The following is an 86,567-nucleotide window of genomic DNA, read 5'->3' as shown; positions in this document are numbered from 1 at the left end:
GGGGGGGGGCGGCTGTCGTGTCCATGTGTTTGAGGAACGAATTCATCAATATGCCAATTTATGCCGTAATCTGGCGCATTGGCAGCTTGCGGACTGCGTGACGCCGGTTTGCGCAGGGATCTGGTCCGGCACAGGTCTGTACACCACCAGTCATGAAGGCAGCAGTGGCACTTTGTACTTCGCCGACACCAAAGCTGTCAGCGAATGCAAAGGGACGGTGGTGACTAACGCCCATCAGGCATACCGGCTGGATGATTATCTGGCAAAACAGCACTTTACCCCAACATTGATTGAATGTGGGCGCCCGGGATTTGCCTCGCATATCATTGCTGGCGCTGAGCAAACTATTAAATCACTGAAACCGAAGCTAATTCTGGTGGATTCGCCGTGGAATGACTGGCTTGCTCTGGTCAAGCAATGGGTGCCGCAATACAAGGTCTACTACACAGAAGCGGGCCGGAAAAATGCGGCTGCTTTTCTGTTAACGCTCTGACAATTCAGCCTGAAGGTACTTATGGAACAGCAGTTATTTTCACAGCAACTGGCCGACTTGCCGGTGGCGCCCATCGCTGCGCTCAGTGACCCGCAGTGTCAGGGACTCAGACTGATTGTGGCGGGTGAAACAGCCGCATCCGCACGAGCAGTGCAGCAACTGACTGCTGCGGGCGCCGAGATTATCGCCATATTCGGTGCCGACAGTGTTGTCGGTTGGGCTATCCCTCCCGACTGTGCTGAATTACTGGCGGCAGAAACCCGCTATGATGCATTGCTGCTGATCGGCCCGGCGGAGCTGATGTTGCTGGATATTTTTGCCGCATACCGTGAGCGGCTCAGGTTGTACCGGCCTGCATCAGACCCGCGCGAGCAGCAAAACTTGGCGTGGTTGTCGGATGAGGTGTCAAGACGGGTATTAACACAACAACTTTATTTGCTGCGCCACCACTGTTATCTGGACGGTTTTTCAGCCGAAGCTGGCGGACAATATACCCATCCGAAGGTGCATGCCGTCGCTGGCGAACAGATCTTGTGTATTGGCCCTTATCTGGGTAAACCGTTTCAGGCTTTTGCGTTGACCAGCGGCGGTCAGTTTCAGGCCCATTGTCTGGAAGCCAACCCATTTACTTATGCTGAACTGTGTATCAATCTGGTGAGCTGGGGTATGCATCAGCAGGTGCGACCAGTGTGTGCCGGCGCCTGGTCCAGCACCGGTATGGTGGCCTTTGCCAGTGAAGGTCACACCGGTGGTGGCAATGTGCTGGCGCTGGATGGCCATACTGCGTTGCAAGCCGGAGAGATTGATCTGGCTATATTCACTTATGCGGTGGATGACTACGTACGCGAGTCCGGTTTTGTGCCGACTTTGCTGGAAAGTGGCCGGATTGGCATTGCGACCGAAGTGGTGAAAGGTGCGAAAGAGACCATTTGCCGGCACAAACCGAAGCTGATCTTGCTGGACTACCCCCATACTGAAGCCATTGCGCTGATCAAACAATGGGTGCCTGAGTATCAGGTGTATTACAGCGAATGTGGCCGTGGCAGTTACGGCGTGTTCTTTTTGCAGATCTGACTGCGTTCAGATCTGGTGGCCAACATCCCGCTGCCGAGCTGCAGCCTTGCAAAAGTGTATGCCAGCGGGCTGGACCGCTGGCATGCTTTTAGGGATGTTCTCTCATCACAACCTGGTAATGACGATAGTACCGCCCTGGTCTGGCACCGGTACCTTAGCCAGTCTGCCGTGTTTGGTCTCGTAATCGGCCACAGCTTGTTTCACTCCCCGGAATTCAGCATGGTTGTAATCATGCAGCAGCAGATAACCGCCGGCGGCCAGACGGGGATAAAAGTACTCGATGGCGTTGTACATGGGCGTGTAGAGGTCGACATCAATCGACACTAACGCAAACTTATCTTCCAGTCCGTGCAGTGACTCAGGAAAAAAGCCCACTTTCGGTATACATTGCTCAGGATGTGGCATCCGTTGCATGACCAGTTCCACACTGGTATCGAGGAAGTTGTTGCTGCGCACAAAAAATGCTGCATCAGCGTAACCCTGTTCAATATCGGCCTCCCGTTCGGTTGGATTAAAACCGCTAAACGTATCAAACAGATACAAAGTTCTGTCTGGAAACAACGCATTAATGACTCTGGCGAAACTGCCGCGGAACACACCCACTTCGGCCAGATTACCACTGATATTTTGCTGACGGACTTGTTCTGCCAAAAGCTCCAGAAGTTTAAAGCGAACATAGTCGTATTCACTTTGGTACATCGCTTCCAGCCCGGCTGCGCCCTGATACGACATCGCCATGGAAGTATGAGCGACGAGCGGAAGTTCAGGATTATCATACTGGCGGAAGTGGCGTTCTGACTCGGCGTGGATCACGTCCAGCAGACACTTGTAGTAAACAAACTTGATTTTCTCTAGAGGAATATCCAGTGTCCTTAAAGTGTGAAAGGTCGCCGCGTATTCATTGGCCAGCACTACAACATCGAAATCCAGTGCGGTCAGTGCGGCCGGCGGTAGCACGGGTAAATCGTAAAGTGGCTTGCTGTTCTCGTTTGCATTGCTGTCGATAAATCCAAGCACCTGGTACTGCTGGCAGTAATTGTCATAGTAATTGCGCGCGCCGCTGCCGGTGCCGTAAATATAAATGCTGTTCATGTGGAATCCTTTTGATAAAACGTCTGTTTTGGGCTCTGTTTGAGTTTTGCAGAAGCTTTATTTCTGCAGCAATTGTTCCATATATTGGTGATAGACCAGCAGATCTGCAGTTGAGTCGACTTCCAGCCAGCCGCCCTGATGCAAGGCGGCATTTACTTCAATTCCGGCGTGAATCAGCAGCTGAAGAAAGTCCGTCATATACATCTGTCGCTGGCGGGCCGGCGGCAGCGCGTCATACTGCGCCAGCAACCTTTCGTGCACCGCAGCACTGCACTTCACCAGTCCGATATATTGCGCCTCAGCCTGGGATAACGACGTCATTTTTTGCCCCAGTTGCAGCACGCGCCTGCCGTCTGCTGCCAACTGAAAGGACTCAGCGTCGGTCAGCGGGTCTTCCATTCGCAGCTGCCAGAGTTGCTGCCAATCCAGGTCGGCCGCCACGACAACGTCTCCCTGTTGCCGCAGGACCGTCTGTAATACGCGGTCGTTATACACAATGTCGCCATAACAAATCAGCACATCCCGCTGTCCGTCGAAGTAGCCTCTGGCGCACATCAGCGAGAACAACATGTTGCTGCTGGCGTAGTCCGGATTGAAATACTGCGTAAAGCCATAGCGGTCAAACTGCTGCGACAGATACCCTGTGACCAGCACGATGTCATTGATGCCTGCATGGCCCAGCACTGCCAGCTGATGCTCTAGCAGGGGTTTGCCGGCGAGTTTGACCAGCGTTTTAGGGCAGTTGTCTGTATAAGGACGCAATCTGCTGCCTAGACCGGCAGCAAGAATAATGGCTTTCATTTAATGGATCAGACCTTTAATTAATTCAATGTCGGCGGGGTGATACTTCGACTCTCGTTCCGGATGCCACATAATGCCCTGAATAGCGAGTGTAGGATGGCGGATCGCTTTGATTACTCCATCGTGAGCTAAAGCCGTAACCTGCAATGGGGTGTTGTTTTGGCGACATCCCAGGTTATGGTAACTGTTGACATCACGCAGTTGTCCGTCAAACCGCAAAGCGCAGCGTGTGGCGACATGCCCTTCAATCTGTTGCAGTGGCTGACCAAAATGGTCCTGAATCAACTGCATTCCCCGACAGACTCCAAGTAGCGGTATGCCCTCGGTGATGCAATGAGCCAAGAGCCGCTTTTCAGTCAGGTCGCGTTCTGGCGCATCGCCTTGGTAAATGCTCAGTGAGTTGCCGCCTGTAAAAATAACTGCCGCGGGTTTGAGTTGTTGCACTAATGCTATCGCTGAATTGGGAGCGTTTGGCAGCAACAGTGGAATGGCTTCACACTGCCAGAGCAGTTGCGACCAGCGTTGGTCCAGGCTATCGCGCCGCTCGTGATAAGCGGCTACTTCATCAACTCTTTGACTGATAGCAACCAGTTTCATCGGATCATGTCCACTTTTCGGCTTTGACAATCAATGTGTAGCAGCCTTGCTTGCTGCCAGTGCCGGAACCACCATTCGCCAGCGCCGATAATGGCAGGGATCCCCAGTTCTTGTGCCCGGATCGCCATATGGGAATTGCAGCCTCCATACTGGGTAACCAAGCCGGCTATCTGATGGGAAAATAACCAGTCATAACCGGGATCTGCTGCCTCAATAAATACAATAGTTTGTTTTAACGCTTCGGGTGAGAGCGAGGTGCAAACTGGCGCCGTCACCGCCTTATTGGTGATGTAGTTGGGTTCGTCAGCCTGTAACTGGTAATAACAGGCATCGGTCGACGACCGGATCAAGGCGGGCAACTTAATTTGTTGGCACATCTGAAAATAAGTTTGCCCAAGCGCGATGCTACTGCTTAGTGTCGCGTGTGCACTGTGGCTGGTTGACTGTAAACGCAGAATGTCTTTGATATCTGAGTAAGCCAGTTCAGAGCGACTAAAGCCGAGTTGTGAGCCAAGCGCATCTATCAGTTCCAGCGTGTCACTCAGGCTTCGGGAAAATACAAACTTACTGTATTCACGGGCTTCAATGGCGTGTTTGATGAAATTAAACAACGCGACAGCGTCACACTGTAAGCCGTAATGTTTAAGCTGTTGATTGATTGCGTTTAATTGTGCTAGTGACAGCGAAAACTCTGGCATTTGGTGTTTGTCGTCATGCTCAGCAGAAAAGTACTTAGCAGGGTCCTTGTCGTACCGGGGGGAATTGATGTCGTAGGTGCCTGGACGCAGGTGGCCATATTTTTCAATAAATTCACTAGCCTGTAGCTTCTGTTTATCAGCCAGCATCAGTGAACTGACGGTGGTCAAACCTGACATAAATGCATGGTAATTTTCGGTGCTGAGCAGACCGCTGTCCCGCATTGAATTGAGCAGCTGGATAGCGATAAAGCCCGCTCGGGCCAGACCTGCAAAGGGCAGGGTGCCGTAGCGTTTGCAGTCCTGAATCAGCCAGTAAATTTTGTCTATTTTGTTCAGGTCTGATTGGATGATGGTTTGTTGACGCCGGGATAACTCTTCAATCCTCGCTACATCAATGGCATATACACCTTGTTGGTCAGCCATGATGTTTGAGGTCAGTTGAATCAGCGCCTGGCCTATGCACTGACTTTCCTGTTCAGTAAATCCTTGGTGTTGCAACTCTTCCAGTCGCTGGTCGAGATCAAAGCTGAAGCAGGAGAGCACAATTTTGAATTCGACCTTATCGTGTAGCGCCGGAGTGGCATGAAGCTGCCGCAGGTAATGATTGACTAACTTTTCTGCAAGTGGTTCTGGCAGACTGGCTGGGACAAAAGAATTAAAACTGACTCTGATGTCAACAAATGGAGTCCCCCCCAGTACCAGCAGCAATGGATGGTCCTGTACATCGCGATAACCGTAATTATGTCGTTGGGTCGCCCAAACCCGGTCTGTGACCAGCTCTTTATACAAAGAAAGCGCCAGTGGTTTGGGCTTAGTCCCAATAATTTCAGCCGGATTCCAGTCAGGCATTACACCGAACATGGTGAAATTGCCAAGCAAGTAAGGGTGGCGTTGTTGTAAACGTTGGAGTTTTTTGGAAATGCAGGCGAGCTCCAGCTGATAGTCTGCAGCGTTGACGGATGTGGTCTGAGTCTGCATTGTTGCCCTTAACACTAAGGGTCTGAGTTGCAGCAACACTAATTGTTCACCACTAAATGCAAATTCAAGGTCCAACGGCTGAGCTGGGTATAATTCCGCCAACTCACTAAACAGGATAATCAGCTGTTGTTGCCACTGCGCTTCTGGCGTGCTGCCATGGCGAACATACCAGCTCTGTATCGAAGCATCTGCCCCGGACGTCACACTGTCTGTGCTGCCGCTGAAGTCAATACTGAATACGTAGTAGGGCGCACCTGTGTTTGGTTCTGTGTTAAAGGCTACGCCTGCGCCAGCGACTTGCGACAACATAGGTTGGAGCAGAACCTGGTCTTCAGATTGTGGTGTACCGTAGGATGCAAAAACCTGAGTAATCGCTTTGCTTAGCGCCTGTTCATTCACCGGAATATTTAACAATGACAAATACTTTCCGGCGTTACTTTGCAGTTCAGTGTCTTCGTTCAGACAACTTGACCGTACCGCCACCATGCCGCTGAACTGCTGTACTATCTGATTGAGGCAGGATTCAGGTGACGACAACCAATTGGATAAACTGACTGTTAGCTGCGGTAACATCACAGCACTCTGCAATTTTCCTTGCAGGCTGGCTAAGGTGTTGGCTTTGGACGGCGCTTTTAGAGCCATGGCAGAGGCGGGGTTACTGGTCATGGGCGCCTCCGGCGCTTTGCGGTCGTTGCAAAATCTGAGGAAAACGGACATTGAGTTGCTCGAAAATATGCTGACTGATCGCACTAATGCTGTCTGGGCCCTGCTCATTTAGCAGCACCAAGTCTGCATGTTGTGGCTCTTCAATCGCTAAATCGAGGCCTGGCATCTGAGCATGCTGGCCATCGGTATAACGCTGGTACAATTGTTTAGGATCGCGCTGGTGCCGGACCTGCGCTGATACCTTTAAATACACTTCAAAATACCGACTGATGTGGTCACGGTTCCATTGCCGGACTTCATGAAACATACTGATAGTGGGTACTATAACCAGGTGGCCCTGTTCACTAAGCATAGCGGCAAGGCGGGCATATATATAGGAACCCCGCAGTCGACTGGCGATGTCAAATTGCCAGTTTGGATCAGAAATCGCCGCTCTAACCTTGTCACCATCGAGTTGAACAGGGTAAATCCCTCGCTGCTGATAAAGCTTTATCAGTTCAATCGCGATCGTACTTTTACCTGCACCGGACAGACCGGTTAACCAAAGCACATGCCCTTTAATTGCTTCTGTCAAAATGATGTACTCCGATAGGTCGCTTAGGATCAAAGCGTTTAGACAGTTTATGTATGGTCAATGCTCTGAGTAACGGATGCATAACATAACATGGCCTGTCGCTGGGACTGCTTATCAATGGCGGAGGTGGTGTTGGCGCTGGAATCGCCGCTCCGAAGGAAGACCACTGCAGGAGCAGACTGTTTAGGGTTTGAGCCCTTATCCAGGGGTCCACCACATAATCAATAAAACTGCAGCTGAGCAGCGGCTCCGCCATATTAATGGCAAAATGGCGGCACATCAGTGGTTCACCAGCGTCCAGTTCAGCGGTCATAAAAAAAGCGGTCGCGGCCAGGCTGTTATCGTGGAGCAAGCTGTAATAGAAGCATGTGCTACCCCTGACTTCAGGTAGCTGGCCAGGATGAATATGTAAGAACCTTAACCCAGCATCAAACAGCGCAGGCTTGATAATGCCCCCGCCACTGAACAACCATGTGTGGATTCCCGTACTGAGTAAGAGATCTAACAGTCCTTCGTCGTTGATACTGGTAAATTCTGTGTCGTACAACGGAATGTCGGTGCTGCGACAGAAACTGTATTCGTCCAGCGAGGCGTCAATGTACTGAGCGGCTAGCGGGTGAGACTGCAAAAAAGAAGTCGCGTTTTCTGCATAGGGATTTTTCAGTCGGACTACACAGGCGGGCTTGTAATTTCGCTGTCTGAGTGTCTGCAGGTAAGCCAGGGAGCGGGCTCCTGGCATCGCAATAAAACCCAGTTCAGAAGGTCGGTTCATCATAGATCTGCTTAATGAGACTGAGTTGTCGGTTAAGAATTGCCTGGAGTTGAGGAAGCTGAATGAGTAAATCTATAGGAAATTTCAGCAAATGATCGGTCAATCTGATTGCGCTGTTCAAAGAATTAAGATCATGCGCCTCACTGTATTCATCGGTTAGCTTGGCTATGACTAATACGGTCAAAAAAGCCAGCTGTACGGGCGACAAGCTTCGAATGACAGGCTGATTACGGACGAACAAATCCTGACGAATAATAAAACGTTTCTCCAATGCTCTTATGCTGGCGGGTTCTTTCAGCCAGGTGAGTAACTGAGGAGGTAATTCAGCCGAAGGGTCGGCTGAATTTGTTGTCAGCTGTAGCAGTAACTGATGCCTGCTGGTATGGAAGACATGCAATGGCTGAAGTGTGTCTACAGCGGGGTAAAGCTGTTCATGGCGACCCTCACTACTTAATGATAGCGAAGGACTGTGCATGTTCGATATTTCTTGGTTGTTGCCTGTGGCTGTCATGCAGTACTGCCCGTATCTACGGTAATGGTGGTACCAGTCACCGCACTGGCCTGTGTACTGAGCAAGTACACTACAGCGCCTGCGGCGTCATCCGGAGTGGCCAGCCGGCCCAGCGGGCTACGCCGTTTAATGCTATCCAGTTTATCGCCCTGCAGGCTTTGGGTCATGTCGGTTTGCATGTAGCCAGGCGCCACGCAGTTCACGGTAATACCGGCTTTACCGGTCTCGCGGGCAAGCGATTTGCTGAATCCTTCAAGCCCGGCTTTGCTGGCTGCATACACGCTAAGGCCATTAAAACCAGTGCGGGCTATAATGGACGAGATATTGACGATACGGCCACGCTGGTTCAGCAGCATGGGGCGTAGCAAGTATTTACACAACAGAATAGGGGCTTGCAGATTGAGTTTTAATAAAGCATCTATTTCGCTGTTGTGCATGGTAGCAAGCACACCGTCGTAGCCGACTGCTGCGTTGTTTACCAGCGCATAAGGCCGGCCATACTGCTTAACCCAGTGGTTACACAGACCCTGGATCTGCTCCAGATTGCTCAGGTCGGCATGTTCAAGAGACAAGGCTGGTTGCTGAGCTGCCAGAGTCAGCAAGGCGTCAGGCTGAGTGCGTGAAATGGCCAACACCCGATAACCGGCATTGAGTAATTGCCTGCATAGTGCCAGGCCCAAACCCCGGCTGGCGCCTGTGATTACAACCAGTTCAGACATTGTGTTTCGCACTCCTGTTTAGTTTTCCGCTAAGTCCTGTCGTCAGGCACTCCACCCAATTAAAACGGGTGGGGATCTGATAGCGCTGCAGATGCTTCAGGCAATGGCTCAGTAGCTGCTTTTGTAAAGCCGTGGTCTCAGCACCTGTTTCAGCCACCAGATCGGCCACGACCAACTGCCCTAGAAGGCTGCTGGCTTTACCGTAAACATGCACCTGTGCCACACCCGGGACCTGCAATAACAGTTGCTCTACCTGTTCCGGGTGTACCTTATTGCCACCGACATTAATAATACCGCCAGCCCGGCCAAGAAAGAGCACCCGGTCGCCCTGAAGCACAGCCAAATCTTCTGAATCAATAAAACCTTCATCATTCAGCCGGGCTGGCGGGAGATTGACCGGCCGGTAGCGGGGTTTTAGCCATAGATGGCTGGTTTCATCCAACCGGAATTCAATACCATGAATACCACTCTGCAACCATTGTGCCGGAAAGCCTGCTCGCCGGTCTGTTACCGCAAAACCAACGCCAGCTTCTGTAGAGGCATAGATATGCATAATACGGGCAGTTGGAAACAACGTGCTGAGTCGGTCCAGTAGTTGCTGATCGGCAATTTCGCCGCCCAGCGTTAAATGACTGAGTCTGAGCGCATCCAGTTTCCCGGTCAGCAACAATTGCCGCCACATGGAAGGTGTTGCTGATACCGCGCTGACTGCATATTTCTGCATGTTATCCAGTTTTAAATAAGCGTCACCACTGGAGCAGTCACTCAGGCTGGCACCAGACAACAGACTTTGCAGCACCACCTGCAAACCAGCAAAACGGAATGGCTGATAACACAAGGCCCAGCACAGCTGTGTGTTGGCGTCGGAGCTTTTCACTGCCTGGGTCAGACTGGCCATGCGGTGGCCTATCCATTTTGGGGTTCCCGTGGTGCCTGAGGTGGCAATAAACCATTGGGTGTCCTGATGGACGCTGTCTGGTGTTGCGACGGTCGCTCTTGTCAGTGGAAGTGCAGGTTCAGGTAGCGGAAGCGCTGATTCCGGCTGCAGATAAACCGCAGTGCAGTATCCATCTAAAGCCAGCAGGTGGCAGATAAAATCCTGCAAATTGACATAAGGCAATACCACAGCCTGGCCAGCCAGGTGCGGATAACTCATCCTGAGCTGTTCTGCTTGCTCTAACAAAGCAGTAAATGTCAGGGGAGACTCAGACCGGAGTGCTGTATTGTTAAAGGAAAGCTGTTGTAACTGGTGGAGCAGACTCACGGCTTTTTCCACATTACTGCTGCGCTGTCGCCTGACGGTAAATACCGACAAACTCAGCAAAGGTAGAGGGGTAGACCGCAATCATCATCTGACTGAACGGGTCTATGCCTAAAGTTTCTTCAAGTTGAGCCACCAGCATGGCAAAACCTAACGAATCGAGCCCGCTTTGCAGTAACACGGTCTCATCAGTGATTGGTGTCACCAACTGGCATTGGGTGAGCTCGGCCACTTGCTGCATGGCATCCCGGATCTGTTGTTCAATATCCACGTTGTTTTCTCTTAGTCGGTAAAAGTAATAAGGGCTGCCGCTTCCCGGATAGCCGGAGGCAATTTATGCAGAATGCGCTGGCGTTCCTGTTGCCATTTTTGCACAGGATAGCTGAAGCAATGCACCTGATAAACCTCCTGATCTCTGAATCCGCCTTGTCGGCATGAATCTTCATCATATTCAAAAAGCTGGTGCAGTTTCAGCACATTCTTATTCAATGACAGCACTTCGGCATACAGTGTCTGAATATCGGCCTGAGAAGCCGCATAGTCCAGAGCCGCTATTTCAAGCAGCAGGCCAGAGCCGGGCCACACTTGTGTTTCCCCCAAATAGCAGCCCCATTCCAGGCTATGGTCAGTTTTTTTGCTGAAATTCAGCACGCCAATGGCTTTATCGTTTTGGTAAAACACAAAAAAAGCTCTGTCGGAACGCCCTTTAATGTCAGCAAACCAAGCCTGATGTTGTTCGAAGCTTATTTCTGCATCCTGATGCATCATACGCCGGATATGGGGCTGATTGCGCCAACTCAGCACCAGCTCAGATTCCTGTGCCGTCAGTGGGCTGAAGCGGCTGAGCGGATAAAACCGGGTTTGTGTCATATCACAGCATATCCCAGTGGGTGGCTGTGCCTTTTTTGGCAGCTGTTTTAATGGCTTTCCCCAGCAACATCGGCAGGTATTTCGGTGGCAGGCCCATGCCCGGTCGCACCGACCGCAGATTCTGTTCGGTGAAAATATCCCCGGCCTGCATATCTTCGGCAATATACAAGGACCGGCGGAACTTGCGTGACGCCTGCTCTTTTTCTGTACCGCCGTAGGTGACACGGCCTAAAGCCACCGCCGCTCTGTGACATTCGGTGACCAGCGCTTTAAACTCAACTGGTTCCAATGAAAACTCTGCGTCTACGCCCCCTTCACTGCGGTCCAGTACAAAGTGTTTTTCAATCACAGTGGCGCCGAGTACCGTACTGGCGACAGCTACACCTATTCCTGCTGTGTGATCAGACAAACCCACCAGGCAATCGAACAGAGCGGCCAAGTGAGGGATAGTGAGTAAATTCGCATCCACAGGGTCGGCAGGGTAGTGACTGGTGCATTTAAGCAGAATCAACTCTTTGCAGCCATGCTCCCTCAACACCTGCACCGATTCAGCCAGCTCTGTTTGTGTGGCCATGCCAGTGGACATGATCACAGGTTTGCCGGTTTGGGCGACGGCGGCCAGCAAGGTATGATCGCTGTTCTCAAAGGACGCAATCTTATAACAAGGCACATTCAAACCCTCCAGAAACTCAACTGCCTTCCAATCAAAAGGAGTACTGAAGGCCAGCATGCCATGCGCCTTGGCCCGCTCGAATAAGGGCTGATGCCATTCCCATGGTGTCATCGCCTGCTGATAAAGGCTATACAGCGAGCGGCCCTGCCACAGATTTCCTTCATCATGGATTACAAAATCGCCTTCGTGCAGATCCAGGGTCATGCTGTCAGCTGTATAGGTTTGAAGTTTAATGGCATCCGCACCACACGCTGCCGCAGCATCGATCATCGCCAGTGCTTTTTCCAGCGATTGATCGTGATTGCCTGACAGCTCTGCAATGATAAAAGGTTTTTCTGTCGGGCCAATTTTGCGGTTACCAATGTAAAAATCGTGCATTAAGACCTCATCAATTCAGTAATTGCCCGGACGACGGCGGGCGTACCAGCATCGCGGGGCACCAGCGCGTTGGCTTGGCTGGCCATCTGGTGTAACAGTGCCTTGTTGTTCCAGCTGTCCATGATGGCTCGGGCAAGCAACTCTTTGGTTTGGCTGACCGCATCCCCCAGCCAGATACAAGCGCCAAGGCTATGTAGAAATCGAGTTGTGAGCCGCTGATTTTCTGCAACAGTGATCACCAGGGCTGGCAGGCTACTGTAGCAACGTTCCCAGTGAGTACTGCCGCCAGCTCCTAGCATAATTTTTGCGCTTTGCATTAATTTAGCCATGTAGTCACATTGCTGATGAAACTGCCAGAGCGGCTCTTTTGCACAACGTTGTCGAACGAGCTCCGCTTGCGGGTAAGCTTGCCCAACCACTATATCGGCGGCAATACTCAGCGGCTTTAGTGTTTCCAGCGCGTCCAGCGCCATCAATGTCAGGTTATCGGGGTCGGTGCCGCCAAAATTTACCAGCAAACGGCTGCGTTCTGCGCTGCCAGCCTGATAAAACTCAGGCCTGAGCAGTGCATATTCAGGCCCTAGCAGCTGTCGGCAGTCTGACGAAACCAAAGCGGAATAACGTTCTGATGAGTCCGGTAACAGGTTCTGATCCAGCAGCAGATCGGCATCGTGCTTGCGGTTGGCCAGATCGTCAATCACCATAATCTGTCTGGCTTTGGCGCGCATCCGGCTGGTATAGCTTTCGCCAAGCCGGTAATGATCCACCACCAATAAATCCACAGCCTCAACCAGAAAAGCCAGGCAGCGCTCAGCATCGGTCGTTTCATCTGTGTCTGGCGCAAGCAACTGCACCTTGAAGCCCTGAGCCTGTACCAGTGCCGTCAGATGACCGGGCAAATCCTGACAAATAAACCCGCAGTCAAACCCTTGTTGATCTAAGGCCTGCGCCAGTGTCAGGCAGCGCATCAGATGGCCTGAGCCTGTCTGAATTGACGCATCCACCCGAAATATCACCTTCATGGGGCTGGAGCCTGTTTCAGCAACTGATACAGCAGTTCGGCGCGGTGCCAGTCGTCCGGGGTATCAATGTCCTGCACCAGATGATGTGGCAACACCAGCATTTTAGTATTGGGGCCAAACAGTGTCTGTGATGCCTTTAGCCAGGCTTCAGAACGGCCCCAGTACAGTTGGCCTGCATCGTGAAATGTTTCTGCTAAATCTTGTGAACGTTTACCGATGCTCTGTGGGTCAAAAGGTATGACTCCTCCCTGCTGGCTTTGTAACAAGGCTCGTTGAATCGGAAAAGAAAAGCGGGCAGCGGTAAACACATAGTCAGCCTGGGTGCTGACTAGCTGTTCGTACGCCAGCCGGATCGTCGCGCCGCTGAGCAGGGGAGTTGTTGCATAAATACAGGCGCAGTGACTGATGTCCCAGCCTGAAGCTAACAAACGTTGCAGTGTGTCTCGGATCACTTCAGTGGTCCCTGTGTGATCATCTGCCAGTTCGGCAGGTCGTAAAAAGGGCACTTCGGCTCCATAATGCAAAGCGATGTCTGCTATTTCTTCGTCATCGGTCGAGACCACTACTTTATCGGCTACACCACTGTCCAGAGCGGCCTGAATAGGGTAAGCCAGCATGGGTTGTCCGCAAAATAACTTGATGTTCTTACGCGGAATACGTTTGCTGCCACCCCGGGCAGGGATAATTGCCAGCCTCATCGCCCTCTCCGAGTTTGCTGCATTAATTAAATTGACTCAACAGCTCTGCCAACTCAAACTGAAGGTAGTCTGCTAACCCCAGCCAATCATGCCGCTCCTGACACTCCCGAATGCTTTTCACTAGTTGAAGCAAATGCAGGGTCTTTTCCGCGTCTTGTCCTTCGACGCTTTGGATCAAGGCTTCTACCAATGCGGGAAGCGCTTGTTGAGCCTGAATATTGTGGCCAATTCGAAAGTTGGCTGCAATGTCGTTGCATGCATTCAGAAAGTGTTCGGTGACCATGCTCATGGAAACAACTCCGGGAAATAGGTGGTCCCTTGGATCTGCGCTCCGGCCTTGGAAGAGTTATAAAAACGAACCGTCGGAAATTGCCGAATGTACCGCTCAACGCCAATCAAGTAACTTTGCAGGTTGCGCAAGGTTTTCACTTTTTCTCCATAACCATTTAATGTCCAGTCACGAGTCTGGTTCACTCTAAGACCCAAAGCCCCATCTTGCCAGGAGGCGTGTGTTTTATCATTTGCAAACGCAAAATCAGCCCCAAACAACACTATGTGTTTTCCTCCCATTTTCACGGCCAAATCCAGAGCAGGATGTATCACACTACCATGAATAAACAGGGAGTCTGCTGTCAGAGTTTGCTGCAATTCAGCAAATGCCTGCGAAGCGTTTAAGGCGATGTAGCGTGGCCCTGGCCAATGTTCCAATACTTGAGTCTGTGACAACGGGAAGTACACCAGGCCAACTCGTGAAGATACTGGGATTGACAAAAGCCGTGGTAGACTAATTTTGACGTCAAGGGTTACAACATAATCTGGCTCAATACCGTGTTGCAGCAAAGGTTGTAACGCCGTATCAACGGCAATCAGTAATGGCCTGCGATGCTCCGTTTGTTGCCTTTGGGATAGATAATCGAAGTGTTGTTCAAGCGATGGGCCAGATGCAATAACGAACACCTGCTGCTCAGGCGGAACCGATGCATAAAGTTGCTGCACCAACGCATCATTGCTCCAGAATGGCTGGTTATCGAGAATTCTATGTGCGTAAACATCAGTTTCTTGTTGAATGTGCTTATTGCTATAGGCTATATCGCCTTGGGCAATCAAACGCTCTTTAATTTTGACATTCATATCGCTGACCAGAACGAGATCGGCTGGTAACGCGATATGTGGAAAGCGAAGCTCTTGATGATCTGCGGCAAAATGAAGGCTGACTCTGGGGTCATTTAGCCAAAAGCTCTGATCAATCAGTTGGATCACCAACAAAAATATATGTTCACTGAGGATATGAACATTGAGTTGTGTTAACGCGAGACGTTGCAGCAATTCGCGCTGTACGTCGCCAAGGCCAGTGCCGTAAAGCTCAATAATTGGGCTTTCTTCAGCAATTTGTCTGGCTTGCAGTTCAGCTTCGGCTTGTCGATTGTGGCGGCTGGTCAACTGAACGCCATTAATAAGCAGGGTACTGTCTTGGCCATCTAGCACATTCAGGGTATCCAGCGACGGAGAGATTGCGCTAAGTCGTTGATGTAACTCTGGCCATCGCCGCGCAATAATGCTCAGATTTTGCTGATAACACTCATTCATCTTAAATCAGGTACCTATTCTGACGCTGTGTTGCAGGAACTCAGGCCAGTGCCAGTCTCAATTGCTCTGCAATATAGCTTTGCTGTTCCAGAGTAAGTTCTGGGTACAGCGGTAAACTGATAATAGTTTCATAAAATTGTTCAGCCATTGGGTAGGTGCCCCACCGAAACCCCTGCGCCTGATAGTAAGGCTGGGAATGAATAGGAATGTAATGCACATTCACTCCAATACCTGCTGAACGTAATTTGTCAAAAACCGCTTTGCGCTGCGTTTTATCGGCCAGTCTCACTATGTACAAATGAAATGCGCAAATCCTGTCTTTCGGTACAGAAGGCAGTTCCAGAGGTAAACCAGCCAGCAGCTGTTGGTATGAAGCGACAAGAAGCTGACGTTTCTTAATTATTTCACTCAGTCGTTCTGATTGACTAAGGCCTAAAGCTGCTTGCAGCTCGGTCATCCGGTAGTTAAAACCCAATTGCAGTTGTTGATAATACCAACTCCCGTGGCTGGGTTCGGTCATCAACTCGTCAGCGCGAGTGATACCGTGACTACGCAATAATTGCATTTTTTCAGCAAGCACCGCTTGATTAGTCAGTGCCATACCGCCTTCTGCAGTGGTAATTATTTTGACAGGGTGAAAACTGAATACGGTAATGTCGCTGTACTGGCAACTGCCGACAGCTGAGTTCTGGTAACTGGCGCCAACCGCATGCGAAGCATCTTCAATAATACGAAAACCATAACGCACAGACAGCTGATAAATGTATTGCATATTGCAACTTTGCCCTGCCAGGTGGACAGGGATCAGAACCTGAGGCAACTGATTATTTTCTTCGGCGTGTTGCAGCTTTTTTTCAAGAGCTATGACAGACATATTGCCGCTGTCAGGCTCGACATCGACAAAATCGATGATTGCGCCGCAATACAATGCGCAGTTTGCTGACGCAACAAAGCTGATTGGAGAGGTCCAGACTCTGCTACCAGGTCCAACCTCTAATGCCAAACATGCCAAGTGAAGAGCTGAAGTAGCATTACTTGCTGCCACAGCATAGGTGGCTCCTGTCAGTTTGCAGAGACGTTGCTCGAAGGCTGGAACCACTGGCCCCTGGGTCAGGAAATCGCTTTGCAGTACTTCGGTTACGGCATCAATATCTTGTTGAGTGATATGTTGACGCCCATAGGGGATCATTTCATTGCTTCCTGATTAAAACTCTGAAGCTCATCAGCACGCAAAAAATGCGGGTTTTTATCCGACACATATTCAAAATTAGGCGTTACCAATCGGCCCTGTTCCTGCAGGGCATTGCTTGAGAAATCGTTACTGCGACTAAAAAACTTAATGGCAGGAGCAATTACGTAATGATCGTCGAATTCGTAGGTGTTATGTGACATATCACCGGGACACATCATCTCATGCAGTTTTTCACCGGGGCGAATACCAATTTCTTTCAGCGGTAATTGCGGTGCCATGGCTTTAGCCAAATCAACAATACGGATTGATGGAATTTTGGGTACGAAAATTTCACCGCCGAGCATCCGCTCAAAGTTTTTCAGCACGAAGTCGACGCCTTGTTGCAGGCTGATCCAAAAACGGGTCATTTCCGGGTGTGTAATAGGCAGATGATCGCTGCCTTGCTGGATCAGCTTTTCAAAAAACGGCACTACTGAACCTCTGGATCCTACGACATTGCCATACCTGACTACGGAGAAACGTGGTTTGCTGCCACCGGAAATATTGTTGGCAGCAACGAAAAGTTTGTCTGAGGCCAGTTTGGTCGCTCCGTACAGGTTGACCGGGTTGGCCGCTTTATCGGTGGAGAGCGCAATCACTTTTTCGACGTTATTTTCAATGGCGGCGTTGATCACATGCTCTGCGCCATTGATATTGGTTTTAATGCATTCCATCGGGTTGTATTCGGCGGCAGGGACTTGTTTCAAAGCTGCGGCATGGATCACATAATCTACACCGCGCATGGCTCGAATCAGTCTTTCCTGATCTCTGACATCACCTAACATGTAGCGCATGTTGGGGCTGTCAAATTTCTGTTGCATCTCATACTGTTTCAGCTCATCACGGGAGAATATAATCACTTTCTTCGGGTTATAGCGATTTAACAAGGTTTCAGTGTACTTGTGGCCAAATGAGCCAGTCCCGCCAGTGATCAGTATGCTTTTATTGTTAAACATGGGTCTCTCCCAATCCTCCACCCAGAGCTTTGTAGACGCTAGCACATTTTATTCCAACATTGGAATGTTATTGGTTTTTAACAGCTTATTTTTTGACTGTTTGGTTCTTAAATTTAGATGGCCTCCGTGTTTGCCTGATTATTTGCTGAACAGCCAGAGCATGCAGTATCCTTTAGTTGTGCTCTCTGGAGGTTATACTTATGAAAATTACCCCAAATTCAATTGCCGATCACTCACTTCGCACCAGCAGCAATGAAGGCAATGATTTACTGAAAAAACTGGCCACAGGAAAACGCGTGAACAGCGCAGCCGACGATGCAGCCGGTTTACAAATCATTGACCGGCTGACTTCGCAGATTAACGGTTCTGATCAAGGAATACGCAATTTATACGATGGTATTTCACTGGCACAGACGGCTGAAGGTACTCTGGCCGGGGTGTCGGACAGTCTGCAGCAGCTGCAAACGTTGAATGTGCAGGCCGGCAACGGCATCTATACCCAAAGTGATTTGGCGGCTTTGCAGGACCAGGCAACCCAGCTTGGCAAAGGCATTACCGATCAGCTTAGCCGTAGCAGTTTTGCTGGGCAAAAGTTGTTTGATGGGGGCAATACACTCAGTTTTGAATCTGGCAGCGGTCAGTTGCAACTGGAAACCGGCGATTTGAGCAGCGAATTCAGTAATGTGGGGCTGGATAACATTGACCTGACCAGCAGTGCAGGGCGCAGCAACCTGCAGGCATCACTGGAGTCTTTTACCCAATTGGTCAATTCCAACCGCTCGAGTCTGGGGGCTGGTATCAACAGTTTTAGTTCGGCTATCAACAGCTTGGCTGAGCAGGAAGTGAATACCTCAGCGGCGCGCAGCCGGATTGAAGACCTGGATTATGCGCAGGCCAGCTCGCAAAAAGCGGCCAATGATGTAATGCAACAGAGCTCTTTGGCGGTGACTGCCCAAAGCCGGATCTCGGCTGAACGCGCTCTGCAACTGCTAAGTTAGTCCTTCGTCATCTCCTCGCGCTGGATTTTTGACACTGGTGTCAAAAATCCAGCGTTTTACCTTGCAAGCTGACGCTTCCGCTGTACAATGGAATAAAAAAGCACATCGGATAAAAAGTCCTTTTTTATAAGCCTATGAGCAATAAGCTTTATATTCTTGATCAGCACGAGTCCAGAGCCCTTCGTCTGGCTGCCGTACTTGGCTTCATTGGTGAAGAGCCTCAGGTACTGCAAGAGGCACAATTGTCTGCCTTTCTGCAAAACGATCCAAAAGCTGTGGTGTTATTAGGGGCTTTAACCTCGCAACAACACCAGCAATTTATTGAACAACATCCGCTTTGCGCTTTTTTACTGGTTGGCGACAATCTGAAGCTGCATTTAGCACAGCCGAATGCGGTCGGTTTGCTGACAGAGCCTTTCGCTTACGCATCTTTTACCCAATTGCTGCGGGACTGTCAGGAGTACCATCGTTTACTGCCGGGTCAGCGCAGTCAGACTGAACAGCATCGATTTATCGGCATGGTCGGGCAAACGCCGGCCATGCAGCAAGTTCGTTTTCTTATTCAGCAAGTTGCAAAAACCGACGCCAATGTGTTGATCCTGGGCGATTCCGGCACTGGGAAAGAAGTGGTCGCCCGCAATATTCATGCGTTATCTAACCGGGCTGAAGGGCCTTTTGTGCCGCTAAACTGTGGCGCCATCCCTGCGGAGCTGCTGGAAAGCGAACTCTTTGGTCATGAAAAAGGCGCATTTACCGGCGCTATCTCCACCCGTAAAGGGCGTTTTGAGCTGGCTCAGGGCGGCACATTGTTTCTGGATGAAATCGGCGATATGCCATTGCCCATGCAGGTTAAATTACTGCGGGTACTGCAAGAGCGGGTCTATGAGCGGGTTGGTGGCAGCCAGCCTATTAAGGCCGATGTCCGTATTATTGCGGCAACTCACCGTGCTTTGGAACAAATGATTGAAGACGGCCGTTTCCGTGAAGACTTGTTTTACCGGCTCAATGTATTTCCTATTGAAACCCCGGCACTGCGTGAGCGGGCCGATGATTTACCTGCGTTGGTGCAGGAGCTGGTGTTGCGGGCTGAACAGCAGGGGCATGCCCGGGTCAAGTTTACAGAGCGGGCGCTGGAGAGTTTAAAACTGCATGCATGGCCGGGCAATGTGCGTGAACTGGCAAACCTGGTCGAACGTATGGCGATAATGTATCCGAATCAGGTGGTGGATGTGGCAGAGTTGCCACAAAAGTACCGTCATCTGGATGTGGAAACTTATGTGCCGCACTACCCGGATGCCTTGCAGGAGCGTGATGCGCTGAATGAACTGTTCCAGTTCAGCGAGGAGGAAGACGACTCTGCAACTGATCCTGAGGACCTTGACCAGGTCATTGGCGATTATTCGGTATTGCCTGAACACGGCATGGATTTAAAAGACTTCCTGGCCGATTTGGAAATCTCGTTGATCACTCAGGCGCTGGAGCGTCATGACTATGTGGTCGCAAGAGCAGCTGACCTGCTGTGTTTACGCCGGACCACGCTGGTGGAGAAGATGCGTAAATACAATCTGATGCGTGACGAAAGCTAAGCCGTCAAAAAAACGCCATCTTAACCTTCTGATTTAAAATAATAATATTTGTGGCATACCTTGTGCATAGCTTTGGCGAATGTCAAAGTTTTGCGAGGTTGCCATGAGCAGAGCCTATGCCTATGTTTCCATTGAAGCGGTGCAGTCAGAAGCTGAACACTGTGCGGATGCTATTCGCACAGCAAAACGGCTGGAGCATCTGATCCACAAATTGCCGACAGGCATCGTGGTGTTGGATGAACGTGGCTTTGTCGCACAGGCGAATCCGGTGGCGCGGTCCATGCTGGGCGAACCTTTAATTGGCCAGCGCTGGCTGGATATTATCAGCAGAGCATTCCGGCCTCGCAGTGATGATGGCATGGAAGTCTCGTTGCAGGACGGCAGTCGGGTCAAATTGGAAATCAGTTCGATGGAGCCCGAAACAGGCCAGCTGATCGTACTGACCGATCTGACGGAAACCCGTCAGTTGCAAAGCCGCATGGCGCACTTACAGCGTTTGTCGACGCTGGGGCGCATGATGGCGTCTTTAGCTCACCAAATCCGCACTCCGTTGTCTTCAGCGCTGCTGTACGCGCAGAACCTGGGCAGTCCGAAGCTAAACCCGTTATCCCGCGAACAATTTCAGCATAAGCTGGTGGCGCGGCTGCAGGATTTAGAGCAGCAGGTCAATGATTTATTGTTGTTTGCCCGGGCTGGCCGCGAACAGCAGGTGGTGCCTTTGTCTATGCAACAACTCCTGAGCGAAGTCTTTGCCGGTGTTGAAGTATTGATTGAACAGCAGCAAGGGCGAATTCAGGTCGAATTGCCGCAGCCGGATGTACAAATTCTTGGCAATGCCAGAAGCCTGGCGGGCGCCATTCAGAACCTGCTGCAGAACAGCATGCAAATCATCGGCCCCGGTGCCTTGTTAAAACTGGAAGCCCGGCTGGCACCAGACAACCCACACCAAGTGCTGATCGCGGTAGAAGACAATGGCCCTGGCGTGCCTGCTCATTTACAGCAACAAATTTTTGAGCCCTTTTTCACCACTCGCAGTCAGGGCACTGGCTTGGGCCTGGCCGTGGTGCAGGCGGTTGTGCATTCCCATAACGGTCTGGTGCGCTATCGCAGCAGCCAAAGTGGTGGCGCACGGTTTGAATTGGTTTTCCCTTTGTATCAGGCGGTGATGCAGCCGCAGGAGTTGGATTATGCACACAACTAACATTCTGGTGGTTGAAGACGATGCAGGCTTACGTGAAGCTTTGGCCGATACGCTGAACCTGGCCAATTATCAGGTGCTGCAGGCTGAAAACGCCGAGCAGGCACTGAGCTTATTAAAACAGCATAAAGTGGCGCTGGTGGTCAGTGATGTGCAGATGGGGTCGGTTTCCGGCCTTGAACTGCTCAAAAGCCTCAAGCTGAACTACCCGGCGTTGCCTGTATTGATGATGACCGCGTACGCCAATGTGAATGATGCAGTACTGGCTATTCGTCAGGGCGCTGTGGACTACCTGGCCAAACCTTTTGCGCCCGAAGTCCTGGTCAATATGGTGGCCCGTTATGCGCTGACCGAAACCGTGGATGCGATTGAGCCTGTGGTGGCGTCTGAGCAAGGTCAGCAGTTAATCCGTTTAGCCGCCAAAGTGGCTCGTTCTGATGCGAACGTGCTGGTGCTGGGACCAAGTGGCTGTGGTAAAGAGGTGCTGGCCCGCTATATTCACCAGCAAAGCCCGCGTCAGAGTGGTCCTTTTATTGCGATTAACTGCGCAGCCATTCCGGAAAACATGCTGGAAGCCACCTTGTTTGGCTATGAAAAAGGCGCTTTTACCGGTGCCATTCAGTCTTGCCCCGGTAAGTTTGAACAAGCCCAGCAAGGCACCATTCTGCTGGATGAAATCAGTGAAATGGACCTGAACCTTCAGGCTAAATTATTACGGGTGCTGCAGGAGCGCGAAGTCGAGCGTTTGGGTAGCCGTAAAACGGTCAAACTGGATGTGCGGGTGGTGGCCACCAGTAACAGAGATTTAAAGCAGGCGGTGGCGGAAGGGCATTTCCGCGAAGATTTGTTCTACCGGCTGAACGTGTTTCCGTTAACCTGGACCGCACTGGCAGAGCGTCCTGCAGATATTCTGCCGTTAGCGCAGCATTTGCTGGAACGGCACAGTCGTCAGACTGGGTTAGCGACACCAACGCTGACTCCGGCCGCTCAGCAGAAACTGCTACAACACAGCTGGCCTGGGAATGTCCGCGAGCTGGACAACATTATGCAGCGGTCTTTAATTATCTCTGACGGTGAGCTGATCGATGCTGAAGATATTCTGCTGGAAATCGTACCTGTCAGTTCGGCACCTGCCGTGCCGACAGTGCAGGACCCGGATCTGAGTCTGTTTAAGTCTGAACTCTATGATCAAGAACACCGGATTATTCTGGAAACCATGAAAGCCTGTGCCAACAGTCGTAAAGACGTGGCCGAGCGGCTTGGGATCAGTGCCCGGACCTTGCGTTACAAGCTGGCGCGTATGCGTGAATCTGGTATTCAGTTACCAGCCTGATGCTCATCTAATCCCTCTTTATTAAGCCAGTGGCAGCGTTAGCTGCCACTGGCTTATTCGTTAAATTTGACGCTGCTTTTTTGAAATTATTCAAAATCATCACTTTGATTCAGTTCTTAAGTCTGTTTTAAATCAATGTGTTATGTCTGACTTGTTGTGTTCTGTTGCTGCTCTGATTCGCGAATCATGACTCTGGCACGACTTGTGCTTATTCCCTGTTATCTGAAGCCGACAACAAAGTTTTGACAGGTGCTTACCATGAAAATCCAGGGCCATAGCTTCTACCAGGAAATGCAATCGATGATGCTGGAATCCCGTGCTGTATCGGCGGATCTGGCATTGCCGAAAGAGCCAGCCATCAACACCAGCCAGTCGGATTTCTCCGCGATGCTCAAAGGCGCTCTGGACAATGTCAATGCGTTGCAAGGGGAAAGCCGTAACCTGAGCACCGCAGTAGAAATGGGCGACCCACGTGTCTCCCTGGCGCAAGCCATGATTGCCGGTCAAAAAGCATCGCTGGCCTTTGATGCCACAGTGCAGGTTCGCACCAAGCTGGTGGAAGCGTACAAAGAAATTATGTCGATGCCTGTGTAGTAAGGAGTAGAAGGTGGCGGAAAGTACATCAACAGAATTGGCTCTGGCATCCGACGAATTTAGCAAGATGCCGGACCAGCAGGAGCAGAAATCTGGCTTCCTGGGTTCAGTCGGCGGTATGGATATGGTGCGTCAGATCAGTCTGATTGTCGCGCTGACCATCTGTATTGCGATCGCCGTGCTGATTATTCTTTGGGCCCGCGAGCCGGAAATGAGGCCTTTGGGCACCTTTGAAACCCAGGAATTAATCACTACACTGGATTACCTCGACGCCCAGAAAATTGATTACAAACTCGAAGGCAGTACCATTCTGGTCAATGGCGACGAGTACCAGAATATCAAGCTGGACATGGTGCGTGCCGGCGTGCAACAGCAACAAAGTTCTGGTGATGAAATCCTGATGCAGGACAGTGGCTTTGGTGTCAGTCAGCGTCTGGAAACCGAACGCTTAAAGCACAGCCGTGAACAGCAGCTGGCCCGCACCATCGAACAAATGCAAAACGTCGCCTCGGCCCGCGTCTTGTTAGCTATTCCAAAAGAAAACATCTTTGCCCGTCGCGAAAAGCAGCCTTCTGCCACTGTGATGATCAGTGTCAAAGGCAATAAAAGCCTGAAAGAAAGTGAAGTGGACGCCATTGTTGATTTAGTGGCTTCTGCGGTGCAGGGTCTGGAGCCAAGCCGGGTCACTGTCACCGACCAGAATGGGCGTTTGCTCAATAGTGGATCGCAAGACGCCAGTTCTGCCCGGGTGCGCAAAGAATACGAAATGGAACGTTCGCGGGAAGAAGAGTATCGTCAGAAAATTGACTCTATTCTGATCCCAGTGCTGGGTGTGGACAACTACACCGCTCAGGTCGACTTGTTGATGGACTTTACGGCCGTCGAACAAACTCAAAAGCGCTTTAACCCGGATTTACCTGCAGTGCGCAGTGAGATGAGCATTGAGCAAAACAGTGTGGGTGGCAATATCAGCGGTATTCCTGGCGCTTTGTCTAATCAGCCACCGCTGAACAGCAATATTCCTGAACAGGCAGGCGAAGGCACACAGCCGGTGATCCCTGGCCGCAACAGCAAAGAAATTACCAAGAACTATGAGCTGGATACCACCATCAGCCATTCAACGCAGCAATCTGGCGTGATCCGTCGGATCAGCGTTTCCGTGGCGGTTGACTATAAACCTGGCGAGGCTGCGGCCGAAGGTGAGGCTGCAGGTCCGCAACCACGGACTCAAGCGGAGCTGGCGAATATCCGTCGTTTATTGCAGGGGGGGATTGGTTTTGACGTGCAACGTGGCGATACCATCGAAGTGGTGTCGGTGCCATTTGCCCGTGAAGCACTGGTCACAGCTGAAGAGCCGCCAATTTACGAGCAAGAATGGTTTATGCGGATGATGAAACTGCTGGTGGGCACTCTGATTATCATTGTGCTGATCCTGGCCGTGATCCGTCCGATGTTGAAACGTCTGATTTACCCAGAAGACACCACAGAGGTGTATGATGAGGCGTCACTGAGCAGCGGTCTGGATCTGGGTGATGAAACCATGGATATGCTGACCAAAGAATTTGACGCGAAGTCGGTTGGTTTCGCGGCCGATGGCACCCTGATGCTGCCGGACTTGCATGGTGACGAAGACTTATTAAAAGCGGTGCGTGCTCTGGTAGCCAACGAACCTGAACTGTCCTCTTTGGTCGTGAAAAACTGGTTAAGCGAAGATGAGTAATGTAGATACGATCAAACCCACCTTTGATGTGGGCAAACTGGATGGCGTGGAGAAAGCCGCCATTCTGTTGCTGAGTCTGTCTGAGGAAGATGCGGCGCAGATCCTGAAACACCTGGAACCTAAGCAGGTGCAGAAGGTGGGTATGGCGATGGCGCAGATTGAAGATCTGAACCAGTCAAAAATTGCGGCCGTACACAAGCTGTTTATCGAACAAATTCAGAACTTCAGTACCATCGGCTTCCAGAGCGAAGAATTTATCCGTCGCGCTTTAACGGCCGCCTTGGGTGAAGAGAAAGCCTCGAACCTGATCGACCAGATTATTCTGGGCGGCGGTGCCAAGGGTCTGGATTCGCTGAAGTGGATGGACTCGAAGCAAGTGGCCAATATCATCCGCAACGAACACCCGCAGATCCAGACTATTGTATTGTCCTATCTGGAGCCGGAGCAGTCGGCGGAAATCCTGTCACAATTCCCGGAAAAGGTGCGCCTGGACTTAACCATGCGTATTGCCAACCTGGAAGAAGTTCAGCCAGCTGCGTTGCAGGAATTGAACGAAATTATGGAAAAACAATTTGCCGGTCAGGCGGGTGCGCAAGCGGCGAAGATGGGCGGCCTGAAAGCAGCAGCCGATATCATGAACTACCTGGACACCAACGTCGAAGGCCAGTTGATGGACGCCATCCGCGAGCACGACGAAGAAATGGCACAACAAATCCAGGATTTGATGTTTGTATTCGAAAACCTGCTGGATGTTGATGACCGCGCCATTCAGACCATTCTGCGCGAAGTGCAGCAGGATGCGCTGATGAAGGCACTGAAAGGCGCCGACGAAAACTTAAAAGAGAAAATCCTTAAAAATATGTCCAAACGAGCAGCTGAATTGCTGATGGACGATTTGGAAGCCATGGGCCCGGTGCGTGTCAGTGAAGTCGAAGCGGCGCAAAAAGAAATTCTGTCTGTGGCAAGACGTCTGGCCGATGCGGGCGAAATTATGCTCGGCGGCGGTGGCGGCGAAGATTTCCTCTGACGGAGTAGCAGATGACCGATCATTTTCGCGGTAAGCAGCCATTCGAACCCGATGAGGAGCTGCTGGAGTTACTGAAGCAATGGCCGGCACCTATGCTTGAGGCTGAGCACAAACAGGCAGCGAACCGCACCAATGCGTTATACAAAACCAGGCCAGATCCGAAGGTTGTGACAGTAACCGAAGAGGCGGATGAGCTCGAATTAAAGCCATTAACGGCTGAGGATATTGAGCAAATCCGTCAGGCGGCCTATGACGAAGGTTTTGCTGAAGGGAAAAACGCGGGGTTCGGGCAGGGCTATCAGGATGGCCAGAACCAAGGCTTGCAGGATGGTTTAAAGCAAGGTCAGGACGAAGGCAAAAAGCTGGGCCTGGAAGATGCGGCCGCAGAGGTCGACGCTATCAAGCAGCAACTGGCACAACTGCTGGACCAGCTGCAGCAGCCCCTGGCCCAGATAAACGACCAGGTAAAACACCAGCTGACGGAGCTGGCGCTGCGAATGGCAGAAGCCGTGATTGCGGTCGAAGCCAAAACCAACCCAGCCGTCATTTTACAGACCGTCAGTGACGCTGTGGCGGTGCTGCCGCTGCAAACCGAACACGTCTTAATTAAATTGCACCCGGACGATCTGGCGATACTGCAGCAGCATTACACTGAAACTGAACTGACACAGCGCCATTGGCAACTGCGGGCTGAACCGAGCCTGGAGCAGGGCGGCTGCCTGATTGAAACCCCGTTATCCAGCATTGACCGCAGCATGAAACAACGACTTGCTGCAAGTCTGGAGCACTTTTTGCATAGCCAGTCACAGGATCCTTCTTAACCGGGTACATTCATGGCGGCAACCGACCTTCTGGCCCACCTGAAACAACAGGAACAGTATATTCAGCGCTCGCGTCCGACCTTAGCCGGTCGTCTCGTCCGTGTCGTCGGGTTGACGCTGGAAGCCACTGGCTGCACAGCTGGCATAGGCCAGACCTGCAGCGTGGAAACCGCGACGGGCGAACTGCATGCCGAAGTGGTTGGTTTTGCCAGCGACCGCATTTTTTTAATGCCCAAAGACGACGTCTCAGGAGTGGTGCCTGGTGCCCGTGTCACCCCTTTACTGGATTACAAAGGGGTGCCATTGACCATGGCGCTGCTTGGTCGGGTGATTGACGGGGCTGGTAAACCACTGGATGGCAAAGGCCCTGTGCTGAGTCAGGAATTTGGCGGTCGCAAAAAACCACCTATTAACCCCTTGCAGCGTCAACCTATCCACGCCCCGCTGGACGTCGGTGTGCGGGCGATTAACAGCATTATTACTGTCGGCAAAGGCCAGCGGATGGGGTTGTTTGCCGGTTCTGGTGTCGGTAAGTCTGTGCTGCTTGGCATGATGACACGTGGCACCTCGGCCGACGTCATTGTGGTGGGCCTGGTGGGCGAGCGTGGCCGCGAGGTGAAAGAGTTTATCGACGAAATTCTCGGTGAAGAAGGCCGGGCCCGTTCTGTGGTGGTTGCCGCTCCGGCCGACGTTTCACCGCTGATGCGTCTGAAAGGCTGCGAGACCGCCGTACAGGTGGCTGAGTATTTTCGCGAGCAAGGGCTTGATGTGCTGCTGTTGCTCGATTCTGTCACCCGGTATGCGCAGGCGCAGCGTGAAATTGCGCTGGCGGTGGGTGAACCCCCGGCAACCAAAGGCTATCCACCGTCGGTATTTGCCAAATTACCTGCTCTGGTGGAGCGGGCCGGTAATGGCGCCGCAGGCCAGGGCTCTATTACGGCATTTTATACCGTGCTGTCCGAAGGGGATGATTTGCAGGACCCGATCGCTGACGCGGCCCGGGCTATTCTGGATGGTCACATAGTTCTGTCAAGGCAACTGGCCGACAGTGGTCACTTTCCGGCCATTGATATCGAAAAATCCATCAGCCGGGTGATGCCGGCCGTCACCAGTATGGAGCATCAAAAACTGGCCCGAGCCGTTAAGCAGCTTTATGCCTCGTATCAGCAAAGTAAGGATCTGGTCGCCATCGGCGCTTATGTGCGTGGCTCAGACCCGCAACTGGATTTGGCGATTGGGCTGATGCCAAAGATCCGCAATTTCCTGCAGCAGGAAATGAAAGAAGTGGTGCCTTATGACGACAGTCTGGCATTACTGGAACAATTGTTGCCGACTGCAAAAGGTAAATAAAGATGGCCTTGGCGCAACTGCAAATGCTGGTGAAGTTCCAGCAGGAAAAAGAAGACAAACTGCGTGCCTTGTATCAGGGCGCCCAGGCGAACTACCAGAATATGCAACAAAAGTTTGACGGCCTGGCCGCTTACCGTACCGACTATCTGCAACAAACCCAGCAGCGGGGCCAGCATGGCATGGCCAGCCGGCAGTTTAATCAGTATCTGAACTTTATCAGCAAACTGGATAAAGCGCTGAGCCAGCAACAACAGGCGGTGCAGCAGGCGAAAGCCGCAGCAGAGCAACGCATGCGCCAGTACCTGGAGATGCAAAAAAAGCGCAAGGCTCTGGAGCTGTTGATTGAAAAAGAACAGTTAACTCAGCAAGCCAAAGCTGCCCGGCAAGAACAGAAGTTGCTGGATGAAATTGCCACCCAGCAGTTTTTCCGCCGCGTGTCTTAAATTATGGCGCGGGAATTGAATACATGAAGAACAGATATGCAGACGTTGTCAGATGGCAACATACGGCGGTGCGACAACGCAGGCACCGCGGGCTTAATCGGAGTACCCTATGACCGACTTGATGATCACAACCCTGATGGGGCGGGACAGCGCGTTAAATCAGGCGAAAGGCGCGAATGTCCTGAGTGATACCGACTCTGACAGTCGTTTTTCTGACGCGCTGGCACAACAGGTTCAGTCGGACTCCGCCAGCCATGCTCACAAAGCAAAGAGGCAAAGTCTTGCCGTGGGCAAGGACGATAAAGCGGGCCAGACATCGGCGACTAAAGTGCGGCAGCCCGACACTCTCGCCACTCAGGCTGAAGCAGGCAAAGATGAAAAAGCCACTGGTTCTGAGCTGATTACCCAAGACAAAGCTGCAGCAAGCTCCGAAGCAGATGAACTTAATGCTCAGCTGGTAGCGAACGATGCTGATGGCTCGCAGAACCACGCGCAGTTTTTCGGCGCCGCTACGCAGCCATCACCTGACAAGGACCTGACATCATCCGACGTGCAGTTGGATGCCGGTGACGAAGATGCTGCCCTGGCTGGTGGGGCAGAGCAGGACACTGAAAAATCTGGAGAGAGCAGCTCCACTGAGTTTGAATTATTGAAATACCTGGATAACGCCATTTTATTGGGCAACAAGCTGCGTCAGGACACGCATCAGGCGAAGCTCAATAACAGTGCCAAGGCGGCGGATACAGCGTTGGCCACGGCAGAATCATTGCAACAAAACGACAAGCTGGCGTTGCAGGCCGCTTTAACCACGGCGAAAGGCGAGGCTGTGTCCTCAGACGTAGCTGCGAAGATGGCTCCATCGGATGAGGTTAGTGAGCTGCCGCAAATCGCTGCTGAGACCATCGATGTTGAGGCCGAAGTCGTCGATGAAGCGGGACAGAAAGCAAAGAGCGCAAAAGCAGACCCAACAGCGGATAAATCCAAGCCAGTGACCGAGACGCCTGACACCGAGTTACCCGTGGTTGACCAGGCAGAATCTGTGGCTGACGTGGCCCAGGCGTTAGCTACTGCGCAAACAGAAGGGATGAGCAGTGCTGTGGTCGCTCAGGTTAAAACAACAAAATCCTCTGCAGACTCAGAATCAGCCGGTCTTGCCGCTGACAAGGTTGTGGCTCAGAAAGACCAGGTGCAAACCACTAACGACGTCAGTGATCTGGAGCTCAGCCTGTTGCAAGGTCTGACGACCAGCGCGTCAAAAGCTGACCCCGTGAAGGCTGAACCTAAATCTGCTGCGGCGTCGCGCAGCCATGCAGCTGAGCAAAAATCAAACGCCGATGAACTGGTGAAATTAAGTCAACCGCTGGCGCAATCAGAGTCAGAGGCGGATGCGTCTTCTCAGGATCAACAAGGCCAGCCACAATCGCTCCTGCACGTGTTGGCCGATGGCAGCACTCGACCAGAACGGGTGGCGTTACAACATGGCTTCCAGGACGAGTTAAAGGCGGTCAATGTGCAGGAAAAAACTGTGCAAAGCCGTGAGTTAACGCAAAACCTGAATCCACAGGCCCAGCGTCAGGCGGATTTATTAGGCCAAAAACTGAACCTGATCCAGCCAGAAGCTTCGGTGCATTTGAAAGAGCAGATGATGCTGATGGTGCGGGATAAGGTACAGACCGCGGAAATTAGACTGGACCCGGCTGAGCTGGGATCGATGCAGATCAAAATCAGCATGCAGCAAGATCAGATGTCGGTTCAGTTTGTGGTTCAAAATGGCCAGACCCGTGATTTGATGGAGCAGCAAATGCCACGTTTGCGTGATCTGCTGCAGCAGCAGGGCATTGAACTGAGCCAGGGCTCAGTGCAGCAAGACAGTTCTCATGGTCAGCAGGCCTCTGAAGGCTCAGGTCAGGGACAACAAGGACGGCAGGGTGGCACTGACCAGGGTGACAGCACAGACGAAGGGGTCAGCGCAACTCAAATTCAGGTCGCTGTCTCAGACCGGGTGGTTGACTACTACGCTTGAGTTGAATGCTGGCCTGATGAATCAAACGCTTAGCAAAGCAGCAACCCGGCTGAAACTTATCATTGCCTTTGCCGGAAGCCGAGGTCAATAATATCAGCCATTCAGCCGGATGAGGACGAACAATGGCAGCGGGTAAAGGTAAAGAGTTAGAAATAGCCGATGGTTCAGGCAAAAAGAAAAAACTGATCATCATTGGTGCTGTGGTTGCCGCACTGGCGGTCGGGGGCGGAGCTTTTGTGATGCTTTCCGGTGGCTCGGAGCCGGTACCGCAGGAAATGGACGTTGCCGCCGATGGAGCTCCTGCCGCGGAAGAAGGCGCGGCTGCCAGTGCGGATAAAGGTTCTGCGCTTTATGTCACAATGCCAAGACCCTTTATTTTTAACGTTCCTGGCGCGACTAAAGACCGGCTGGTGCAAATTAAAGTGCAGTTACTGGTGCGTGGCAGCAATAACGAAGAGACGGCCAAAGTGCATATTCCGCTGATTGAAAGTACGTTGTTGCGTACCTTCAGTACCAGCAATGCCGAGCAGTTAATTACGGTCGACGGCAAAGAAGAATTGAAGAAAAAAGCCTTACGTGAAGTGCAGGATGCCCTGACTGGGGTGGCCGGCTCGCAGGTGGTGGAAGAAGTGTTGTTTACTGGTTTTGTGATGCAATAAGAGAGCAGCGACTTGACTGATTTATTGTCCCAGGACGAAATTGACGCGCTATTACACGGCGTTGATGATGTCGAAGAAGAAGAGGTTGAAGACAGTGGTGACGGCCGCGGCCGTGGTGCCACTGAATACGACTTTTCTTCGCAAGACCGCATTGTGCGTGGCCGGATGCCGACTCTGGAAATGGTCAATGAGCGTTTTGCCCGTCATATGCGGATCAGTCTGTTTAATATGATGCGTCGTACTGCCGAAGTTTCGATTAACGGCGTGCAAATGATCAAGTTCGGTGAATACGTTCACACTCTGTTTGTTCCTACCAGTCTGAATATGGTGCGGTTCCGTCCACTGAAAGGGACGGGCCTGATCACCATGGAAGCCCGCCTGGTGTTTATCCTGGTAGACAACTTCTTTGGCGGCGACGGCCGTTACCACGCCAAAATTGAAGGCCGGGAATTTACCCCAACCGAACGCCGAATCATTCAAATGCTGCTCAAGCTGATTTTCGAAGATTACAAAGAAGCCTGGGCGCCAGTGATGGACGTGTCCTTCGAATACCTGGATTCAGAAGTAAACCCGGCGATGGCCAACATCGTCAGTCCGACTGAAGTGGTGGTGATCAGCTCCTTCCATATTGAACTGGACGGTGGTGGCGGTGATTTCCACGTTGCTTTGCCTTATTCGATGCTGGAACCGATCCGGGAATTGCTGGATGCGGGTGTGCAGAGTGATAAAGAAGACACCGACTTACGGTGGAGTAAGGCGCTGCGCGACGAAATCATGGATGTGAAGGTGGATTTAACCACCAAAATGATGGACGTTGACCTGACGCTTGAACAAGTGATGAATCTCAAAGCCGGTGACATTATTCCGGTCGAAATTCCTGAAACGATTACTGTATTGATCGAAGATTTGCCGACCTACAGAGCCAAAGTCGGACGCTCGCGTGACAACGTGGCACTGAAGATCACCGAAAAAATTAAACGTCCTGAATCAGTCAAATCTGAAATGAACGTCTTTACCAAAGGCGGCCGTCGTCTGGACAGCGACGCAGATATTAGTGAACTGGAAGCAGATTTGAATTTGTCTGAACGTACTGAGGATAGATGGTAATGGCAAACGAACAAGATACCATGGACGAATGGGCTGCCGCGCTGGCCGAAGCCGAAGGCGGTAGCAGCGCAGAAGCTGTGGAGCTGGATGAGCTGAAAGAAGAACGTGCACCACTGACGGTGGACGAAAAGCGTAAACTCGACACCATTTTGGATATCCCGGTCACCATTTCGATGGAAGTCGGGCGGGCGAAAATCAGTATCCGTAACCTGCTGCAATTAAATCAGGGCTCAGTGGTGGAACTGGAGCGACTGGCTGGTGAACCGCTGGATGTGCTGGTCAACGGTACCCTGATTGCTCACGGCGAAGTAGTCGTGGTGAACGATAAATTTGGTATCCGTCTGACTGACGTAATCAGCCAGATTGAGCGGATTAAGAAGTTACGTTGATGCTAAAACACGTGCTGCCGCTGCTGTTGTCCGCTCCTGTTGTTGCCGAAGAAGCGGTTCAGAGCGCTCCTGTGGGCTCCGGTGCTGATCTGTTGAATGTATTCGGTTCTTTGGTGATTGTTCTTGGGTTGCTGTTTGCACTGGCCTGGTTTTACAAAAAAATGGTGCAAAAGCTGCCCGGCTCCGGCCAAATTAAAGTGGTCAGCTCCATGATGCTGGGGCCGCGTGAACGTCTGCTGGTGATTGAGATCCAGGGCAAACAGCGTGTACTGGGTGTGACAGGGCAGCAGATTAATTTTTTATTTGAGCTGGAACAGCCGTTATCCGCAGACCAGCCGCCGCTGGACTGGCGTCGGCAATGGCAACAGTTGTTGCAAGGGAAAAAGGATACCAACTGATGTGGCGATTATTGGCTCTGTTGTTGCTGGTTTTGAGCCCTGAATTGCTGGCTCAGCAGTCCGGCGCTTTATCCGCCCTGACCGTGACCACCAAGCCGGATGGGACTCAGGATTACAGTGTCACCCTGCAAGTGCTGGCGGTGATGACAGCGCTGAGTTTTATCCCGGCCATCGTCATTATGATGACCAGCTTCACCCGCATTATTGTGGTGCTGGCCATTCTGCGTCAGGCCATTGGCTTACAGTCTTCACCGTCAAACCAAATCCTGATTGGTATCACCTTATTCCTGACTTTTTTTATTATGGCGCCGGTGTTTGATGAGGTGAATCAAAAAGCCCTGCAGCCGTATTTAAGTGAGCAAATCACGTCAATTCAGGCCTTTGACGAAGCGTTAAAGCCGATGAAAGCCTTTATGCTGCATCAAACCCGTTTAAAAGATTTGGAAACCTTTGCTGAAATTGCTGGTACACCCAAAGTGGATAATGTGGCCGATTTACCGATCACTGTAGTGATCCCGGCATTTATCACCAGTGAGCTGAAAACGGCGTTCCAGATTGGTTTTATGATCTTTATTCCATTTTTGATTATCGACCTGGTCGTCGCCAGTATTTTGATGGCGATGGGGATGATGATGTTGTCACCCATGATTGTATCTTTGCCATTTAAACTGATGATGTTTGTGCTGGTGGATGGCTGGTTACTGGTGATGGGAACTCTGGCAACCAGTTATGGGGTGGGCACATGAGTCCGGAAACCTTTGTTGATATCCTGAGTGATGCGCTCTGGCTGATTATTCTGATTGTGTCCGTGGTGATTGTTCCGTCACTGCTGATTGGTCTGGTGGTGTCCATCTTTCAGGCGGCAACCTCTATTAACGAACAAACATTAAGCTTCTTACCTCGTTTGATTGTCACTTTGCTGGCATTGATGTTTGGCGGCCACTGGCTGACCCAGACCTTGATGGATTACACCCAAAAACTCTACCTGAGCATTCCTTCGGTAGTCGGCTGATGGATTACCCGCTACAGCAGTTACTTCAGGTGATCGCTGACTTTATGCTGCCCTTTACCCGTGTGGCTGCCATGATGTTTATTATGGCGGCATTCGGCGCGAAAAATATTCCAACCCGGGTTAAAACAGCCTACTGCGCAGCCTTTATTGTGATGGTGATGCCGGTGGTGCCGCCGGTGCGGGACGTCAACCTGATGTCGCTGAATCTGGTGGTGCAGGTGATCCAGCAAATTATTATTGGTCTGGCCATCGGTTTTATTTCCCAGATATTTATTCAGGCTTTTGTCACCGCAGGTCAGGTGCTGGCGACCCAAACCGGTTTAGGTTTTGCTGCTTTGGCGGACCCGGTTAACGGGGTGTCGGTGCCGGCCATTGGTCAGTTTTACCTGATCCTGGCCACCTTGCTCTTTCTGGTGTATGACGGCCATCTGGCGATGTTTCAGCTGATGATGTTTAGCTTTGAGTCCTTGCCCATTCAAGGGCAATGGCTGGACGTGAACAAATACTGGCAGATTGCTGAATTTGGCGGCTGGATTATTGTGACTGCTCTGGCTATTACTATGGCGCCGGTCACTGCCATGCTGGTGGTGAATATAGCCTTTGGGGTATTAACCCGTACTGCTCCTCAGCTGAACATTTTTTCGATAGGGATGCCTATCAGCATGATCGCCGGTTTATTGATTATGTACCTGACGCTGGATACCTTCCTTTATCACTTTAACCTGAACTGGCAATACAGCATTGATTATGCGTGCCGGTTAGTGGGCTGCTGATTGATGACCACTGAGCAGAACAGGAGGCGCTAATGGCGGAATCAGGACAGGAAAAGACCGAACAGCCCACCAGTAAAAAACTGGAAGACACCCGAAAGAAAGGTCAGGTCGCCCGCTCGAAAGACCTGGCCACTTTTGCCGTATTGCTAGGCAGCAGTGCCGGCATTCTGATGTTTGGTTCGCAAATCGCTGGCTCTGTGCTGGAAGTGTGTCGCCGCCTGTTATCGCTGGATGAAAAAGATATTTTCAATCCCTATTCCATGTTTACCGCCTGGGGCGATTCCATTTGGGCCTTGCTGCCTGCGCTGATTAAATTCTTTCTGCTGATTATGCTGGCCGCCTATGTAGGCAGCATTCTGGTTGGAGGCTACAACTTCACCTGGCAAGCCATCGGTTTCAAATGGAGCAAACTCAATCCGGTCAGTGGCTTAAAACGGATGTTCGGCATGCAGGCCGTGGTCGAATTACTGAAGAGTGTCAGTAAAGTGCTGGTGATTGGTGGTTTGACCTATGCACTGCTCAGCAACTATTTCGACGATATTATGACGCTGTCGATGATGAGTACGCCGGATGATATTTATGCAGCGGTGGAAATACTGGCCTGGGTGTTTTTTGGCATTTGTTGCAGTGTGGTGGTGATTGCGATGATAGATGCGCCTTATCAGGCCTGGCAGCACAACAAGAACCTGAAAATGACGCTGCAGGAAGTGAAAGATGAGTTTAAGAACCAGGAAGGCGACCCTCGGGTAAAAGGGCGGATCCGAACCTTGCAGTATCAGGCCGCCAAACGTCGCATGATGTCTGAAGTACCGACGGCTGACGTGGTCGTGACCAACCCGACTCACTTTGCGGTGGCGCTGAAATACGATCAGGCGAAATTCCGCGCCCCTGTTGTAGTGGCCAAAGGCGCTGATGAAGTCGCGCTGATGATCCGTAAAATTGCCGAAGAAAACAAAGTGCCCGTGCTTGAATCCCCGATGCTGGCGCGTTCGGTGTTTTACACGACAGAACTGGAGCAACCTATCCCTGAGCAGCTGTTTGCGGCTGTAGCGCAGGTGTTGGCCTACGTGTATCAGCTGAATATGTTCCGCAAAGGCAAAGGGAAACGACCCAAAGCGCTGGCGAAAGATTTGCCGATTCCTGAGGAATTCCGCCACTAAACCGGCAATTGATAGCGCCGATTTTCAAACTGGAACACTTTTTGCCTTACCCTGCTGAATGTCAGTTATTTGTCAGGTTTCAGCATGCAACAAGCCAAGCAGTTATTGTCCCGCCTTGACCCGGAAGTATTGTCTTATGCCAAAGGGGTGGGCACCCCACTGCTGATTATGGCTGCGTTGGCGATGGTGGTATTGCCTTTACCGCCAACGCTGCTGGACATTCTGTTTACCTTCAATATTTCGCTGGGTCTGGTGGTGCTGCTGGTGACTGTGTATACCCGCAAACCGCTGGACTTTGCCATTTTCCCTACGGTGATCCTGGTTGCCACTATTTTGCGGCTGACGCTGAATATCGCCAGTACCCGGGTGATCCTGCTGGAGGGCCATAACGGGCCCGATGCCGCAGGTAAAGTGGTGGAAGCCTTTGGTGAAGTGGTGATTGGTGGTAACTATGCGGTCGGTATAGTGGTGTTCGCTATTCTGGTGATCATCAACCTGATGGTCGTGACCTCAGGTGCGGCCCGTATCTCTGAAGTGACTGCACGTTTTACCTTAGATGCGATGCCTGGTAAGCAGATGGCGATTGATGCTGACTTAAACGCTGGCTTTATTGACCAGGATCAGGCCCGTAAACGCCGTCAGGAAATTGGCGATGAAGCTGATTTTTACGGCTCAATGGACGGTGCCAACAAGTTTGTCAAAGGCGATGCGATGGCCGGCCTGGTCATTATCGCTATCAACATCATCGGCGGCCTGGTGATCGGCATTTTGCAACACGACCTGACCTTTATGAATGCGGTGCAGATTTACACCATGCTGACCATTGGTGACGGCCTGGTGGCACAAATTCCTGGTCTGTTGTTGTCCATCGGTACCGCCATCATTGTGACCAGACAAAATAAAGATTCGGATATGGGCGGCCAGATTGCCGAGCAATTCAGCAATTTCAAAGTGTTGGTGGTGGCAAGCGCCATTATGTTCATTATGGGGATTGTCCCCGGCATGCCGCACATCGCCTTTCTGACGCTGTCTGCGTTAATTGGCGGCGCGGCCTATTACCTGTACCGGCAGGCGAACCCCAAAGAAGGCACTGTGGTGGAACCCCGTAAAACTGATGTGGTGCCGGGCAACGAAGTGGCTCCGGTCAAAGAAATCAGCTGGGACGACGTGCATCCGGTCGACACCATTGGCCTGGAAGTGGGTTACCGGCTGATCCCGCTAGTGGATAAAACCCAAGGCGGCGAGCTGCTGAACCGTATTAAAGGCGTGCGTAAAAAACTATCGCAGGAGCTGGGTTTCCTTATTCCGGCCGTGCATATCCGCGACAATCTGGACCTGGAGCCCAATACCTACCGTGTCACCATGATGGGAGTGACCTCCGGGGAATCTGAACTGCGTCATGACAACGAACTGGCGATTAACCCGGGTCAGGTATTTGGTACTGTCAAAGGGATAGCCACCAAGGACCCGGCCTTTGGGCTGGAAGCGGTATGGATTGCTAAAGGCCAGCGTGAGCATGCCCAGACCCTGGGGTACACCGTGGTGGATGCCGCGACTGTGGTCGCCACCCATTTAAGTCAGATCCTGACCAATAACGCAGCCCAGCTGCTGGGGCATGAAGAAGTACAAAACCTGCTGGACATGCTGGCAAAAAGCTCACCCAAGCTGGTGGATGCCCTGGTGCCGGAAACTATGCAGCTGACGGTGGTGGTGAAGGTGCTGCAAAATCTGCTGCATGAAGGTGTGCCTATCCGCGACATGCGTACCATAGTGCAAACACTGGTGGATTATGGTGGTAAGAGTCAGGATGTTGACGTTTTAACTGCGGCCTGTCGGGTGGCCTTAAAACGACTGATTATTCAGGAAGTGGCGGGTAGTGCGGCCGAAGTGCCGGTGATCACCTTTGCGCCTGAGCTTGAGCAAATGCTGCATCAGTCCATGCAGTCCGGTGGCAGCGATGGTTCCGGCATAGAACCTGGCCTGGCGGAACGTATCCAGCAGTCACTGGCAAGTGCTGCACAGAACCAGGAATTGGCGGGGGAACCTGCAGTTTTACTGACCTCCGGCATTTTACGATCAGTGATGGCACGATTCGTGAAATACAGTATTCCAGGACTACGGGTATTGTCCTATCAGGAAATCCCGGATAACAAACAAATCCGCATTGTCAGTGTGGTCGGTCAGTCGAATTAGGAGTTGAGCCATGAAAATTAAACGCTTTGTTGCCAAAGATATGCGTACTGCGCTGACCGAAGTGAAAGAGTTTTTAGGGCCAGACGCCATTATTTTGTCGAACAAAAAGGTAGCTGGCGGTGTCGAAATTGTTGCCGCTATCGACCCGGACGCCGCACCAGTCAAGACTTCGCAAGAGCCTGTGCCTGAACAGGTAGCCAAAGCAAACTCAGGCTCTCGCTTGAACATTAAAGTGGACGACGACGAAGAAACTACGCCGGTCGATTCACTGCAAGCCTTGTTGGCCCGTCAAATCAGTAAGCAGCCAGCCGCCACGGCTACTGCCAATAAACTGACACAGGCAAAAGCGGCTATGCAGAACAATCCGTTGTTTTCGGCTAAAAATCAACCAGTTGCGTCTTCTGAGCGTCAAAGTTCCGCTATGGCGGGTTTTAACATGTCAGAACTGACCAAATACCAGGAGCAACAGGCTCGGCTGATGCAGCAGCAAATGGATGCACTGCGTCATGAGATGCTGTCGATGAAGCAACTGCTGACTCACCAGGTGTCTGGTTTGATGTGGCAGGACTTAGCGCGACGCGAACCAATGCGTGCTCTGGTGATTGAAAAACTGCGCGACATGGGGTTGTCTGAAGCTGCTTCTGATCAAATCGCCTGCTTCATGCCGGAAGATATCAGTGACGCTGAAGCCTGGGACAGCGCGCTGGAGTTGTTAACTGGCCAGCTGATCACCACCAATGATGACATTATGCGTCGTGGCGGCATTGTGGCTTTGGTCGGACCTACCGGGGTAGGTAAAACCACTACTGTTGCGAAACTGGCTGCGCAATTTGCCAAACGCCATGGTGCCGATCAGGTGGCGCTAATTACCACTGACAGTTTTCGTATTGGTGCCTTCGAACAGCTGGCAACGTTCGGTCGCATCATCGGCTGTCCTGTGAAGCAAGCCAAAGACGCTGATGAACTCGCGATGCTGCTTTCCCAGATGCAACAGCGCAAATTAGTCCTGATAGACACCGCAGGAATGAGTCAACGTGACGTACGCCTTGCTGAAAAACTTGCATCTTTAGTGCATAATTCACGTGCCAAAATAAAGAGTTATCTGGTATTGTCTGCGACATCACAGGCCCGCGTGATGCAGGAGACCGTGGAACACTTCAAACGGATCCCGCTGTCGGGTTGTATTTTCACCAAACTTGATGAATGCTTAAGTTTGGGGGAAATCATTAACGTCGCGATCCAGAACGCCCTGCCTGTCAGCTACCTGACCAACGGCCAACGCGTACCGGAAGACATTGAAATGGCAGATGCCAAGGCACTGGTCGCGCAAGCAGAACAATTGCGGATCTCCAACAGTAGTACGGGTTATCAGTGGTACAACGAGACAACCCGGATGGATGGAACCTATGCCTAATCTTCAGATAAATGACGATCAAGCCAGTGGTCTGAGACGAATGAAACAACAAATAATCAAAGTCATCGCGATAACAGGTGGGAAAGGCGGCGTTGGTAAGACCAACGTGTCGCTGAATCTGGCGATGGCCATGTCGCAGCTCGGCAAAAAGGTGCTGGTGCTGGACGCCGACCTGGGGTTAGCCAACTGTGACGTGATGCTGGGACTGCGGGTTGAGAAAAACCTGTCTCATGTCTTATCCGGTGAAGCAGAACTGGACGATATCCTGATTGAAGGTCCATTCGGAATTAAGATAGTGCCTGCGACTTCAGGTACTCAATCCATGACCGAGCTGAAACCAGCCGAACATGCAGGCCTTATTCGTGCGTTCAGTGAAATGCGTACCCGCTTTGATGTGTTGCTGGTGGATACTGCTGCCGGTATCTCCGATATGGTCCTGAGCTTTTCCCGAGCTTCACAGGATGTGCTGGTGGTGGTCTGTGACGAACCTTCATCTATCACCGACGCTTATGCACTGATGAAAATCTTGAGCCGTGAACATGGCGTGCAGCGTTTCAAAATTGTCGCCAATATGGTGCGTTCACTCAAAGAAGGGCAGGAATTGTTTGCCAAACTGAGCCGGGTAACGGACCGGTTTTTGGATGTGACGCTGGAACTGGTTGCCACCATTCCCTTTGATGAGAACGTACGCAAAGCGGCACGTAAACAAAAAGCTTTTGTCGAAGCTTTTCCGAAGACACCGGCCTCATTGGCCATCCGAACCTTGGCTACCCGTGCTGTACAATGGCCAATTCCACCCGTCGCCTCAGGTCATCTCGAGTTTTTCTTAGAACAATTGGTGCATCAGCCTGAAGCACGAGGTTTGGTTTGAACAGTAAACTCGCGGCCTACGGTGCTGCTGATCAACTGAGTCGCCTGGTGGAGCAACATGCTCCACTGGTCAAAAGAATTGCCTACCATTTACTCGCCCGTTTACCTGCCAGTGTTCTTGTCGACGATTTGGTTCAAGCCGGTATGATTGGCCTGATTGAAGCCGCTAAGAACTTTGATGGCAGCAAAGGGGCCAGTTTCGAAACCTTTGCTGGTATCCGTATTCGTGGTGCCATGCTTGATGAAATTCGCCGAGGTGACTGGACACCCCGTTCAGTCCACCGCAATTCCCGCATGATTGCTGAAGCCATTGCAGAACTGGAAGGTCAGTTAGGCCGGGACGTCAAAGATATTGAAGTTGCTGAAAAGCTTGATATATCTTTAGAGGAGTATCATCATATGCTCAGTGACGCCAGCAGCGGTCGGATCATCGGTATCGAAGATCTTGGCATCTCGGAAGATGTGCTGGTGACGGCAGACGACACTGATGATGATCATCTGTACGAACAACAGGCAAACGATGCGTTTCAGCAAGCGCTGATTAAAAATATCAGTAGCCTGCCGGAGCGGGAAGCGATAGTGTTGTCACTGTATTATAATGACGAGCTCAATTTGAAAGAGATTGGCGCCGTTTTGGATGTCAGCGAGTCACGGGTTAGTCAGATTCATAGTCAGGCATTGGTGCGGCTTCGCTCCCGAATGCAGGATTGGTTGTAATAGTTTGGGTGCCTTAAATTGGGCGCTCACCGGAGGGGACTTTGGATAAGAACATGAAGATTCTTGTGGTTGACGATTTTTCAACCATGAGACGGATCATCAAGAACCTGTTAAGAGACCTGGGTTTCACCAATGTGCAGGAAGCTGACGATGGCAGCACTGCATTACCCATGTTACAAAACGGCGACTTCGATTTTGTCGTCACCGACTGGAACATGCCAGGAATGCAAGGTATCGACTTGCTCCGCGCTATCCGTGCCGACGGCAAACTGAAGCATATCCCTGTATTGATGGTGACTGCGGAAGCCAAAAAAGAACAAATCATTGCGGCAGCTCAGGCAGGGGTTAACGGCTACATTGTCAAACCATTTACTGCTGCTACTTTACAGGAAAAGCTGGCCAAAATCTTCGAACGTCTGGGTTAGCCGGTAACTGACAAAGGAGTACACCATGTCTGTACCTACGGCACCTCTGATTTCGCTGGAGCAGGCGCGTGAACTGGTTCAGCTACTGGAGATGGGCGAAACTGATGCTGCAAACCAGATGGTACAGCAACTGGCAGTGCCAGGCTCTTCTGAATTATTTGCCGAGGTCGGCAAGCTGACCCGGCAGTTACACAATTCATTGACAAGCTTTCAGGTCGATCCCTCACTGAACTCCCTGCTGGAAGAAGACATTCCAGACGCCAAAATGCGCTTGAATCACGTCATCGACATGACTGAACAAGCCGCAAACAAAACGATGGATGCCGTCGAAAACTGCCTGCCTATTGCCGACGAGTTAAATAATAAACTTCAGGCTATTATTCCTGTCTGGCAGCGACTGATGACACGGGATATGAAAGTTGGCGAATTCAAAAGCCTGTGCCATAACCTGGATGGGTTTCTGCATTCGGCTTCCGGTAATTCTTCGACACTGCATCGTCTGCTAACCGAAGTATTAATGGCTCAGGATTATCAGGATTTGACGGGTCAGATCCTGCGTCGTGTGATTGAGCTGGTCAGGGAAGTTGAGACCAGCCTGATCGGTTTGTTGACCGCATTTGGTCAAACAAATTTACCTGTTGAAGAACGTCCTGCTGTAGTTAAAAAGGCCAAAGCAGGTCATGAGGCTGAAGGTCCTATTATTGATAAGGAAGGCCGTGATGACGTGGTCTCCGGTCAGGATGATGTGGACGATTTATTATCAAGTTTAGGTTTCTAAGAAGAGGTGCTGTGGCATGGGCTTTGATTTAGATGAGGATATTTTACAGGATTTCCTAGTCGAAGCCGGCGAGATCCTCGAACAGTTGCAAGAGCAACTGGTTGAGCTGGAAAACAACCCGGATGACGCCAACTTACTCAATGCAATTTTCCGTGGTTTCCACACCGTTAAAGGTGGGGCTGGTTTCCTTTCGCTGACTGAATTGGTTGACGCCTGTCATGGCGCCGAAAACGTCTTCGATATTTTGCGTACAGGCAAACGCCGGGTGACGGCTGAGCTGATGGACGTTATTTTGCAGGCACTGGATGCCGTCAATGCAATGTTCGTCAACGTGCAAAACCGCGAGCCTTTAGTTCCTGCAGATCCGGCCATTATTGATGCATTGCACCGATTGAGTCTGCCCGAAGGGGAAGATGAAGGTCATCATGCCGAGCCAGTCGCTGTGGCAGCACCTGAACCCGAACCTGAAATCAGTATGGAAGAATTCGATGCAGTTGTTGGCTTCGCCGATGGTAGCCCGGCTGCGAGTTCAGCCGGTGGTTCCATTGATGAAATCAGCGACGATGAATTCGAGTCGTTGCTGAATGAGCTGCATGGCAGTGATGGTGCGCCAGGCCGTGATGCCAAATTGCCACCGCCTGCGACCACTGAGCTTGCCAGCGAGGACATTACCGACGATGAGTTCGAGGCTATTCTCGATCAGCTGCATGGTAAAGGCTCCTTTGTTCCGGGAGAAGCGGCAGACGAAGCTCCAGCGGCAAAAGCGCCTGAAGCTAAAGCTCCAGCGGCTAGCGGTGGCGATGACATCTCGGATGACGAGTTTGAGAGTTTGCTGGATCAGTTGCATGGCAAAGGAAACGCGCCAGCAGCCAAAGCTGAACCGGTAAAAGCAGCACCAGTTAAAACGCCTGCCAAAGCGGAACCAGCGAAACCTGAGCCGGGCAAAGCAGAGCCTGCCGCGGCAAAACCTGTACTGGCTGCGGCCAAAGAAGGTGATGCTGAACGTAAAGAAGCAGCTCAGGCAGAAACCACTGTGCGGGTGGACACCAAGCGACTGGACCAGATCATGAATATGGTGGGTGAGCTGGTACTGGTGCGTAACCGTCTGGTTAGCCTGTCGGCCTCTTCACAAAACGAAGACATGAGTAAAGCCATCTCCAACCTGGATGTGGTGACCGCTGACCTGCAAGGTGCGGTAATGAAAACCCGCATGCAGCCAATTAAGAAAGTCTTTGGCCGTTTCCCTCGGGTTGTTCGCGATTTAGCCCGCTCTTTGCAAAAAGAAATTAATTTAGAGCTGGAAGGCGAAGAAACAGATTTAGATAAAAACCTGGTGGAGGCTTTGGCCGATCCTCTGGTTCACTTGGTACGTAACTCAGTGGACCACGGGATAGAAATGCCGGATGTCCGGGTGAAGTCAGGCAAGCCGAGAACCGGCCAGGTCAAACTGGCCGCTGCTCAGGCAGGTGACCATATCCTGTTGACCATTCAGGATGATGGTGCCGGTATGGATCCGGAGAAACTGAAGTCTATCGCGATCAAACGTGGCGTGTTAGACCCGGATGCAGCCACCCGTATGTCAGACCAGGAAGCCTTTAACCTGATCTTTGCCCCAGGCTTCTCCACCAAAGAGCAGATTTCAGATATTTCCGGTCGTGGTGTGGGTATGGACGTGGTGAAAACCAAGATCACCCAACTGAACGGTACTGTCACTATTCACTCGAAACTGGGTCAAGGCACTCTGCTGGAAATTAAGGTGCCATTGACTTTGGCAATCTTGCCAACCCTGATGGTGATTGTTGGTCAGCAGACCTTTGCGTTGCCGCTGGCGACCGTCAGCGAAATTTTCCATCTGGACCTGTCCAAAACCAACAACGTCGATGGCCAGTTGACTATTGTGGTACGGAACAAAGCCATTCCGCTGTTCTACCTCGAGCACTGGCTGGTGAAAAACTCCAACAAGAAACTGCGTCGTGAGCAGGGGCATGTCGTGATACTGCAACTGGGCACCCAACAAGTGGGTTTTGTGGTGGATTCGTTGATTGGTCAGGAAGAAGTGGTGATCAAGCCGCTGGATAACCTACTGCAAGGGACTCCGGGTATGGCGGGTGCCACTATTACCTCCGACGGTGGTATTGCACTGATTCTGGATGTACCGAATCTGCTGAAACATTATGCGAAGCGTTCGAAAATCAAGTTTGACCGTTTTGATAAGTTCTCAGCCTAAGAGGGTCCTGTATGGCCATTCGGGTTTTGATTGTTGACGACTCCAGCTTTTTCCGTCGGCGCCTGAGCGAAATTATCGGTCAGGACCCGGAGCTGGAGGTTATTGCCACTGCCAATAATGGCAAGGAAGCTGTGGAAAAGGCGGTTGCATTGCGGCCTGATGTCATCACCATGGATATTGAAATGCCTGTGATGGATGGCATTCAGGCGGTGCGCGAAATCCTCAAAACCCAGCGCACACCGATCCTGATGTTTTCGTCCCTGACACATGAAGGGGCAAAAGCAACGCTGGATGCTCTGGAAGCCGGTGCTATCGACTTTCTGCCGAAGAAATTTGAGGACATTGCCCGCGATAAAGCTGAAGCCATTGAATTACTGCGCCAGCGTGTGAAAGCGGTGGCCCGGCGGCGCGCAATCAGCAGGCCGTCCAGTAGCCCGCCGCCAGCGGCTACCCCGTCATTTTCTGCGCGCCCGACCCCAGCAGCTGATAATAGCCGTGCCAGCCTGGCGCAGTCCTTTGCTGCCAGGGCTTTAGCTGAACGTGCTGAACTGGCGCAAAAAGCACAGGATAAAGCGGAAAGCCGCGGTAGTTTCAGTGCCAGCGGCAAAAGTTATAAATTGGTTGCGATAGGTACCTCCACCGGTGGCCCTGTTGCACTGCAACAAATTATCACCGCGTTGCCGGCTAATTTCCCGTTACCCATAGTTTTGGTGCAGCATATGCCTGCCGCCTTCACCGGAGCTTTTGCCAACCGATTAAATGCATTGTCGAAAATCGAAGTGCGTGAGGCTCAAGATAATGATGTGCTAAAACCTGGTGTGGCCTATCTGGCACCTGGTGGTAAGCAGATGCTGGTGGATGGTAGCGAAAGCCAGGCGAAGCTGCGTATTCGCGAAGATGATTCGCCCCGTATCACCTTTAAACCCAGTGTCGATATTACCTTTGGCAGTGCCGCCAAAGTATTCACTGACAAGGTGCTGGCTATTGTTCTGACGGGTATGGGATCAGATGGCAGGGAAGGTTGTCGATTGTTGAAGCAGCTGGGCTCGAGAGTTTGGGCTCAGGACGAAGCCAGTTGTGTGGTGTATGGCATGCCGCAAGCAGTGACTGCTGCGGGTTTAACCGATGTGGAAGTGGCTTTGCCTGATGTAGCCGGACGCATTCTGACCGAAACAGGTCATGGATAAACTCAGTTTTGTCGGCATTGTGCTGGCGTCGGTTGCAATTTTAGGCGGCTTTAGTCTGGAAGGCGGTGAGGTGCTGCAACTGTGGCATGCTCCCGCTTTTTTTATTGTGATGGGTGGTACTTTAGGCGCTGTGATGCTGCAAAGTCCCTGGGCGCAATTTAAGCAGGGCATGCAGCTGTTGCTGTGGGTGGTCCGGCCGCCAAAGATGGATTTTACCGACAGTATTTACCGAATCTCTGAATGGGGCCATGCCGCGCGTTTGCATGGTTTTTTGGCGCTGGAGCAGGTGGCTTTCGATGAAGAGCAGCCGCTATTAAAACGCGGGTTGAATTTGCTGGTCGATGGCACCGAAGCGGATTTGTTGCGCGATATTCTCGATACAGAACTGCACCTGGACAACGACCGCTTGCAGCGTGCCAGCCGGGTTTATGACGCCATGGGTGGCTACAGCCCGACCATTGGCATCGTCGGTGCCGTGTTGGGGCTGATTCTGGCGCTGGCAGACATCTCTGACCCAACGGCGTTAGGTCAGGGTATTTCGACTGCTTTTGTCGCCACTATTTATGGGGTAGGTTTTGCCAATCTGTTGTTTATCCCTGTTGCTAATAAAATACGCGCTATTCTGGAAGAACAACTGTTGTACCAGGCCATGTTGATTGAAGGGTTATGCTCTATAGCCCGTGGGGAGAACCCACGTACAGTGGAGCAAAAGCTGCTGGCTTATAAGGCTGACTGATATGTACAGGCCGCGTCAAAGTGCAGTGCAACATAATGATAAAACGGGCGCAGAACGCTGGTTGATTTCCTATGCTGACTATATGACCCTGTTGTTCGCGCTGTTCGTGGTGCTGTTTTCCTTATCCAGCTTAAAGAAAGAGCAAATTGAAGCCATCAGCCAGACCTTGGCAGGGCTGTTCGCCGCAGCGCAGCAAGGTGGGAGCAGCCTGCAGCCAACAGGCGATGCGCCTGTTGAGGCCACACCTGAGGTGCAGCCGATCGAGCTGAATGCGACTGGACTGGAACCGAACGCAACGGGGCCAAGCCTGTTGGCGCAAAGTTCAGAATTACAGCCGCTGGACGAGAGCCGCCGGGGTAGTCCACTGGTTGAGCTTGAAACCGAGATGCGCCAGAGCCTGAAAGAGTTAACTGAAAGTGGCCTGGCCAAAATACAGCGCAATGACGATTGGCTGACCATCGAACTGAGTAGCTCCATGCTGTTCAGCAGCGGCAGCGCCACGCCCAACAACTCGGCGAGAACTGTGATGCAGGCCTTGACGGAGCTGCTGCAGCGTCACCAGAATTATCTGCGGGTGCGTGGGTATACAGACTCTGAGCCTATTCACAACGAGCTGTTTCCATCGAACTGGGAATTATCCGTGGCAAGGGCTACTGCGATTTTACGGCTGTTGCAGGATTTTGGCATCAATCCAGGACGTTTGGCGGCAGAAGGTTACGGCCAATATTCTCCTTTTGCCGACAACAGCGATGCGAAAGGACGGGCCGAGAATCGCAAAGTCGTGATTGCCGTCTCGCGGTTTGCTTATCAGGCGCCTATGCAGAACGAGCCTGAAGCTACATCTGTTCCTCAGGACGCGACAGTCGGGTCCGGCGCGGCAGTACAAGAGCCTGAAGACGTGCGGATCCGCGTGATCCGGTTGCCGCACGGCGGAATTCGAATCAGCACCCGGCCACCGGAGCCGGGCGAGGCCGAAGAGCCTCCAACAAAGTAGGAAGATTAAAGTGGTAGTCTGGACTATAGCGAATCAAAAAGGTGGAGTAGGTAAAACCACCTCAACAGTGACTTTAGGTGCCTTATTGGCTGAGCGTGGCTACCGTGTGCTGCTGGTGGACACCGACCCGCACGGCTCGTTGACCTACTACTTTGGCATTGATGCGGAAGAGCTTGAAGTCAGTGTTTATGACATTTTCCTGCGCGGTAAAGACATCAGCAAAGAAGAAATCCTGCAATCACTTTGCCCAAGCAGTGTGAAGAACCTTGATATTCTGCCGACCTCCATGGCCCTGGCCACCTTGGACCGCTCCCATGGTCAGCAGGGCGGCATGGGCTTGGTGTTAAAGAAAGCGCTGCAAAAGATTGAAGATGAATACGATTATGTGTTGATCGACTGTCCGCCCGTAATTGGGGTGCTGATGGTCAATGCAATGGCGGCATGTGACCGCATTCTGATCCCGGTGCAATGTGAATTTCTGGCGCTTAAAGGTCTGGACCGGATGATGGCTACCATGCAACTGATGCACAGCTCAACGCCGCAGGATTACGCTTTTACCATAGTGCCGACTATGTACGACAAGCGCACCAAAGCGGCGCTTGAAGCCTACAAAGCATTAAAAGCTCAGTATGGTGAGCGGGTCTGGTCGGCCGTGATCCCGATTGACACCAAATTTCGCGACGCCAGCGTGGCGCAAACGCCACCGCCGGTGTTCGCGCCCAAATCACGAGGTGTGTTCGCCTACAATACCTTGCTGACTTATTTACTTCAGTTGACCCCGGAGGACTGAGATGAGCGATTTGCAAGCCAGTTCTAAGGTAATGAAACACTATCTGAAAGCCTTGCTGACAGAAGATGACGTTCCTGCAGCTCCGGTACTGCAGGAGGAGAAAAAGCAGCAACTGAATGAACTGTTGGCGCCTGTGTCGGCCCCCGTGATTGCCAAGGCGCCGCCTGTGGCTGCACCAGCACCTGCTGCTCCTGTTGCTGCGGTCGTTAAAGTGGTTACACCGCCCGTCAGTAAGCCGGCACTTGTGCCAGCAGCCCCTGTTCCTCCAGTCAAGGTAGCGACAGCGAAAGCGTACCGTAATGGGCGTTTTCAGGCGCTGTTTTTCTCTGTCGCCGGATTAAAGATTGCGCTGCCGTTAAAAGAGCTGGGAGGCATTCACAAAATTGCTCCGCTGAAGTCACTGCCTGGTCAACCAGCCTGGTTGCAAGGGGTGATGCTGTATCGCGAACAGAAAATTAATGTAGTGGATACGGCACAATGGGTGATGCCGGAAAAATACGACAACCAATTGCAGGAACAGCTAAACTATCAATACGTTATTATGCTTGGGAATAGCCATTGGGGTTTAGCCTGTGATACCTTGGTGAACACAATCGCGCTGGAACAAGATGATGTGAAATGGCGTGAGAACGAAGGAAAAAGGCCCTGGTTGGCCGGTCTGATAAAACAACATATGTGTGCTTTGCTGGACGTCGATGCGATGATCGAATTGCTGGCAAAAGGCTTAAACAGTCAGTAGTCTGACAACAGTTTTGAATGAATCTTGGGTAGGAGCTCTGCATGAGTAATTTAACGGCGACCGCAAAAGCCAAAGACGTCTCTGACATTGTATTGCAGTGGGTGACTTTTAAACTGCAGGAAGAAACCTATGGCATTAATGTGATGCAGGTGCAGGAAGTATTACGGTACACCGACATTGCGCCAGTGCCGGGTTCGCCTGATTACGTGCTGGGTATTATTAATCTGCGTGGTAACGTGGTAACAGTCATTGATACCCGTGCCCGTTTTGGCCTGGTTGGCGCAGAAATCTCCGACAACACCCGTATCGTCATTATTGAAGCTGAGCGCCAGGTGATTGGCATTCTGGTCGACAGCGTGGCAGAAGTGGTGTACCTGAAGCAATCCGAAATTGATACAGCTCCAAATGTAGGTACAGATGAAAGTGCCAAGTTTATTCAGGGTGTGTCTAACCGCGAAGGCGAGTTGTTAATTCTGGTTGACCTGAACAAACTGTTGTCTGACGACGAATGGGAAGAGATTAGTTCGATCTGATGCTGGACTCTTTTCCCTTATCAACCTGGTACGGATTGGCGGCAGTTGCCGTCATTCTGTTATTTGCCGTAGTACTGGCTTTTGCAGCTGCGCGGCAAAACCGCAAGTTGCTGGCCATTATTAATGAAAATGCGGCTGCCAGCTGGCAACAGCAGCAATTGCTGGAGCAACTGCAAACACAACTGCAAAAGCAGCAGCAACAAAACCAGGCGGAAATTGAAGAGCTGCGTACCACCGTCATTGGCGTTGGTCAGCGCGTATTGTCTCTGGAAAGCATGTTGCGGGAAAGCCGTCAGCAACTGGAGCAGGTGGCCGAGCAACAACAGTCCTTTCAGTTGTTTGACCCCGAATCCAAGATATACAGCCGTGCGATGAAAATGGTTCAGCTGGGGGCCAGCCTGGACGAAATTATGCGCGAGTGCGAATTGCCCTTGGCAGAAGCGGAACTGCTGTTTAACTTACATAAACAATCCCAATAAGTCATTCTTTCTAATCCTGCTTTCCTTTGTGCTGACAATTTAAGCAAAGGTGCTTCAGTTTCAATTCAGCCTGTGCTTTTTATGCTGCGGTGCAATCAGAGTTTCTGCTACCATCAGCAGCAGATCCACCTGAACTGCATCAACTGAATGGACCCTTTCATGATTAAAGTATTGAGTGTGTTTGGCACCCGCCCTGAAGCCATCAAAATGGCGCCTCTTGTCAATCTGTTGAAACAAAGCGAAGGTATTGACAGCAAAGTCTGTGTGACCGGACAACATAGAGAAATGCTGGATCAGGTGTTAAAGCTGTTTGATATTCAGCCGGATTATGATTTGGCCATTATGAAAGCTGGCCAGGATTTGTATGACGTTACTACCAGTATTCTGTTAAACATCAAACCGGTGTTACGCGAGTTTAAACCAGACATAGTGTTAGTGCATGGCGATACCAGTACCACCTTCGCTGCAGCTTTGGCCTGCTACTACGAAAAAATAGCCGTCGGGCATGTGGAAGCCGGTTTGCGGACAGGCAATATCTACAGTCCCTGGCCGGAAGAGGCGAACCGTAAGCTGACCGGCGCGCTGACTAAGTTGCATTTTGCGCCAACAGAAACCTCGCGACAGAATCTTCTGAATGAGCACACTAACCCTGCTGGCATTGTGGTGACTGGCAATACGGTGATTGATGCCTTACACCAGGTGGTGGCTAAGATTGACGCAGACAGCGCACTGGTCGCCCGTTACGAACAGCTGTTCCCATTTGGTCTGAATGGCCGCCGCTTAATTCTGGTGACAGGTCACAGGCGCGAGAGTTTCGGTTCAGGGTTTGAAAACATTTGTGCTGGTCTGAAGCAAATTGCTGAACAATTTCCGGACGCAGATGTGGTGTACCCGGTGCATTTAAATCCAAATGTACGTGAGCCGGTGTTTCGCCTGTTGAGCGGCACATCCAATGTACATCTGATTGAACCGCAAGACTACCTGCCATTTGTCTATCTGATGAGCCGCAGTTATCTGGTGCTGACCGACTCAGGTGGTATTCAGGAAGAGGCGCCGTCCTTGGGCAAGCCTGTGCTGGTGATGCGTGATACCACCGAACGCCCTGAGGCTGTTGCTGCAGGTACAGTGAAGTTGGTCGGCACGGATACTGCTGTGATTGTGGCAGAAGTCAGCAAACTGATGACTGACAAAGCCTATTACGAGCAGATGAGTTTTGCCCACAATCCCTATGGCGATGGCAAGGCCTGTGCCCGAATTGTCGCCACCATCAAACAACAGATTTGATGGTGGAATCGGTACTGAAACAGCCTACATGTCAGGCTGTTTTGGTTAAGATTGCGGCCGTTGTTCACAAGTTTTTACTCGCCCTGACTTGATGAACAGGGTAAACTTCGCAGTCTTCTTTTTCGGTCAAATGACAGACGGGGCAGGATAGAAACCCCGCAGTGAAGCCAAGTATTAATGGAGCAGGTAGTGTTAAAAAAGTTGCTGAAATTCGCGGTCAGTAGTGTGTTGGTGCTGTGTTTTACCTCACAAGCTGCTGTCACGCCTTCTCCCGCCATGATGGCGCAGTTTAAGAACTTATCTAAATCAGAGCAGCAGCGTCTGATGCGCCAAATGGGTATGAACGCGTCGGATTTGACTGGACAGAGGCAAAACACGTCAGGCTCTGCAGTGCAGGACGATAGCAATCTGAATGCCAACTACTTGAATATGCAGGCTGACGTTGAGGGGCTGCAAAAAGGCGATAAAAACAAAGTTGAGCGTTTTGGCTTAAGTTTGTTTAAACCGAAAGCCTATCTGGAGCAAGTGAATAACGCCAATGTGCCAGTGCCGGATTCTTACCTGCTGGGGGCCGGTGATGAACTGCTAGTCCAAGTGTTTGGAAAGCAGAACTTTACAGAACAAGTTCAGGTGGAACGTGATGGCACCATTAGTCTTCCTGAGTTGGGCCAGGTTGTGGTCGCCGGACTGACCTTTCCTAAGGCAAGACAGTTAATTAGCGAACGAATTAAGAGCCAGCTGATTGGTGTTGATGTTGCCGTCAGCATGGGCGAACTGCGCACTATTACCGTGTTTGTGGCCGGCGAGGCAAGCAAACCTGGCAGCTACAATATTCCAGCATTATCCAGTATTACGCAGGCCTTAACCGCAGCAGGTGGGGTTTCCGATATTGGTTCCTTGCGGAAAATTGTGGTTAAACGTGGCTCCTCAACCGTCACAGAGTTTGACCTGTACAACTTACTGTTAAAAGGCGACGCATCCTCAGATGTGCTTTTACAACACGGTGACGTGGTTTTTGTAGCTCCTGTACAGTCCACTGCTGAAGTGGCAGGGGAAGTGCAGCGACCTGCATTGTACGAAGTCAAGACAGGCGAAACTATTGCTCAGTTATTGGCGATGGCAGGCGGAGCCAAAGCAGGTGCTTATACCCAAAGTGCTGTACTTGAACGCATTAATAGCGACAACCTGCGTACTCTGCAGAATCTGGACCTGACCAAAGAAAGCACAAAACTGGAACCTGTGCGCTCAGGTGATGTACTTCGTTTGGGTTCTACCTCACCGCGTTTTGAAAATGTGGTGACTGTGGCTGGCGCTGTGGCGCGTCCTGGTCAATATGCCTGGCGTGATGGCCTGCGGGTCACTGACTTGATTGGCTCATTCTGGTCAGATTTGCATCTGACTGCTGATTTGGATTATGCGCTGATTGTCCGTGAAGTCAGCCCTTTGGGCGATTTGAAAGTCATTCAGTTCAATCTTGGTGAAGCGGTCAATCAGCGTGGGTCGGTGCAAGACCCAGTGCTGCAAGCTCGTGATACCATTCTGGTGTTTCACTACGAAAATAACAGTTATCAGCGCGCTGAACTGAATTCGTATTTCAAAACACGAGCGAAAGAAGCAAACATTATTGAAGATGAACCTGCCTTCGCCAACTCAGCCCGTGCTGAAGGTGCGACCCAGCCCTATGCCTCCAGAACTGAGGAACAGGATAAAGATTCTTTAGAGAACGAGACGCTGACAGAACAGGGGTTTTTATTGCTGACTGAACAGAATAAACAGCGTCAGAATAACTTTCAGCAAGCCGAAGAGTCACTAAGTAAAAAACGCCAATGGTTATTGGCTGAAGTCAGCACCTTCTTTGCTGGTGTGTTGACGGACCCTGATTTACTGAAAAAGACGCCTCATTTAAATCGTACTGAGCTGTTGTATCCGGTGCTGCAGAAGCTAAAGGCCCGCAACAGTTACAGCAATGGTTCGCGGGTCGTCTCCGTGCTTGGCGAAGTCAAAGTGGCCGGTGAATACCCCTTGGCTGAGCATTCAACAGTCCGTGATTTAGTCACTGCGGCTGGCGGGTTAAAAGAAAGTGCTTATCTGGAACGCGCTGAATTAACACAGGCGTACACCGATGATTCAACCGGTGATTTGCAGGTCAAACACCAGAACGTGAATTTGGTGCACGAGCTGCAGACTGGGCAAGGTCAAATGCTAAATCCACGGGATCGTCTGACTGTGTTTACTATTCCGAACTGGAATATTGAACGTCAGGTGATGTTAACTGGCTTCGTGCGGTTCCCTGGGGTGTACACCATTCAGCAAGGTGAAAAATTGTCCAGTGTACTGGCGAGGGCGGGCGGACTGAAACCTGATGCCTTTGCCGAAGGTGCGGTCTTTACCCGTAAGCAAACCCGAGAACGCGAAAGTGAACAGGTACAAAAACTGGCGCAGCAGTTGCGTACTGATATCGCTGCCCGTTCCTTGACTCCAGAGGGGACAGGGGTTGCACCGCAGGACGCCCTGATGATGATTAACGAAATCGAAAAAGTGAAACCTGTAGGCCGGATGGTGATTGACTTGGACGGTTTGCTGAAAGCAGACAGCGAGTTTGACATGGTTGCCGAAGATGGTGATGAGCTTTATGTGCCGTCCAGAAGCAGCTCCATTGCCGTGGTTGGTGAAGTGCAACATGCGTCGAGTCACAGATTCAAAGCAGGCAAATCCATTGAGGATTACCTGTCGTTAGCCGGTGGTTTCCGCAAACGCGCAGACGAAGAGCGGGTTTATGTGATTCGAGCGGACGGTTCAGTATTTATTCCTGATCAGTCTGGTTGGTTTGCCGTGCAAAAGACTGAATTGAAAGCGGGCGACACCATTGTGGTACCGCTGGACACTGAATACAAAGACACCATGTCGCTTTGGACGCAAATCACTCAGATCTTCTATCAGAGTGCTGTTGCATTGGCTGCAGTGAACAGTTTCTGACGGGGTTTTTGAGATGAATCAAGTAACTACTTCTGTGCAGGCGGCTGATGAAATCAGCCTGCCAGAATTACTGGCCGATTTATGGCGTCTGAAATTCTGGTTTGTTGGGTTGGGTTTTGTGTTCTCAGCGCTGGCCGTTTTCTATTCTCTGCAACTGCCCAATCAATACAAATCTGAGACAGTGCTTTATCCGGTTCAACAGCAAGGTGGTGCAGGGCTGGCGGCTTCATTGGGTGGCCAGTTAGGTGGCTTGGCTTCGATGGCAGGCCTGAACCTTGGCAGTAAAGAAAACAAAACTGCGCTTGCTTTGCAAATCCTCAATTCACGTGTTTTTTTTGAAAAACTGTCTGAAAAATACAACATGCTTGTGCCTTTGATGGCCGCTGAAGGTTGGGATCGGGACAGCAATACCCTGTTGATCAACCAGGAATTGTATGACAGTTCAGCAAAAAAATGGGTCCGCCAGGTTGCTGCGCCATTGACCGCTGAGCCTTCGATGGAAGAAGCCTTTGTGCGTTTTAAAGACATTCTGCAGGTCGATCAGGACAAAGCGACCTCTATGGTCCGGGTTGGTATTGAATTCGTTTCGCCGGAGCTTGCTCAGCAATGGGTAAAAGCAATAGTGACTGAGTTAAATGCGGAAATGCGCCACCGGGAGTTGTCAGAAGCTGAACGAGCCATTAGTTATCTGAATGAGCAGTTGGAAAAGACTTCCTTACAGGAAGTACGTAGCGTGATGTATGACCTGATTGAAGAGCAGACCAAAACGCTGATGCTGGCCAATGTGCGGGAAGAATATATGTTTCAGGTGGTAGACCCTGCCCCTTATCCACAATTAAAAAGTGGGCCTAAACGTGCTTTCATTGTGATTTTTGCTGCTCTTGGCAGCATAGTGATCATTATATTGTTTTCCGTATTTCGTCTTGTCATGCGCAAGAGCTGAGTTTCGGTATAGGACATTCAACGTTGAAGAAAATTTTAGTGACAGGTGGAGCTGGTTTTATCGGCTCTGCGTTATGCCGTTATATTGTTGACCAAACACAAGACACAGTGCTCAATCTGGATAAACTGACTTATGCGGGCAATCTGCAATCGCTGAACAGCATAGCCAGTTCAGACCGGTATCAGTTTGTCCAGGCTGATATTTGCGATGCGCAAGCGGTGACCAAAGCACTGACTGAATTTCAGCCGGATGTTGTCATGCATTTGGCTGCAGAAAGCCATGTTGACCGCTCTATCGACGGCCCTGCAGCCTTTATTCAAACCAATATTGTCGGTACCTATACCTTGTTGGAATGTTGCCGGGCCTATTGGCAGCAGCTCGATGCTGACAAAAAGCAGGCATTTCGCTTTCACCATATTTCGACCGACGAAGTTTATGGTGATTTGCACGGCACCGAAGATCTCTTTACGGAGACGACACCCTACGAACCCAGTAGCCCGTATTCTGCAAGTAAAGCCAGTTCGGACCATTTAGTTCGTGCCTGGCATCGTACCTACGGCTTCCCCGTGCTGGTAACTAACTGTTCAAATAATTACGGTCCTTACCATTTTCCAGAAAAGTTAATTCCGCTGATGATCCTTAACGCACTGGCCGGTAAACCTTTGCCTGTTTATGGCAAAGGCGAGCAGATCAGGGATTGGCTCTATGTTGAAGACCATGCACGGGCACTTTATACAGTGGTCACACAAGGTGCCGTCGGCCAGACCTATAACATTGGTGGCCATAACGAAAAGAAAAACATCGACGTGGTTCGCAGCATTTGTGCATTGCTTGAAGAGCTGGTGCCAGAAAAACCAGCAGGGCTAAAACAGTACAGCGACCTTATTACCTATGTGACCGACCGACCTGGCCATGATTTCCGCTATGCGATTGATGCAAGCAAAATTGAGCGGGAGCTTGGCTGGACGCCGCAAGAAAGTTTTGAGTCAGGGCTACGCAAAACCGTTGAGTGGTTTGTATTGCATCGGGATTCTTGGTTGGCAAGGAATTAAGATGGGACTGCGCACGGGAATACAAAAATCGCTGGAAGCGCGTTTGGGCAACAAAGCTATTGCTTGTTTGGCATCCGTTATCGTTTTACCTTTAATGGTTGTACGGTTATGGTTAAAGGCGCAGACTGTTGCTGCTCAGGTCAAAATACCTGATTTAGACCAGACAAAACTAAAAGCACTACTTGAGAAACAGTGTCCGATACCCAGAGAAGAAGCGGTAATCGCCTATTCAAACCCTCCTTCACTTGCACTCTCGGTGATTATGCCTGTCTATAACTCGGCTGCCTATTTGCACCAAACGGTGATGTCCGTCCTGGAACAACAGACAAACCATCAGTTTGAATTGATTTGCATCAACGATGGTTCGTCAGATGAAAGCGGCTCTCTGTTACAGGATTTAAGCAACGATTCTCGCGTTGTCGTTATCCATAAGGTAAACGGCGGCATTGCCAGAGCTAGAAATACAGGTCTGGAAGTGGCTCGAGGGCGTTGGATTATGTTTTTAGATTCAGATGATTTATTAGTTCCCGGGGCAATAGATCTCATGATGCAACGCGCGTTGCAGGAAGATGTCGATATCATTGCTGCAAACTTCTTTAGTTTTTCTGATCTAGCTTATCCTGGTTTTAGCCCACTGGGTTCTGAGCTCTTCCATGTAATGGATTCAGTTGGTGCCTATTCACAGATAAAAGATGGTTTTCCTTGGGGAAAACTGTATCGACGAGAGCTTTGGCGAAACGTACGCTTTCCTGCTGGTTATCAATTTGAAGACAGTATTATTAAGACTTTGTTATTCCCGATGGCCGATCGTATTGCGGTGACAGAAGCTGCTGTTGTCGGTTACCGAGTGCATCAGAAGTCGATTACAAGCACTCTTAACAAAAGTCCAAATGCTGGCGTTTTTGTATTATGGCTGGTCGATAAATTGATTTCCGAGTATCAACGACTTGGTTTGTCAAAAGACATTGTGTTTAGCCAAATGGTTGTACAGCATTTAACGCGTTATCTTACAATCAGATTGCAACACATGCCTATGTCAACGCTAAGTGCAGTGTTTGCTTATGCACGTAACAGCGCGCAGAGCTTGAACGTGAACGATTTTTCAAATCACTATGAACAGAATGCTTGGAAGGCATTGGTTCGTGGACGATTTGCGCATTGGTATTTTTATTCGTCATTAGCCAGTTTGGGGCGGTAACAAGGGTCTGTTATGAAAGGTATTATTTTAGCTGGTGGGTCAGGGACGCGACTTTACCCAATTACTAGGGGAGTGTCTAAGCAACTACTCCCAGTCTACGACAAGCCCATGATTTATTATCCGCTTTCCGTCTTAATGCTGGCTGGCATTCGCGATATCTTGGTGATTACCACTCCCGAAGACCAGGCGTCATTTCAACGCTTGCTTGGCGATGGCAGTTCTTTTGGTATTCAGCTGACTTACGCGGTCCAACCAAGGCCCGATGGACTGGCTCAGGCCTTTATTCTGGGGGAGTCATTTATTGGCAATGACCCCGTATGCCTGATCCTGGGCGACAACATTTTCTATGGACAAGGGTTTAGCCCCAAGCTGAAGCAAGTAGCGGCAAGAGAGAATGGGGCTACAGTGTTTGGCTACCGGGTGCAGGACCCTCACCGATTTGGTGTGGTCGAGTTTGGCAGCCAGAATGAAGTGTTGTCCATTGAAGAAAAACCAGAGCAGCCGAAATCCAATTATGCAGTCACCGGCTTGTACTTTTACGACAACGATGTAGTCGACATTGCCAAGTCCATAAAGCCATCGGCTCGCGGAGAGCTTGAGATCACCTCAGTGAATCAAGTGTATTTGCAACAAAACAAACTGAATGTGGAGTTATTGGGCCGCGGTTTTGCCTGGCTGGACACCGGAACTTACGATTCGTTAATTGAAGCGGGCAGTTATGTTCAGACCATTGAAAAACGTCAGGGCTACAAAATTGCGTGCCTGGAAGAAATCGCCTATCGGAATGGCTGGTTAAGCAAAACCGAGCTGCATCAACTAGCAACCGGCTTAAGTAAAAATAGCTACGGTGAGTACCTGTTTAATCTGTTGCGGGACGAAAAATGAGTTTGTTTCAAATCATTCACTTTAAACGGATCGCCGATGAACGTGGCGCCTTGGTAGCGCTTGAACAGCATAAAACGGTGCCTTTTGAGATTAAGCGCGTCTATTACTGTACAGGTCTGAATCCAAAGTTTGAACGTGGCTTTCATGCCCATCACCAGATCCAGCAACTGGCGGTCTGTGTTACTGGCAGTTGCGTGATGGTGTTTGATGATGGCGTGACACGCGAAGAGTTTCGTATGGACAGTCAGGACAAAGGCGTGCTGATCCCGCCGATGATGTGGCACGAAATGAAAGACTTCAGTCAGGACTGCGTGTTTCTGGTATTAGCCAGCGATGTTTATGATGAAGCCGACTACATTCGGGATTACCCGACCTTCGTGCAACTGTCGACACAATTAAGGAAAAGCGATGTTTATTCACCCGCTAAGTGATGTGCAGTCGCAGCAGATTGGAGAAGGCACCCGGGTCTGGCAATTCAGCGTGGTGCTTCAGGGCGCAGTCATTGGCAAGAACTGTAATATTTGTGCACATACGCTGGTGGAAGGCGATGTCGTGCTTGGTGATGACGTCACCGTTAAGTCCGGCGTCTATTTATGGGACGGCCTGCGGGTTGAAGATCGGGTGTTTATTGGCCCTTGTGCCACGTTTGCCAACGACAAGAAGCCGCGTTCGAAACAGTATCCGGAGCAGTTTCTGACCACAGTGTTAAAGCAAGGGTGTTCGTTAGGAGCGAACTGCACTATTTTACCTGGCGTGACTATTGGGCGAAATGCCATGGTTGGAGCCGGGGCTGTCGTAACAAGAGACGTGCCAGACAATGCGGTGGTGGTGGGCAATCCTGCTCGAATTATTAAGTATGTAGAGTAATCATGGTCAATTTTCTCAATTTAAAAGCTATCAATGCCCAGTACCGTGAAGAGTTAGTCCAGGCCTGTGCCGAGGTGATCGATTCTGGCTGGTATATTCAGGGTAATTATCTGAACCGTTTTGAACAGGACTACGCAAACTGGAACGGCTCAGGCTTCTGCATTGGTGTGGCCAATGGCCTGGATGCCCTGGTGTTGGTGTTAAAAGCCTGGAAAGAGCTTGGTAAATTAAAAGCGGGCGACGAAGTCATTGTTCAGGCCAATACCTACATTGCATCTGTACTGGCCATTACAGAGAACGATTTGGTGCCCGTATTAGTTGAGCCTGATCCCAATACATTCAACCTGAATGCAGCCACTATTGAAGCGGCTTTAACTGAACGAACCAAAGCAATTTTGCCGGTGCATCTGTACGGTCAGGTGTCTCCAATGCCAGAAATTATGGTATTGGCAGACAAATACCAACTGCTGGTACTGGAAGATTGTGCACAGTCTCATGGCGCTATTGTCGCTGGTAAAAAGGCTGGTAGCTGGGGCCATGCAGCTGGCTTTAGCTTTTATCCGGGCAAAAACCTGGGGGCTTTGGGCGATGCAGGTGCGATCACCACCGATGATGCTGAATTGGCAAGTTGCCTCAAGGCTCTGCGGAATTATGGTTCGCACAAAAAGTACGAAAACCTGTATCAGGGGCAAAATAGCCGGCTGGACGAAATTCAGGCGGCCATGCTGAGTGTCAAACTGAAGTATTTGGATGCGGAAACAGCGGTCAGGCAAAAAATAGCAGCAAGGTATCTGGAAGCTATCCAGAATCCTTTGGTGCAACTGCCTTGGCTGCCATCCGCTGAGCAGCATGTCTGGCATTTGTTTGTGGTTAAAACAACAGTACGCAGCGCCTTACAGCAGCACTTGGCCGATCGTGGCATTCAGACACTGATTCATTATCCAATCCCTCCGCACAAGCAGCAGGCTTACGCAGAGTGGAACTCAATGTCATTGCCGGTCACCGAAGCCATTCATGAACAAGTGCTCAGTCTGCCTTTAGATCCGACAATGACTGATTCTGATATTCAAGCAGTTATCGAAGCTGTAAATAGTTTTAATCGCTAAAAAGCCAATGACCTTATTTAGAACAAGTGTATTAAATGCTGTATCCGTAGCAGTAAGGATGCTGTCATTGTTGGCGCTGAATAAAATTCTCGCTATTTATGCTGGTCCAGCAGGCTATGGCATCCTTGGACAATTTCAGAATGTCGCACAGATTTTCTACACTGCGGCAGGTACAGCATTTGCGAACGGAGTCACCAAATATACTGCGGAGTATCAAAAAGAGCCGGAAAAGCAATTTCAGGTCTGGCAAAACGCTACGTTCTGGACCGTTGCCTGCAGTTCTTTATGCGGGGTTGGGATCTGGTTTTTCGCTGATACATTAGCAGTACATTTTTTGCAGAACAATCAGTACGGGGCTGTATTCCGGTTGTTTTCGGTGACGCTGGCGTTGTATGGTCTCAACACTTTGTTGATGGCCGTGATAAATGGTCTAAACGCAGTTACTTTGTATCTGAAAAGCTCGATTACCGGGAGTCTGTTGTCACTCCTTGTGACGGGCAGTTTAACTTATTTCTATGGGTTGTTTGGTGCTTTGTTGGCTCTTACAGTTCATCAGTCCCTTACATTTTTTATAACTTTATTGCTGTGCTCCCGTGAACCTTGGTTTAGTTGGCGTAGCTTCGTAGGTCCGGTCCGACGTGCGGTCTCGACAGATTTAAGCCGTTTTGCACTGATGGCCGTTTGTTCGGCTGCGTTTCTGCCGGTAGCTCAGTTATTCATTCGTGATCAGATTGGAGCTAATTTAGGCTGGGAGGTCGCTGGCTATTGGGAAGCAATGAATAAACTTTCGGCAACTTACCTGCTTTTCGTTACGTCAGTGCTCAGTTTATATTACTTGCCGCGTTTTTCTTCGCTGACGAATAACAATGAACTATTTGCGGAGCTCAAGCAAGGCTATCTTTGGATTATTCCCAGTTTAAGTCTGATGTGTCTCGGTATCTACTTTTTTCGTGATTTAGTCATCCAGATGTTGTTTTCTTCTGACTTTAGTGCAGCTACAGGGCTTTTTGCATGGCAGTTGACTGGAGACGTGATCAAAATGATGGCGTGGTTGATCTCTTACCTTATGCTTAGTAAAGCGATGACCAAGGTCTATATCTTGTCGGAGTTTGCCTTTGCTTTGCTTTACTACGGTCTGTCGGGCTGGGCAATGTCAGTTTGGGGAATTCAGGGCGTCGTATTTAGCTATGCCGCCAGTTATCTGGTGTACTGGCTGGGCATTAGTGCTGCCAGTTATTGGGTGCTGAGGAAAGCTGAATGAAGATTACCTTACTTGGTGAGTTCAGCGGATTTCATAATAATCTTAAATCTGGACTGCAACTACTCGGCCATCAGGTTCAGTTGGTCGCTGGAGGCGATGGGTATAAGAAACTGGCGGTGGATGTTTCGTTAGATTCTCGTTTCAGTGGCGTTTTCGGTAAAGCTGAGCGTGTTATCCGCGGTTTTTTGGCTGTATGTAATCTGCATGGGCAGGACCTTGTACAATTAGTGAATCCTGTAATTTTCCCACAAGGGATAGGGCTTAACCAGCGCTTGATCCGACAACTTATGAAGCAGAATGGCAAAATCGCGTTGTCAGCCTGCGGTGACGACAATTTTTTTGTCAGTCAAGGAATTCACCAAATGCGCTACAACCCAATATCCGAAGCATTGCACTATGACTATCGAAGGGAGCAGCACCCGTATGATAATCCGACAGACCGAGCATGGAATCTAGAGTTAGCTCAACAGGTGGACCATATTATTCCGGTTATGCACGAGTACGAATTGGCTTATCGTGATTTTTCCAATACAGGTCCCTGTATACCATTGCCAGTAGATTGTGGCTTGATTAATTTCGAGCCGTTAAAGGCGACAAAAAAAATTGTCGTCTTCCACGGGTTAAATCGTTATGGTTTTAAAGGAACACGCTACGTTGAACAGGCGTTTGAAATCCTCTCTAGACGTTACCCTACTCAACTTGAGTTGGTGATTAAAGGTGGTATGCCTTTAAAGGACTATCTCGCGCTAATGCGTCAAACACATGTAGTTATAGACCAGGTAAATTCTTACTCCTGTGGAATGAATGCTCTGTATGCTTTGGCTATGGGGAAAGTAGTGATTGGCGGTGCTGAGCCTGAATCCTTGAAAGCATTGGGTATTGATAAGTCCCCCGTAATCAATGTCATCCCAGAGGTAGCCTCGATCGTTAGCGCAGTTGAACGAGTTTTACACCAAAAGAATGATATCGAAGAATTGAGTCTTTTAAGTCGTCAGTTCGTAGAGCAGGTGCATTCACACTCCAAGGTTGCAGAGCTTTATTTGCGCCGTTGGAACACTTAGGTATCTGCGGAGCCCGCCGCCGCTTGTGCTGGCTAGCAAAACTAAGGCTGAATTAAAAAGGCAAAGCAAATTAAATGAGTCTAATCACACCAGTAGCACAGCGCAGGTATGCCGTCTTTATCCCTTCATTAGACGGCGGTGGGGCAGAGCGTGTGACCGTCACTTTGCTGAATGAACTGGCGCGTCGTGGCTATCAGGTCGATTTGGTCATGCCTGAACTTCATGGGGTCTATCTGGCCGATTTACACCCAGCGGTAAACCGTATCTCCTTGGGACGCTCACGCACGCTAGCCTGCCTGTTTCCGTTGGCCAGCTACTTACGACAGGCCAAACCTGTCGCCTTATTGGCGGTGCTGAATCATGCAAATGTGGTGGCCATTCTGGCTGGACGCCTGGCTGGCGGCAACTGCCGGATTTTGGTGGCGGAGCATAACAACCTGGTCCGGGCTATTCGGGATGATAGCTCCCTCACCACCAGGGTTCTGACCCGGTTGATGAAATGGCTTTATCCGAAAGCGGATAAAGTGATTGCGGTGTCGGAAGGGGTCGCTGACAGCGTGGCTGAAGCGATTGCCTTGCCAAGAAGTTCTATTGAGGTGGTGTACAACCCTGTGGTCGGCGACAGCTTGTTAAGCAAAGTGGCGCAGGACGTCAGCCATGAATTCTTCCAGCGCCAGGGCGCCAAACTGGTGGCCGTGGGGCGACTGACGGAACAAAAAGATTTCTCGAATTTGTTGTCCGCCTTTGCGTCTGTGCACACAAAAACTGGCGCACAGCTGGCTATTTTAGGGGAAGGCCCATTGCGGCCTGTTTTGGAGGCGCAACGACAAACACTGGGTTTAAATGATGCTGTGTTGATGCCTGGTTTTGTCGACAACCCCTATGCCTGGATGGCGAAGGCAGATTTGTTTGTATTGTCATCGGCATGGGAGGGATTACCCACTGTGTTGATCGAAGCCATGGCATGTGGCACCAGAGTCGTCAGTACGGATTGCCCAAGCGGCCCTGCAGAGATCCTCGAAAACGGTCGATGGGGGGCCTTAGTGCCCGTCGCTGATGCAAAGGCGCTGTCAAACGCAATACTACAGGCGTTAGCCGATGAAGAACAGACAGACGTACGTGAGCGAGCATTAGGCTTTGATTTGAATACGTCGGTGAATCATTATCTGGCGCTGTTGAACAGCGCCGGTTAAAGTGGCGACTGCAGCCTAATCAGGCTGCAATGCCAAAGAGTTCCTGCCAAATTTTCCGGTCTGAATTTAAGTCAAAATACTTACTGGCGTGTTCAGCCTGTTTACTGAAATAAGGCAGTTTGTTCAGGAAGTAACTGAAGTTTTCCTGCAGATGAATGGGATCATTGGATGTCACCATGCCATTCTGGTAACGCACCAGTTCCTCGCAACCACCCACATCGCTCAAGAACAACGGCAAGCCACAGGCAGCTGCTTCTATTGCAGACATTGGCAGGCCTTCACTGTCAGAAAGTAATACCAGCCCATCGTATGCAGAAAAGTTACCAAAGTTTTTGACTTCTCCGCATAAACGAATGTTAGCGGCTGCATGGATGTGTCCACTCAGGCTGCCTTGGCCGATGACGTCAATGGAAACGCTGAAGTGATTCAGCAGATTCAACAGTTCGGGACGTTTTGGTGATTCCAGCCTGGCGAGAAACAACAGGTGCGGTGTATTGTCAGGCTTCTCGACCTGAGGCTCTGCGCCTGACGGGGTGGGCTTGAACACCTTATTTGGGATCAGTACCAGCTTATCTTGCGGCACTTTCAGCGTTTCTTGCGCAATTTGATAGTCCGACCCTGAAATGCAGATGATTTTGTCAGTTAGGGCGGCCAGCCATTGTTCAATTTTACGAAAGGCAAAGCGCAGCAAGCCGCCGTTGTAGTTGAACGACCATCCATGTGAAACGTAATAAACCTGGACCGGAACTAACAGTTTGACTAACCGCGCCATCACGCCTGCGTGGGCAGAACTGGCGACCAGCAAACCAATATTATGCTGGCGGATAAACTTCTTTAGCCTGAAGAGATCCCGCAAAAAAAACAGTTTACCCATCGACTTCAGGGTCAGGCTGCGTTCTTCTGCGAAAAAGCTGTTAAGCCAGCCTTGTTCTGAGGAAATGAGAAAACGTCTGGAGTCTTCACAAAAGCCTGAGACATTCTTAACCCAAGCCTGAGCACCACCAACTTCCGATTTGGTGATGATAAAACCAACATTCATAACTTAGCGTCCCATGCCAAAGATCACCACTTTTAAGGTTGCGAATAAAATTCTGATATCCAGCCAGAATGAGTGGTGTTTAATATAAAAAATATCGTATTTGTGTTTCCAGACGGCATCTTCAACCGATGCCCCATAGGGGTAACGCACTTGGGCTAAGCCGGTAATACCTGGCTTCACCGCATGGCGAAAACGGTAATACACGATGGACTTTTCCAGCTCTTCAATAAAGACTTCACGTTCTGGCCGCGGACCTATCAGCGACATATCACCCAGAAATACATTCAGCAGCTGAGGCAGTTCATCAATACGGGTTTTTCGGATGAAGTTGCCGACTTTCGTGATGCGATTGTCATTTTCGCTGGCCCACTGAGCGCCGTTACTTTCTGCGTCATTGCGCATCGAGCGAAACTTATAGACATAATATTCACGGTTGTACTGGCCGGTGCGAAGTTGCTTGTAGATCACCGGTCCTTTACTTTCCAGCTTGATCAATAACGCGGTCAGTATGCAGATAGGCAGAGTCAGCACGGCAATCATTGAGGCTAAGATCAAATCAAACATGCGTTTATTAAACTGGCTGCGACCGTTGGACAAGATAGAAAAGGCCTTTTGGTGCAGGAAATAACTGCTTTGCAGCAACCGGACTTCGGTATAGCCCAGACGTGAGTCCAGGTAGCTGACCAAAGGCTCAACCCAGGCGCCAAACTCCATAGCCCTGACCAAAAACTCGCGGTGATCTTTTTCCAGTCTGTTGCTTTCGAAATGGCAAATGACCTTGGAACTGAAGTCTGTCAGGGTATAGTCGTTGATCACCATATCAAAGGTGTAGTCTTCAACGATAAGACCTATATCGAGTTCTCGTTCCGGCGGGCAATACACATAGATCACCTGTTGCTTCAGGGTGTCACGCCGTGACATAAATGGTTTTGGATGTAATTCACTTACATCCGAAAGTCCGGCGTCTTCCGCGCTAATTTTATTAACAATTTCTTGCATAGGTCACTGTACTTAATGCCGTTTTAAATAGTGAACTTTTTAAAGGACACAATTATGTCACTGAATAACCTGAACGGCTACTTAAGGAACACTTTTTTACCACTGATAAACAGCTTTAACCAGTTAGGTGACGGATCTTTGCGCATATCTGCCGGATGCTGTTATTTTTCGGACGAAAGTTGCGCAGTGAGAGGCTAGAGCATGTCCGTACTTGGGGACTGACTATGATTTGCAGCATTGTTCAGATAGAATTCGGTCTCATTTATCTGGAACTTGCAACAACAGACCAGGCTTAACGAGGGCGTATAACGGATGATGCAGAGCAAGGCTCAACTGTGTAAAGGACGGTTGACTTGATGTCCCGACAGTTGAATTACTCGCCGCTGGCTTTCTATCTTGCTGATCAAAGCACTCAAGCCAAGTTCGGTTTGCTGTTGATTGCGCTCTGCTATGGTGCCTTCCTGGCCGCATTGCCAGTGGATATTTTTGCAGATCGTAAGCCCTACTTTGAATTCATCGAGTTTTCGCCCGTCATTTTATTACGGCATTTAAGTCATGGTGTGCACGCTTTAATCACCAATGAACCGGTCTGGTTGGTGTTTAATTCGTTTATGGGCCTGTTGCTGGAGCCACGTGACGTGGTGCGGCTGATTATTTTTTTCAGTGCCAGTGTGACGGCTTATTACCTGCTCAGGACCAATCCGAAAAACATCTGGTGGTTACTGCTTTTTTTGTTTTTTCCACAGATTGTAAAAAACTTTGTGATCCATTTGCGGCAGGGGCTGGCCATCGCGGTTTTTTTAATTGGCTGGTTTAGCGACAGTCACCGGAAAAAATTGATCATTGTCGGACTCACCCCCTTTATTCATGCAAGCTTCTTCTTTGTACTGATGCTTTTGGCCATGACCTATTTGTACCGTCGCATGCGACTGGCAGGTGACCTGCGGAATATACTGACCATTATTTATGCTTCGGCGCTTGGGGCTATGTTATTGGTGCTGGCGCGTCTGTTTGGAGCCCGGCAAGGGTCGAACCAGGAGTTAGCGAATGAGACGACTTCAGGCGCTTCATTTTTGCTTTGGTCTTTACTGGTTGTGCTTATGTTGTTACAAGGGCAAAATTATTTACGGCGCTATAGCTTTGCCGTCTCCGCTGTGCTGTTTTACCTCTGCATCTATTTTACCTCTCCAGTCGCAGGGCGGGTGTTTGAAAGCGCCATTCCTCTGGTGGTATTGGCGGGGCTTGCATTAACCGGATGGCGGCGTATGGCCTTTTTAGCCTTATTTGTCGGATTTAATTTATTAGTGCTGGCCATGAATTCCCAAAAGCCACTAATGGGCTTTGCTCCCGGGGTATGACATGTGTGACATGGAGTTCTGATTTGAAAGTTGTGCACATCAGCACTGGCCTGGATATAGGCGGTGCGGAAATTATGCTGGAGCGGCTGCTGACCAGCCATCCGGAGCGAAAAGATGAGCTGGTTATTATCTCTCTGCAGGACGAAGGGCCTATAGGCATTCGGCTACGTAATCAGGGGTATCAGGTTATCGCATTGAATATGGCCGGAAAGTTGGCGTTTCCTGTGGCTTTATGGCAACTGACTAAATTGCTTAAGCAAATAAAACCTGATTTGGTCCAGACCTGGATGTACCACGCCGATTTATTGGGAGGGATTGCTGCCCGCCTGGCTGGTGTCCGGCACCTGATTTGGGGCATCCATTGTTCTAACCTGCCTATAGGGCGGCCTTTAACCAAGCTGGTGATGAAAGCTGGTGCGGCAATGTCTGGTTGGTTGCCCGATGCCATAGTGGCCGTGGCTGAAGTCGCTCGCCAGAATCATATTGGATACGGTTATAACGCCAATAAATTTATTGTGATCCCCAACGGTTTTGCTCCGCTGTCTTCTATTCCTGCTGCACAAAAAGAGGCAACCAGACGGGAATTGGGTTTGAAAGACGGTCAGTTAATCATCGGTGCTGTCGGACGGAATCACCCGGACAAGGGGCAGGACGTTCTGATTGAAGCGCTGGCGTTGTTGCCTGCTGAACTGAATTGGCGTTGCCTCCTGGTTGGTCGTGACAACGAACCCGGTAATGTCGCCTTAACGAAACTGCTCGAACGCCATAACCTGTCGGACAAAGTTCAGTTGCTGGGGTTACGTGACGATATTCCGGTGCTGTTAAACTGTTTTGATTTATTTTGTCTGCCTTCGCGCAGTGAGGCCTTCCCAATGGCGCTGGGAGAAGCCATGAGTGTCGGCTTACCTTGTGTCGCGACCGATGTGGGTGATTGCAGAGAACTGGTCGGTGATACTGGCCTGATTATTCCCCCTCTGAGTCCTTCACTTCTTGCCAAAGCCCTAACGACGATGCTCTGCTTTAGCGCTGATGAGCGGAATCAGCTTGGGCAAAAAGCCCGCGAGAGAGTACTTGGCTCCTTTTCATTGAATGTTGTGTCTCAGCAGTATGATCAACTTTATAGTCGTATCGCAAAGCAGAAGGAGTCGGCTGATGTGTAGTGCCGAACCTCTTATGTTAAAGAATCAATTGCTGCAAAAGGCAGAAAGTTGCGTTAAGACAGAAACTGGAGTCAGTCAGGCGGTAGTGCCAGCCCCGTTGGTGACTGTGTATATTCCAACCCGAAATCGTCCTGAACTGTTAGACAGGGCGGTACAAAGTTGCCTCAGCCAAAGTTATAAACTGTTTGAGTTGATCATCGTTGATGATTGTTCAGATAAACAGTACCGAACGCAGATTGAAGCCATTGCCTGCAGGGACCCGCGTATTCGTCTGCTGAGCATTGAAAGTGCTTCTGGCGCCTGTGTGGCAAGAAATCTGGCAATTCAGTCAGCCAAAGGTGTTTTTATTACCGGACTGGACGATGACGATGAGTTTTTACCGGGGCGCTTGCAATACTTTGTACAGGAGTGGCAAAAGCACCCTGAAGCAGCCTTTTTGTGTACGGGCTATCAGGTGGTGACTCCAACACTGACTTTCAGTTACGGACGCAAGGGAGAAGAGTTAACAGCGTCCGATTTATTGTGGCGCAATGTGGTAGGTAACCAGCTTTTTACCCGGACAGACTACTTAAGGCAGATTGCAGGTTTTGATCCGGCATTTTTGTCTTGCCAGGATTACGACTGTTGGATTCGGCTAAGTCAGCGGTTTGGTGAAGGGCGGCGACTCACTGGCTGCAGTTACCGTATATGGCAAGACCATTCGTCAGACCGGATTTCTGTGTCAAAACATCGAGAACAAGGCTACCAGATGTTGCTTGAACGACATGGTCCACTTATGAACCGAGCGCAGCGCAGAGCGCAAAAGTTCTATTGGTATTTAAATACGCAGTCATGGCAATCGATGCGGTTGTTGTTATTGTCAGGCCGCTATACGTTCAGTGTGGCACTTAAGAATATTTTGATGCGCCATCTACCGGTATTAGTGTACCTCGCAGGAGGGCACAGACGATGAAAACATTATGTTTTATTCATTCCGGCAGGGCCGATTTGCCAGAACTCAATGCATACCGATCGTATTTCTCTGAACGTTATCGAATGGATATAAAGACTGAGCCTGTGAATTTGCAGCATTATGATATTGTCTGGTTTTTTATGGGCTTTTATCGTTACAACCCCTTACCTCACCAATTTATGGTGCATGAATTTGCCTCTTTATCTTTGCCGCCACTTGCTGGTTGCAAAGATTGGTTAAAGAAGCAGGCGCTGCCTTTACCTCATCTGCGAATTTTTCAGAATGAAAACCAACGCAGCCTGATGAGTTTTCGTGACAAGGTGCCAACTCTGACCCGGGATATGGGTATCAGCCGGGAGTTTCTGCAACTGCAGGACAAAACCAAAGACTTTGATCTGATTTACATTGGTTCCATGGATAAAACACGGCAGCTGACGGCAATTTTGTTTCGCTTACTCAGCATCAAGCCTGATATCCGTGTCGCTATGGTTGGTGACGCACCGGCTGCGCTAAAGCAGCAATTTGCGGACAAACCGCAGATTTTGTTTGCTGGCCGGGTCCATCACCAGGATATCCCTGGCTGGCTTGAGCGTTCTGCCATTGGCCTGAATGCAGTGCCAAACCTGAGACCGTATAAATTTCAGACCTCCACCAAGCTGATGGAATACGCTGCGGCTGGCTTACCTGTGCTGGGGTACCTGAACGACTGGACAAAGAACTTTTTGACCCGCTATTCAGTCCAATATGCCGATTTAGACCAATTGCAAAGTTGGCCACCTTTGTTTGAAAACAGTACTGTTCTGCCAAAAATTAATGATGAGCTGTTGTGGGAGCGGGTGATTGAACGCAGTGGTGTAGAGCATTATCTGCCTGAATAATAAATAGAGCCTGAAGGGGCTGAGCCGTAACTTGTTCGAGTTCCGCTGCATGAGTTAAGATGCCGCGTCTCGTTAAATATAAGAGTGATGGGAATTCTGATGAAATTAAGTCGTGTGCGTGGTTTTACACTGATTGAGCTTTTAATTGTAATTGTAATTCTGGGATTGCTGATGTCGTTGGTTGCACCACAAATGTTCTCCAAAGTGGGCTCGAACAAAACTAAAGTAGCCGCGGTTCAGATGGAAATGCTGGCGACTGCGCTCAACACTTATCGCCTGGATATTGGCAGTTATCCAGCCACTCTCTCTGAATTACGTCAATCCAGCCAACCGAACTGGGATGGCCCTTACCTGCCTAAAGATATCCCGAATGACCCTTGGAACAATCCTTACATTTACGCAGTACCAGGTCAGAATAATGAACCTTTTTCACTGATGTCTTATGGCCGCGATGGAAAAGCCGGCGGTGAAGGTGAAGACGCAGACGTCGTATTCAAATGACTGAACTGATCTCGCTGTTGCAGCAGCAATTTGGAATTTCCGGCTCTGACATAGACAAAGCGATGACGTTCCAGAAAAAGTACGGTGGCCGGCTGGAGCAGTTATTGGTGAATATGGGCGCATTGTCTGAAGACAATCTGCCGGAGTTTTATGCTGCTTTATTACAAATCCCTTTGTTATCTGAGCAGACTTTAAGTGGAATTCAGGCTGAGCAGCTACAGGCTATTACGCTGAATCAGGCTCTGAGTCCGTTCGACTGGTTTGTGTTGTCCGAAGCAGAGCAGCAAATGATTCTGGCTGTAGCAGACCCTTTGTCTGTTCAGGGGAATCAGATTGTGGCAGAAGCCGGATCTCAGCTGGAATGTTTTATTGCGACGCCACAACAGATGCAGATGTTGCATCAGCTGTATCAACGGACGTCAGCCTCTGTGGCCAATTTTGATGAGCTGACCGATGTTGAAGAAGACAGGCTGCGGGAGCTTGCCGGTGAAGCGCCGACAGTCAACCTGTTGAACTCTCTGATATCCCGCGCACTTCGTGCACGGTCCTCCGATATGCACCTTGAACCCATAGGGAACAGGTACCGGGTGCGTTTCCGTATCGATGGCGTATTACAGGAAGCGGATTGGATCCCCCCGCGAATGAGGTTGCCCGTCGCATCCAGGCTTAAAATTCTTTCAGGCATGGACATTGCGGAGAAGCGTCGCCCGCAGGATGGCAAAATTTCAATGCGCATAGCGAATGAAGATTTGGACATCCGTGTTTCTTCATTACCGTTGCATGACGGTGAAAGCATTGTGATGCGTTTTTTACGGCAGGACGCGATCAACTACAGCATGGAAGTGCTTGGTCTTTCTGCTGATATTGAGCAGGCGATCCGGGAAGACATTCGTAAGACCTCAGGTGTGATTTTGCTGACAGGGCCAACCGGTTCAGGAAAGACCACCAGTTTGTATACCTTTTTGAATGCAATTAACGAACCCGGCGTGAAAATTATTACGCTGGAAGACCCGGTTGAATACCAGCTGGAAGGGGTAAACCAAGTGCAGGTTCAGCCCGCTATAGGTTTTGACTTTGCTGCAGGTTTACGCAGTATAGTGCGTCAGGACCCTGACATTATTATGCTTGGTGAGATCCGTGATAAAGAAACGGCCCAAATTGCCATGCAGTCTGCGCTGACAGGCCATTTGGTTTTCTCCACAGTACACACCAACGACGCGCCAAGTGCGTACACCCGATTGCTGGATTTGGGCGCGGAGGAGTATTTGCTCAACGCCGCTATAGTGTCCATTATTGCGCAGCGCCTGGTTCGAAAGTTGTGTCCACATTGTGCAGTCCCTCATTCTGATGCTACCGCGCTAATGGCTCAGTATGAGTTGCAACCGCTGGCGACACGTCATGGGCTTGTTGCAGAATTAAAACAGGCGGTAGGTTGTGAGCATTGTTCGCATACCGGCTACAGAGGGCGGGTGGCTATTATCGAGTATCTGCGCTGTGATGAAGCGGTAAAATCCTTACCCAAAGACGAGCATTTCCCTTTGACAGCACGTAAGCTGAATCAGCAGCGCGGCGGGCGCACATTAATGGCAGACGGTTTGTTGAAAGTCTTGCAGGGAATAACAACCATTGAAGAAGTTATCCGGGTAGCTGGCTGATGGCATGGTTTGACTATAAAGCTTATGACCAGGCCGGGCACCTGATCAGCAGTGAAATTGAAGGCGAGTCTGTTCAGGCGGTTCACCAGCTCTTGCAGCAACAAGGATTATTTCCTTTGTCGGTGAAAGAGCGAAAAAACCAGCAACGCCTGTCTTTGTTTCAATCCAGTCAGTTGTCCCTGAATGAACTTGAATTTATTACGTCTGAATTAGCCTTGTTGTTGCGCAGTGGTGTCAAAATTGATCGCAGTTTGGCAATGCTGGCGAAGGGGAAGTCGGACAGTCTCGCCGGAAAACTGCTGACGGAACTATCAAACTCAGTAAAGCGTGGCGAGTCCCTGGCAGACGCATTATCCCACCACAAGCACTTTGATAACCTCTATGTAAGCCTCGTCAGGATGGGCGAGGCCAGCGGTGAGCTGGCAGAAGTATTTGCTGGTTTAGCGCGTGATCTGAAATTCAGGAAGGAGTTGCAGGCTAAAATCACTCAGGCCATGGTTTACCCTGCCGTAATTTTTTCTGTTTGTGTGCTGGCTATTGTCTTTGTATTTAATTACATAGTTCCTCAAATGTCTGGCTTGTTTGAAGGAAATGCCAACCTGCCTTGGTATACCCAAATGCTGATCAGCGCCAGTAAATGGATGCAGAGTTATCAATGGTATTTGGCATTAATACTTGTGGCACTGGCCGGCGGCGCAAAGTGGGCTGCTGACCGGGGCCTGCTGTCGCAATGGCTGGACGAGTACCTGATCCGGGTTCCGCTGTTTAAATCAGCCATTATGCAGATTGAACGTATCCGCTTTAACACCAGTATGGCGTTGATGCTTGACGCCGGTGTACGGTTGGACCAGGCGATAGAATTGGCCGCAAACACCATCAAGAATGCTCTGTTACGTCAGTCTGTAATGCTGGCCAAAGCCAAAATCAAACGGGGCAATAATTTGACTGAAACCCTGGCTGCCACATCGCTTTATCCGGACTTTTATCTTTCCCTGCTGGAGGTTGGCGAAGAAAGTGGTCAGTTGGGGGTAGTATTTGACGAAATAGCCAGCCGCAGTCGCAACGATTTTACCGGCTGGACCACAAAAATGACCAGCTTGCTGGAGCCACTGATGATCCTGGTGATGGGCGGGATAGTGGGCTCTGTGGTGGTGGTGATGCTGCTCAGTATCATGTCGGTTAACGATGGCATCTGATGATGAGTGTCAAGAGCAGCCGGGGCTTTACACTGATTGAACTGATGATAGTAATCATGCTGCTGGGGCTGGTGATGAGTCTGGTTGGGCCTTTAACCATGCAGCAGGTCGACAGTGCCAGAGCCCGCAGCGAGCAGGAAAGCCTGCAGCGCTGGCTGAGACAACAAAGCTTTGAAGCCTACACCCGGCAACAAGCTGTACAATTGAGTTTTGATGGTAAAGGTGTGTATGCCTATGACGCTGACGGGCGGCGTATCCTTCTAAAACAATTCAGCTATCTATTTTTTACTCCACAACATGTTGAACTGAACGTCAATGGTTTTCCGGAGCCCGTCAGATTGCAACTCACTCGTTTAGAACAACAGCAGGATCTGGACCTGCTTGCCATGTTAACCAGCAGTTATGCGCCGCAGTAAACCTAAAGGTTTTACCCTGATTGAAGTACTGATTGCGGCCACCATTTTGTTTATGGTGATTGCTGCGGTCAGTCAGGTATACAGAGCCGCTTCGGTATCAAGTGAGAAAGCCAGTGCTGCAGTGGATGCGTCTGCTTTAGTTGATTTATTAACTGAGACGGTGTCATTCAGGCTCAGAACTGCAGATGTCAATAAAGTTCTTGAACAGGAAGGGGTTCTGAACGGTTACCGTTTTTCCTGGCGGGCCAGTGTCAGCAAAAGAGCCGCGCCAGCTCCGCGTTATGAATTGGAAAGTGATAGTTTTATTCGGCAGAACGAACGATTCTATTTATGGCAGGTAGAGCTGACTTTAATCAAAAATGAAAAACAGCAGCGCTATCAGTTTAATGCGCTCAGTTGGGGCTTGCCATGAATAACCGCGGTTTTACCCTGATCGAAATACTGATAGCAACTTTATTGCTCGGGTTTGTCATGTTGGTGGGAAGCCTGAGCTTTTCCGTATTCAGTGAACGCTGGCGTAACGATTTCGGCAGTTTTCAGCAGGATGTCAATCAGGCTAGGAAGCTACAGCTATTGCATCAGGTCCTTATGGGAGCCTCAAATTATCTGGTGAGGGATACGAGTGGTTCTGCCGCCTATTTTTTTCATGGCAACAACCATGAGCTGGTGTTTATCAGTCATCAGCCGATCTTCAGTTCGTCGGGGCCTGCTTTGATCCGGCTGGTTGTTCAGGAGGGAGCTTCAGGCTTGCAGCAATTGTCCTATCAGGAAAGCAGCCTGAAACAGAACCCCTTATTGAAATCAGCACCTTTGCCGGCAGCGGACAAATCCATGGTGCTGTTTGAAGCGGAAAATATTCGTTTTAATTACTATGGCTGGAAAGACTTTGCTGCTTATGACCAATTTTTGGGCTTTCGTGAAGGCTCTCCGGTCTGGCAGACCGCTTATCAGGCTCAAGTGACCGGTATGTTACCTGAAGCGGTGAATATCATATGGGCAAATAATGAACCTGTGATTATTCCGCTGCTTCAGGACGGGCGAACCCGGCTCCGTTTTGTGCAGGATGAAAAGAATGAAGCCTGAACGTGGTGTAGCGCTCATTCAGGTGCTGTTTATCTGCACCATTCTTGCGTTACTGGCATTGCACTTTACGCTGACAGGTCGGCAGCAAGTAGAAGTAGCCAGTCTGATGCAAGACAGGACTGCCGCTCAGCTGAAGCTGAATCATTGGCAGAACGAGATACTGTTTGCGTTGCTGACGCAGCCCTCAGGCGAGCTGGGGGCGGCTCTGGTGGAAGCAAACCCTCTGACATCGGTATGGAATTTTTATGGCAAACTGTTTACGCCTGAACCTGGTGTCACCATAAAATTGCAGGACCTGGAGGGCCTGGTTGCGTTGACTGCTACAGACCCGGCATTACTCAGGTTATTGGATTATCTTCAGCTTACCCCTGTGCAACGTAGTCATTTGTTGTCATTTCTCGAGCAGCAACAAGGTGGCAGCGCACAGATTTATCGGCAAAGTGCACAGCCAGGCAGGTCGATGTTTTTGCAAAGCTTGTCAGAGTTGGAACAGGTCGGGGAACTGTCCCCTCAACAACTCAAGTCGTTACAGGAGATGGTCACTGTATTTCCAAAAAGCAGTTTTAATCCGCTGCATGCGCCAGATGAAGTGCTGAAAGCCACGTTACCTGCCGAAGTGGCGGATGAGGCAATCCGCCTGCGCGACGCTGGAAGTCTAACCGCAGACCGTTACCTCAATCTGGTGAAAGTCGAAGACAGTGAAACGGTATCTTTTATTAGAGGCCAACGTATCCGGCTGGAAATCCGGGTCGAGCATGGAGGGGCTGTAGCGAAACGGCGGCTGATCTGTTACATTCGCCCGGGCGATTTAGAACCCTTACTCTGGTTAGAATAACAAAGAAATAGTGATGTCAAATAAAACCTTAGGGATAATTTCAGCGCTAAAACAATGGCTGAGAAAACAGATTGGTTACCTGGACCAGCAGCTGATGAGCTTTGGTGCCAACGGCGAACTTCTGTGTAATGATCTAACGCTCCCTCCTAAAGTGCTTATTTTAAGCCGGCACCATTACAGTGAGAAAGTGCAGTGGTTGCCTGTAGAAAAACGTTCAGCGGCGCGCACCCTTATCCGTGCCCAGCAAAACACCTCGAACATTGTTCAGCTTTATTGGATTGGTGAACCTGTAAACGGTAAAACACCGGTGCTTTGGTTCACACCAACGGCAGACTTACCTGCATCGGCCTGGTTGGTTGTACCTGAAACGTTATTGTTGGCGTATTCGTTCAGTAAAGGCACTGTTATCAGTTACCAAAGCCCTTCCAAAGCTACAACTGTGTATTTGACGAACAGTCTGGCTGGGCCTGTTTCCGCGGTGCAAGGCGGATTGTTGGTTTCTGCCGAACAGTTTATGTTGTCTCAAGGCGTAGCCATAGAGCAACGGATTGAACTCGATTCTTCCAGCCATAGCCGGACTCTCTTTCTGGCATTATCAAGATGGCATCAGTTCCAGCTCGTTGGGTTTCTTCGACTTAATCAACATGGTGCCCGCTCATTTTTTCAACCTTTGTTTGGTCTGATCTGGCCTGTCGCGGCGGCGATAACCCTCTATTTATTGATCATTACACAATGGACGGCCGTACGTGTGGAGCAGACCCAGACTGAACTTGAACAGGTCAATTCCGATGCAGCTGCCGTTTTGACACAACGTGAGCAGGTGCAAAAGCAAATCGATCGTTTCAGTCGGCTGCAGCAGGTGTTACCAGGTGATCATTCTATGGTGGCTCTTTGGCAGGTGCTGGTTCCTCTGTATAAAAAAAACGTCTTGATCACTACAGTTAATCAACAACAGCAACAAGTGAGTGTCACTATCGAAGCTCCATCGGCCACCGAAGCTTTGCAATTGTTATTGCAGCAACCTGGTGTCAGTAATGCTGAGCTGGAAGGGAATGTGCGACGTCAGGGCGATAGAGAACAGGCAACAGTGCGTTTTGACTTAAAAGGAGCGGACTGATGCAAGCACTTCAACCTTACAAAGCGTATTTACCCTGGCTGCTCGTTTTATTAGTCGCCCGTTTTGTCTGGCTGCCGTTGTGGGACTCACGCCAGGAGAATTGGCAGCAACTGGCGTTTAATCAGAACGCATTAGAAAAAACTCAGGCTCTGCTCACTCTCTCAGCGGAAATGGGTGAAGCGCAACAACATATGGATGTTCTGGTCAAAGCGGCGGAACTGAAGCTGACACCGGCAGAAAACCTGACCCGCATCAAGCTGGATACTCAGCAGCAGTTGGAGCAAATGTTCAACCAACACAATCTGCAAATTAGTTTGTCTGCCTGGCGCGATGGCATCATGCAACAGGACATGCAGACGCTGGTGCTGGATTTAAGCTTCAGCGGTAAGTTACAGGACTACCTGAAGCTGCAGCAACAGATGCAGCAGCAAGAGAGCTTGCCATCGCTGTTGTTGCTGAACCAACGTCTGAACATTCGTGGACAAAACGCGCAACAACTTGGTGATGTGACGGGGGATGTTTCTCTGCGCGTGGCTATCAGGTTGAAGGATGCGTCATGAACCAATCTAAGCTTCAAACCTGGTTAAAACTGCTCAGGCCTTACCTGACACCTGTATTTGGTGGAGCTTTAGCGCTGGTGCTGATGGATCTCTGGCTGAGTAAGCCGGAGTTACGTGACCCACGTTCAGACTTGTTGCCTGTCTTACCAATAAATAAAGTCGCGCCGCAGCCAGGCAGTAACGATGTGGTGCAACAACTGATCAATCAGTTAGAGCAGCCTGATGTCACAGAGCGTGAAGCTGAAGACAACAAGGATAAAGGGCTGAGTCTAGAACAACAGCAGCAACAACAAGGCTTACTGAAAGAGTTATACATTGGCGATAATGTTTACCGTTTAACTGCTATTGTGCGACAAGGTGGGCGGCACAAAGCGGTTCTGAGTGTCAGGTCAGTACAGGCGGAACAGGGTGCTAAGGCGGAACGCCTCGAACTCAATGCCGGAGATGAAATCAAGGGTTATCAGGTAAGTGAGCTCAGTGCAAAACGTCTGACGCTGACTCAAAAAGAACGTCGGGTCTGGCTCGAACTGTTTGTTCCTGTTTTACTTTCTGGCAGCGCAGACACTCAACCTAAACCGAATTAACAGCGAATTTACCGGATTAGTTATGAAGCAATCGTTTTATTTATCCTTATTGGCTTGCGCAGTCTTAAGTGGCTGTGCCATTCAGCCTGCAGAAAGGAACTTTGAGTTGCAAAGCTCCTATTTACGTACCAGTGGCGCTGAGCAAATTTCAAAGCCCTCTGGACTGACTGATGTATCAGTGCAAGAAGAGCGGGGCGCCCAGGGCAATTCATTTCATTCACTCAGTTCTATCCAGCGTTCAGACCGCCGTTTTATTAGCGACAGTGCGCTGGCCAGCCGGTTTTCTGCCAGTCCCGAGTTAAGTATTGCAGCGGAAAACATGCCTCTTGCAGACTTTTTACACCATGTATTCGGTGAGCTCCTGGGAGCAAACTACGTGCTGGGAGAGGGACTGACTGAGTCGACATCGACTATCAGCCTGAATGTTCAGGAAAAAATCAGTAAGCAAAAGCTGTTTACTATGGCTGAAGCCTTGTTACTGCAGCGTAAAATAGTGATCAAACGCCAGAATGAGCTGCTTTATATCTATCAGCAGCCTGTCAATGCGCCAGATTTAACCGAAGTTGGTTATGGCCGCACGCCGGATACTGTGCCTAATGCGGTGAATGTAAAGCAAATTGTGCCGCTGAAATATGTGGTGAATACCAGTGCTTTGGATACGTTGCGCCAGATTGCCAATGTGCAGACCGGTTATGATTCTGTACAAGGGCTGCTGTTTTTAACCGGGGAGCAGCAACAAGTGCTGCGTGCCCTTGAATTATTGCAACTGTTGGACGCGCCTGGCAGCCGGGGCCGCAATATCGCCTTTTTAAAACTGAAGTTTTTAAATGCGGAAGAATACATCAAGGTGATGAAGGACGTCCTGATCAACGAAGGCATATTGTCTGCTGATGAGCGGGACAGCAGGGTTGGTTTTGTGCCTATAGCCCAGATTGGAGCCGTTGCTGTCTTTGCCAGTGACGCTGACTTTATCAAACGGGTGCAGTATTGGACTGAACAGCTCGACCAGCCCAGTATGGGCACAAAACAGCAATATTTTGTTTATGCACCACGGTATGCACGAGCTTCTGATTTAGGTCAGAGTGTCTCCACCTTAATTAGTGGGCAAAGTACAGCACGGCAAAGTCAGGCGCAAAATGCCACGGAACAACGCACAGCAGAAGTAGAAAACCGTAGCGCAACAACCAGTACCAGTGCGGAGAATGAAAATGTCCGCATGGTGGTCGATGAACGCTCAAATACCTTAATCTTTTATACGTCTGGCAGTGACTATCAGGCGCTGCTGCCACTGATCGAACGTCTGGACGTGATGCCCAAACAAGTCATGCTGGAACTGACCATTGCCGAAGTGACTTTAACTGACGAATTTAAATATGGTGTGGATGCCGCCTTTAATTCTGGCCGTTTTTCCGGCAGCACCAGTTTTGGAGCTGCTGATATAGGTGGGGCTGTATTAGGCTGGGCATCCGGCAGTAAAACCATTAATGCGCAGGCCTTTGAAACCAACAGTCTGGTCAATGTATTGTCTAAGCCAACCATCCTGGTGCGAGACGGGGTTGCTGCCACTATTAATGTGGGAACCGATATTCCGATTGTCGGCAAAACGACCACGGACCCGACGACTGGCACTACCCGCTCAGTGGATTACCGCAAAACAGGTATTGATGTCAGCGTCACGCCAACCATTAATGCGCAGGGGGTGGTCATTATGAGCATTGACCAATCCAACAGCAATCAGGTGGCGGGCGGTGCTACCCTGGAAGGCAACCCGCAAATTTTTGAGCGTAGCTTAAAAACTGAAGTGGTGGCTGAAAGTGGCCAAACGATAGTGTTGGGCGGTTTAATTAGCGAAAACAAAAGTAATAACGACGATGGCGTGCCGTTTTTACATCGTATTCCTGTGTTAGGCGCTTTATTTGGCACCAAAAACCGCACCAATAATAAAACTGAGCTGGTGATACTTGTGACCCCGAAAGTGATTGAACGGCCAACCGAGTGGCTGGAAATTCGCCAGAAGCTGAACGAGGGTTTGCAGTTTATCAACCTGGATGAATAAAGACACAGTGGCCTGCTTGCTTTTTTAGGCCTGACCAGATAATGTCATAGAGTGTTTTACATTGTTAAAACATATGCTTAGGGGCATAAAGCTGTAAAGGTCCACAATCCGCCAGTTAGCAGAAACTGCAGTTAAGCCGCAAAAATCAGTATTTCATTGAGAAATGTAGTACTGTGCAGCGAAATCAGCAGGCCAGACACGGATTACTTAAACGTTGAGCGCGGCTTTTTTTAGGTATTAGGCAAGTTGCAGTTGACATATTGCAGCCGTTACATAAACTAGGCCGTGAAAGTTGAAGTAAAGGCGCGCGCTAGGGGTTACTAGTGCTCCTGGTTTAACTTTACAGTTTAGCTTTCAATAAGAAAGTTGTATAAAAACACGGAACAATGGTAGTGAAAATTGCTTCTTGTTCCAATTTCATGAAATTGGAGATTTGGATATATGAAAAAGGTATTTAAAGCCTCTTTAGTAGCAACAACGATCGCTTTGGCGTTCGCTGCTAACGCTGCTGACGTTGCTATCGCGCCAGTTACTACTGTAACTAACGAAGCTGTTCTGACTAAAACTGTAATCCCAGCAGCTACTGCCACTATTACGATCTATAACCGTCAGGAATTATCTGCTGGTGATAAAGTCACTCTGAGCTTCCCTCTGGGTACTGTTCTGGCTGCTGGTGATGTGATTACTATTAACAAAGGTGCAGCTACTGCTTCTTTCACTGCACCAGTTGTCACTGGCGCTACCGCAACTGTTGGTCCGAAAATTACTTACGAACTGGCGTTAGGTAACCCGCTGTTAGCTAACTCAAAAATTGATGTAGTATTACCTGCTACTTATGTTCCTGCCTCTGGTAACGTAGTATATGAAGCCAAAGACGGTTTCACTGGCACTGTAAAAGATACAACTGGTTCAGGTACAGGTACTCCTAACCAAGCTGCTCTGATCAAAACTCAGGCTCAGGAAGTTGTTTCTCTGAAAACTGAATTCGATGGTTTTGTTCAGCGTCTGGCTCGTAACCTGTTTGTTGACACTAAAGGTTCAGCAGTTTCAACAACTGCAGCTAAAGCTGTCTTGTCTGTTCAGCAGCCAACTGCAACTGTTACGGCAGCCATTGTTGCCAACCAAGACCTGGTTGTTCTGAAAGCTGATGGCTCTTTGGCTGGTCTGGCTTCAGTGGCTATTTCTGACGGCACTAACACTGTGACTGTGCCAGCTGCTAACTTTACAGCAAGTAACCCTGCAGCTCCAACAGTGTTAGACACCGCTACTTTCGATGTGTCTGCTGGTGCTCCTGCTGCTTTAGTTGCTGGCACAGCTACTGCTGCAGACTGGACTATCACTGCAACAGCAGCCGCTGCTCCTGCTACTATCCCTCTGCGCACCTTTACAGTTACTCGTAAAGTGACGTACGATGGCGTAGCTCCAACAGCTGACCACGTTTCTACTACTGCATTTGCAGCAGGTGAATTCCAGTTAGATGCAACTCTGGTTAACGTTCCTTACCTGCCAGTAGGTTATGAGCAGTTCTCTTCAACTGTAGAAATCTCTAACCTGAGTGCAGCTGACGCAGAAGTAAGCGTAGAGGCTGTAGGTAAAACTGGTAAGAAATACGGTCCAGTAGTACTGTCGAAGAAAGCAGCTAAAGGCGCTGTAACGTCTTTCTTTGAAAGCGATTTCTTCACTGCTTTTGGTCTGGCTAAAGGTTCTAACGAGAAATTAAGCATCTCTTTTGCTATCGATGCTAACGAAAAAGACATCACTGTAGTTCCTTACTACCGTGAAGGCACTGCTCGTGTGAACGTGATTGCTGATCAGTACAAAAAATAATTGACTGAATTGTCAATTTAGAAAACGCGCCTTAGGGCGCGTTTTTTTATGCTTATTGGTAAGCAGCTGGTGTAATTTGGTGTGCTGGGTATACTGGTTTTTTCTGCTTTTGTGTGGTGGTTGTGGCTTCTGTGTTCTTACCTTCCTGGTTAAAACGCCTGTCTGTATTAGTCAGCGCAACTGTGCTGGTGCAGCTCATTAATTTTGCGTTATTACCAGTGTTACTCAGGCTGTTTGGCCCGCAAGCTTATGGTGAATATGGGGCTTTCCAGGCTTTACTGCTGGTGTTGTTACCGCTCTCAGCGTTAGGCTTGCCACAGGCCTTGGTGCAGGCTAAAGGGAGGCGGCAGAAATACAGCCTGGTTCAGCTGTCGTTATTTATTTCTGTGGCGCTGGCGTTGTTGGTTTTTGTGGTCAGTCTGCTGTTTGCCGGCCCTATTGCACAGGTGTTGTCACTGTCAAATCTCACACTCTGGTTATACGCCATTCCTGTTGCCATGCTGGGCTCCACACTGCTGCAGTTACGTCAGCAGCAGTTGATTGGGCTGCAACAGGTGCGGACACTGGCGCGTGCCGAGGTAGTACAAAACCTGTTGGTGCAGTTAAGTCGGCTGGGTGGTGGGCTGGTACACGGCGGGGCATCGGTTCTGGTGGCTATAGCCCTGTTGGCCCCATGGGCTCATTGTTGTTTTTTAACAAAAAGCTCACCCCGTGCCCCCCGCGCAATAGTCCGATACGGGCGCCTGCTTAAAATTAGCGTTACAAAAAGCCGGAAAAGGCTACTCGGGGTGATGCGTCAGTTTCAGGCCTTTATCTGGTTTCAAACCCCGCAGCAGTTGCTCAATACTGCCGCCCAAAGTGCCCCTGTGTTACTGCTGGCTGGTTATTTTGGCCCCAGTGCAGCAGGTTTTTATACCCTCGCCAAAACGGTGTTAGCTTTACCTGCTCTGGTGCTTGGCAAAGCGGTAGGCGATGTGTTCTACCCACATTTTGTTCACTGTGCAGAACAGCGGAAGCCGCTGGTTTTTGTATTGCTGAAGGCCATGGCTGGTCTGGCCCTGCTTGGTCTGTTGCCTTTTTCACTGCTTGCTTTTTGGGGGCATGAAATTTTTGGCTGGGTGTTTGGTGACCAGTGGCGAAGCTCCGGGGATTACGCCCGCTGGATGGCCCTGTGGTTATATGTTGCTTTTGTGAATACCCCCTGTGTAAAAGCGGTGATGGTGCTGCGAATTCAACACTGGGCTACGTTACTGAATTTATTTACTTTTATTGGGCGAGTGCTGGCGTTTGTCTGGGTTGCAAGCGACAACGGACAGCCAGTATCGGCTATTGCTGCATTTGCCTTGGTTGGCCTGCTGCATGTGCTGTTGTTTTCATCTATGACCCTTTATTTTTGCGGTAAAAAGGAGAGTGCTGTTGCTGGCAAGGTTTGAAGGTGCAACCTGGAATTTATCGGGAGCTTATGGCAAAACCGAGGTATTGCCTGAGTTATGGTTATGTGGCCAGGTTTTTTCTTGTGAGCAGGCTCTGGCTGCGGCCGATTTGTTGCCGCTGTTGACGCTGGCCTGTCAGCAAAACCAACTGCCAGAGTACTTGCGGTCGCTAAACGGCTTTTTCTCTGGCGTTTTGTTGCTTGACGGGCAGCTTTTCTGTTTTACCGACCGAACCCGCAGCCGGCCTTTATTCTACGGCATGGACGGAGCTGAGCTGCTGATCAGTGATGACACCGGATGGCTGCTTGAGCGGTTACCTGCGGCAGAACCTGAACCGGACAGCGTTGCTGAATTCAGCTTCACCGGTTTTATTACCGGCAGCGCAACTCTGCACCCAGGGATTTATCAGCTGCAGGCGGCAGAATTGCTGCAGTGGTCTTTGGGGCAACCACCACAACGCATAATTTATGACTGGTACCTGCATTTGAATAGCCAGAATACACCGGAGTCTATTCAGCCCTGGCTTGAGCAGTTGGACCAGGTGACAGAAAAAGTGGTGCAGCGGTTAATCCGTTATGCAAATGGAAGGCAAATCGTATTACCGCTCAGCGGCGGTTATGATTCACGCGCCCTGGCCATGCATTTTCGTCGTGCCGGTTACCCTGATGTCGTCTGCTTTACCTTTGGCCGGCCTGGCAGCGCCGAGGTCGCGCTGAGCCGCAAAGTGGCCAGTCTTGCAGGTTATCCATGGGTTTGTGTGACTTATTCCCGGCAAATGTGGCGCGAGCTGTTTCAGCAGCCGGAGTTTCAGCGTTTTCTCGATTTTGTTCATGGCCTGGTGTCTGTGCCCACGGTTCAGGTTTTTCCGGCCATACAGCAGCTGGTGAAAAACCGGCAGATAGACGCCAATGCGGTGATTGCGCCGGGCCATACTGGTGCTTTTTTTTCTGGTGCACTGGATGACTCTGGTTGGTGCGAAAGTCATCAGGTGCCAAAGGCTTTGAACGCGGTGCTGAAGAAACATTATGAACACAGCAGGGAGGCGTTGCCTGAGGCGGTCAGAGAAAAAATCGTCCTGCAGCTTGAGACCATAGCTGACGAAGCGCGGCGCCGGCAGCGGCTGAATGTCAATAGTCTGGCTGAATGCTGGAACTACCGCGAACGGCAGGCCAAATTCATTATCAACTCAAATCGCTATTATGATTTTTTTGCGTTGGATTGGTGGATGCCGCTTTGGGACGGAGACTTTATGGCTTTCTGGCAACAAGTGCCGTATTCACTGAGGCGCTCCAAACTGTTGTGGAAAACTTATGTGAACCAACTGGTGTCCCAGCAAAGTGGCAATGCAGAGCCACTGGGCCACGCCAATGTAAAACGATACCCATGGCTGACCCGCTTGTATTCCTGGTTTAATTATTTCCTCGAAGATAATCATCTGTACGCCATAGTGCCATTCAAACGATGGCTGGCGTTCAAATTGCGCTTGAGTCAAGAGCGGGGGACAGTGTTTGGCACCTTGGCTGGTTATATGGTTTTTCGCGACAAACTACGCTTTGATATAAAAAATACGAAATCACGCAAAAATATGTCTAAAAATGCAGCAATGTGAGGCGTGTCGTTCAGATATACTGCGGCGGTCCGTCAACAATTTTCATGAATTATTGCCAACCACATACTGAGGTTGGCTTTTTTTTACCTTCAGCTTTATAGTTGCCTTCCTGACTTTTTGCTCACAAAGCTCTTTTCTGAAAAAAACCACAGGTTGTTATGAGTGTATTGAAACGTCTTATGCCCGCATCGTTCAAGCAATGGTTAAAGCAGTGTATTGAACATGTGAGTTTGTTTTGGGCTGGTCTTTTGGCATGGAGTGCGTTTTCTGCCTCGTTATTCTATTTGTTCAGTCCGGCTTTCAGGCGCGAACAGCGTTCTGTACTGGCTGGCCGTCTTGCCTATCAACAGCAGTTGCATCAGCTGGGACAAAGCAGCGCCTTGTTGCGCCGTAATATTCACCGGCTGGAAAAAGGTCTGATTATGCAGCCACGCCGGGCCAGTTTTGCCTCCGACTACATTATGGAAACTGTGGGCACCTTCCAGCGGGCTGTGCAGCAGAAAAGTATCTGTGCTGCTGAGCTTAAATGGGCCGCTGATGTACTGAACTTCTATTTTGACGTTGTGACAGATACGGCAGAAATTGCCAAAGCCAGAAGTTTGTTTGGCCAAGCCTGGCAACAGCTTTGCGAGGACCAGGCTGAACAGGGCTGTGCAACCGTTGGCGCAGGCAGCGGCTCTGTGCCTTATCCTGCCAGTGCTCTGCCAGACTGCCCCATCGAGTTTGCTGATTTGCATACCTTGTATCAACGCCGCCGTTCTGTGCGTTGGTTTACCCAACAGCAGGTGGACCCAGCGCTGGTTCGCCAGGCGGTGAATGCGGCCAGCCTGGCGCCTTCCGCCTGCAACCGTCAGCCGTATCGTTTTGACCTGCTCACCAGGCCTGCAGATGCCGCTAAAGTGGCCGATTTGGCAATGGGTACCACAGGTTTTGCCAGACAAATTCCCAGTCTGATAGCGGTGATTGGGGACTTAAGCTGTTATCCGGCCGAACGGGACCGTCACGTGATTTACATCGATGCCTCGCTGGCGACTATGCAGTTAATGCTGGCGCTGGAAACGCTAGGCCTCTCCACCTGCCCAATCAACTGGCCAGATATTGAAAGCCGGGAAAAAGCCATTGCCCAGACCTTGGGGTTGGAGCCTTATCAGCGTGTGGT

General features: G+C 50.3%; 86 protein-coding genes (1 of these 86 running past the window's edge). 66 read left to right on the top strand and 20 right to left on the bottom strand.

Going from position 1 to position 86,567, the window contains the following annotated elements:
- Both ACFO3I_RS18065 and ACFO3I_RS18060 read left to right on the top strand, forming a co-directional pair.
- Positions 1 to 493: class I SAM-dependent methyltransferase (locus ACFO3I_RS18065; RefSeq protein ID WP_377336470.1), on the top strand; the 493-nt coding region annotated here is incomplete at its 5' end.
- A 21-nt stretch (positions 494 to 514) separates the two neighbouring features.
- Positions 515 to 1,567: a hypothetical protein gene (locus tag ACFO3I_RS18060; RefSeq protein WP_377336468.1), complete on the top strand. Its 1,053-nt coding sequence runs from the start codon at positions 515 to 517 to the stop codon at positions 1,565 to 1,567.
- Between the two features lie 105 nt (positions 1,568 to 1,672).
- Here ACFO3I_RS18060 and ACFO3I_RS18055 read toward each other — a convergent pair whose 3' ends face one another.
- From ACFO3I_RS18055 to pseB, 18 genes are all read right to left on the bottom strand, one after another.
- On the bottom strand, positions 1,673 to 2,659 hold the full coding sequence (locus tag ACFO3I_RS18055) for a TylF/MycF/NovP-related O-methyltransferase (RefSeq protein ID WP_377336466.1): 987 nt from the start codon (positions 2,657 to 2,659) through the stop codon (positions 1,673 to 1,675).
- A gap of 57 nt (positions 2,660 to 2,716) precedes the next feature.
- On the bottom strand, positions 2,717 to 3,460 hold the full coding sequence (locus tag ACFO3I_RS18050; protein WP_377336464.1) for a phosphocholine cytidylyltransferase family protein: 744 nt from the start codon (positions 3,458 to 3,460) through the stop codon (positions 2,717 to 2,719).
- A complete protein-coding gene (locus ACFO3I_RS18045; protein WP_377336462.1) occupies positions 3,461 to 4,057 on the bottom strand; it encodes a gamma-glutamyl-gamma-aminobutyrate hydrolase family protein in 597 nt (198 codons plus the stop codon).
- On the bottom strand, positions 4,054 to 6,399 hold the full coding sequence (locus tag ACFO3I_RS18040; RefSeq protein WP_377336460.1) for a PEP-utilizing enzyme: 2,346 nt from the start codon (positions 6,397 to 6,399) through the stop codon (positions 4,054 to 4,056). Before ACFO3I_RS18040 ends, ACFO3I_RS18045 begins: the two co-directional genes overlap by 4 nt.
- On the bottom strand, positions 6,389 to 6,973 hold the full coding sequence (locus ACFO3I_RS18035) for an adenylyl-sulfate kinase (RefSeq protein WP_377336458.1): 585 nt from the start codon (positions 6,971 to 6,973) through the stop codon (positions 6,389 to 6,391). Before ACFO3I_RS18035 ends, ACFO3I_RS18040 begins: the two co-directional genes overlap by 11 nt.
- Positions 6,957 to 7,745: a formyl transferase gene (locus ACFO3I_RS18030; protein WP_377336456.1), complete on the bottom strand. Its 789-nt coding sequence runs from the start codon at positions 7,743 to 7,745 to the stop codon at positions 6,957 to 6,959. The genes ACFO3I_RS18035 and ACFO3I_RS18030 overlap by 17 nt, the downstream gene beginning before the upstream one ends.
- Positions 7,729 to 8,256 carry a hypothetical protein gene (locus ACFO3I_RS18025; protein ID WP_377336454.1) on the bottom strand — a complete coding sequence of 176 codons (528 nt, stop codon included), beginning with the start codon at positions 8,254 to 8,256 and terminating at the stop codon, positions 7,729 to 7,731. Before ACFO3I_RS18025 ends, ACFO3I_RS18030 begins: the two co-directional genes overlap by 17 nt.
- The gene (locus tag ACFO3I_RS18020) at positions 8,253 to 8,975 is read right to left on the bottom strand and encodes an SDR family NAD(P)-dependent oxidoreductase (protein WP_377336452.1); all 723 of its coding nucleotides are present in this window, start codon (positions 8,973 to 8,975) and stop codon (positions 8,253 to 8,255) included. Before ACFO3I_RS18020 ends, ACFO3I_RS18025 begins: the two co-directional genes overlap by 4 nt.
- On the bottom strand, positions 8,968 to 10,131 hold the full coding sequence (locus ACFO3I_RS18015; protein ID WP_377336449.1) for an AMP-binding protein: 1,164 nt from the start codon (positions 10,129 to 10,131) through the stop codon (positions 8,968 to 8,970). Before ACFO3I_RS18015 ends, ACFO3I_RS18020 begins: the two co-directional genes overlap by 8 nt.
- A gap of 121 nt (positions 10,132 to 10,252) precedes the next feature.
- Complete coding sequence (locus ACFO3I_RS18010) at positions 10,253 to 10,507, bottom strand: acyl carrier protein (protein WP_377336447.1); 255 nt, start codon at positions 10,505 to 10,507, stop codon at positions 10,253 to 10,255.
- A gap of 11 nt (positions 10,508 to 10,518) precedes the next feature.
- Positions 10,519 to 11,106 (bottom strand): UDP-4-amino-4,6-dideoxy-N-acetyl-beta-L-altrosamine N-acetyltransferase, encoded by a 588-nt coding sequence (pseH, locus tag ACFO3I_RS18005; protein ID WP_377336445.1) that lies wholly within the window; start codon positions 11,104 to 11,106, stop codon positions 10,519 to 10,521.
- 1 nt (position 11,107) lies between these two features.
- A complete protein-coding gene (pseI, locus tag ACFO3I_RS18000; RefSeq protein ID WP_377336443.1) occupies positions 11,108 to 12,157 on the bottom strand; it encodes a pseudaminic acid synthase in 1,050 nt (349 codons plus the stop codon).
- Positions 12,157 to 13,179 (bottom strand): UDP-2,4-diacetamido-2,4,6-trideoxy-beta-L-altropyranose hydrolase, encoded by a 1,023-nt coding sequence (gene pseG, locus ACFO3I_RS17995; protein ID WP_377336441.1) that lies wholly within the window; start codon positions 13,177 to 13,179, stop codon positions 12,157 to 12,159. Before pseG ends, pseI begins: the two co-directional genes overlap by 1 nt.
- Positions 13,176 to 13,877: a pseudaminic acid cytidylyltransferase gene (gene pseF / locus ACFO3I_RS17990; RefSeq protein ID WP_377336439.1), complete on the bottom strand. Its 702-nt coding sequence runs from the start codon at positions 13,875 to 13,877 to the stop codon at positions 13,176 to 13,178. The genes pseG and pseF overlap by 4 nt, the downstream gene beginning before the upstream one ends.
- Before the next feature lie 22 nt (positions 13,878 to 13,899).
- A complete protein-coding gene (locus ACFO3I_RS17985; RefSeq protein WP_377336437.1) occupies positions 13,900 to 14,166 on the bottom strand; it encodes a hypothetical protein in 267 nt (88 codons plus the stop codon).
- Complete coding sequence (locus ACFO3I_RS17980; protein WP_377336435.1) at positions 14,163 to 15,464, bottom strand: motility associated factor glycosyltransferase family protein; 1,302 nt, start codon at positions 15,462 to 15,464, stop codon at positions 14,163 to 14,165. Before ACFO3I_RS17980 ends, ACFO3I_RS17985 begins: the two co-directional genes overlap by 4 nt.
- 40 nt (positions 15,465 to 15,504) lie before the next feature.
- The gene (gene pseC, locus ACFO3I_RS17975; protein ID WP_377336433.1) at positions 15,505 to 16,653 is read right to left on the bottom strand and encodes a UDP-4-amino-4,6-dideoxy-N-acetyl-beta-L-altrosamine transaminase; all 1,149 of its coding nucleotides are present in this window, start codon (positions 16,651 to 16,653) and stop codon (positions 15,505 to 15,507) included.
- Complete coding sequence (gene pseB / locus ACFO3I_RS17970) at positions 16,650 to 17,651, bottom strand: UDP-N-acetylglucosamine 4,6-dehydratase (inverting) (protein ID WP_377336431.1); 1,002 nt, start codon at positions 17,649 to 17,651, stop codon at positions 16,650 to 16,652. The genes pseC and pseB overlap by 4 nt, the downstream gene beginning before the upstream one ends.
- A 200-nt stretch (positions 17,652 to 17,851) precedes the next feature.
- On the opposite strand from pseB, the gene ACFO3I_RS17965 reads away from it, so the two are divergent.
- From ACFO3I_RS17965 to ACFO3I_RS17745, 45 genes are all read left to right on the top strand, one after another.
- Positions 17,852 to 18,649 carry a flagellin gene (locus ACFO3I_RS17965; RefSeq protein ID WP_377336429.1) on the top strand — a complete coding sequence of 266 codons (798 nt, stop codon included), beginning with the start codon at positions 17,852 to 17,854 and terminating at the stop codon, positions 18,647 to 18,649.
- Positions 18,650 to 18,783: 134 nt separating this feature from the next.
- Positions 18,784 to 20,235 (top strand): sigma-54 dependent transcriptional regulator, encoded by a 1,452-nt coding sequence (locus ACFO3I_RS17960; RefSeq protein ID WP_377336426.1) that lies wholly within the window; start codon positions 18,784 to 18,786, stop codon positions 20,233 to 20,235.
- 103 nt (positions 20,236 to 20,338) lie between these two features.
- Positions 20,339 to 21,436, top strand: a complete 1,098-nt coding sequence (locus tag ACFO3I_RS17955) for a sensor histidine kinase (RefSeq protein WP_377336424.1) — start codon at positions 20,339 to 20,341, stop codon at positions 21,434 to 21,436.
- The gene (locus tag ACFO3I_RS17950; protein WP_377336422.1) at positions 21,423 to 22,766 is read left to right on the top strand and encodes a sigma-54-dependent transcriptional regulator; all 1,344 of its coding nucleotides are present in this window, start codon (positions 21,423 to 21,425) and stop codon (positions 22,764 to 22,766) included. The genes ACFO3I_RS17955 and ACFO3I_RS17950 overlap by 14 nt, the downstream gene beginning before the upstream one ends.
- A gap of 258 nt (positions 22,767 to 23,024) precedes the next feature.
- Positions 23,025 to 23,360 (top strand): flagellar hook-basal body complex protein FliE, encoded by a 336-nt coding sequence (fliE, locus tag ACFO3I_RS17945; protein WP_377336420.1) that lies wholly within the window; start codon positions 23,025 to 23,027, stop codon positions 23,358 to 23,360.
- Between the two features lie 13 nt (positions 23,361 to 23,373).
- Complete coding sequence (gene fliF, locus ACFO3I_RS17940; protein ID WP_377336418.1) at positions 23,374 to 25,080, top strand: flagellar basal-body MS-ring/collar protein FliF; 1,707 nt, start codon at positions 23,374 to 23,376, stop codon at positions 25,078 to 25,080.
- Positions 25,073 to 26,107, top strand: coding sequence for a flagellar motor switch protein FliG (gene fliG / locus ACFO3I_RS17935; protein ID WP_337841101.1), 1,035 nt, complete (start codon positions 25,073 to 25,075; stop codon positions 26,105 to 26,107). Before fliF ends, fliG begins: the two co-directional genes overlap by 8 nt.
- Positions 26,108 to 26,118: 11 nt before the next feature.
- A complete protein-coding gene (fliH, locus tag ACFO3I_RS17930) occupies positions 26,119 to 26,928 on the top strand; it encodes a flagellar assembly protein FliH (RefSeq protein WP_377336416.1) in 810 nt (269 codons plus the stop codon).
- 12 nt (positions 26,929 to 26,940) lie between these two features.
- Positions 26,941 to 28,278 carry a flagellar protein export ATPase FliI gene (gene fliI, locus ACFO3I_RS17925; protein WP_377336414.1) on the top strand — a complete coding sequence of 446 codons (1,338 nt, stop codon included), beginning with the start codon at positions 26,941 to 26,943 and terminating at the stop codon, positions 28,276 to 28,278.
- Positions 28,279 to 28,280: 2 nt separating this feature from the next.
- Positions 28,281 to 28,721: a flagellar export protein FliJ gene (fliJ, locus tag ACFO3I_RS17920; protein WP_377336412.1), complete on the top strand. Its 441-nt coding sequence runs from the start codon at positions 28,281 to 28,283 to the stop codon at positions 28,719 to 28,721.
- A 109-nt stretch (positions 28,722 to 28,830) separates the two neighbouring features.
- Complete coding sequence (locus tag ACFO3I_RS17915) at positions 28,831 to 30,744, top strand: flagellar hook-length control protein FliK (RefSeq protein ID WP_377336410.1); 1,914 nt, start codon at positions 28,831 to 28,833, stop codon at positions 30,742 to 30,744.
- A gap of 122 nt (positions 30,745 to 30,866) precedes the next feature.
- Entirely contained in the window at positions 30,867 to 31,403 is a 537-nt protein-coding gene (gene fliL, locus ACFO3I_RS17910) for a flagellar basal body-associated protein FliL (RefSeq protein WP_377336408.1), read from the top strand.
- 12 nt (positions 31,404 to 31,415) lie between these two features.
- Positions 31,416 to 32,510 carry a flagellar motor switch protein FliM gene (fliM, locus tag ACFO3I_RS17905; RefSeq protein ID WP_377336405.1) on the top strand — a complete coding sequence of 365 codons (1,095 nt, stop codon included), beginning with the start codon at positions 31,416 to 31,418 and terminating at the stop codon, positions 32,508 to 32,510.
- Entirely contained in the window at positions 32,510 to 32,899 is a 390-nt protein-coding gene (fliN, locus tag ACFO3I_RS17900; protein ID WP_377336403.1) for a flagellar motor switch protein FliN, read from the top strand. Before fliM ends, fliN begins: the two co-directional genes overlap by 1 nt.
- Positions 32,899 to 33,297 carry a flagellar biosynthetic protein FliO gene (gene fliO, locus ACFO3I_RS17895; RefSeq protein WP_377336401.1) on the top strand — a complete coding sequence of 133 codons (399 nt, stop codon included), beginning with the start codon at positions 32,899 to 32,901 and terminating at the stop codon, positions 33,295 to 33,297. The genes fliN and fliO overlap by 1 nt, the downstream gene beginning before the upstream one ends.
- Positions 33,297 to 34,043 (top strand): flagellar type III secretion system pore protein FliP, encoded by a 747-nt coding sequence (fliP, locus tag ACFO3I_RS17890; RefSeq protein WP_377336398.1) that lies wholly within the window; start codon positions 33,297 to 33,299, stop codon positions 34,041 to 34,043. The genes fliO and fliP overlap by 1 nt, the downstream gene beginning before the upstream one ends.
- On the top strand, positions 34,040 to 34,309 hold the full coding sequence (fliQ, locus tag ACFO3I_RS17885) for a flagellar biosynthesis protein FliQ (RefSeq protein ID WP_377336396.1): 270 nt from the start codon (positions 34,040 to 34,042) through the stop codon (positions 34,307 to 34,309). The genes fliP and fliQ overlap by 4 nt, the downstream gene beginning before the upstream one ends.
- A complete protein-coding gene (fliR, locus tag ACFO3I_RS17880; protein WP_377336394.1) occupies positions 34,309 to 35,082 on the top strand; it encodes a flagellar biosynthetic protein FliR in 774 nt (257 codons plus the stop codon). The genes fliQ and fliR overlap by 1 nt, the downstream gene beginning before the upstream one ends.
- A 32-nt stretch (positions 35,083 to 35,114) precedes the next feature.
- Entirely contained in the window at positions 35,115 to 36,242 is a 1,128-nt protein-coding gene (flhB, locus tag ACFO3I_RS17875; RefSeq protein ID WP_377336392.1) for a flagellar biosynthesis protein FlhB, read from the top strand.
- A gap of 84 nt (positions 36,243 to 36,326) precedes the next feature.
- Positions 36,327 to 38,435: a flagellar biosynthesis protein FlhA gene (gene flhA, locus ACFO3I_RS17870; protein WP_377336390.1), complete on the top strand. Its 2,109-nt coding sequence runs from the start codon at positions 36,327 to 36,329 to the stop codon at positions 38,433 to 38,435.
- A gap of 10 nt (positions 38,436 to 38,445) precedes the next feature.
- The gene (gene flhF, locus ACFO3I_RS17865) at positions 38,446 to 39,849 is read left to right on the top strand and encodes a flagellar biosynthesis protein FlhF (RefSeq protein ID WP_377336388.1); all 1,404 of its coding nucleotides are present in this window, start codon (positions 38,446 to 38,448) and stop codon (positions 39,847 to 39,849) included.
- Entirely contained in the window at positions 39,842 to 40,720 is an 879-nt protein-coding gene (locus ACFO3I_RS17860; RefSeq protein WP_465269152.1) for a MinD/ParA family protein, read from the top strand. The genes flhF and ACFO3I_RS17860 overlap by 8 nt, the downstream gene beginning before the upstream one ends.
- The gene (locus ACFO3I_RS17855; RefSeq protein WP_377336383.1) at positions 40,717 to 41,436 is read left to right on the top strand and encodes an RNA polymerase sigma factor FliA; all 720 of its coding nucleotides are present in this window, start codon (positions 40,717 to 40,719) and stop codon (positions 41,434 to 41,436) included. Before ACFO3I_RS17860 ends, ACFO3I_RS17855 begins: the two co-directional genes overlap by 4 nt.
- A gap of 53 nt (positions 41,437 to 41,489) precedes the next feature.
- Entirely contained in the window at positions 41,490 to 41,861 is a 372-nt protein-coding gene (cheY, locus tag ACFO3I_RS17850; protein WP_465269151.1) for a chemotaxis response regulator CheY, read from the top strand.
- A gap of 25 nt (positions 41,862 to 41,886) precedes the next feature.
- Positions 41,887 to 42,639 (top strand): protein phosphatase CheZ, encoded by a 753-nt coding sequence (locus ACFO3I_RS17845; RefSeq protein WP_377336380.1) that lies wholly within the window; start codon positions 41,887 to 41,889, stop codon positions 42,637 to 42,639.
- 16 nt (positions 42,640 to 42,655) lie between these two features.
- On the top strand, positions 42,656 to 44,866 hold the full coding sequence (locus ACFO3I_RS17840) for a chemotaxis protein CheA (protein WP_377336378.1): 2,211 nt from the start codon (positions 42,656 to 42,658) through the stop codon (positions 44,864 to 44,866).
- Between the two features lie 11 nt (positions 44,867 to 44,877).
- Positions 44,878 to 46,053 (top strand): protein-glutamate methylesterase/protein-glutamine glutaminase, encoded by a 1,176-nt coding sequence (locus ACFO3I_RS17835; RefSeq protein WP_377336376.1) that lies wholly within the window; start codon positions 44,878 to 44,880, stop codon positions 46,051 to 46,053.
- Positions 46,046 to 46,789: a flagellar motor protein gene (locus ACFO3I_RS17830; protein WP_377336374.1), complete on the top strand. Its 744-nt coding sequence runs from the start codon at positions 46,046 to 46,048 to the stop codon at positions 46,787 to 46,789. The genes ACFO3I_RS17835 and ACFO3I_RS17830 overlap by 8 nt, the downstream gene beginning before the upstream one ends.
- Before the next feature lies 1 nt (position 46,790).
- The gene (locus tag ACFO3I_RS17825; protein ID WP_377336372.1) at positions 46,791 to 47,783 is read left to right on the top strand and encodes an OmpA family protein; all 993 of its coding nucleotides are present in this window, start codon (positions 46,791 to 46,793) and stop codon (positions 47,781 to 47,783) included.
- 10 nt (positions 47,784 to 47,793) lie between these two features.
- The gene (locus ACFO3I_RS17820; RefSeq protein ID WP_377336370.1) at positions 47,794 to 48,573 is read left to right on the top strand and encodes a ParA family protein; all 780 of its coding nucleotides are present in this window, start codon (positions 47,794 to 47,796) and stop codon (positions 48,571 to 48,573) included.
- A 1-nt stretch (position 48,574) separates the two neighbouring features.
- A complete protein-coding gene (locus ACFO3I_RS17815; protein ID WP_377336368.1) occupies positions 48,575 to 49,312 on the top strand; it encodes a chemotaxis protein CheW in 738 nt (245 codons plus the stop codon).
- A 41-nt stretch (positions 49,313 to 49,353) separates the two neighbouring features.
- On the top strand, positions 49,354 to 49,845 hold the full coding sequence (locus tag ACFO3I_RS17810; RefSeq protein WP_377336366.1) for a chemotaxis protein CheW: 492 nt from the start codon (positions 49,354 to 49,356) through the stop codon (positions 49,843 to 49,845).
- The gene (locus tag ACFO3I_RS17805; protein WP_377336364.1) at positions 49,845 to 50,324 is read left to right on the top strand and encodes a DUF2802 domain-containing protein; all 480 of its coding nucleotides are present in this window, start codon (positions 49,845 to 49,847) and stop codon (positions 50,322 to 50,324) included. The genes ACFO3I_RS17810 and ACFO3I_RS17805 overlap by 1 nt, the downstream gene beginning before the upstream one ends.
- Before the next feature lie 159 nt (positions 50,325 to 50,483).
- Entirely contained in the window at positions 50,484 to 51,608 is a 1,125-nt protein-coding gene (wecB, locus tag ACFO3I_RS17800) for a non-hydrolyzing UDP-N-acetylglucosamine 2-epimerase (protein WP_377336362.1), read from the top strand.
- Positions 51,609 to 51,797: 189 nt separating this feature from the next.
- Entirely contained in the window at positions 51,798 to 54,584 is a 2,787-nt protein-coding gene (locus ACFO3I_RS17795; RefSeq protein WP_377336360.1) for an SLBB domain-containing protein, read from the top strand.
- A gap of 13 nt (positions 54,585 to 54,597) precedes the next feature.
- The gene (locus ACFO3I_RS17790) at positions 54,598 to 55,527 is read left to right on the top strand and encodes a Wzz/FepE/Etk N-terminal domain-containing protein (protein ID WP_377336358.1); all 930 of its coding nucleotides are present in this window, start codon (positions 54,598 to 54,600) and stop codon (positions 55,525 to 55,527) included.
- Between the two features lie 23 nt (positions 55,528 to 55,550).
- Positions 55,551 to 56,579, top strand: coding sequence for a dTDP-glucose 4,6-dehydratase (rfbB, locus tag ACFO3I_RS17785; RefSeq protein ID WP_377336356.1), 1,029 nt, complete (start codon positions 55,551 to 55,553; stop codon positions 56,577 to 56,579).
- Complete coding sequence (locus ACFO3I_RS17780; RefSeq protein ID WP_377336628.1) at positions 56,461 to 57,777, top strand: glycosyltransferase family 2 protein; 1,317 nt, start codon at positions 56,461 to 56,463, stop codon at positions 57,775 to 57,777. The genes rfbB and ACFO3I_RS17780 overlap by 119 nt, the downstream gene beginning before the upstream one ends.
- Before the next feature lie 12 nt (positions 57,778 to 57,789).
- Positions 57,790 to 58,662 (top strand): glucose-1-phosphate thymidylyltransferase RfbA, encoded by an 873-nt coding sequence (gene rfbA / locus ACFO3I_RS17775; protein WP_377336354.1) that lies wholly within the window; start codon positions 57,790 to 57,792, stop codon positions 58,660 to 58,662.
- A complete protein-coding gene (locus ACFO3I_RS17770; protein ID WP_377336352.1) occupies positions 58,659 to 59,093 on the top strand; it encodes a sugar 3,4-ketoisomerase in 435 nt (144 codons plus the stop codon). Before rfbA ends, ACFO3I_RS17770 begins: the two co-directional genes overlap by 4 nt.
- Positions 59,071 to 59,529, top strand: a complete 459-nt coding sequence (locus tag ACFO3I_RS17765; RefSeq protein ID WP_377336350.1) for an acyltransferase — start codon at positions 59,071 to 59,073, stop codon at positions 59,527 to 59,529. Before ACFO3I_RS17770 ends, ACFO3I_RS17765 begins: the two co-directional genes overlap by 23 nt.
- A gap of 2 nt (positions 59,530 to 59,531) precedes the next feature.
- On the top strand, positions 59,532 to 60,635 hold the full coding sequence (locus ACFO3I_RS17760) for a DegT/DnrJ/EryC1/StrS family aminotransferase (RefSeq protein ID WP_377336348.1): 1,104 nt from the start codon (positions 59,532 to 59,534) through the stop codon (positions 60,633 to 60,635).
- Between the two features lie 7 nt (positions 60,636 to 60,642).
- On the top strand, positions 60,643 to 61,896 hold the full coding sequence (locus ACFO3I_RS17755; protein ID WP_377336346.1) for an O-antigen translocase: 1,254 nt from the start codon (positions 60,643 to 60,645) through the stop codon (positions 61,894 to 61,896).
- Positions 61,893 to 62,957 (top strand): glycosyltransferase, encoded by a 1,065-nt coding sequence (locus ACFO3I_RS17750; protein WP_377336344.1) that lies wholly within the window; start codon positions 61,893 to 61,895, stop codon positions 62,955 to 62,957. Before ACFO3I_RS17755 ends, ACFO3I_RS17750 begins: the two co-directional genes overlap by 4 nt.
- Positions 62,958 to 63,031: 74 nt before the next feature.
- Positions 63,032 to 64,150, top strand: a complete 1,119-nt coding sequence (locus tag ACFO3I_RS17745; protein WP_377336342.1) for a glycosyltransferase — start codon at positions 63,032 to 63,034, stop codon at positions 64,148 to 64,150.
- Positions 64,151 to 64,169: 19 nt separating this feature from the next.
- On the opposite strand, the gene ACFO3I_RS17740 is transcribed toward ACFO3I_RS17745, so the two are convergent.
- Both ACFO3I_RS17740 and ACFO3I_RS17735 read right to left on the bottom strand, forming a co-directional pair.
- Positions 64,170 to 65,024, bottom strand: a complete 855-nt coding sequence (locus ACFO3I_RS17740; protein WP_377336626.1) for a glycosyltransferase — start codon at positions 65,022 to 65,024, stop codon at positions 64,170 to 64,172.
- Positions 65,025 to 65,192: 168 nt separating this feature from the next.
- Positions 65,193 to 66,188 (bottom strand): exopolysaccharide biosynthesis polyprenyl glycosylphosphotransferase, encoded by a 996-nt coding sequence (locus ACFO3I_RS17735; RefSeq protein WP_377336340.1) that lies wholly within the window; start codon positions 66,186 to 66,188, stop codon positions 65,193 to 65,195.
- 356 nt (positions 66,189 to 66,544) lie between these two features.
- Here ACFO3I_RS17735 and ACFO3I_RS17730 point away from each other — a divergent pair, with 356 nt between their 5' ends.
- The 19 genes from ACFO3I_RS17730 to ACFO3I_RS17640 all read left to right on the top strand — a co-directional run.
- Positions 66,545 to 67,546 (top strand): hypothetical protein, encoded by a 1,002-nt coding sequence (locus ACFO3I_RS17730; RefSeq protein WP_377336338.1) that lies wholly within the window; start codon positions 66,545 to 66,547, stop codon positions 67,544 to 67,546.
- Positions 67,547 to 67,578: 32 nt separating this feature from the next.
- Positions 67,579 to 68,706: a glycosyltransferase family 4 protein gene (locus ACFO3I_RS17725; RefSeq protein ID WP_377336624.1), complete on the top strand. Its 1,128-nt coding sequence runs from the start codon at positions 67,579 to 67,581 to the stop codon at positions 68,704 to 68,706.
- Between the two features lie 13 nt (positions 68,707 to 68,719).
- Positions 68,720 to 69,658, top strand: coding sequence for a glycosyltransferase (locus ACFO3I_RS17720; protein WP_377336336.1), 939 nt, complete (start codon positions 68,720 to 68,722; stop codon positions 69,656 to 69,658).
- Positions 69,655 to 70,536, top strand: a complete 882-nt coding sequence (locus ACFO3I_RS17715; RefSeq protein WP_377336334.1) for a glycosyltransferase — start codon at positions 69,655 to 69,657, stop codon at positions 70,534 to 70,536. The genes ACFO3I_RS17720 and ACFO3I_RS17715 overlap by 4 nt, the downstream gene beginning before the upstream one ends.
- A gap of 99 nt (positions 70,537 to 70,635) precedes the next feature.
- A complete protein-coding gene (gene gspG, locus ACFO3I_RS17710) occupies positions 70,636 to 71,037 on the top strand; it encodes a type II secretion system major pseudopilin GspG (RefSeq protein WP_377336332.1) in 402 nt (133 codons plus the stop codon).
- A complete protein-coding gene (locus ACFO3I_RS17705) occupies positions 71,034 to 72,692 on the top strand; it encodes a GspE/PulE family protein (protein WP_377336330.1) in 1,659 nt (552 codons plus the stop codon). Before gspG ends, ACFO3I_RS17705 begins: the two co-directional genes overlap by 4 nt.
- Entirely contained in the window at positions 72,692 to 73,888 is a 1,197-nt protein-coding gene (locus ACFO3I_RS17700; RefSeq protein WP_377336328.1) for a type II secretion system F family protein, read from the top strand. The genes ACFO3I_RS17705 and ACFO3I_RS17700 overlap by 1 nt, the downstream gene beginning before the upstream one ends.
- Entirely contained in the window at positions 73,888 to 74,304 is a 417-nt protein-coding gene (locus ACFO3I_RS17695; protein ID WP_377336326.1) for a pilus assembly FimT family protein, read from the top strand. Before ACFO3I_RS17700 ends, ACFO3I_RS17695 begins: the two co-directional genes overlap by 1 nt.
- Positions 74,291 to 74,716 (top strand): PilW family protein, encoded by a 426-nt coding sequence (locus tag ACFO3I_RS17690; RefSeq protein WP_377336324.1) that lies wholly within the window; start codon positions 74,291 to 74,293, stop codon positions 74,714 to 74,716. The genes ACFO3I_RS17695 and ACFO3I_RS17690 overlap by 14 nt, the downstream gene beginning before the upstream one ends.
- Positions 74,713 to 75,387 carry a Tfp pilus assembly protein FimT/FimU gene (locus tag ACFO3I_RS17685; RefSeq protein WP_377336322.1) on the top strand — a complete coding sequence of 225 codons (675 nt, stop codon included), beginning with the start codon at positions 74,713 to 74,715 and terminating at the stop codon, positions 75,385 to 75,387. The genes ACFO3I_RS17690 and ACFO3I_RS17685 overlap by 4 nt, the downstream gene beginning before the upstream one ends.
- A complete protein-coding gene (locus tag ACFO3I_RS17680) occupies positions 75,377 to 76,222 on the top strand; it encodes a hypothetical protein (RefSeq protein ID WP_377336320.1) in 846 nt (281 codons plus the stop codon). Before ACFO3I_RS17685 ends, ACFO3I_RS17680 begins: the two co-directional genes overlap by 11 nt.
- 13 nt (positions 76,223 to 76,235) lie before the next feature.
- Complete coding sequence (locus ACFO3I_RS17675) at positions 76,236 to 77,339, top strand: hypothetical protein (RefSeq protein ID WP_377336318.1); 1,104 nt, start codon at positions 76,236 to 76,238, stop codon at positions 77,337 to 77,339.
- Positions 77,339 to 77,899, top strand: a complete 561-nt coding sequence (locus tag ACFO3I_RS17670) for a hypothetical protein (RefSeq protein ID WP_377336316.1) — start codon at positions 77,339 to 77,341, stop codon at positions 77,897 to 77,899. The genes ACFO3I_RS17675 and ACFO3I_RS17670 overlap by 1 nt, the downstream gene beginning before the upstream one ends.
- A complete protein-coding gene (locus ACFO3I_RS17665; RefSeq protein WP_377336314.1) occupies positions 77,896 to 78,483 on the top strand; it encodes a hypothetical protein in 588 nt (195 codons plus the stop codon). Before ACFO3I_RS17670 ends, ACFO3I_RS17665 begins: the two co-directional genes overlap by 4 nt.
- A 22-nt stretch (positions 78,484 to 78,505) precedes the next feature.
- Positions 78,506 to 80,539 carry a type II secretion system protein GspD gene (locus tag ACFO3I_RS17660; protein WP_377336312.1) on the top strand — a complete coding sequence of 678 codons (2,034 nt, stop codon included), beginning with the start codon at positions 78,506 to 78,508 and terminating at the stop codon, positions 80,537 to 80,539.
- A gap of 441 nt (positions 80,540 to 80,980) precedes the next feature.
- The gene (locus ACFO3I_RS17655; RefSeq protein ID WP_377336310.1) at positions 80,981 to 82,366 is read left to right on the top strand and encodes a hypothetical protein; all 1,386 of its coding nucleotides are present in this window, start codon (positions 80,981 to 80,983) and stop codon (positions 82,364 to 82,366) included.
- 122 nt (positions 82,367 to 82,488) lie between these two features.
- Positions 82,489 to 83,799, top strand: coding sequence for an oligosaccharide flippase family protein (locus ACFO3I_RS17650; protein WP_377336308.1), 1,311 nt, complete (start codon positions 82,489 to 82,491; stop codon positions 83,797 to 83,799).
- Positions 83,783 to 85,408 carry an asparagine synthetase B family protein gene (locus ACFO3I_RS17645; protein ID WP_377336307.1) on the top strand — a complete coding sequence of 542 codons (1,626 nt, stop codon included), beginning with the start codon at positions 83,783 to 83,785 and terminating at the stop codon, positions 85,406 to 85,408. Before ACFO3I_RS17650 ends, ACFO3I_RS17645 begins: the two co-directional genes overlap by 17 nt.
- 179 nt (positions 85,409 to 85,587) lie before the next feature.
- Positions 85,588 to 86,567 carry the 5' portion of a nitroreductase family protein gene (locus tag ACFO3I_RS17640; protein ID WP_377336305.1) on the top strand. The gene runs 97 nt beyond the window's last position, so the window shows 980 of its 1,077 coding nt (coding positions 1–980); it begins with the start codon at positions 85,588 to 85,590; its stop codon lies off the right edge, out of view.

The organism is Rheinheimera marina (genome assembly GCF_042654345.1).
Lineage (GTDB): Bacteria > Pseudomonadota > Gammaproteobacteria > Enterobacterales > Alteromonadaceae > Pararheinheimera > Pararheinheimera marina.
The sequence above is the reverse complement of the archived record's forward strand: the minus strand, read 5'-3'. Positions and strand labels throughout refer to the sequence as shown.

What these genes read in the sequence shown, in the direction of transcription:
- ACFO3I_RS18060 (WP_377336468.1), top strand. Translation starts at nt 515, where the DNA reads ATGGAACAGCAGTTATTTTCACAGCAACTGGCCGACTTGCCGGTGGCG.
- ACFO3I_RS18055 (WP_377336466.1), bottom strand. Translation starts at nt 2,659, where the DNA reads ATGAACAGCATTTATATTTACGGCACCGGCAGCGGCGCGCGCAATTAC.
- ACFO3I_RS18050 (WP_377336464.1), bottom strand. Translation starts at nt 3,460, where the DNA reads ATGAAAGCCATTATTCTTGCTGCCGGTCTAGGCAGCAGATTGCGTCCT.
- ACFO3I_RS18045 (WP_377336462.1), bottom strand. Translation starts at nt 4,057, where the DNA reads ATGAAACTGGTTGCTATCAGTCAAAGAGTTGATGAAGTAGCCGCTTAT.
- ACFO3I_RS18040 (WP_377336460.1), bottom strand. Translation starts at nt 6,399, where the DNA reads ATGACCAGTAACCCCGCCTCTGCCATGGCTCTAAAAGCGCCGTCCAAA.
- ACFO3I_RS18030 (WP_377336456.1), bottom strand. Translation starts at nt 7,745, where the DNA reads ATGAACCGACCTTCTGAACTGGGTTTTATTGCGATGCCAGGAGCCCGC.
- ACFO3I_RS18025 (WP_377336454.1), bottom strand. Translation starts at nt 8,256, where the DNA reads ATGACAGCCACAGGCAACAACCAAGAAATATCGAACATGCACAGTCCT.
- ACFO3I_RS18020 (WP_377336452.1), bottom strand. Translation starts at nt 8,975, where the DNA reads ATGTCTGAACTGGTTGTAATCACAGGCGCCAGCCGGGGTTTGGGCCTG.
- ACFO3I_RS18015 (WP_377336449.1), bottom strand. Translation starts at nt 10,131, where the DNA reads ATGAGTTATCCGCACCTGGCTGGCCAGGCTGTGGTATTGCCTTATGTC.
- pseH (WP_377336445.1), bottom strand. Translation starts at nt 11,106, where the DNA reads ATGACACAAACCCGGTTTTATCCGCTCAGCCGCTTCAGCCCACTGACG.
- pseI (WP_377336443.1), bottom strand. Translation starts at nt 12,157, where the DNA reads ATGCACGATTTTTACATTGGTAACCGCAAAATTGGCCCGACAGAAAAA.
- pseG (WP_377336441.1), bottom strand. Translation starts at nt 13,179, where the DNA reads ATGAAGGTGATATTTCGGGTGGATGCGTCAATTCAGACAGGCTCAGGC.
- pseF (WP_377336439.1), bottom strand. Translation starts at nt 13,877, where the DNA reads ATGAGGCTGGCAATTATCCCTGCCCGGGGTGGCAGCAAACGTATTCCG.
- ACFO3I_RS17985 (WP_377336437.1), bottom strand. Translation starts at nt 14,166, where the DNA reads ATGAGCATGGTCACCGAACACTTTCTGAATGCATGCAACGACATTGCA.
- ACFO3I_RS17980 (WP_377336435.1), bottom strand. Translation starts at nt 15,464, where the DNA reads ATGAATGAGTGTTATCAGCAAAATCTGAGCATTATTGCGCGGCGATGG.
- pseC (WP_377336433.1), bottom strand. Translation starts at nt 16,653, where the DNA reads ATGATCCCCTATGGGCGTCAACATATCACTCAACAAGATATTGATGCC.
- pseB (WP_377336431.1), bottom strand. Translation starts at nt 17,651, where the DNA reads ATGTTTAACAATAAAAGCATACTGATCACTGGCGGGACTGGCTCATTT.
- ACFO3I_RS17965 (WP_377336429.1), top strand. Translation starts at nt 17,852, where the DNA reads ATGAAAATTACCCCAAATTCAATTGCCGATCACTCACTTCGCACCAGC.
- ACFO3I_RS17960 (WP_377336426.1), top strand. Translation starts at nt 18,784, where the DNA reads ATGAGCAATAAGCTTTATATTCTTGATCAGCACGAGTCCAGAGCCCTT.
- ACFO3I_RS17955 (WP_377336424.1), top strand. Translation starts at nt 20,339, where the DNA reads ATGAGCAGAGCCTATGCCTATGTTTCCATTGAAGCGGTGCAGTCAGAA.
- ACFO3I_RS17950 (WP_377336422.1), top strand. Translation starts at nt 21,423, where the DNA reads ATGCACACAACTAACATTCTGGTGGTTGAAGACGATGCAGGCTTACGT.
- fliE (WP_377336420.1), top strand. Translation starts at nt 23,025, where the DNA reads ATGAAAATCCAGGGCCATAGCTTCTACCAGGAAATGCAATCGATGATG.
- fliG (WP_337841101.1), top strand. Translation starts at nt 25,073, where the DNA reads ATGAGTAATGTAGATACGATCAAACCCACCTTTGATGTGGGCAAACTG.
- fliH (WP_377336416.1), top strand. Translation starts at nt 26,119, where the DNA reads ATGACCGATCATTTTCGCGGTAAGCAGCCATTCGAACCCGATGAGGAG.
- fliI (WP_377336414.1), top strand. Translation starts at nt 26,941, where the DNA reads ATGGCGGCAACCGACCTTCTGGCCCACCTGAAACAACAGGAACAGTAT.
- fliJ (WP_377336412.1), top strand. Translation starts at nt 28,281, where the DNA reads ATGGCCTTGGCGCAACTGCAAATGCTGGTGAAGTTCCAGCAGGAAAAA.
- ACFO3I_RS17915 (WP_377336410.1), top strand. Translation starts at nt 28,831, where the DNA reads ATGACCGACTTGATGATCACAACCCTGATGGGGCGGGACAGCGCGTTA.
- fliL (WP_377336408.1), top strand. Translation starts at nt 30,867, where the DNA reads ATGGCAGCGGGTAAAGGTAAAGAGTTAGAAATAGCCGATGGTTCAGGC.
- fliN (WP_377336403.1), top strand. Translation starts at nt 32,510, where the DNA reads ATGGCAAACGAACAAGATACCATGGACGAATGGGCTGCCGCGCTGGCC.
- fliO (WP_377336401.1), top strand. Translation starts at nt 32,899, where the DNA reads ATGCTAAAACACGTGCTGCCGCTGCTGTTGTCCGCTCCTGTTGTTGCC.
- fliP (WP_377336398.1), top strand. Translation starts at nt 33,297, where the DNA reads ATGTGGCGATTATTGGCTCTGTTGTTGCTGGTTTTGAGCCCTGAATTG.
- fliQ (WP_377336396.1), top strand. Translation starts at nt 34,040, where the DNA reads ATGAGTCCGGAAACCTTTGTTGATATCCTGAGTGATGCGCTCTGGCTG.
- fliR (WP_377336394.1), top strand. Translation starts at nt 34,309, where the DNA reads ATGGATTACCCGCTACAGCAGTTACTTCAGGTGATCGCTGACTTTATG.
- flhB (WP_377336392.1), top strand. Translation starts at nt 35,115, where the DNA reads ATGGCGGAATCAGGACAGGAAAAGACCGAACAGCCCACCAGTAAAAAA.
- flhA (WP_377336390.1), top strand. Translation starts at nt 36,327, where the DNA reads ATGCAACAAGCCAAGCAGTTATTGTCCCGCCTTGACCCGGAAGTATTG.
- flhF (WP_377336388.1), top strand. Translation starts at nt 38,446, where the DNA reads ATGAAAATTAAACGCTTTGTTGCCAAAGATATGCGTACTGCGCTGACC.
- ACFO3I_RS17860 (WP_465269152.1), top strand. Translation starts at nt 39,842, where the DNA reads ATGCCTAATCTTCAGATAAATGACGATCAAGCCAGTGGTCTGAGACGA.
- cheY (WP_465269151.1), top strand. Translation starts at nt 41,490, where the DNA reads ATGAAGATTCTTGTGGTTGACGATTTTTCAACCATGAGACGGATCATC.
- ACFO3I_RS17845 (WP_377336380.1), top strand. Translation starts at nt 41,887, where the DNA reads ATGTCTGTACCTACGGCACCTCTGATTTCGCTGGAGCAGGCGCGTGAA.
- ACFO3I_RS17840 (WP_377336378.1), top strand. Translation starts at nt 42,656, where the DNA reads ATGGGCTTTGATTTAGATGAGGATATTTTACAGGATTTCCTAGTCGAA.
- ACFO3I_RS17835 (WP_377336376.1), top strand. Translation starts at nt 44,878, where the DNA reads ATGGCCATTCGGGTTTTGATTGTTGACGACTCCAGCTTTTTCCGTCGG.
- ACFO3I_RS17830 (WP_377336374.1), top strand. Translation starts at nt 46,046, where the DNA reads ATGGATAAACTCAGTTTTGTCGGCATTGTGCTGGCGTCGGTTGCAATT.
- ACFO3I_RS17825 (WP_377336372.1), top strand. Translation starts at nt 46,791, where the DNA reads ATGTACAGGCCGCGTCAAAGTGCAGTGCAACATAATGATAAAACGGGC.
- ACFO3I_RS17815 (WP_377336368.1), top strand. Translation starts at nt 48,575, where the DNA reads ATGAGCGATTTGCAAGCCAGTTCTAAGGTAATGAAACACTATCTGAAA.
- ACFO3I_RS17810 (WP_377336366.1), top strand. Translation starts at nt 49,354, where the DNA reads ATGAGTAATTTAACGGCGACCGCAAAAGCCAAAGACGTCTCTGACATT.
- ACFO3I_RS17805 (WP_377336364.1), top strand. Translation starts at nt 49,845, where the DNA reads ATGCTGGACTCTTTTCCCTTATCAACCTGGTACGGATTGGCGGCAGTT.
- wecB (WP_377336362.1), top strand. Translation starts at nt 50,484, where the DNA reads ATGATTAAAGTATTGAGTGTGTTTGGCACCCGCCCTGAAGCCATCAAA.
- ACFO3I_RS17790 (WP_377336358.1), top strand. Translation starts at nt 54,598, where the DNA reads ATGAATCAAGTAACTACTTCTGTGCAGGCGGCTGATGAAATCAGCCTG.
- ACFO3I_RS17780 (WP_377336628.1), top strand. Translation starts at nt 56,461, where the DNA reads ATGCAAGCAAAATTGAGCGGGAGCTTGGCTGGACGCCGCAAGAAAGTT.
- rfbA (WP_377336354.1), top strand. Translation starts at nt 57,790, where the DNA reads ATGAAAGGTATTATTTTAGCTGGTGGGTCAGGGACGCGACTTTACCCA.
- ACFO3I_RS17770 (WP_377336352.1), top strand. Translation starts at nt 58,659, where the DNA reads ATGAGTTTGTTTCAAATCATTCACTTTAAACGGATCGCCGATGAACGT.
- ACFO3I_RS17765 (WP_377336350.1), top strand. Translation starts at nt 59,071, where the DNA reads ATGTTTATTCACCCGCTAAGTGATGTGCAGTCGCAGCAGATTGGAGAA.
- ACFO3I_RS17760 (WP_377336348.1), top strand. Translation starts at nt 59,532, where the DNA reads ATGGTCAATTTTCTCAATTTAAAAGCTATCAATGCCCAGTACCGTGAA.
- ACFO3I_RS17755 (WP_377336346.1), top strand. Translation starts at nt 60,643, where the DNA reads ATGACCTTATTTAGAACAAGTGTATTAAATGCTGTATCCGTAGCAGTA.
- ACFO3I_RS17750 (WP_377336344.1), top strand. Translation starts at nt 61,893, where the DNA reads ATGAAGATTACCTTACTTGGTGAGTTCAGCGGATTTCATAATAATCTT.
- ACFO3I_RS17745 (WP_377336342.1), top strand. Translation starts at nt 63,032, where the DNA reads ATGAGTCTAATCACACCAGTAGCACAGCGCAGGTATGCCGTCTTTATC.
- ACFO3I_RS17740 (WP_377336626.1), bottom strand. Translation starts at nt 65,024, where the DNA reads ATGGGTAAACTGTTTTTTTTGCGGGATCTCTTCAGGCTAAAGAAGTTT.
- ACFO3I_RS17735 (WP_377336340.1), bottom strand. Translation starts at nt 66,188, where the DNA reads ATGCAAGAAATTGTTAATAAAATTAGCGCGGAAGACGCCGGACTTTCG.
- ACFO3I_RS17730 (WP_377336338.1), top strand. Translation starts at nt 66,545, where the DNA reads ATGTCCCGACAGTTGAATTACTCGCCGCTGGCTTTCTATCTTGCTGAT.
- ACFO3I_RS17720 (WP_377336336.1), top strand. Translation starts at nt 68,720, where the DNA reads ATGTTAAAGAATCAATTGCTGCAAAAGGCAGAAAGTTGCGTTAAGACA.
- ACFO3I_RS17715 (WP_377336334.1), top strand. Translation starts at nt 69,655, where the DNA reads ATGAAAACATTATGTTTTATTCATTCCGGCAGGGCCGATTTGCCAGAA.
- gspG (WP_377336332.1), top strand. Translation starts at nt 70,636, where the DNA reads ATGAAATTAAGTCGTGTGCGTGGTTTTACACTGATTGAGCTTTTAATT.
- ACFO3I_RS17705 (WP_377336330.1), top strand. Translation starts at nt 71,034, where the DNA reads ATGACTGAACTGATCTCGCTGTTGCAGCAGCAATTTGGAATTTCCGGC.
- ACFO3I_RS17700 (WP_377336328.1), top strand. Translation starts at nt 72,692, where the DNA reads ATGGCATGGTTTGACTATAAAGCTTATGACCAGGCCGGGCACCTGATC.
- ACFO3I_RS17695 (WP_377336326.1), top strand. Translation starts at nt 73,888, where the DNA reads ATGATGAGTGTCAAGAGCAGCCGGGGCTTTACACTGATTGAACTGATG.
- ACFO3I_RS17690 (WP_377336324.1), top strand. Translation starts at nt 74,291, where the DNA reads ATGCGCCGCAGTAAACCTAAAGGTTTTACCCTGATTGAAGTACTGATT.
- ACFO3I_RS17685 (WP_377336322.1), top strand. Translation starts at nt 74,713, where the DNA reads ATGAATAACCGCGGTTTTACCCTGATCGAAATACTGATAGCAACTTTA.
- ACFO3I_RS17680 (WP_377336320.1), top strand. Translation starts at nt 75,377, where the DNA reads ATGAAGCCTGAACGTGGTGTAGCGCTCATTCAGGTGCTGTTTATCTGC.
- ACFO3I_RS17675 (WP_377336318.1), top strand. Translation starts at nt 76,236, where the DNA reads ATGTCAAATAAAACCTTAGGGATAATTTCAGCGCTAAAACAATGGCTG.
- ACFO3I_RS17670 (WP_377336316.1), top strand. Translation starts at nt 77,339, where the DNA reads ATGCAAGCACTTCAACCTTACAAAGCGTATTTACCCTGGCTGCTCGTT.
- ACFO3I_RS17665 (WP_377336314.1), top strand. Translation starts at nt 77,896, where the DNA reads ATGAACCAATCTAAGCTTCAAACCTGGTTAAAACTGCTCAGGCCTTAC.
- ACFO3I_RS17660 (WP_377336312.1), top strand. Translation starts at nt 78,506, where the DNA reads ATGAAGCAATCGTTTTATTTATCCTTATTGGCTTGCGCAGTCTTAAGT.
- ACFO3I_RS17655 (WP_377336310.1), top strand. Translation starts at nt 80,981, where the DNA reads ATGAAAAAGGTATTTAAAGCCTCTTTAGTAGCAACAACGATCGCTTTG.